The 110,139-nt window shown below is 64.2% G+C and carries 108 protein-coding genes, 4 tRNA genes and 2 pseudogenes (1 of these 114 cut by a window edge); 52 read left to right on the top strand and 62 right to left on the bottom strand.

Annotated elements, in window-relative coordinates; genetic code table 11:
* The 4 genes from ACFR99_RS02665 to ACFR99_RS02650 form a co-directional block, all read left to right on the top strand.
* Positions 1–932 (top strand): amidase (locus ACFR99_RS02665; protein WP_390284104.1); only part of this gene is annotated, 932 nt, incomplete at its 5' end.
* Between the two features lie 141 nt (positions 933–1,073).
* Positions 1,074–1,916 (top strand): aldo/keto reductase, encoded by an 843-nt coding sequence (locus tag ACFR99_RS02660; protein ID WP_390284102.1) that lies wholly within the window; start codon positions 1,074–1,076, stop codon positions 1,914–1,916.
* A gap of 126 nt (positions 1,917–2,042) precedes the next feature.
* Positions 2,043–2,795, top strand: coding sequence for a hypothetical protein (locus tag ACFR99_RS02655; protein ID WP_390284100.1), 753 nt, complete (start codon positions 2,043–2,045; stop codon positions 2,793–2,795).
* Between the two features lie 119 nt (positions 2,796–2,914).
* Positions 2,915–3,106 (top strand): DUF7333 family protein, encoded by a 192-nt coding sequence (locus ACFR99_RS02650; protein ID WP_390284098.1) that lies wholly within the window; start codon positions 2,915–2,917, stop codon positions 3,104–3,106.
* 145 nt (positions 3,107–3,251) lie between these two features.
* On the opposite strand, the gene ACFR99_RS02645 is transcribed toward ACFR99_RS02650, so the two are convergent.
* Positions 3,252–4,223: a phosphoadenosine phosphosulfate reductase family protein gene (locus ACFR99_RS02645; protein ID WP_390284096.1), complete on the bottom strand. Its 972-nt coding sequence runs from the start codon at positions 4,221–4,223 to the stop codon at positions 3,252–3,254.
* 368 nt (positions 4,224–4,591) lie between these two features.
* Between ACFR99_RS02645 and ACFR99_RS02640 the strand changes: the two genes are divergently transcribed.
* Positions 4,592–5,704 (top strand): glutamate-cysteine ligase family protein, encoded by a 1,113-nt coding sequence (locus ACFR99_RS02640; RefSeq protein ID WP_390284094.1) that lies wholly within the window; start codon positions 4,592–4,594, stop codon positions 5,702–5,704.
* A 96-nt stretch (positions 5,705–5,800) separates the two neighbouring features.
* Here the strand turns inward: ACFR99_RS02640 and ACFR99_RS02635 are convergent, their stop codons facing one another.
* From ACFR99_RS02635 to ACFR99_RS02605, 7 genes are all read right to left on the bottom strand, one after another.
* A complete protein-coding gene (locus tag ACFR99_RS02635) occupies positions 5,801–6,121 on the bottom strand; it encodes a zinc ribbon domain-containing protein (protein WP_390284092.1) in 321 nt (106 codons plus the stop codon).
* A gap of 97 nt (positions 6,122–6,218) precedes the next feature.
* Positions 6,219–7,496 (bottom strand): PQQ-dependent sugar dehydrogenase, encoded by a 1,278-nt coding sequence (locus ACFR99_RS02630; protein ID WP_390284090.1) that lies wholly within the window; start codon positions 7,494–7,496, stop codon positions 6,219–6,221.
* A gap of 170 nt (positions 7,497–7,666) precedes the next feature.
* Positions 7,667–8,653 carry a patatin-like phospholipase family protein gene (locus ACFR99_RS02625; RefSeq protein ID WP_390284088.1) on the bottom strand — a complete coding sequence of 329 codons (987 nt, stop codon included), beginning with the start codon at positions 8,651–8,653 and terminating at the stop codon, positions 7,667–7,669.
* A gap of 115 nt (positions 8,654–8,768) precedes the next feature.
* A complete protein-coding gene (locus tag ACFR99_RS02620; protein ID WP_390284086.1) occupies positions 8,769–9,353 on the bottom strand; it encodes a DUF7110 family protein in 585 nt (194 codons plus the stop codon).
* 120 nt (positions 9,354–9,473) lie between these two features.
* The gene (locus tag ACFR99_RS02615; RefSeq protein WP_390284084.1) at positions 9,474–9,818 is read right to left on the bottom strand and encodes a glutaredoxin family protein; all 345 of its coding nucleotides are present in this window, start codon (positions 9,816–9,818) and stop codon (positions 9,474–9,476) included.
* Between the two features lie 152 nt (positions 9,819–9,970).
* Entirely contained in the window at positions 9,971–10,768 is a 798-nt protein-coding gene (locus ACFR99_RS02610; protein WP_390284082.1) for a succinylglutamate desuccinylase/aspartoacylase domain-containing protein, read from the bottom strand.
* Between the two features lie 50 nt (positions 10,769–10,818).
* Positions 10,819–11,304, bottom strand: coding sequence for a DUF309 domain-containing protein (locus tag ACFR99_RS02605; protein WP_390284080.1), 486 nt, complete (start codon positions 11,302–11,304; stop codon positions 10,819–10,821).
* A 101-nt stretch (positions 11,305–11,405) separates the two neighbouring features.
* On the opposite strand from ACFR99_RS02605, the gene ACFR99_RS02600 reads away from it, so the two are divergent.
* Together ACFR99_RS02600 and ACFR99_RS02595 are read left to right on the top strand one after the other, a co-directional pair.
* The gene (locus ACFR99_RS02600; protein ID WP_390284078.1) at positions 11,406–11,534 is read left to right on the top strand and encodes a hypothetical protein; all 129 of its coding nucleotides are present in this window, start codon (positions 11,406–11,408) and stop codon (positions 11,532–11,534) included.
* A gap of 209 nt (positions 11,535–11,743) precedes the next feature.
* Positions 11,744–11,826, top strand: a tRNA-Leu gene (locus tag ACFR99_RS02595).
* Positions 11,827–11,996: 170 nt separating this feature from the next.
* On the opposite strand, the gene ACFR99_RS02590 is transcribed toward ACFR99_RS02595, so the two are convergent.
* A complete protein-coding gene (locus tag ACFR99_RS02590; RefSeq protein ID WP_390284076.1) occupies positions 11,997–14,876 on the bottom strand; it encodes an MEDS domain-containing protein in 2,880 nt (959 codons plus the stop codon).
* A gap of 383 nt (positions 14,877–15,259) precedes the next feature.
* Between ACFR99_RS02590 and ACFR99_RS02585 the strand changes: the two genes are divergently transcribed.
* The 8 genes from ACFR99_RS02585 (at position 15,260) to ACFR99_RS02550 (ending at position 23,136) form a co-directional block, all read left to right on the top strand.
* Positions 15,260–15,850: a protoglobin domain-containing protein gene (locus tag ACFR99_RS02585; RefSeq protein ID WP_390284074.1), complete on the top strand. Its 591-nt coding sequence runs from the start codon at positions 15,260–15,262 to the stop codon at positions 15,848–15,850.
* A gap of 64 nt (positions 15,851–15,914) precedes the next feature.
* Positions 15,915–16,715: an inositol monophosphatase family protein gene (locus ACFR99_RS02580; RefSeq protein ID WP_390284072.1), complete on the top strand. Its 801-nt coding sequence runs from the start codon at positions 15,915–15,917 to the stop codon at positions 16,713–16,715.
* 87 nt (positions 16,716–16,802) lie between these two features.
* The gene (locus ACFR99_RS02575) at positions 16,803–17,930 is read left to right on the top strand and encodes a DUF63 family protein (protein WP_390284070.1); all 1,128 of its coding nucleotides are present in this window, start codon (positions 16,803–16,805) and stop codon (positions 17,928–17,930) included.
* A gap of 115 nt (positions 17,931–18,045) precedes the next feature.
* Positions 18,046–18,915 (top strand): NOP5/NOP56 family protein, encoded by an 870-nt coding sequence (locus tag ACFR99_RS02570; protein ID WP_390284068.1) that lies wholly within the window; start codon positions 18,046–18,048, stop codon positions 18,913–18,915.
* A complete protein-coding gene (locus tag ACFR99_RS02565) occupies positions 18,908–19,540 on the top strand; it encodes a fibrillarin-like rRNA/tRNA 2'-O-methyltransferase (protein WP_390284066.1) in 633 nt (210 codons plus the stop codon). The genes ACFR99_RS02570 and ACFR99_RS02565 overlap by 8 nt, the downstream gene beginning before the upstream one ends.
* A 75-nt stretch (positions 19,541–19,615) precedes the next feature.
* Complete coding sequence (locus ACFR99_RS02560) at positions 19,616–21,211, top strand: fatty acid--CoA ligase (protein ID WP_390284064.1); 1,596 nt, start codon at positions 19,616–19,618, stop codon at positions 21,209–21,211.
* A gap of 73 nt (positions 21,212–21,284) precedes the next feature.
* Positions 21,285–22,367 (top strand): glutamate--cysteine ligase, encoded by a 1,083-nt coding sequence (locus ACFR99_RS02555; protein WP_390284062.1) that lies wholly within the window; start codon positions 21,285–21,287, stop codon positions 22,365–22,367.
* Between the two features lie 133 nt (positions 22,368–22,500).
* Complete coding sequence (locus ACFR99_RS02550) at positions 22,501–23,136, top strand: helix-turn-helix domain-containing protein (protein ID WP_390284060.1); 636 nt, start codon at positions 22,501–22,503, stop codon at positions 23,134–23,136.
* Positions 23,137–23,159: 23 nt separating this feature from the next.
* Here ACFR99_RS02550 and ACFR99_RS02545 read toward each other — a convergent pair whose 3' ends face one another.
* The 4 genes from ACFR99_RS02545 to ACFR99_RS02530 all read right to left on the bottom strand — a co-directional run bounded on the left by ACFR99_RS02545 (position 23,160) and on the right by ACFR99_RS02530 (position 28,750).
* Positions 23,160–24,263: a M24 family metallopeptidase gene (locus ACFR99_RS02545; RefSeq protein WP_390284058.1), complete on the bottom strand. Its 1,104-nt coding sequence runs from the start codon at positions 24,261–24,263 to the stop codon at positions 23,160–23,162.
* A 93-nt stretch (positions 24,264–24,356) separates the two neighbouring features.
* Entirely contained in the window at positions 24,357–27,371 is a 3,015-nt protein-coding gene (locus ACFR99_RS02540) for an FAD-binding and (Fe-S)-binding domain-containing protein (RefSeq protein WP_390284056.1), read from the bottom strand.
* A gap of 152 nt (positions 27,372–27,523) precedes the next feature.
* Positions 27,524–28,126, bottom strand: a complete 603-nt coding sequence (gene sod / locus ACFR99_RS02535; protein WP_390284054.1) for a superoxide dismutase — start codon at positions 28,124–28,126, stop codon at positions 27,524–27,526.
* A 201-nt stretch (positions 28,127–28,327) separates the two neighbouring features.
* Complete coding sequence (locus ACFR99_RS02530) at positions 28,328–28,750, bottom strand: DUF7344 domain-containing protein (protein WP_390284052.1); 423 nt, start codon at positions 28,748–28,750, stop codon at positions 28,328–28,330.
* A 159-nt stretch (positions 28,751–28,909) separates the two neighbouring features.
* On the opposite strand from ACFR99_RS02530, the gene ACFR99_RS02525 reads away from it, so the two are divergent.
* A complete protein-coding gene (locus ACFR99_RS02525; RefSeq protein ID WP_390284050.1) occupies positions 28,910–29,116 on the top strand; it encodes a hypothetical protein in 207 nt (68 codons plus the stop codon).
* Here the strand turns inward: ACFR99_RS02525 and ndk are convergent.
* Genes ndk through rpl7ae form a run of 4 tightly spaced genes read right to left on the bottom strand, consistent with a single transcriptional unit; the run spans position 29,107 to position 30,465 of the window.
* Positions 29,107–29,571, bottom strand: a complete 465-nt coding sequence (gene ndk, locus ACFR99_RS02520; protein ID WP_049989872.1) for a nucleoside-diphosphate kinase — start codon at positions 29,569–29,571, stop codon at positions 29,107–29,109. The genes ACFR99_RS02525 and ndk overlap by 10 nt on opposite strands.
* Positions 29,568–29,867 (bottom strand): 50S ribosomal protein L24e, encoded by a 300-nt coding sequence (locus ACFR99_RS02515; RefSeq protein ID WP_390284048.1) that lies wholly within the window; start codon positions 29,865–29,867, stop codon positions 29,568–29,570. The genes ndk and ACFR99_RS02515 overlap by 4 nt, the downstream gene beginning before the upstream one ends.
* Positions 29,867–30,091 (bottom strand): 30S ribosomal protein S28e, encoded by a 225-nt coding sequence (locus ACFR99_RS02510; RefSeq protein ID WP_049926927.1) that lies wholly within the window; start codon positions 30,089–30,091, stop codon positions 29,867–29,869. The genes ACFR99_RS02515 and ACFR99_RS02510 overlap by 1 nt, the downstream gene beginning before the upstream one ends.
* A gap of 11 nt (positions 30,092–30,102) precedes the next feature.
* On the bottom strand, positions 30,103–30,465 hold the full coding sequence (gene rpl7ae, locus ACFR99_RS02505; RefSeq protein ID WP_390284046.1) for a 50S ribosomal protein L7Ae: 363 nt from the start codon (positions 30,463–30,465) through the stop codon (positions 30,103–30,105).
* A gap of 325 nt (positions 30,466–30,790) precedes the next feature.
* On the opposite strand from rpl7ae, the gene tmcA reads away from it, so the two are divergent.
* The 5 genes from tmcA (at position 30,791) to ACFR99_RS02480 (ending at position 36,109) form a co-directional block, all read left to right on the top strand.
* Positions 30,791–33,043, top strand: a complete 2,253-nt coding sequence (tmcA, locus tag ACFR99_RS02500) for a tRNA(Met) cytidine acetyltransferase TmcA (protein ID WP_390284044.1) — start codon at positions 30,791–30,793, stop codon at positions 33,041–33,043.
* Positions 33,044–33,104: 61 nt separating this feature from the next.
* Positions 33,105–33,455, top strand: a complete 351-nt coding sequence (locus tag ACFR99_RS02495) for a hypothetical protein (protein ID WP_390284042.1) — start codon at positions 33,105–33,107, stop codon at positions 33,453–33,455.
* Positions 33,456–33,535: 80 nt separating this feature from the next.
* Entirely contained in the window at positions 33,536–35,335 is a 1,800-nt protein-coding gene (locus tag ACFR99_RS02490) for an SLC13 family permease (RefSeq protein WP_390284040.1), read from the top strand.
* Positions 35,336–35,408: 73 nt separating this feature from the next.
* Positions 35,409–35,894: a DUF456 domain-containing protein gene (locus ACFR99_RS02485; RefSeq protein ID WP_390284038.1), complete on the top strand. Its 486-nt coding sequence runs from the start codon at positions 35,409–35,411 to the stop codon at positions 35,892–35,894.
* A gap of 44 nt (positions 35,895–35,938) precedes the next feature.
* Positions 35,939–36,109 (top strand): hypothetical protein, encoded by a 171-nt coding sequence (locus ACFR99_RS02480; RefSeq protein WP_390284036.1) that lies wholly within the window; start codon positions 35,939–35,941, stop codon positions 36,107–36,109.
* Positions 36,110–36,113: 4 nt separating this feature from the next.
* Here the strand turns inward: ACFR99_RS02480 and ACFR99_RS02475 are convergent, their stop codons facing one another.
* From ACFR99_RS02475 to ACFR99_RS02460, 4 genes are all read right to left on the bottom strand, one after another.
* Positions 36,114–37,832 (bottom strand): glutamate--tRNA ligase, encoded by a 1,719-nt coding sequence (locus tag ACFR99_RS02475; protein WP_390284034.1) that lies wholly within the window; start codon positions 37,830–37,832, stop codon positions 36,114–36,116.
* Positions 37,833–37,936: 104 nt separating this feature from the next.
* Positions 37,937–39,199 (bottom strand): NRAMP family divalent metal transporter, encoded by a 1,263-nt coding sequence (locus tag ACFR99_RS02470; protein ID WP_390284032.1) that lies wholly within the window; start codon positions 39,197–39,199, stop codon positions 37,937–37,939.
* A 604-nt stretch (positions 39,200–39,803) separates the two neighbouring features.
* Entirely contained in the window at positions 39,804–40,856 is a 1,053-nt protein-coding gene (gene idsA3 / locus ACFR99_RS02465) for a geranylfarnesyl diphosphate synthase (RefSeq protein ID WP_390284030.1), read from the bottom strand.
* A 1-nt stretch (position 40,857) separates the two neighbouring features.
* Positions 40,858–42,210 carry an RNase J family beta-CASP ribonuclease gene (locus ACFR99_RS02460; protein WP_390284028.1) on the bottom strand — a complete coding sequence of 451 codons (1,353 nt, stop codon included), beginning with the start codon at positions 42,208–42,210 and terminating at the stop codon, positions 40,858–40,860.
* A 436-nt stretch (positions 42,211–42,646) separates the two neighbouring features.
* On the opposite strand from ACFR99_RS02460, the gene trkA reads away from it, so the two are divergent.
* Both trkA and ACFR99_RS02450 read left to right on the top strand, forming a co-directional pair.
* Complete coding sequence (gene trkA, locus ACFR99_RS02455; protein WP_390284026.1) at positions 42,647–43,978, top strand: Trk system potassium transporter TrkA; 1,332 nt, start codon at positions 42,647–42,649, stop codon at positions 43,976–43,978.
* Between the two features lie 125 nt (positions 43,979–44,103).
* A complete protein-coding gene (locus ACFR99_RS02450) occupies positions 44,104–45,642 on the top strand; it encodes a TrkH family potassium uptake protein (RefSeq protein WP_390284024.1) in 1,539 nt (512 codons plus the stop codon).
* Between the two features lie 34 nt (positions 45,643–45,676).
* Here ACFR99_RS02450 and ACFR99_RS02445 read toward each other — a convergent pair whose 3' ends face one another.
* Both ACFR99_RS02445 and mvk read right to left on the bottom strand, forming a co-directional pair.
* Complete coding sequence (locus tag ACFR99_RS02445; protein WP_390284022.1) at positions 45,677–46,417, bottom strand: isopentenyl phosphate kinase; 741 nt, start codon at positions 46,415–46,417, stop codon at positions 45,677–45,679.
* Positions 46,414–47,403, bottom strand: a pseudogene (mvk, locus tag ACFR99_RS02440) (mevalonate kinase); the annotation flags it as partial. The pseudogene mvk and the gene ACFR99_RS02445, both read right to left, overlap by 4 nt.
* A 139-nt stretch (positions 47,404–47,542) precedes the next feature.
* Here mvk and ACFR99_RS02435 point away from each other — a divergent pair.
* The 4 genes from ACFR99_RS02435 to ACFR99_RS02420 all read left to right on the top strand — a co-directional run bounded on the left by ACFR99_RS02435 (position 47,543) and on the right by ACFR99_RS02420 (position 51,199).
* Positions 47,543–48,472 (top strand): phosphate/phosphite/phosphonate ABC transporter substrate-binding protein, encoded by a 930-nt coding sequence (locus ACFR99_RS02435; protein WP_390284020.1) that lies wholly within the window; start codon positions 47,543–47,545, stop codon positions 48,470–48,472.
* Between the two features lie 11 nt (positions 48,473–48,483).
* A complete protein-coding gene (locus ACFR99_RS02430; protein ID WP_390284018.1) occupies positions 48,484–49,185 on the top strand; it encodes a phosphonate ABC transporter ATP-binding protein in 702 nt (233 codons plus the stop codon).
* Between the two features lie 103 nt (positions 49,186–49,288).
* A complete protein-coding gene (gene phnE / locus ACFR99_RS02425) occupies positions 49,289–50,137 on the top strand; it encodes a phosphonate ABC transporter, permease protein PhnE (protein WP_390284167.1) in 849 nt (282 codons plus the stop codon).
* A 138-nt stretch (positions 50,138–50,275) separates the two neighbouring features.
* Complete coding sequence (locus ACFR99_RS02420; protein WP_390284016.1) at positions 50,276–51,199, top strand: thiamine-phosphate synthase family protein; 924 nt, start codon at positions 50,276–50,278, stop codon at positions 51,197–51,199.
* Between the two features lie 117 nt (positions 51,200–51,316).
* Here ACFR99_RS02420 and ACFR99_RS02415 read toward each other — a convergent pair whose 3' ends face one another.
* The 15 genes from ACFR99_RS02415 to moaA form a co-directional block, all read right to left on the bottom strand.
* Positions 51,317–51,733: a DUF7344 domain-containing protein gene (locus tag ACFR99_RS02415; RefSeq protein ID WP_390284014.1), complete on the bottom strand. Its 417-nt coding sequence runs from the start codon at positions 51,731–51,733 to the stop codon at positions 51,317–51,319.
* Between the two features lie 172 nt (positions 51,734–51,905).
* Positions 51,906–52,715, bottom strand: coding sequence for a 30S ribosomal protein S2 (gene rpsB, locus ACFR99_RS02410; protein WP_373618920.1), 810 nt, complete (start codon positions 52,713–52,715; stop codon positions 51,906–51,908).
* Positions 52,712–53,917, bottom strand: a complete 1,206-nt coding sequence (gene eno, locus ACFR99_RS02405; protein WP_390284011.1) for a phosphopyruvate hydratase — start codon at positions 53,915–53,917, stop codon at positions 52,712–52,714. The genes rpsB and eno overlap by 4 nt, the downstream gene beginning before the upstream one ends.
* Positions 53,914–54,099 (bottom strand): DNA-directed RNA polymerase subunit K, encoded by a 186-nt coding sequence (locus ACFR99_RS02400; protein WP_008012923.1) that lies wholly within the window; start codon positions 54,097–54,099, stop codon positions 53,914–53,916. Before ACFR99_RS02400 ends, eno begins: the two co-directional genes overlap by 4 nt.
* 2 nt (positions 54,100–54,101) lie before the next feature.
* Entirely contained in the window at positions 54,102–54,296 is a 195-nt protein-coding gene (locus ACFR99_RS02395) for a DNA-directed RNA polymerase subunit N (RefSeq protein WP_008012920.1), read from the bottom strand.
* A gap of 12 nt (positions 54,297–54,308) precedes the next feature.
* Complete coding sequence (locus tag ACFR99_RS02390) at positions 54,309–54,707, bottom strand: 30S ribosomal protein S9 (protein ID WP_390284009.1); 399 nt, start codon at positions 54,705–54,707, stop codon at positions 54,309–54,311.
* Complete coding sequence (locus ACFR99_RS02385; RefSeq protein WP_390284007.1) at positions 54,701–55,150, bottom strand: 50S ribosomal protein L13; 450 nt, start codon at positions 55,148–55,150, stop codon at positions 54,701–54,703. Before ACFR99_RS02385 ends, ACFR99_RS02390 begins: the two co-directional genes overlap by 7 nt.
* Positions 55,147–55,500 (bottom strand): 50S ribosomal protein L18e, encoded by a 354-nt coding sequence (locus ACFR99_RS02380; RefSeq protein ID WP_130501348.1) that lies wholly within the window; start codon positions 55,498–55,500, stop codon positions 55,147–55,149. The genes ACFR99_RS02385 and ACFR99_RS02380 overlap by 4 nt, the downstream gene beginning before the upstream one ends.
* An 86-nt stretch (positions 55,501–55,586) precedes the next feature.
* Positions 55,587–55,671, bottom strand: a tRNA-Leu gene (locus ACFR99_RS02375).
* A 130-nt stretch (positions 55,672–55,801) separates the two neighbouring features.
* Positions 55,802–56,551 (bottom strand): DNA-directed RNA polymerase subunit D, encoded by a 750-nt coding sequence (locus ACFR99_RS02370; RefSeq protein WP_390284005.1) that lies wholly within the window; start codon positions 56,549–56,551, stop codon positions 55,802–55,804.
* A 3-nt stretch (positions 56,552–56,554) separates the two neighbouring features.
* Positions 56,555–56,944, bottom strand: coding sequence for a 30S ribosomal protein S11 (locus ACFR99_RS02365; RefSeq protein WP_008012909.1), 390 nt, complete (start codon positions 56,942–56,944; stop codon positions 56,555–56,557).
* 3 nt (positions 56,945–56,947) lie between these two features.
* Entirely contained in the window at positions 56,948–57,469 is a 522-nt protein-coding gene (locus ACFR99_RS02360; protein WP_390284003.1) for a 30S ribosomal protein S4, read from the bottom strand.
* A complete protein-coding gene (locus ACFR99_RS02355) occupies positions 57,469–57,990 on the bottom strand; it encodes a 30S ribosomal protein S13 (RefSeq protein ID WP_390284001.1) in 522 nt (173 codons plus the stop codon). The genes ACFR99_RS02360 and ACFR99_RS02355 overlap by 1 nt, the downstream gene beginning before the upstream one ends.
* A 73-nt stretch (positions 57,991–58,063) precedes the next feature.
* Positions 58,064–58,146: transfer RNA gene (locus ACFR99_RS02350), tRNA-Ser, on the bottom strand.
* Between the two features lie 190 nt (positions 58,147–58,336).
* Positions 58,337–59,344 (bottom strand): GTP 3',8-cyclase MoaA, encoded by a 1,008-nt coding sequence (gene moaA / locus ACFR99_RS02345; protein ID WP_390283999.1) that lies wholly within the window; start codon positions 59,342–59,344, stop codon positions 58,337–58,339.
* Between the two features lie 153 nt (positions 59,345–59,497).
* Between moaA and ACFR99_RS02340 the strand changes: the two genes are divergently transcribed.
* From ACFR99_RS02340 to ACFR99_RS02320, 5 genes are all read left to right on the top strand, one after another.
* Entirely contained in the window at positions 59,498–60,154 is a 657-nt protein-coding gene (locus ACFR99_RS02340) for a helix-turn-helix domain-containing protein (RefSeq protein ID WP_390283997.1), read from the top strand.
* Between the two features lie 133 nt (positions 60,155–60,287).
* Positions 60,288–60,503, top strand: coding sequence for a hypothetical protein (locus ACFR99_RS02335; protein WP_390283996.1), 216 nt, complete (start codon positions 60,288–60,290; stop codon positions 60,501–60,503).
* Positions 60,504–60,666: 163 nt separating this feature from the next.
* Positions 60,667–61,272: a flavin reductase gene (locus ACFR99_RS02330; RefSeq protein ID WP_390283994.1), complete on the top strand. Its 606-nt coding sequence runs from the start codon at positions 60,667–60,669 to the stop codon at positions 61,270–61,272.
* Positions 61,269–62,465 (top strand): M20 family metallopeptidase, encoded by a 1,197-nt coding sequence (locus ACFR99_RS02325; protein WP_390283992.1) that lies wholly within the window; start codon positions 61,269–61,271, stop codon positions 62,463–62,465. Before ACFR99_RS02330 ends, ACFR99_RS02325 begins: the two co-directional genes overlap by 4 nt.
* A gap of 9 nt (positions 62,466–62,474) precedes the next feature.
* The gene (locus ACFR99_RS02320; RefSeq protein WP_390283991.1) at positions 62,475–63,482 is read left to right on the top strand and encodes a hypothetical protein; all 1,008 of its coding nucleotides are present in this window, start codon (positions 62,475–62,477) and stop codon (positions 63,480–63,482) included.
* Here ACFR99_RS02320 and ACFR99_RS02315 read toward each other — a convergent pair.
* Both ACFR99_RS02315 and ACFR99_RS02310 read right to left on the bottom strand, forming a co-directional pair.
* Entirely contained in the window at positions 63,479–64,939 is a 1,461-nt protein-coding gene (locus ACFR99_RS02315) for an RtcB family protein (RefSeq protein WP_390283989.1), read from the bottom strand. The genes ACFR99_RS02320 and ACFR99_RS02315 overlap by 4 nt on opposite strands.
* A gap of 63 nt (positions 64,940–65,002) precedes the next feature.
* A complete protein-coding gene (locus ACFR99_RS02310; protein WP_390283987.1) occupies positions 65,003–65,437 on the bottom strand; it encodes an archease in 435 nt (144 codons plus the stop codon).
* Between the two features lie 187 nt (positions 65,438–65,624).
* Between ACFR99_RS02310 and ACFR99_RS02305 the strand changes: the two genes are divergently transcribed.
* The 8 genes from ACFR99_RS02305 (at position 65,625) to ACFR99_RS02270 (ending at position 75,376) form a co-directional block, all read left to right on the top strand.
* Positions 65,625–66,101, top strand: coding sequence for a GNAT family N-acetyltransferase (locus tag ACFR99_RS02305; protein ID WP_390283985.1), 477 nt, complete (start codon positions 65,625–65,627; stop codon positions 66,099–66,101).
* Positions 66,102–66,176: 75 nt separating this feature from the next.
* Complete coding sequence (priS, locus tag ACFR99_RS02300) at positions 66,177–67,352, top strand: DNA primase small subunit PriS (RefSeq protein WP_390283983.1); 1,176 nt, start codon at positions 66,177–66,179, stop codon at positions 67,350–67,352.
* Positions 67,349–68,326, top strand: coding sequence for a DNA replication complex subunit Gins51 (locus tag ACFR99_RS02295; RefSeq protein WP_390283981.1), 978 nt, complete (start codon positions 67,349–67,351; stop codon positions 68,324–68,326). Before priS ends, ACFR99_RS02295 begins: the two co-directional genes overlap by 4 nt.
* Before the next feature lie 182 nt (positions 68,327–68,508).
* Entirely contained in the window at positions 68,509–68,982 is a 474-nt protein-coding gene (gene bcp / locus ACFR99_RS02290; protein ID WP_390283979.1) for a thioredoxin-dependent thiol peroxidase, read from the top strand.
* Between the two features lie 389 nt (positions 68,983–69,371).
* On the top strand, positions 69,372–69,521 hold the full coding sequence (locus tag ACFR99_RS02285) for a rubrerythrin-like domain-containing protein (protein ID WP_390283977.1): 150 nt from the start codon (positions 69,372–69,374) through the stop codon (positions 69,519–69,521).
* 24 nt (positions 69,522–69,545) lie between these two features.
* A complete protein-coding gene (gene gdhB, locus ACFR99_RS02280; protein ID WP_390283975.1) occupies positions 69,546–70,850 on the top strand; it encodes a glutamate dehydrogenase GdhB in 1,305 nt (434 codons plus the stop codon).
* 276 nt (positions 70,851–71,126) lie between these two features.
* Positions 71,127–72,650 (top strand): ribonuclease H-like domain-containing protein, encoded by a 1,524-nt coding sequence (locus ACFR99_RS02275; protein WP_390283973.1) that lies wholly within the window; start codon positions 71,127–71,129, stop codon positions 72,648–72,650.
* A 2-nt stretch (positions 72,651–72,652) separates the two neighbouring features.
* Entirely contained in the window at positions 72,653–75,376 is a 2,724-nt protein-coding gene (locus ACFR99_RS02270; protein ID WP_390283971.1) for a DEAD/DEAH box helicase, read from the top strand.
* Positions 75,377–75,487: 111 nt separating this feature from the next.
* On the opposite strand, the gene ACFR99_RS02265 is transcribed toward ACFR99_RS02270, so the two are convergent.
* From ACFR99_RS02265 to ACFR99_RS02240, 6 genes are all read right to left on the bottom strand, one after another.
* Positions 75,488–77,005: a methyl-accepting chemotaxis protein gene (locus tag ACFR99_RS02265; protein WP_390283969.1), complete on the bottom strand. Its 1,518-nt coding sequence runs from the start codon at positions 77,003–77,005 to the stop codon at positions 75,488–75,490.
* Between the two features lie 393 nt (positions 77,006–77,398).
* Complete coding sequence (locus ACFR99_RS02260; RefSeq protein ID WP_390283967.1) at positions 77,399–77,644, bottom strand: DUF7861 family protein; 246 nt, start codon at positions 77,642–77,644, stop codon at positions 77,399–77,401.
* A gap of 173 nt (positions 77,645–77,817) precedes the next feature.
* Positions 77,818–78,765 carry an isocitrate lyase/PEP mutase family protein gene (locus ACFR99_RS02255; RefSeq protein WP_390283965.1) on the bottom strand — a complete coding sequence of 316 codons (948 nt, stop codon included), beginning with the start codon at positions 78,763–78,765 and terminating at the stop codon, positions 77,818–77,820.
* A 60-nt stretch (positions 78,766–78,825) separates the two neighbouring features.
* A complete protein-coding gene (locus ACFR99_RS02250) occupies positions 78,826–79,461 on the bottom strand; it encodes an isochorismatase family protein (protein WP_390283963.1) in 636 nt (211 codons plus the stop codon).
* Positions 79,462–79,491: 30 nt separating this feature from the next.
* Entirely contained in the window at positions 79,492–81,348 is a 1,857-nt protein-coding gene (locus tag ACFR99_RS02245; protein ID WP_390283961.1) for a hydantoinase B/oxoprolinase family protein, read from the bottom strand.
* Complete coding sequence (locus ACFR99_RS02240) at positions 81,345–83,405, bottom strand: hydantoinase/oxoprolinase family protein (protein ID WP_390283959.1); 2,061 nt, start codon at positions 83,403–83,405, stop codon at positions 81,345–81,347. Before ACFR99_RS02240 ends, ACFR99_RS02245 begins: the two co-directional genes overlap by 4 nt.
* Before the next feature lie 189 nt (positions 83,406–83,594).
* On the opposite strand from ACFR99_RS02240, the gene ACFR99_RS02235 reads away from it, so the two are divergent.
* On the top strand, positions 83,595–86,288 hold the full coding sequence (locus tag ACFR99_RS02235) for a PAS domain S-box protein (RefSeq protein ID WP_390283957.1): 2,694 nt from the start codon (positions 83,595–83,597) through the stop codon (positions 86,286–86,288).
* A 9-nt stretch (positions 86,289–86,297) separates the two neighbouring features.
* Here ACFR99_RS02235 and ACFR99_RS02230 read toward each other — a convergent pair whose 3' ends face one another.
* Positions 86,298–86,960 (bottom strand): helix-turn-helix domain-containing protein, encoded by a 663-nt coding sequence (locus ACFR99_RS02230; RefSeq protein ID WP_390283955.1) that lies wholly within the window; start codon positions 86,958–86,960, stop codon positions 86,298–86,300.
* 154 nt (positions 86,961–87,114) lie between these two features.
* Here ACFR99_RS02230 and ACFR99_RS02225 point away from each other — a divergent pair, with 154 nt between their 5' ends.
* Both ACFR99_RS02225 and ACFR99_RS02220 read left to right on the top strand, forming a co-directional pair.
* The gene (locus ACFR99_RS02225) at positions 87,115–87,291 is read left to right on the top strand and encodes a protein translocase SEC61 complex subunit gamma (protein WP_390283953.1); all 177 of its coding nucleotides are present in this window, start codon (positions 87,115–87,117) and stop codon (positions 87,289–87,291) included.
* Positions 87,291–87,728, top strand: coding sequence for a transcription elongation factor Spt5 (locus ACFR99_RS02220; RefSeq protein ID WP_008012489.1), 438 nt, complete (start codon positions 87,291–87,293; stop codon positions 87,726–87,728). Before ACFR99_RS02225 ends, ACFR99_RS02220 begins: the two co-directional genes overlap by 1 nt.
* Positions 87,729–87,972: 244 nt before the next feature.
* Here the strand turns inward: ACFR99_RS02220 and ACFR99_RS02215 are convergent, their stop codons facing one another.
* Positions 87,973–88,260: a DUF7565 family protein gene (locus tag ACFR99_RS02215; protein ID WP_390283950.1), complete on the bottom strand. Its 288-nt coding sequence runs from the start codon at positions 88,258–88,260 to the stop codon at positions 87,973–87,975.
* A gap of 203 nt (positions 88,261–88,463) precedes the next feature.
* On the opposite strand from ACFR99_RS02215, the gene ACFR99_RS02210 reads away from it, so the two are divergent.
* Positions 88,464–89,216 (top strand): PHP-associated domain-containing protein, encoded by a 753-nt coding sequence (locus ACFR99_RS02210; protein WP_390284165.1) that lies wholly within the window; start codon positions 88,464–88,466, stop codon positions 89,214–89,216.
* On the opposite strand, the gene ACFR99_RS02205 is transcribed toward ACFR99_RS02210, so the two are convergent.
* The 4 genes and pseudogenes from ACFR99_RS02205 to ACFR99_RS02190 form a co-directional block, all read right to left on the bottom strand.
* Positions 89,210–89,656: a Mut7-C RNAse domain-containing protein gene (locus ACFR99_RS02205; RefSeq protein ID WP_390283948.1), complete on the bottom strand. Its 447-nt coding sequence runs from the start codon at positions 89,654–89,656 to the stop codon at positions 89,210–89,212. The genes ACFR99_RS02210 and ACFR99_RS02205 overlap by 7 nt on opposite strands.
* Before the next feature lie 4 nt (positions 89,657–89,660).
* The gene (gene polX / locus ACFR99_RS02200; RefSeq protein ID WP_390283946.1) at positions 89,661–91,412 is read right to left on the bottom strand and encodes a DNA polymerase/3'-5' exonuclease PolX; all 1,752 of its coding nucleotides are present in this window, start codon (positions 91,410–91,412) and stop codon (positions 89,661–89,663) included.
* Positions 91,409–91,849 (bottom strand): DUF5788 family protein, encoded by a 441-nt coding sequence (locus ACFR99_RS02195; RefSeq protein WP_390283944.1) that lies wholly within the window; start codon positions 91,847–91,849, stop codon positions 91,409–91,411. Before ACFR99_RS02195 ends, polX begins: the two co-directional genes overlap by 4 nt.
* A gap of 56 nt (positions 91,850–91,905) precedes the next feature.
* A pseudogene (locus tag ACFR99_RS02190) lies at positions 91,906–92,048 on the bottom strand (IS6 family transposase); the annotation flags it as partial.
* A 228-nt stretch (positions 92,049–92,276) separates the two neighbouring features.
* On the opposite strand from ACFR99_RS02190, the gene ACFR99_RS02185 reads away from it, so the two are divergent.
* The 3 genes from ACFR99_RS02185 to ACFR99_RS02175 all read left to right on the top strand — a co-directional run bounded on the left by ACFR99_RS02185 (position 92,277) and on the right by ACFR99_RS02175 (position 95,229).
* Positions 92,277–93,197 (top strand): rhomboid family intramembrane serine protease, encoded by a 921-nt coding sequence (locus ACFR99_RS02185; RefSeq protein ID WP_390283942.1) that lies wholly within the window; start codon positions 92,277–92,279, stop codon positions 93,195–93,197.
* A 71-nt stretch (positions 93,198–93,268) separates the two neighbouring features.
* Positions 93,269–94,060, top strand: coding sequence for an endonuclease V (locus ACFR99_RS02180; RefSeq protein ID WP_390283940.1), 792 nt, complete (start codon positions 93,269–93,271; stop codon positions 94,058–94,060).
* A gap of 236 nt (positions 94,061–94,296) precedes the next feature.
* Positions 94,297–95,229: an SDR family oxidoreductase gene (locus tag ACFR99_RS02175; RefSeq protein ID WP_390283938.1), complete on the top strand. Its 933-nt coding sequence runs from the start codon at positions 94,297–94,299 to the stop codon at positions 95,227–95,229.
* A 47-nt stretch (positions 95,230–95,276) separates the two neighbouring features.
* On the opposite strand, the gene ACFR99_RS02170 is transcribed toward ACFR99_RS02175, so the two are convergent.
* A complete protein-coding gene (locus ACFR99_RS02170) occupies positions 95,277–95,804 on the bottom strand; it encodes a DUF7097 family protein (RefSeq protein ID WP_390283936.1) in 528 nt (175 codons plus the stop codon).
* 114 nt (positions 95,805–95,918) lie between these two features.
* On the opposite strand from ACFR99_RS02170, the gene ACFR99_RS02165 reads away from it, so the two are divergent.
* The 3 genes from ACFR99_RS02165 (at position 95,919) to ACFR99_RS02155 (ending at position 98,441) form a co-directional block, all read left to right on the top strand.
* Entirely contained in the window at positions 95,919–96,269 is a 351-nt protein-coding gene (locus tag ACFR99_RS02165) for an ArsR family transcriptional regulator (RefSeq protein WP_390283934.1), read from the top strand.
* A 66-nt stretch (positions 96,270–96,335) separates the two neighbouring features.
* On the top strand, positions 96,336–96,728 hold the full coding sequence (locus ACFR99_RS02160) for a DUF192 domain-containing protein (RefSeq protein ID WP_390283932.1): 393 nt from the start codon (positions 96,336–96,338) through the stop codon (positions 96,726–96,728).
* A gap of 180 nt (positions 96,729–96,908) precedes the next feature.
* Positions 96,909–98,441 (top strand): (R)-citramalate synthase, encoded by a 1,533-nt coding sequence (locus tag ACFR99_RS02155; protein WP_390283930.1) that lies wholly within the window; start codon positions 96,909–96,911, stop codon positions 98,439–98,441.
* 107 nt (positions 98,442–98,548) lie between these two features.
* Here the strand turns inward: ACFR99_RS02155 and ACFR99_RS02150 are convergent, their stop codons facing one another.
* A complete protein-coding gene (locus ACFR99_RS02150) occupies positions 98,549–98,749 on the bottom strand; it encodes a hypothetical protein (RefSeq protein WP_390283928.1) in 201 nt (66 codons plus the stop codon).
* A 283-nt stretch (positions 98,750–99,032) separates the two neighbouring features.
* Between ACFR99_RS02150 and ACFR99_RS02145 the strand changes: the two genes are divergently transcribed.
* A complete protein-coding gene (locus tag ACFR99_RS02145) occupies positions 99,033–100,697 on the top strand; it encodes a right-handed parallel beta-helix repeat-containing protein (protein ID WP_390283927.1) in 1,665 nt (554 codons plus the stop codon).
* Positions 100,698–100,730: 33 nt separating this feature from the next.
* Here the strand turns inward: ACFR99_RS02145 and ACFR99_RS02140 are convergent, their stop codons facing one another.
* From ACFR99_RS02140 to ACFR99_RS02125, 4 genes are all read right to left on the bottom strand, one after another.
* Complete coding sequence (locus ACFR99_RS02140; RefSeq protein ID WP_390284163.1) at positions 100,731–102,377, bottom strand: 4Fe-4S ferredoxin N-terminal domain-containing protein; 1,647 nt, start codon at positions 102,375–102,377, stop codon at positions 100,731–100,733.
* Positions 102,378–102,727: 350 nt separating this feature from the next.
* Positions 102,728–102,812: transfer RNA gene (locus ACFR99_RS02135), tRNA-Ser, on the bottom strand.
* 143 nt (positions 102,813–102,955) lie between these two features.
* Entirely contained in the window at positions 102,956–105,646 is a 2,691-nt protein-coding gene (gene ppc / locus ACFR99_RS02130) for a phosphoenolpyruvate carboxylase (protein WP_390283925.1), read from the bottom strand.
* A 311-nt stretch (positions 105,647–105,957) separates the two neighbouring features.
* Positions 105,958–106,887, bottom strand: coding sequence for an NAD-dependent epimerase/dehydratase family protein (locus tag ACFR99_RS02125; protein ID WP_390283923.1), 930 nt, complete (start codon positions 106,885–106,887; stop codon positions 105,958–105,960).
* Between the two features lie 104 nt (positions 106,888–106,991).
* Here ACFR99_RS02125 and ACFR99_RS02120 point away from each other — a divergent pair, with 104 nt between their 5' ends.
* Positions 106,992–107,456, top strand: coding sequence for a MaoC family dehydratase (locus ACFR99_RS02120; RefSeq protein WP_390283921.1), 465 nt, complete (start codon positions 106,992–106,994; stop codon positions 107,454–107,456).
* Positions 107,457–107,510: 54 nt separating this feature from the next.
* Here ACFR99_RS02120 and ACFR99_RS02115 read toward each other — a convergent pair whose 3' ends face one another.
* The 4 genes from ACFR99_RS02115 to ACFR99_RS02100 form a co-directional block, all read right to left on the bottom strand.
* Entirely contained in the window at positions 107,511–108,551 is a 1,041-nt protein-coding gene (locus tag ACFR99_RS02115) for an NAD(P)/FAD-dependent oxidoreductase (protein ID WP_390283919.1), read from the bottom strand.
* On the bottom strand, positions 108,548–108,904 hold the full coding sequence (gene trxA / locus ACFR99_RS02110; RefSeq protein ID WP_390283917.1) for a thioredoxin: 357 nt from the start codon (positions 108,902–108,904) through the stop codon (positions 108,548–108,550). The genes ACFR99_RS02115 and trxA overlap by 4 nt, the downstream gene beginning before the upstream one ends.
* Before the next feature lie 281 nt (positions 108,905–109,185).
* Positions 109,186–109,833, bottom strand: a complete 648-nt coding sequence (locus ACFR99_RS02105; protein ID WP_390283915.1) for a class I SAM-dependent methyltransferase — start codon at positions 109,831–109,833, stop codon at positions 109,186–109,188.
* 162 nt (positions 109,834–109,995) lie between these two features.
* Positions 109,996–110,139, bottom strand: partial view of a hypothetical protein gene (locus tag ACFR99_RS02100; protein WP_390283913.1) — the end only. 1,125 nt of this gene lie beyond the right edge of the window; only the last 144 of its 1,269 coding nucleotides appear in the window; its start codon lies beyond the right edge, outside the window; the stop codon is at positions 109,996–109,998.

Here is a 110,139-nt window from a genome sequence, read left to right as displayed (position 1 = left end):
CGGCGGTCGCCGCCGGGATGACGCCGATCGCGACGGGCAGCGACGCGGGCGGGTCGGTGCGTATCCCGGCCGCCGCCTGTGGCGTCTACGGGTTCAAGCCGACTTTCGGATTGGTGCCCGACGATGGCAGACCGAACGCCTTCGGTCGCGAGACTCAGCACACGACGAAGGGACCGATAACCCGCACCGTCGAAGACGCTGCAGTGCTCCTGTCGGTGCTGGCCGGGCCGCATTCGGCCGATCCGAACGCCGTTCCCGTCGACATCGACTATCGCAGCGCGCTCGAGTCACCCATCGACGACTATCGCATCGCGTACAGTCCAGATCTCGACGTCTTCCCGGTGACCGAGGCGGTCGAGACGGTCGTCGACGACGCGGTCGACGCACTCGCGGCCGCCGGCGCAACCGTGGAGACGGTCGACGTCGATCACGGCTACACCATGGCCGAACTCAGTGAGGCAGCGATGGCGCCGTACGCGACTGGCGTCATAGAGAGCGCGACGCTGCTCGAGGAAGCCCACGGCATCGACCTCCGGGACCACCCCGAGGAGGTCTCGGACAGCCTACTCGCGATGCTCGATGTCGGCGCGGAGTACGGGCCGGCCGACATCGCTCGATCGGGCATCGTCCGCACGGACATGTACGATGCCGTCCAGGATGTCCTCGCCGATTACGACCTGCTCGTGACACCGACGCTCTCGCGAGCGGACGTCGGCCTCTACGAGCCCCTCGAGACCGACGCCTGGGAGTGGCCGCTGACGTGGCCGTTCAACTGGACCGGCCATCCCGTCGCGTCCGCTCCGGCTGGACTGACCGACCGCGGCCATCCCGTCGGCCTCCAACTCGTCGGTCGGCGGTTCGCCGACGACGACGTCCTCGCGGCCAGTGCGGTCCTCGAGCGCGAGCGCTCCTGGGATCATCTTTACGAGTGACCGGCAGCGATCCAGCGGGCTCTCGCAGGCCCTGGCTGTGAGAATCGGTATCGAGGGTCAGGGCTGCCGATTTCGCTGTCGCAAGGCGAACCGCTGACCGGTACCAAAACCCCTTTTCACGCTCTGCCCCTTCACCCATACATGGTGACTTCCGACGCCGATACGATTCCGCCAGAGACGTGTCCGACCACTGATGGCATGCCGATGCTTGGTCTCGGAACCTGGCAAAACGAGGACCCCGAGCAGTGTGCCGAGAGCGTTCGGACAGCTCTCGAGGCGGGCTATCGACATATCGATACCGCCCAGGCCTACGGCAACGAGGATGCCGTCGGTGACGGAATCGCGGCTGCGGACGTCGATCGCGAGGAGATATTCCTCGCGACCAAGGTCTGGATCGACAACCTCGCGTACGACGACGTCCTCGAGACGACCCGCGAGAGTCTCGATCGACTGGGCGTCGACTACGTCGACCTGCTGTACGTCCACTGGCCGTCCCGGACGTACGACGCCGAGGAGACCCTCTCGGCTTTTTCAGAACTGTACGACGAGGGCCTGATCGAGCGCATCGGCGTCAGCAACTTCCAGCCCGAACAGCTCGAGGAAGCCGTCGAGATCTGTGATGCGCCGATCTTCGCGAACCAGGTCGAACTCCACCCGCTGCTCCCGCAGCCGGAGCTTCGAGAGGCCTGCGACGCTCACGACGTCGAGATCGTCGGCTACTCGCCGCTCGCCCGGGGACGGGTCTTCGACCAGCCCGAAATTCAAGAGATCGCCGACAAACACGACGCCAGCGAGGCACAGGTCAGCCTCGCCTGGGCGCGTGAAAAAGGTGTTACGGCGATCCCGAAGGCGACCAGCGAAGGTCATATCACTGATAACTGGGGATCGCTGGCGGTGGACCTCGACCAAGCGGACATCGATGCGATCGACGCCATCGACGAGACGAGCCGTGAAGTCGATCCCGGCTTCGCTCCCTGGAACTGATCGGCACGGAGCCAGTCCGCAGATCGATTCCGTCGCGCACCGTTCTGCAGACTGATAGCAAAGGGACATATCTGACACGGAGAAAAAGCAGGAAACTTTACGGTACGTCAGCTTTTTGGCTCGCGTATGTCTACCCGCTCACAACGCCGTGGCGGTGGTGGGCTTGTCGGTGCGATCAGGACCGACATTCGGCGGTTACACGGGGCCTGGATGGAACTCGTCTTCCGCAGGCAACGTGGCCGCGGCCACTCCGTCATGGGCAAGTGGAAGCCCGAAACCCTTCCACAGAAACTCGGCTATTACGGCTGGAGCGTCCTGGGAGTTATCGGCTTGCTCGTCCTCTATCCGTTGACTGTCCTTGGCTTTGCGACCCGCTTTTACGCGGCGAAACTCGACTCGACGCGAACGCGACTCGGCATCGCCGGCGTCACAGGAATCGCGCTGCTCATCTGGGGGACGCTGACAGCGATCGCATACATTCGGATCCCCTTCGATGCCTTCCTCGCGATCGCGGCTGCCAGTACCGTCGCGATCGTCTCGACGACGCTCGCGGCCGTCACCTCGAAGTTCGGCGGTCGGGCGCTCTCGGTCCTGCTCGCCTACCCGTTCGCGATGACGGCGCTGTTCCTGCCGCCGGTCGTCGCTGCGCTCGTGACGCCGTCACTGCATCCCTACGTTCTCGACCCCAGCTACGACTTCGCCGTCTGGGTACTCGACAACGTGTTGTTCGTCGGCGGCATCAACGACTACCTGCGCAGCAACTTCAGCCTCGAGGGGCCGGCCTACGCCGCGATGTGGCTTGGCATCTCGTTCCCACTTGGCTGGTTCCTCGGAAGTGCCGTGACGATGGCGAATCTGGTTCGTCCCTCGGAAGAGTAGCCGCGGTTCGTTCTCACCTGTTCCGATAGTGTTGGACAAAAACCATTGATTCTGTCCGACAACATGAACGGACTGCCGATTCCCGATACCATTAGGTGTCCGATTCCTAACCCCCGCATATGGAGTTCGACCTTCCAACGACGGGGGCCGCGTTTATTCTGGTGATCGCACTCGGCATCGGTGGCATGGCCGCCACACCGATGGGGATGAACACGATATTGATGATGGTCGCGCCGTCGATGATCGTCTTCGGCCTGATCATGCTCGCACTCGGCGTCAAACACGGCGAATACCGCGCAGTAAGCCGCTAACGACGGGGACGTCTCAGTTAGCGATTGTGTCGCTATCGGACCGTCCGACTCGTTCTGTCAAAGCCGGCACTCTTGGCACTCTCGAGCGGTTAAAACCACGAAAATCGGTGGTTGGCGAGTGACGCAACTGTCGACGGCGACCGGCCTACATGTAGCCCAGATCGCGCAGACGCTCCATCAGGTCCTCTTTGTCCTGGGCGCGGCCCGCGCGCTCGGTCGTGCCCTCGAGGTCCTGGAGCCAGGCGGGCTCCTGGTCGCTCTTCTCGGTGCTGACTTCGCTGCCCAGCGAGCGGAAGCCGGCGAAGTACTTCGGGGAGATCGGGATGTCGTCCTGTGCGACACCTTCAGGAAGATCGTCGTCGCTTTCGGGGACGTAGCCCTCCTCGGGGAAGTTCTCGACGGTGTCCGGCACCACGAAGTTCCAGAACGCGTCCCAGACGGCGGCCTCGTCGAACTGCAGGATGGGCTGGATGCGGTCGTGGGGCGGGTAGATGTCGGGGTCGTGACGCGGCGAGAAGAACGTCTCGTCAGCGCGGGCTTCCTGTTCGTCCCAGCGGACGCCGGAGATGACGCCGTCGATGTCGTACTCCTCTAAGGCGTCGTTGAGCGCGACCGTCTTCAGCAGGTGGTTGCCGACGTAGGTGTCCAGCAGGAACGGGAACGTGTCCTCCTCGTACTCGAGGATGTCGCGGACGTGGTGCTGGTTGTGTTCGGAGAGTTCCGAGATGTCGATGTCGTCGCCCGGTTCGAGGCCGTGCTCGTCGACGTACGCGCCGACATCCTCGTTGCGCGCGTAGATGACCTCGAGGTCCCACTCGTCTGCCCAGTGGTCGACGAAGTCGTGGATTTCGTCGAAGTGCTGGTAGTGGTCGATGAACACTGCGGGGGGTACCTCGAGGTCGAAGCGATCGGCGACCTCCTTGATGAAATAGAGGGTGAGCGTCGAGTCCTTGCCGCCGGTCCACATGACCGCGGGATTCTCGTAGGACTCGAGGCCCTCGCGGGTGACCTCGATCGCTTTCTCGATCTTGTCCTGAATGTGGGGGTAGTCCTCGGGTTCTTCGCCTTCACCGTCGGTATAGTCGACGTCGACGTAGTCGGGGAAGTTCTCGCTCATCTCGTAATTAGATATAATTAGGAGATGTAAATCCTTTGGGTCGGCGGAAAGCTCTGTCGGCATTCTGGATCCAGTCTCGATGCCGGGTACTGGCCGAACGGTGCGGGCAACGTCGCCGAGATCGGCGAATCGTCCGGTCTCGAGGGCCGAACCCCGGCCACAGACGATCGACACGAGACGAGATAGGCAGGACGGTCAGGCCGGTCCGTGCGCGAATGTTTCCACTCGCGAAAATTTCTTGTAGGGGCTTTCCCATATACCTGCGTGGTTAGTTAGCAAGCGGTAGACAGCGAGCAAGTGGTGAGTGGTCGATAGAGCCGGGCGGACCGCTGGTCCGCACGGGTCGACGCCGCAATCCGGAGGACACTGTGTCAACACCTGAATCTGAGCCGATACGACGGAGCATCGAAGTCGAGTACTGGGTCATCGACGACGAGGGGCGGCTGGTCGAACCGGCAGACCTCGTCGAGGCGTCGCCGGGAGTCGAGCGCGAGTTCGTCGAGCCACTGCTCGAGATCAAAACGACGCCGTGTGAGACGACAGCTGCGTTGCGCGACGAGCTGTTCGACCGGATCGAACGCGTGCTGGACCGAGCCGACGAACTCGACAGGGGGCTCGTCCCGCTCGCGACACCGATAAACCACGACGAGATTCGGGACCGCCCGAGCGATCGGACGCGGATTCAAGACCGAGTCATCGGTGACGAGTTCGAGTACGTCCGCCACTGTGCGGGTACTCACATCCACGTCGAGCAACAGCCGGGGCGCGAGATCGACCAGTTGAACGCGTTCATCGCACTCGATCCCGCGCTGGCGTTGGTCAACTCTTCGCCGTACTTCCGAGGCCGGTATCTGGCCAGCGGGGCGCGGTCGAAACTCTACCGCTGGATGGCATACGATGGTGTCCCACACCAGGGCCGGCTGTGGCCCTACGCCGACGACGCAGACGAGTGGACCCGGCGCCTCGAGCGGCGATACGAGGAGTTCGTGACAGCGGCCATCGAGGCGGGCGTCGATCGGGCGACGATCGAGTCGAATTTCGATCCCGAGAGCGCCGTCTGGACCCCCGTACAGCTCCGAAAAACGTTTTCCACCGTGGAGTGGCGCTCGCCCGACACCGCTCTCCCGAGTCAGGTCGTCCGGCTGGCCGACAGGCTCGCCGAAGTCGTCGCTCACCTCGAAGACGCAGAGATCCGTATCGAGGGGCAGTCCGGTGCCATCACGGCGGACGAAATCGTCCTGCCGGAGTTCGATGCAGTGATCGAGTACGTCAACGCCGCGATCCGAGAGGGGCTGGCGTCGGAGGCAGTTCGATCGTACCTCGAGCGGATGGGGTTCGACGTCGCGGCCTACGAGCCGATATCACACGAGATCGACGGCCGGGGACCGGTCGATCTCGAGGAGGCACGGCAGCTCCGGCTCGAATACGCCGACCGTCTTGAGCGGGACGTTCGACAGGCCCGTCCGCTCAGCGGTGACTGACGGTTTCGAACGGAACGACCGGCTCCCGATTCCGCGAAAGCGGATGTACTGCCGATCTCGAGGCCGTCGCCGCAGTCGCCGAATCGACGCTCCCGGTCAGGACGACTCGAGCCGGCACTGACAACCGTGACAGTACGTCATTCTCACCCGGTTCGTCGTTCCACACGCCGGACACCGAACGGTCGACGCACTCCCGGCGTTGGCGTTCAGTCCGTTCGCCAGCGCGGCGAGTACGTCGTCGTTGTCGGTCACGTCTCGTTCGTGGCCATGTGCCTGCGCCCACTCGTTGATCAGATCGTCGTCTCGCAGTCGCTCGAGTCCGCGAACCAGCCCCAGAAAACACAGCGTCGGGGCGACCATCACGGCGGCTGCCACGGCGAGGCGGCCGACGAGCGCATACTGTCCCGGATCGTCCATAGGCGTCGTTTGCAAGTAACGGGGAAACGTCTATCGTTGTCCGCGTGGTTCGCGGACGGCCCGCCACAAGCACACTGCGACACCCTCTCCCAACCGGCTACGTGGCGGGAACGATGCGAAAGAGCCCGCCGGTATCTGTGGCAGTGCCGAGTGCGTAGACGGCACCGTCGTCGTCGCGGCCAAACGAGAACAGTCGCTCGAGGGTCCCCTTGCTGTCGATCTCGATGGCAGTCGTCGGCCACAGTTCGTCATCGCCGTCGGGGCGGGTCGCGGCGAACAGCCGTCCATCCGCCACGAGATCGCCGAAGACGTACGCGCCCTCGAGCGCCGGGAGTTCGGAGTCGCGGGAGACGTAGCCGCCGATGACCGAGACGCCGCTGACGTCCGTCTCGGCCGGCGGGTGCGGGTACTCGATGATAGGGTCCCGGAACCGCTCGCCGCCGCGAACGTCCGTGGCCGTCTCGTCGGGACAGTCCTCCTCTCGGAAGCAGTGGCTCCCCTCTTTGACGTTCCAGCCGTAATTGCCCCCCTTCTCGAGGAGGTTGACTTCCTCGTAATCGCTCTCGCCGACGTCCGCGACGAAGCAGTCGCCGTCGTCGAACGACAGCCGCCAGGGGTTTCGAAACCCCCAGGCGTAGTACTCGTCGAGCCCGTCGCGACCGACCAGCGGGTTGTCGTCGGGCACGGCGTACTCCCCGGCGGCCGAGCGGCCGTCGACGTCGATGCGAATCACGCTTCCCAGCAGATCCGTCGTTACATCTTGTCCACCGCCGCCGCCCCCGCCGCCCGCACCGATCCCGGCGTAGAGGTAGTCATCCGGTCCGAACGCGAGATCGCCGCCGTTGTGGAAGTCCGCCGGCTGGGGAATCTCGAGGACGACGCGTTCGGAGTCCGATCGCACTCCCGTTCCATCGTCGGTCGCCTCGAACGTTGCGAGAATACCCGTGTGGTCGAACTCCCGTGGCGTGTCGGATCGACGCGGCGCGCTGTAGTGGACGAACAGTCGGCGGTTCTCGGCGAAATCGGGATGGATCGCCATGCCCAGTAACCCCCGTTCACCGCCGGTGATGACCGTTTCGCGCAGGTCGAGCAACGGCTCGTCACGGAGGCCGTCGGACTCGTGGACCCAGATCCGGCCGTCGCGTTCCGCGACGTACCGTCGGTCTGCATCCGGTGCGAATGCGACGGCCAACGGAAACGCCAGCCCATCGACCACCGTCTCGATACCGACTGCGTCGGGTAGTGCAGCGATCGCGTCCGACTCGTTCGTGTCGACGGCAGCGGCCACCGACCGCGAGGCGGTGCCGACGACCCCGGTCGCCGCGCCGACGGCTGCTCCCGCCAGAAAGCGGCGTCGACTGAATGGCAGGTTCATTTTGGGAGATTCCGTACCACACCGAGACGGAAATACACCGTTCTGCCGTCGGTGAACGGTATGGCGATCCGACGGATCGCCATCGGCTTCATCGATCCAGTCGCTGTCTCGAGTCCGAGACGGGCTGTGACTGGCATCGTGACCGACGGGTTCGGATACCGGAGACACCCTCACGACCGGCCCTCGAGGAACCGCTCGGCGCGCCGCTGGCCCCGCTGTATCAACCGATCGATGAATGCTGGATCCCGGTCGACTTTCGACGGCGACGACAGGTCGCTGCCAAGGTCAATGAACTCGATGTCGATGGGCTTGTACTCCTGCGGGAGGCTCCCGCTCTCGATCAAGTCGTTGATCGTCTCGATGAAATAGACCTCCTGATACAGCGAGAGGTTTCCCGCCAGTTCGTTACGCCGATCGGCGATGTCTTCCATCGATCGGGGGACATCTTCGCGGTGCTTGGGATTGATCTGGACGATCCAGATCTCGTCGGGTTTGTCGGCTGCGGTCTCTGGCACCGTCAGGAAGTCGCGAATCGGCGGGTTCTGCGAAAACAATCCGTCCCAGTACCAGTGGTTGTCGATCTCGACGGCTTCGAACAGCGTCGGAATCGCTGCCGACGCGAGCATCGTCTTCGCAGTGATTTCCTCGTTGCGAAAGGTTTCGAACTCGCCTTCGGTGACGTCCGCCGCGCCGAGGATCAGATCCGCCGACGTGTCGGCGGCGAGCGCAGGAATGCGGTCGAACTCGATGTGGGACTCGAGCGTGTCGAGAAACCGATCTCGTCCGAGTTCGGCATAAGGGAGTTCGTACGGACTGAACAGCGGCAACGGCCCCCCGCGTGCTGCGAACTCCGCCAGCCAGACGAACCAGTCGTTGGCGACCCTGTCCGGTGGCGAGCGCGCCGCGAAGTCCCGCCAGATCACATCAAGCGTTTCGACTGCGTACTCGGTCCCATTCGTGACGAGCCCATACCAGGCTGCGGTCGCGCAGATGGCTCCGCCGGACGTGCCGCTCACGCCGACGAGTTCGTATTGGCGCGTCTCACACTCGCGAAGGAGTCGTTTGAGCACACCTGCGGTAAACGCCGTGTGGCTCCCACCACCCTGACAGGCGATCGCGACTCGAGTCGTACTGCCAGTATCGACACCGTCGTCCATATATGACGGTGATCACGAGCCGCGAGTTAGGAATGTGGGTGCGGAGTCACGCACAGCGAGGCCACTCTTCGGTTCGGTCCCCGTGCAAGTCCGTCGGAGAACGCGCTGTGTCGGTTCAGTCCGTAATGAACTTGTTGTCCCGCCAGTTGACGCCGCCCTGCCCCGAGCCGTGGTCGCGGGGGCCTTCGACGACTTCGATGTCGGCGGGTCGCGGTTCGCCGTCGACGATTCGGGTTGCCTCGAGGTCGCCATCGCGCTCGGAGATCGCCGTCAGTGTCCCTTTCTCGGCAGCTTCGGCGATGCCACAGAGAACGAGGAACATCTGGTACTGCAGCAGCGAGTTCTGCAGGACGGTCTCGCGGTCGCCTTTGAACGCGGCGAACTCGACGAGTTCGGATTCGATCTCCTCTTCTTCGTCCTCGTCCCAGCTAAAGGATTTCTGCCGGCGCTCGTCCGGATCTTCTTCGTAGACCCGGTTTTCCGTGACGCTGGCTTTGAGCTGGGCCGTCGGAGTGTACTTGCTGACTGATTGATCCTCGGCGACGGCTTTGAGGATCAGCGTGTTGTTTCGCCGCGTGATCTCGACATCGTCGACCCCGTCGGGGAACGTTGCGTTGTCGATGTGGTCGTGGAGATCTTCGAGGGGCAGTTCGAGCGTTGAATGCAGCCGATATACGTGTCTGGATTCCTCTGTTGACATAGTCTGAAGGTGTCTACGGCGATAGTCGTGGTCCGTTACTACGAGACCGCGACTTATATGACCTGCTATTAAATCCGTGTGCTACCAGTCGTGACAAATCTGTGTTCACGGTCGGACGCGCTACGCCGCGTCGAGCGTCTCCGCGAGTTCGCCGCGTTCGTCGAGTTCTTCCAGGATGTCGGAGCCGCCGACGAACTCACCGTCGACGAACGTCTGGGGAATCGTCTCCCAGCCGCTTTGCTCGTTGAGCGCCACGCGATACTCGTCGAGCGACTCGAGGACGTCGACGGTCTCGAACTCGTCGCGGTGCTGGCTGATCAGCCCGAGTGCTTTGCGGGAGTAGCCACACTGAGGCATCAGTTCGGTCCCTTTCATGAAGAGGACGACGTCGTTTTCCTCGATCGCTTCGGCGACCTGCTCGTTGACCTCCTCCTGGTCGAGACCCTGGTTCGGTGGGAACTCCATACACACTCGTATGGTGGTGAGGGGGATATGCCTTGCGTCCTGGGCACTTGCGGGACTGGAAGCACGGGCTCATACGGTCTGCTGTCCCGCTGTCCCAGCGCACCCGCAGGACGGATCGCGGGTGCGCCGGCACCCACTGCGAGGAGTCCGTATCAGTCGGCCGCGGGCGGTGACTCGATGACGTCGACTTTCTCGGCGGTGTAGCCGAAGACGTTCCGGTAGCCGTTCGGCGACATGAGCACGGGATAGAACGGCTCGTCGGCGATCTGTTTTTGCCCGTCGGCCGCGGCGAACGGTGCGCCGGCTTCGACCTCCGTGAAGTTCTCGACGAACACCTCGTAGGTGTCGGCCTGTTCCTTGTCGATGACGTCGGTGAGTCGATAGACTGGCAGATCGCGGCGGACGGTATCGCCGGGCAACGCATCGACTGCGGTGAGGAACGCCCGCGTTAGCCGATCGGCGTTTTCGGCGGCCGTCTCCGAGCCCTGCAGGCCACACTCGACTTCGACGGTGTCGATCGTCGAGAAGAGCCGTCCCTCTGCGAAGTTGCTCGTCTCGACCATCGCCGTCACTGGCAGTTGCGGGACGATCGCTTTGGCCGTCTCGCTGACGCCGTTGACGATCGCGAAGGGCTCGGCGTGGCTCTGCGTGGAGTGCATCGAGAAGGTCAGACAGCCCTCGAGTTCGCTGACGAGGTCGGCTGCGAGCTGGCCTTCGTGTGTCTTTGCGTTCGGATCACCGGGGAACGTCCGGTTTAAGTCTTCGTCAATAAAGCGGACTCGTCGTTCGAGCGCTTTCTCGTTTACGACGATGAGTTTGACGGGCCGTTCGACGCTCGGGCGTTCGTCAAGCAACCGTTCGACGGCCCGGACGCCACAGGGTTCGTCCCCGTGGATGCCCGCGACGACTGCGATCTCCGGCGTACCCGACCCGAGCTGTGCGACTCTCATTACCTATTAATTCGGCTGAAAGGGCAAAGGCGATTCGGTCTCTCACAGGATCACTCGTCGAGTGTCTCGACGTAGTCGTAGTCGACGGCGTCCGCGACCGGCTGGTTGCCATCGATCGGAATCCGCCAGCCCTCGATCCGCGTCGGCTCCTCGAGAGCGTTGGTCAGCGTAGTCCGAACCGTGAGCACGTCGACGCCGTAGTAGTCGTGGGGGACGTCCTGGAGGTACCCCAGCGCCGTCTCGAAGAGGCTCCGCATGCCGCGGTCGTTTTCGAAGTCGACGTGTTTGTACGCGCCTGCGGCGACCTGCACCATTCCGTGGAGGAATTTGCTCTCTGGAGTGCCGTTGCCGTAGTTGTACCACTCGTCTTCGAAGCAGTCGTGAGACTCGTGGTACGCGCCGTCGTTGAACAATCGCACGCCGTGGACGGTCGCCCGGCGCAACGTCGCATGTTCCCAGCGACCCGCGGACGCGTTCCAGCCCGTTGGGTTCCCGGCTGGTGGATCGACGGTCGGATCGCGGGTGTGGTCGTCCATGGTTGACTCGAGGGGTGACGGCCGGGTAATTCCGTCGGTTAGGCAGTCCGTAGCGAGTGTAAGCACGGTATTTATCCCGTTACGAGATCCATATTGGCCTAATGGCTCAGCCATACGGCCGCTGCCAGCACTGCGGGGAGCGCCTCTACGCGCACATCGAGGGAGGCTACCAGTGTCTGAACTGCGATCGGCGGTACACGGAGCCGGACATCGAGAGCCGAGCGACCTAATACTGCCGGACAGAACGACGTGAAGATCGGTCGCGAATCCGCGACCGACTTCGTATTGACTTCTGTTTGACAGTATAAGCGGGGCCTGTTGCGTTCGACCCGGCGCGGGGCTCTTCGGTCCGCGAGCGATGCGTTCGGGCATCGTCCGGCGACGCTCGAGCGGCAATCGGACGATTTAACCCCTGCGAGCGTCTCAGGACGAGATGCGTGCGAGGGTAGCCAAGCGGTCAACGGCGGCGGACTCAAGATCCGCTCCCGTAGGGGTTCGTGGGTTCGATTCCCTCCCCTCGCACTCACCACAGTGCGGCAAGACGGAGCGTCTTGCCCTCGCAAACTTCTGGGCGTCGATGGTTACTGTCCGAGAGACATCGATTCGATGCCGACGTCCGAATCGGGTTGTTGTACGTCGAGATTTCCCACCGTGACTTCGCGGAACGGTCGGCCGGCCGCGGACAAAACCGATTACAACGCCGGCAGCGCGAGCGAGAACGTCGATCCCTCGCCGGGTTCGGATTCGACCCAGATCTCGCCGCCGTGGCGTTCGACGATTCGTTGGCAGAGGGCCAACCCGATACCAGTCCCATCGTACTCCTCGCGACTGTGAAGCCGATCGAAGACGGTGAAGATGCGGTCTTGATCCGCCGGATCGATTCCGATCCCGTCGTCGTGAACCGAAATCACCCACTCCTGGCCCCGTCGTTCGGCATCGATGTCGATCCGCGGTGACTCGTCGCCGCTATAGGTGATCGCGTTCGAGAGGAGGTTTTGGAGCACCTGTCGTAACTGATCGGCGTCACCTTCTATCCGAGGGAGCTGGTGAGACGTGATCTCGGCGTTCGTTTCCTCGATCTGAATCTGCAGGTCCTCGAGCACGTCGTCGAGGACCGTGTCCAATTCGACCGGTTCGAACGGATCGCCACGTGTCTCGACCCGCGAGTACTCGAGCAGGGCGTCGATCATCGTCCGCATCCGTTCGGCACCATCGACGGCGAACGCGAGGAACTCCTCGCCGTCCTCGTCGAAGGTGTCCCCGTATCGGGTCTCGAGCAACTGGAGATAGCTCGTGACCATCCGCAGCGGTTCCTGCAAGTCGTGAGAGGCGGCGTACGCGAACTGCTCGAGCCGTTCGTTCGATTCTTCGAGCGCACGTTCCCGTCGCTGCTGTCCGAGTTCGTAGCTGACACACTGTCCCATCAGATCGAGGAACGCGTGTTCGGCCTCGGTAAACTCCGTCCGTCGCGGCGACGTATCCCCGAAGCAGAGCGTTCCACAGGACTGGCCGCCGACGACCACTGGCACTCCGACGCAGGTCTCGAGGCCCACGTCGTCTGCATCGGTGATCCATTCGACCGCTCCGGCATCGGTGACGCTGGCAGGCTCACTCGTCTCGATGACCCGGCGGCAGTACTGCGCCGTCGCTGTCGGCGGCGTCGTTCCCGTAGCCAAATCGGGGTGCGTTCCGTGCAGCTGCTGGATTTCGAGTGCGTTCCCGCGCTCGGAAACGAGCAGGCCGATAGGGAGATCGAGGTGGTCACAGCCTAACTCGAGCAACCGATCGAGTTTCGCCGCGGTCTCGAGGTCCGGATCAGACGTGATGTCGTACAAGACTCGCTGTGACTCGTTGTGTTCGCGGCGTTCGAGTTCGTAGCTGACCCACTGGCCGATCAACTCGAGGAACGTGCGTTCGGTTTCCGAGAACTCGCGATCGCGCGGGTCCGTGCTTCCGACCCAGAGCGTTCCGTACGGCGTCGATCCGCTCGTCACCTTCGTCCCGAGGTAGCTCGTCAGACCGTGCTCCTGGTGGACTGGATCGTCCTCCCAGTCGGTGCCGCGCACGTCTGCCATCCCGACCGGTTCGTCCTCGGCTATCGCCCGTCGACAGAAACACCCCTCACTCGGGTTGGTCCACGTTTCGCCCGACTCGTCGCCGTACCCGACGGCGTATTCCGTCAGGAACTCCCCGTCCCACGACGGCAAGTAGGTCAGCCCGGCCGCGTCGAGTCCCAGCCGGTCCCGTCCGATGGTGAGCAATTGCTCGAGCTTCGTCTCGAATCCGAGGTTGGGGTCGGACGTGAGTTCGTAACACTCGCGGAGGAACTGTTCGCGCTGGTGACGGTTCAGTTCGTAGCCGAGCCACCGTCCCATCAACTCGAGGTACATCCGGTCTTCCTCCGTGACCGAGACCGAGCGCGATTTGTCGGGGATGAAGCTGAGCGTTCGGTCCGTGCCGCCGTCGATCGGGATGTACGTCCCCATGTACCCGTGGATTCCGAAGTCCTCGAAAACGGGGAGATCGTCGAGTTCTTCCTCGGCCGGGTTCGATACGCTCGTGGCTGCCTTCATCTCGACGGCCGCCCGTGAATACATCTGTGACAGGGAGAATTCGGTACCGGGTTCGAATTCGTCGTGGTCACCGCTTACGTACTCGATCTCGAGCCAGTCGGAAGCGGGCTCGACACGGTTCACGGACGCAAAATCGAAGTCGAACCACTCACACCCGAGGGTGAGCAGTTGCTCGAGTTTCGTTTCGAAGGACCAATCCGTACTAGCCGTGATGTCGTAGAGGTCTTGGAGGAACTGCTCGCGGTGTTGGAGTGTAGTCTTTGCCTCCGTCCGTTCACGGAGCGTCTCGAGCATCCGGTCGACCTCGCGGGCGGGCTGGTCTGCCCCCAGAAGCTCCTCGGGCGGCGTGTAGTAGAAATTGTGACACGCCGCGCCGTCGTAGATGAGGTGGGGATGGGTTCGAACGATATCGCGGATGACCTGCGGTGCGAACAACTCCCGGTCGTATTGGCAAATCGCGAGCACGTTCTCGTTGTCGAAGAGGTCGTTGATCTTCGACTCGTACTCTATCACCTGCTCGTAGGGCGTCTCGTCCGCTTCGATCCACGACATCTCGGCGACGAGTCGGAGTGCCTCGTATTCTTCGTTTGCCTCCGCGGTCGCGTCGGCATAGAACTGGATCATCTCGTCGGGAACGAACGTCCTGTTTCGGAGGTAAGTGTCCTGTACGGTGTAGAATACCAGCGCTCCGGACGCGATCGCGGCGTCGACGTCGATCCCGCTATCGCGCATCGTCGCCTTCACGTCGGCTTCGGTGCTCTGATCGACGACGTACGCGATACGCTCGCCTCGATCGAGTCCATGACGAACGAACGGAATCGCCGCCGAGAACTTCTCCTCGCGTGTCTCGTAAATCTGCGCGAAGTGGTCGTTGCACTCGTGGCCGTCGAGCGACTCGACGGGACCGCCGAACTCCGGACTCGACTGCAACGCATCGAGTCCGCTCTCGAGCGTTAACGGTTCGCCCAGAACCGCGTTCGGGGACGCGTGCTTACTCATAGTCCCCCCGAGTACTCCTGCTCGAGTGACGCCGGTCCTCGACCGAACCGGGCGACGCCGAGAAGTCGCCGTCACACGGAGCAGAACCGATCACTTGCGTAGTCTGATCCGCAGACCCGCTTATCGCTATTGGAGGACCGTTCATTGAGAGATGGAGGTGCGTGAGAGAGAAAAAAGCGTCGTGGGCCACTCTCGCACGATTCTGGATCGCGCCCGAAATCCGAGACGACGGTACCGACGGATCTGCGATCGCTCCGGGTATCGCTGTGTCACGGAGCTGATCGTGATCCGCAGCGGTACGTCGCTCGCGAAGAGTGATCAGCGGTCGTTGGTCTCCCGTCTGGGTTTATAATCTCTACCGTGGGAGAGCGGCACGGAGACCCATGAGCAGCGACCAGATTCCAGGCTACACCTACGGTTCGGACGAGGTTCCCGACGCGCCGATCAGCATGGACGAGTTCGAGCGGCTGCAACAAACCGTGCTGTTCGACGAAGACGACGAGGAGTACCTGCAGCTGGCCGGCGACGTTCTCAAGGACCAGATTGACGACGTCCTCGACGTGTGGTACGGCTTCGTCGCCGACCACGACTTCCTGGTGTACTACTTCACGGACGGCGAGGGCAACCCTGACGAGGAGTACCTAGACCGAGTGCGCGAGCGATTCGGCCAGTGGATCCGCGATACCTGCGATACGCCGTACGACGAAGACTGGCTGAACTACCAGTTCGAGATCGGGCGACGACACACCCGGGAGAAGAAAAACGAGGTCGACGACGCCGAGGCGGTCGAGCACATCGACATGCGCTATCTCGTGGCCTTCATCTATCCGATCACGGCCACGATCCGGGAGTTTCTCGCCGACAGCGACCACTCCGAGGCGGAGGTCGACGCGATGTACCACGCGTGGTTCAAATCGATCGTGCTGCAGGTGACCCTCTGGACTTATCCGTACGTCCCCGAGGAGAACTGGTGAGCACTGCCCAACCCCGTGGCACCGGTATACGATCACTTTTGGGGGCGGACTCCAGAGAGAGGGCATGAGCGACGCCGATGATGCGACTCGTGCAGCCATCGCCGGCCGTGCGGCACGCGAGGGAGCCGCTGTCGCGGCCGACTCGTTCCGAACGGATCTCACCGTCGAGCACAAAGGCGAGAAGACTGACGTCGTCACGCAGGTCGACCGCGACGCCCAGGAGGCCGTCATCGAAACGATCCGGAAGACGTTTCCGGACGATCCGATCGTCGGGGAGGAAGCCGACGCGCTCAAGGACGTCCCCGAAGCGGGACCTGCCTGGATCGTCGATCCTATCGACGGAACCAACAACTACGTCGGCGGTATCCGCGCGTTCGGGACCGCCGTCGCGGCCGTCGTCGACGGCGAACCGGTCGGTGCTGCGTTCGACTGCCCCGCCCTCTCCGATCGCTACCGCGTCGGCCCCGACGGGCCGTTCCGCAACGACGAACCGCTGTCTGTCAGCGACTGTGCCGATCCCGAGGCGGCCACCGTCTGCCCGACCTTCTGGTGGGATTTCGACCAGCGCGACCAGTACGCCGCGGCGAACCGTGTCCTCGTCGAACGGTTCGGCGACATGCGCCGCTTTGGCTGTGCCCAACTCGAGCTGGCGATGGTCGCCTCGGGCGCACTCGAGGGGACGATGACCAACCTGCGGGCGAACTCGTGGGACACCGTCGCCGGGGTCAAGCTCATTCGGGAGGCCGGCGGCGTCGTCACGGATCTCGAGGGCGAGCGCTGGCGACACGACAGTGACGGGCTGGTCGCGTCGAACGGTGCGATCCACGACGAGTTGCTCGCGGCCGCCCGCGACATCGAGGCGTGACGCGGGCCAGTACGTGGACGCCTCACACGACAGTCTCGCTCGTTGAAAACCGGAAACGGTAAGCGGCCCCCACTACCGGATTCGGGTATGGACGACTTCATCGACCGGTTCGGGGCCGAGCGCGTCTGGGCCGCGACCGTCGCAAGTCTCGCCGCCGTCGTGGTCCTTGGCGCGGTCCTGTTCCCCCAGCGAGTGTACGTCGAGTTTATCTGGCAATACTTCTGGGGGCCGGTCGTCGCCGACGCCCACAGCTGGTCCTGTGTTGCGTGGGCCGACGGCCAACAAGTAGCCTGCGAACAGGCCGGCGCGAACGCCGGCCCGACCGCCGCGCCCGGCTACACGTTCGTCTCGTATGCCGGCTATATCCCGACCCTCGTCCTCCTGCTTGTCGGGGTTATCTTCATCCTTCGCCGCCTCGAGATCGAACGCTTCCGCACGGGCTTTTTCGCGCTGTTCCCGTTCATGCTCTTCGGCGGTGCCCTCCGTGTCGTCGAGGACGCTAACGCTGCGGCCTACGAGGCGACCGGCGAAATGGCCATTCAGCTGCCCTGGTCCGGATTCATCATCAGCCCGCTGATCTACTTCACTGTCTTCTTCATCGCCCTCGGGGCGGTCGTGAGCTCCATCTGGCTCGATCGCAACGACTACGTCTCGGGCTATGAGTACCCGCTGGCCGGAATCGGGACGACGCTGCTGACGGTGACGGTCGCCTATCTCGGGTACACGGCGGCGACGGAGCCGTACTCGGAGTTCTACCCGCTGATCCCGCTCGTCACCCTCGTCGGGGCGACGCTTGCTACTGCGATCACGTGGTTCGCAATCGTGCGATTCGCGCCGGAATTGAACCGCGGCACCCGATATATGGGGATCGTCGTCATCTGGGCGCACGCAGTCGATGGCGTCGCGAACGTCGTCGGCCTCGACTGGGCGACCACGCTGGGGCTGCCGGCGAATCTCGTCCCCAAACACCCGATCAACGCGGCGATCGCCAGCACGACGGCCGAGGTGCTTCCCGAAAGCGTCGTCTCGGCGACCGGCTCGGCCTGGCCGTTCCTGTTCGTCAAGCTCGCTGCCGCCGTCTTCGTCATCTGGATCTTCGACGAGACCGTCTTCGAGGATAACCCTCGCTACGCAATCTTGCTCATGATCACCGTCGTCGCCGTCGGGCTAGGGCCCGGCACCCGCGACATGCTGCGGGCGACGTTCGGGGTCTGATCGGCTCTTTCCGTTCCGGCTGTACTCGAGTCCCCTCGAGACCGCAGTCTATCCCGACCGCGCTCCGAACGCCACGAACGGGGCCTTTAATCGCCCGCGGCGGGAACGGGCGTCCATGAGTGATACGGACGGGTGGTTCGCGGATGTCGACCGCGCCGATCCCGACGCGATGGCGACTGCGGTCCGTGAGGGACGTGCCGACGAGCCCCGCGACTGGCCGAGCCTCGCGCTCGAGGCCGGGTTCGCTGATGACGAGGACGACTATTACGACGCCGTCCGCGAGGCGACGACGGCAGCAACGCGGGCCGCGGTGACCGAACGCGAACGCGCCGACGACCGCCAGCTCGTCCATGCGGTACGCGCGATGGACGACTGCAACCGGACGGCAAACGAACTCGCGGAACGGCTGGCCGAGTGGGCCGGCACCGTCGACCCGGATGCGGGAACCGGCGTCGCGTACGCCCGCGAACTGGCACGCGGTGAACCCGACGACGCACTCGAGGAGCCCGCAGTCCGCTCGCTCGCCGAACGCGTCGCCGACCTCGCCGACGAGGCGGACGATCTCCGGGAGTTCGTCCAGCGCCGGACGCCGGCCGTCGCGCCGAACCTTGCGGCGCTGGCCGATCCCGTGCTGGCGGCACGGCTGATTTCGCTGGCTGGCGGCCTCGAGGAACTCGCGAAGAAACCCAGCGGCACGATCCAGGTGCTGGGTGCGGAAGACGCCCTGTTCGCCCACCTGCGGGGCCACGCCCCCTCGCCCAAACACGGGATCATCTACACCCACGATGCGGTCCGTGGCACCCATCCCGACGACCGGGGCTCTGCAGCGCGTGCGGTCGCCGGCAAACTCGCCATCGCCGCCCGCGTCGATCACTACTCGGGCGAGTTGAAGCCCGAACTCGAGGCCGAACTCGCCGAGCGGATCGAGACGATTCAGGCGCGGACCGCGGACGAGGACCCTGACGGGGGTGCCGACGATGAGTGAGCTTCCGGCTGGCGTCACACGCCACACGTTCGACGGCACCGACCGACTCGCGACCCGCGGCGAACCGGTCTACGGCGAGGCGACCGATGGTGAGTGGCGCGCCTGGAACCCGAACCGGTCGAAACTCGGCGCGATGCTCGAACTCGAGATGGACACCGGCCTCGCGGGCGGTGAAAGCGTTCTCTATCTGGGTGCGGCAAGCGGGACGACGGTGAGCCACGTCGCCGACTTCGCCGGTCCGACCTACGCCGTCGAGTTCGCGGCGCGGCCGGCGCGGGACCTGCTCGAGGCCGCGGAGAGCCGTCCACGACTGTTTCCGCTGCTGAAAGACGCCCGAAAACCCGAGACCTACGCTCACGTCGTCGAGTCGAACGTCGACGTCATCGTGCAGGACGTGGCCACGCGCGGGCAGGCTCGCGTGGCGCTCGAGAACCGGCACTTCCTGGCCGACGATGGTCGACTGCTGTTGGCGGTCAAGGCGCGCAGTGAAGACGTGACCCGGGAGCCGGCGGCTGTCTTCGCAGACGTTCGCGAGGAGTTGTCGGAGGGATACGAGATCTTGGAGACCGAACGACTCGAGAAGTATCACGCTGACCACCTCGGGATCGTCGCGCGGCCCCGATAATTCGGCCGGGCGCGACCGCGTTCCGCTTCGTGCTCAACAACTGATATAAGCCCGTCCGTCGTGTGTCTCTATGGTATGTCTGAACACCCCACAATCGGTGATACCCTCGAGGGAGCGGTCGAGCGCTATCCCGACCGCGACGCGATCGTCTACCCGCGCAAGGACCAGCGGTGGACCTACACGGAGTTCGACGAGCGGGTCAACCGACTTGCGAACGCACTGCTCGAAGCCGGCATCGAGAAAGGCGACAGGGTCGCGACAGTACTGTACAACGGGTCTGAGATGGCACTGACTGTCTACGCGTGTTCGAAGATCGGCGCTGTCTTCACGCCACTGAACTTCCGGCTGCCGGCGGGCGAGATCGAATACATCGTCACCGACGCCGAAGCCGAGCTGGTGCTCTTCGAATCCGCGACGCGGGAGGCGGTCGAAGGAGCGCGGCCTGACTTGGAGACTGTCGAGGAGTACGTGTTCATCGATGACGACCACGCGGCGGTCCCCGACTACGCAAGCGGGTTCTACGAGTTGCTCGAGTCGGGTTCGGCCGAGCGGCCCGAGGTCTCCGTCACGGAAGACGACGTGTACGCCTTCATTTATACGTCGGGAACGACGGGCCGGCCGAAAGGCGTCGTCCACGAGCACCGGGACATGGTCGAACATAACCTCCTCAACATCGTCGAGTTGAACCTCACCCGTGACGACGTCGGCCTATCGGTGATGCCGCTGTATCACTGCGCCGAACTCCACTGTAGCCTGTTCTCGCGGATCCATCGCGGCGCGGCGAACGTTATCCACCACGAGTTCGACCCGGACGCCGCGCTCGAGGCGATCGACGCCCACGGCGTAACGACCCTCTTTGCAGCACCGACGGCCTGGAACGCCCTGTCGCGTTCCGCCGCCGAGTTGGACGTCGACGTCTCGTCGCTCCGGATCGGGCTCTACGGTGCGGCCCCGATGCCCGAACAGGTCCTCGAGAACTGCATGGAACACCTCTGTGAGGACTACGTCCAGGCATACGGTATGACCGAGATCGGTCCCGCCGGCGTCTTCCAGTCACCGGACGACCAGATCCCGAAACAGGGCGCTGCCGGTCTCCCTGCGCTCAATCACCGCCTGCGGATCGTCGACCCCGATGCGGACCCGGACCAGACCGTCGACGGAGGAGAGATCGGGGAGATCCTGATCGCCGGACCGTGTACGATGCGCGAGTACTGGAACCGTCCCGAGGAAACGGCGCGATCGCTGCGCGAAGCCGACGGGACGACCTGGTACTACACCGGCGATCTGGGCTACCGCGACGACGACGGTTACCTCTTCGTCGTTGATCGGAAAGACGACATGATCGTCTCCGGCGGCGAGAACATCTACCCGGCCGAAGTCGAGGACGTGCTGTTCGCACACGACGGCGTCGCGGAGGCGGCCGTCGTCGGCGAGCCCGACGAGGAGTGGGGCGAACTGGTCGCCGCGTACGTCGTCGCCGACGACGGGACTACTGCGGCCGATTTCGATTCGTTCGTCCGCGAGAGCGACCGGCTCGCCGATTTCAAGCGGCCGCGGAAATACTACTTCGTCGACGACCTTCCGAAGAACCCGAGCGGCAAGATCCAGAAGTTCAAGCTCCGCGACGGCGAGGCGGACATCGAGCCCGAGGCCGAAACCGTCCCGTCCTGATCGGCTGAACGAGTACGGATCGATCGTTCCGACTCCAAATCGTATTTACTATCGGCGACGAAAGCAGGATACGATGGAACGCGGGTCGCGAGACGCGTTTACGCGCATGGGAACGCTGGGGATCGAAGAGGAGTGTTTCGTCGTCGACGAGGACGGCCGGCCCACCAGCGGGACCGACGACCTCGTCTACGAGCACGACCCGCCCGAGATCCTCGAGGGACGGCTCGATCACGAGCTCTTTAAATTCGTCATCGAAACCCAAACACCGCTGATCGAGGACCCCGACGACGCTCGTGACTCGCTGCTCGCGATCCGCCAGGCGTTGGTCGACCACGCCGAGGCCCACGGCTATCGGATCGCTGCCGCGGGCCTCCATCCGCTCGCGAAGTGGCAGGAACTCGAGCACGCCGAGAAACCCCGCTATCAGGCACAGCTCGACCGGATTCAGTACCCACAGCATCGAAATACGACCGCGGGCGTCCACGTCCACGTCGGCGTCGACGACGCCGACAAGGCGGTCTGGATCGCCAACGAACTGCGGTGGTACGTCCCGATCATGCTCGCGCTCTCTGCAAATTCGCCCTACTGGAACGGGTTCGACACCGGACTTCAGTCGGCCCGTGCGAAGATCTTCGAGGCACTGCCGAACACGGGGATGCCGACTCACTTCGAGGATTTCGAGGCGTTCGACCGGTTCGAACGGCTGATGCTCGAGACCGACTCGATCAACGATCGGGGCGAACTCTGGTACGACGTGCGGCCACACACGGCCCACGGCACCGTCGAACTACGCACGCCAGACGGACAGGCCGATCCAGACGTCGTCATGGCGTTCGTCGAGTACGCCCACGCGCTCGTCTGCGCGCTGGCCGAGGAGTACGAGGACGGGGCCAGCGGCCACGAGCACCGCCGGGAACTGCTCGACGAGAACAAGTGGCGGGCCATCCGCTACGGTCACGGCGCGTCGTTTATCGACCGCGACCTCGATGGCACGGTCGATCTGGGTGAACTCGTCGACCGCGAGTGCGAGCGCCTCGGTATCGACGGGATCAAACGGGTCTACGAGCGCGAAAGCGGTGCGCAACGACAGCGGCGGCTGTTCGAAGAGGAGGGACCGGACGCGCTGTGTGAGTCGCTGTTCTTGCAAACCGAGTGAGACGGTCCCCTGTCACTAGTTCCCGTGCGACCACAGGTGGATCGGTGGTCGCACCGGAACTGACTGACAGCAGTCCGTCTGCCCCCACAAAGGTTTAACTCCGCGCGAAGCCTCGTCCTGTACGAGACGCCACATGAGTTCCGACGACGCAGACGAGCATCCGGTCGACGACGCAAACGAGAGAGAGGAATCGCTCGAGGGACCGGACGACGTCGTCGAGACCGAGACCGGCCGCAACCCGGCCGTCGAGGAACTCGACCAGCGGATCGTCGATCTGCTCTCGTGGATTCTGGACACGGAAACCCGGGCGAAGATCTACGTGTATCTGCTGGCGAATCCGGGCAGTACCTCCGAGGAGGTCGCGAAGGGGACCGGGCTCTACCCGAGTACGGTCCGCGAGGCGCTCGCGGAACTCCACGAGGAAGCCCACGTCACGCGCGAAAAGCGTGCCAGCGAGGGGGCCGGAAACAACCCCTACGAGTACACCGCGATCCAGCCCAGCGAGCTCGTCGGTGAGGTCGTCGATCAGGTTCAACAGGAGCTAAACACGATCTTCAGGCTCGACCGCGTCCTCGACCGGGAGCACACACACGAGCCGGAGACCCTCGAGGAGACCGAGCCAGTGACGATCACCGTCGACGACAGCACACCGACGCTCGGCGAGGACCCGAGCGCTGCGATCGATAGTCCCGAATCCGACGACGAGGTCGCGGTCGAATCCGTCGACACGGACCTCGATGAGGACGACACCAACGAAGACGACGTCTAGTCGTTCGAATCGCCGTCCGAACGCTACGCCTCGGGTTCGAGAATCGCGGGTCGCTCGAGCTCGAGGTCTCGGTCGATCGCAGAGATGGTCGTCGTCGGCCATCGTCCGGTCGCCGTTAGCACCTCGATATCGTCGTCGGTAACGAGTGCAGTACCCTCGCTTTTTGCGCCCTGTACTGTCGGGTTCCACGCGTACGCCATCGGCGCTTCGACCGACGCTTCGTGGTCCGGCGTCGCGATCCACTCGCGGCCCGCGAAGCCGGCGGCCCCGCCCTGATGGTGATGCTCCCACTCGCCGTCGTAGCCCACCGCGTCGTAGGCCTCCTGGATGGCAGCGAAGACGTCGCTAGCCGTGCCACTATTATTTGCAGCATCCTGTGTCGCTGCAAGCGCCGTCGCCTCTACGCGGGCCGCGGCCTCGTGGCGTTCCTCGAGCCACGCGGGCGGGTCGAACGCGACGGTACGGGTACAGCTCGCGTGGAGGCCGGCCCGTTCGGCGGTGACGGAGACGAGCGCGTACTCGCCCAGTTCGGCCTCGGTCGGCGTGTAGTGGCGATACTGCTGGGCCCGGGTTGCGCCGCCGACGAGGACGACCGGGGCCTCGATGTCGCGGGCCGACAGCGCGACTCGCAGGGCCGAGGCTACCTCGTGTTCCGTGTCACCGGGCTGGAGTTCGCGACAGACGGCTTCGACGGCCGCGGCCGTCTGCCTGCCAAGCTCGCGGTATCGTTCGCAATCGCGGTCGGTCAGCGGCTGTCGCAGCGGTGTCGGATCGACCCGCTCGAATCCAGGGTGGTTGATGTCGATCGCGGCCCGCTCGTCGTCCCCGACGTGTTCGTCGACGGCTGCGCCCAGCGACGACGCGTGCCAGGGGAAGTCTTCGACCACGAGTTCGTCGACGTCTAGATCAGGAACTTCCTCACTCACGATGCGATCGGCTTCGATGTTGTTCGCCACGATGGTCACGTCAGCCCCATCGTAGCCGACCGCAGCGACGCCGATATCGCCCTCGCGGTCGACGACGTTGTTCCCGCCGGTCAGCCATGCAAACGAGTTCGGCCGGGCGAACCAGACCGAATCGAGGTCGTGAGACTCGAGGTGTGCCTCGAGGCGCTCGCGTTTGTCCATGTCGGGTGCTGGCGAGGGTGATCCTTCATACTGTCGGACGGCACGGCCAGGTACTCGAACGCGAATCAGCAGCTGCTCGGGATCGCTGGATCGCTACGTCTCGAGGGCGCTGGCGAGCACCTCGACGGGGTGGGTGGGCCGATCATAGCCCTCGAAGTCCCCGATTTGTGTCTGACAGGAGGTGCCGGGGGCGACGACCGTCGTTTCGGTACGATCAGCGTGCCGATGTTCCTCCAGCTGGTCTCGTAGTATCGAGCCGATCGCCCGCGAGAGCTCGTAGTGGTCGGCTTCGTAGCCGAAACTGCCGGCCATGCCACAGCAGCCCGAATCGACGGGTTCGACGGCGTAGCCCGCTCGTCGGAGCACGCCGACTGCGTGGTGGTCGGCCCCGCGGGCCTTCTGGTGGCAGTGGCCGTGAAACGTGAGCGCGGTGTCCGCTGTTGCGGCGTCGTCGAACGACAGCTCCTCGTCCAGTCGGCGGTCGTCGATATACTCACAGACGTCGAACGCGTTCGCGGCGAGCGGTTCGACGCGCTCGTCGTCGAGCAGCGAGCGGTACTCGTCGACGACCATCGCCGCGTCCGATGGCTCGACGAACAGGACCGACCAGCCGCGCTCGAGATACGGCTCGAGGTCGTCGAGTAGCGCTCGACCCTGGTCGGCAGCGACCTCGAGCAGTCCCTGAGAGTAGGCCGCGCGACCGGTCGGACCGAGATCGGGAATCGCGACGCGGATCCCCGCAGTCTCGAGGACCTCGACGGCTGCCTTCCCGACTGCCGGATTCGAATAGTTGGTGTCCGTGTCGGGGTAGAGGACGACCCCCGCGGTTGCCGTTTCCGCATCGATCTGGGGTCCACGTTCCCCGTACCACTCGACCAGCGTCTCCCGCTGGAACGTCGGCAGCGTCCGCTCGGCCGCGATTCCAACTGTTTTCTCGAGGGCGGTCCGCGCCCCCGGCAGGTCAGTTGCATGGTTTGCAAGCGGCGCGACCGTACTGCCCAGTGCCGCCAGCCGATCGACGTTCGCGAACAGCCGCTCCCGGAGACTCGTCCCCTCGCGGTCGTGGTACTGGTGTTTGACTTCGGCCTTGAGCTTCGCGAGGTCGACCCCGGTGGGACAGTCGCTCTGACAGCCCTTGCAGCCGATACAGAGGTCGAGCACCTCAGACTGGAACCGCTCGCCGTAGAGTTCGTCGGGGTCGATCTCGCCGCTGATCGCCGCCCGCAGCAGGTTCGCACGGCCCCGCGTGGTCGCGATCTCCTCTTCGGTCGCTCGATACGTGGGACACATCACGTCGCTGCCGGTCTGCCGGCAGGTCCCACAGCCGTTACAGAGTTCGACGAGCTGTGAGAAGCTGCCTTCGTCGTCGAAGTCGAGCGTCGTTCGTGGCTCGAGGGTGGCGTAGTCCGGGCCGTATCGGAGGTGGTCGCGGATGTCGGTCGGCTCGTCGTCGCGGTAGACAACCTTCCCCGGATTCAGCCGCCAGTCCGGATCGAACGCCGATTTGAGGTCTTTGAACGCACTCCAGAGCTGGGGACCGTACAGCTTTGGATTGAACTCCGTCCGCGCGAGGCCGTCGCCGTGCTCGCCCGAAAACGAGCCGTTGTGTTCGGCGACGAGATCGGTGACGTCGTCGGCGATGGCACGCATTTTCTCGACGTCGTCGCCGTCTTTCAAATTGAGGACCGGCCGAATGTGCAGCGTGCCGACGCCCGCGTGGGCGAAGTAGGCCGCCGTCGTGTCGTGGCGCTCGAGGATTTCCTGGAAGCCCGCGACGTACTCCGCGAGCTCTTCGGGTGGGACGGAGGCATCCTCGACGAAGGGGTACGGTTTCGGATCACCCTCCATGCTCATCAACAGCGGGATGGCGGCTTTTCGAAGTTTCCAGAGCCGGTCCTGTTTCGCCGGCGAAAACGCCTCGAGCGATCCGAACGCCGCGCCCTCGTCGACGAGGTAGGTCGTCGCCGCGTCGACCGCCGCCGACAGGTCGTCGACGACTTCCGAATCGAACTCGAGCATCAACGCCGCCTCGGTCCCCTCGGGGATCGGCTCCGCGTACTCGGCGTACTCCGCCGAGTCGGCGGCCAGCCGGAACACCTCATCGTCCATGAGTTCGACCGCGCTGGCCTCGCGTGCGAGTGCCTCGGGGACGGCGGCAAGCGCCTCGAGCAGGTCGTCGTAACAACAGACCGCGAGCGCGGTCTCGTCGGGCCGGGTCACGAGCGAGAGGGTGGCCTCGACGACGATGCCGAGCGTGCCTTCGGCACCGACGAGCAGTTTCGAGAGATTGATGATTCGCTCCCCCTCCTCATCTTCCCGAATTACCTTTTGCAGGTTATAGCCGCTAACGCTCCGTTTGAGTTCGGGATAGCGTGACTCGATTTCGTCGGCATTGTTCTCGACGAGCGCCCGAACCGTCCGGTATAGTTCGGCTTCGCGGTCGTCTTTCGAAACGATGCGATCCCACTCCGGACTGTCGAGGACGATGTCCCGCGTGTGGATCAGTGAGCCGTCGGCGAGAACGACCTCGCACTCCTCGACGTAGGCGTCCGTGATGCCGTATCGCACCGAGTGTGCGCCCGTCGAGTTGTTTCCGATCCCGCCGCCGATCGTCGCACGATTCGACGAGGCTGGATCCGGCGCAAAGCGGAGGCCGTACGGCTCGAGCGCGTCGTCCAGATCGTCCTGCACGACGCCCGGCTGGACCACGGCGGTCCGTTCGTCTGGATCGACGGCTTTGATCCCGTCCATGTGCCGCGAGAGGTCGAGGACGACACAGCCCGGGCCGACGGTCTGCCCGGCGAGCGAGGTGCCGGCACCCCGCGGGAGCACCGGCGCGTCGTGGTCGGCCGCGACGCGGACCGCCGTGCGGACGTCGTCGACGTCCCGCGGGAAGACGACGCCGGCGGGCTGTGCGCTGTAGATGCTGCCGTCGGTCGCGTAGAGCACACGCGTGTACTCGTCGAAGCGCACGTCACCGTTACAGGCGGCCCGAAGGGCGGCCGCGAGCGTCCCGCTCGTCTCGTTCCGATCCGTCTCGAGCCGTGGCTGGTGTCGCTGCCGGTCCCGCTTCTCGACCCTCGTCTCGACGCTGTCCTCGGCGGCCATATGCGGTAAGACATCGTCCCGCATGACGTTAAACTATGGGCGTCACTCACAAGACGCATGGTATTGGGGATCGGTTAGCCACAACGGCAGCGATGGCCGTCGCTGTCGGTTGCTTCCTACCAAAAAACAGGGGATCGTGACGGGCTCGTCGCTTACTCGAAGTGGTCGAGGCACTTCTGGTACTCTTCTTCGGCCTTCTCCCAGTTGACGACGTCGAAGAAGGCGTCGATGAAGCTCCCACGGTCCGGACCGTAGTCGTAGTAGTAGGAGTGTTCCCAGACGTCCAGCGCGAGCACGGGATGGGAGCCCCAGAGCGCGCCCTGGTCGTGCTTGTCGACTGCGACGTTGCGCAGTTGCTTCGCGACCGGGTCGTATACCAGCAGTGCCCAGCCACCGGCGGCACCGGCAGCGGCCTCGAACTCGCCTTTCCAGCCCTCGTAGGAGCCGAAGTCCTCCTCGATGCGGTCGGCGAGGTCGCCCTCGGGTTCGCCGCCGCCGTCGGGGGACATGTTCTCCCAGAACAGCGTGTGGAGATAGTGTCCACAGCCGTTGTGGGTGACGTTGCTGAGGGCACCGGGCGTCGAACTGAAGTCACCCTCCTCGCGATTTTCTGCGAGGGTTTCTTCGGCGGCGTTGAGGCCATTGACGTAGCCCTGATGGTGCGTGTCGTGATGCCAGGTCAGGACCTGTTCGGACAGTGCCGGTTCGAGCGCGTCGTAATCGTACGGAAGCGGTGGAAGTTCGTGATCAGTCATAGTATTCGTCTCATGTTCTGTATCGGTTCCTCGCCTGTTAAGTTTTGAGGAGTGGGACGTTATCACCCCGAATAAACTCACGGCCGTCCCGTCGTGCGGTTTTCCGATACCTCACGGAGTTCCACCACAGGCTGGCTATTAAAGGTTTCAGCGGTTGCTGATATCCTACTCGTCGCTGCCGATCGCCGTAACTCGCCGGTGTTACGTGATCTCCTTGTGTCGGGCGTGTTCGAGCCACTCCTCGATCGACGGCTGGCCCCAGTAACGTACCATCTCGCTTCGCTGGTCGTATTCGAGAACTCCCGCGTCCTCGAGTTTTGGGAGGTGGGTGTGTGTCAGTTCGAGCCGAATGCGTGGGTGCTGGGCTGTCGTGTCTCCCCCATAGTCGCAATCGGTCTGCACTCGTGCGTTCGCGTCTGTGTCTCCGTCAGCCGCGCCCGTCAGTTGCTCGAGGCTGACGACGTTCTCGGTGAGCGTCTCGAGCGTTGCGACGCCGTCGGGTTGCTCGTTCAGATAGTAGAGTGCGTACCGTCGTCGGCTGTTCGAGAGCAAGTCGAAAACGAGGTCCAACGACGGCGTCGTATCCGCCATCAACGTACTCACTTGTCCCTCTCGTTCACGCATTCACGGCCCACCTCCTGTGTGTTACCATTCGAAACCACCAAGCGCCTGTTCTCGAGCCGAGACATTAGATGTTACGTCTCCCTAGATGAATACGTGTATTTTACTCTAGAATATTTTCGGGTTGTATAATCCGGTGTAGGTCCGATCGGTGTTGCATTCGTGACGGGACACTCATACGGACTCCTGTCAGTGGGTGCCGGCGCACCCGCGACCGTCCTGCGGGCCCACCGGTCACTCGTGACAGCAGACCGTATCAGCCAGTCAGGTACTGCTGTGTGCCAACTGGAAGGCGTCGTAGAGCTGCAACTGATCGTCGACCACCAGAAAATCGAAAACAGCTGTCGACTCGAGATCGACTACTCGTAGAGCCACTCGGCGTCGTGCTGATCGTAGTCGATCAGCTCGTCCTCGTCGAAGTGGATCGCGATCTCGCGTTCGTTTGCGCCCTCGTCCTCGTGGTCGGCGGCGTGGACGACGTTCCGACCGAGGTCGAGCGCGTAGTCGCCCCGGATCGTGCCGGGTTCGGCCTCGAGCGGATCGGTCTCGCCGATCATCTGGCGGACCTGCCGGGTCGCGTCCTGGCCCTCCCAGACCATCGGCACGACCGGCCCCGAGGTGATGAAGTCCACGAGGTCGTCGTAGAACGGCTTGTCCTCGTGTTCGCTGTAGTGTTCTTCTGCCCGTTCGCGGGGCATGTTCTCGACTTTGATGCCGACGAGCTTGAGCCCGCGGTCCTCGAGTCGGGAGACGACCTCGCCCACGAGACCGCGCGCGAAGGCGTCGGGCTTGACCATCACGAAAGTGCGCTCGTGATCGCTCATGCTTCTTCCGCCTCGACGTCGTCGCTCTCGTCCTCGGTGGACACGTCAGCTTCGTCTTCGGTCTCAGCTTCGTCTTCGTCGACCTCTGGGGCGGGCGTCTGCTCCTGAGCGGGCCCCTTGGCGCGACGACCCTCTTCGGTCCACTCCAGATCTCGGGGTTCGCGTCCGAGCTTGTAGTTTTTCTCCGCTTTGGAGTCGACGAAGTGGAGCACGGTGCCGTCGTTTTTGACGTACATGATGCCCGTGCCGGGTTCGATCTCTTCGCCCGTGTAGTCGCAGGTGCGTTTCTCGACCATTATTGTCCTCCGATGGAGTCGGCCTCGCGGGCGGTCTCGCGAAGCTGGAGTACGTCCCCTTCGCGGACCGGCCCGAGGCAGTTACGGGTGATGATGCGTCCCTGGTTCTCGCCCTCCTTGATCCGGCATTTGACCTGCATGGCTTCACCGTGCATGCCGGTCTTGCCGACGATCTCGATGACCTCGGCGGGCGTAGATCCGGTTTCTTCCTCTTCAGCACTCATCTCTGATCACCTCAGTCGAGGTCCTCGACCTTGCCGGCGATGTCCTCGACGTCGCCGTCGGCCTCGCCAGCGTCGACGATCGCCGCCGCGGCCGAGCCGACCTCGAGGCCGGCGGCGTGGCCGACGTCGTCCTGCGTCTCGATGAAGACGACCGGGATGCCCTTCTCGTCGGCGAGCTCCGGCAGGTGCATGACGATCTCTTCAGGGGAGACGTCTTCGGCGACGTAGACGAGCTCGGCGTTGCCGCGCTCGATGGCCTTCGTCGTTTCGTTGGTTCCTTTCTTTACTCGTCCGGTGTCTCGTGCGACCTCGAGCGCCTCGAGGGCGTCGTCTGCGAGGTCGGCTGGGATGTCGGTGGTTACGTAGACTGACATTGGTTGTTCACCTCTCCTACACGTGGGCTCGCGCTCCCCTGCCGTCCGGGCGCTGGGCACCCGTGCCGGAACGACTCCGGCGGAAGTCCTGTAGGGCTAGGAGCATCATCAACCCCGCGTAGGGTGTACACCTGAGTAGCGTTGCCCTCCTTAAAAGCGTGTTCAAACGAGCGAGTGCGTGAGACCCCTCCGCACGGACCGTTCGATCTCGGTGACGGGTCACGATTTCCCGCCGACCCATGTCCGACGATTGGCTGGTCGTGTGCGTTCGCGCCACCCGTCGCGGTCCGGTGGCTATTACTCTCGAGCCTTCCACACCTGGCACATGGACGTCGACGCCGTCGGTCTCGCCGAATCGCTTCGCGAGGAAGCCGAGTACGCGAACGAACGCCGGCTGCTGGTACTCGCAGGCGACCGTAAACGGGGGTACGATACCCTCGAGTCGATCCTCGATACGCTCCCCGTGCCGATCACCGAGACGACCCTCGTCGGCCCTGACGACCGGCTCCGCTGTGAACAGCTCCCGCAGGCCAACGCGAGCGAACTGCTGGGAACGACCAGGGACGTGATCGCCGTCGACGCCCACGACGAACTCCGGCCTAACGCGCTCGGCAAAGTCGTCGGAGCAGTCGACGGCGGCGGTCTCCTCGTCCTGTTGACCCCGCCGCTCGAGTCCTGGCCGGACCGCCACGACGGGTTCGACGCCTCGCTGGCTGTCCCACCGTTCTCCGTAGACGACGTTACCGGCCGGTTCAAACGCCGGCTCGTCGAGACGCTGCGAGCCCACCGCGGGATCACGATCGTCGACCTCGAGAGCGGCCGACTCGACGCCGACGGGCTGACCCACCCGGCCCCGCGGATGCCGTCGGAGCCGCCGACGCCACCCGCGGATCACCGGTTTCCGACCGCGACCTACGAGGCCTGCCTGACGGCCGACCAGGTCGACGCTGTCGCCGCCCTCGAGTCACTTGCCGAGCGCGAGCAGGCTGTCGTCCTCGAGGCCGACCGTGGCCGGGGCAAATCGAGCGCCGCGGGGCTGGCCGCGGGCGCGTACGTCGCCGCCGGCGAGGACGTGCTCGTGACCGCACCCGCTGCCCGGAACGCGGCGGAACTGTTCGAGCGCGCCAGTGAACTCGTCGAGGCACTCGGCACCGACGCCGTCGTCGAACCTCGCCGGATCGAGACGGCTGCCGGCGGCTCGATCCGCTTTCGCGAACCAGCCACGGCCGTCGACGACCTCGAGTCGGCCGATATCGTCGTCGTCGACGAGGCCGCTGCACTGCCGGTCGCCACGCTCGAGTCGCTGCTGGCGGCCGATCGCGTCGCCTTCGCGACGACGATCCACGGCTACGAAGGTGCAGGGCGGGGCTTCTCGGTTCGATTCCGCGACCGACTCGCCGAGAGCGACCACGAGGTACTCGACTGCCAGCTCGTCGAGCCCATCCGATACGCGGCGGGGGATCCCGTCGAAGTGTGGGCCTTCCGCGCCCTGCTGCTCGACGCCCGCCCGCCGGTCGACTCGCTCGTGGCCGACGCCACACCCCAGACGGTCGACTACCGGCGACTCGAGCCCGACGACCTGCTGGCCGACGAGCGTCTGCTCCGGGAAGCATTCGGCCTGCTCGTGCTCGCCCACTACCGAACCGAGCCCGCCGATCTCGCGCGATTGCTCGACGCGCCCAATCTCGAGGCTCGCGCGCTCGTCCACGACGGCCACGTCGTCAGCGTGGCGCTGCTCGCTCGTGAAGGAAACCTCTCGCCGGAAACCCGCTCTATGATGTACGAGGGCGGCCGCGTCCGCGGCAACATGCTCCCGGACGTGCTGACCAGCCAGTTGCGAGACGAAGCGGCAGCCGAGACGGCCGGGCTGCGCGTCGTCCGCATCGCGACCCACCACGCCGCCCGCTCGCGGGGACTGGGGTCACGTCTGCTCGAGTGCATCCGCGAGGAGTTCGAATCCGCCGTCGACTGGCTTGGCACCGGCTTCGGCGCGACGCCCGGCCTGCTGGCGTTCTGGCGCGAGAACGACTACCGGGCAGTCCACATCTCGACGACGCGCAACGACGCCAGCGGCGAGTACTCGGCGCTCATGCTCGCGCCGACGAGCGACGCGGGTCGGGCGCTCCACGATCGTCACGCAGACTGGTTCGTCCGCCGGTTCGCCGCCCTCTGTTCCGATGCGCTTGACGACCTCGAGCCCGATGTCGCCCGCGCGGTGCTCCGCAGCGTCGTCGATAGGGCGGGACCGCCACTCGCGTTGACTGACCACGAGTGGCGGGTCGTCGCGGGAGCAGCCTACGGGCCGGGCCTGTTCGACGTCGATCCGGGGCCGTTCCGGGAGCTCGTCGTCCGGTACTTTGCCGACGACCCCGACGCCGTCGACTTGAGCGACCGCGAGGAACGACTGTTCGTCCTGCGCGTCCTCCAGAGCCGCGACTGGGAGTCCGTCGCCGATCGGCTCGGGTATCACTCGACAGGACAGTGTATGCGAGCACTCGGCGACGCCGTCTGTCCGCTGGTCGATCACTACGGGGATGCCCCTGCGCTCGAGGTGCGCGAGCGATTCGCCGAGCGCTGAGTTCGATGAGTCGCACCGCGAAAACCGGGCATTATTTCAATATGCTGAATACTTCGTGTACGTGCTCGCGACCCCACTGGTGTTGCTCTCCGTGTTCGGGGTCGATCCCGACGGTACGGGAGTGATCGTCGTCGCGTTGTTGCTGGTCTGTCTGGTTTTCGCTGCACTCGCCACGGTCGTGTCGCTCGTCAAGGATGCTGGCTCGATCGCGGATGCGAGGGTGGCCTGGCAGCAGCTCTCAGTGATATACGTCGCCGTTCCGATCGGCGCATACGCGCTTGTCTATCTGGTCGCAACACTCCGACAGTCAATACACCCGCCCGGGGATGCCATGTACGGGTTTGTCGTCGCGCTTTGGGGTTCGTCACTCGTGTATCTCGTCAATAGACACCGGTACGTCGGCACGCCGTAGCTCGAACCTGGCCCGGTCTTCAGCCTGCGGTGATTCAGCCGCTGTTATTTACTGTTCGCGCTGGAAGACTTCAAAACTGGATGGCTCAGTTGACGACTGGTGCGTTGCTGGTCTTTCTGATCATCGCCGTCGCGCTCGTGTTGTTCGTCACCGAGCCGGTGCCGATCGACGTGACGGCACTCGGGATCATGGTGAGTCTGATGATGCTCGGTCCGTGGACGGGTGTCTCACCGCGTGATGGCGTCGCCGGCTTCTCGAACCCAGCGACGATCACGATCCTCGCGATGATGATCCTGAGCGAGGGGGTGCGTCGAACCGGGCTCATTCAGCGTCTCCAGGAGAACGTCGCCTCGTACACAGGTGAGAGCGAACACAAGCAACTCGGTGCGACGATCGGCATCGTCGGGCCGCTGTCGGGACTGATCAACAACACTGCAGCCGTCGCCGTGCTGGTCCCGATGGTCAACGACCTCGCTCACGAGAACGGGACATCCCCATCGAAGCTCCTCTTGCCGCTGTCGTACGCGTCGATGTTCGGTGGCATGCTCACACTCATCGGGACCTCCACCAATCTCGTCGCGAGCAGTCTCTCCGCGCGGTACCTCGATCGCCCCTTCTCGATGTTCGAGTTTACGCACCTCGGCGTCATCGTGTTCGTCGTCGGCTCGGCGTACCTGCTGACGGTCGGCTACTGGCTCACCCCGTCGCACGTGACGCCACGAAGCATCCGTGAGACGACCGCGAAAGAGGAGTACCTCACGGAACTCGTCGTCCACGAACACTCGCCAGTGGTCGGCTTGACGCTCCAGGACGCCCTCGAGGAGGTCGGTTTCGAGGCTGAGGTCACCCAGCTCATCCGGGACGATCGGTACGTCGCTAATCCCCCGCTGTCGACGACCGTCGAGAGCGACGACGTCTATACGGTTCGGCTCACCGACGACGCGCTCCAGTCGCTCCTCGAGGTCGACGGCGTCGATCTCGTTCCCGGCGCAACGACCGAAGCCGATCTCGAGACGCTTGCCCCAGAACAGACGCTCGTCGAAATCGTCCTCACGGCGGGCTCGGATCTGATCGGCGAGACGATCGACTCGGCCAATTTTTCCGACACCTACCAGGCGCGCGTGCTCGCGGTTCGACGAGGCGGCCAGATCTCCCACGAACGCCTCTCCGAGTTTACGTTCCGGCCGGGCGACGCGCTGCTTATCGAGTCCGAAGCGGAGACGGTCGACCGGCTTGCCGACAACCCGAACGTCATCGTCGCCGGTGACCTCGCGCTCCAGCAGTTTCGGCGGTCAAAACTGCCGATCGCGGTCGCCGTCATTCTCGTCGTCGTCGTCGTGGCCGCGCTCGATCTGCTTCCGATCATGGTCTCGGCGCTTGGTGGCGTCGTCGTGATGCTCGCTGCCGGCATCGTCAAGCCAGCCGAGGCCTACGATGCCGTTCAGTGGGACGTCATCTTCCTGCTCGCGGGCGTCATCCCGCTAGGGAGTGCGATGGCCGAAACCGGCGGCGCGGACATCCTCGGCGCGCTCGTCGTCTCGAGTGCGGATTTCCTGCCGGCAGTTGCTGTCCTCGGCCTGTTCTACCTGTTGACGGCGCTGATGACCAACGTCGTCAGCAACCAGGCGAGCGTCGTCTTGCTCGTTCCGGTGGCCGTCGACGTGGCCGCACGGCTGAACGCGAACGCCTTCGCGTTCGTCCTCGCCGTGACCTTCGCCGCCAGTACGGCGTTTATGACGCCCGTCGGCTACCAGACCAATCTCTTCGTCTACGGCCCGGGGAAGTACCAGTTCTCGGATTTCATCCGTGTTGGCGGCCCGCTCCAGTTGCTCCTCGCGATCGTCACGACCGTCGGCATCGTGGCCTTCTGGGGGCTGTAGCGCGCGACCTCTGAACGGAGCGCCTCGAGACAGCCGGCAGTACGGCTTTGACGATCGGGCCCTTCCAGCCGGTATGGTCGATGCGGTGACGCTCGTCGCGATCGTGTTGCTCGTCGGTGCCATCGTCGGCGCAGCCGTGCCGATGGTTCCCAGCGGGCTCCTCTCGCTTGCCGGCCTCGGCGTCTACTGGTGGGGGGCCGGAACCGCCGAGCTGAGCGTCCTCACGTTCGTCGTGCTCGCTTTCCTTGCCCTCGTCACGGCACTTATCGAGTTCTTCGGCGGCTCGATCGCCGCGCGAGCAGGCGGCGCGTCGTGGATCACGACCGCGGCCGCCGCCGTCGTGGGTATCGTCCTCATGGTCGTCACCGGTCCGATTGGGCTACTCGTCGGCCTCTTCGGGACCGTCTTCGTCCTCGAGTTCGTCCGCGACGGCGAACTCGAGGGCAGTACGCGCTCGGCGGTCTACACGACGATCGGCGTGCTCGCCTCGACGGCGGTGCAGGTCCTGCTGACGGCGGCGATCCTCTTTGGGTTCGTCGTCGTCGTGTTCGTGCTGTGATCGCGGGCAAACACTGAAGCTGTGGCTATCGTTCACACTGACGAATGGAGACAGAGTGTTCCGAGGCCGACTGCGAGCGCCCCGCCGCGGTCGAGTTGCATATCCCCTGGGACGAGAACCGGCTCGTCTGTGCCGCTCACGCCCGCGTGCTGGGTCGCCAGGACGGCGTCGTCGCCGACCCCGACCCGGATCGAGCCGGCGACTTACTCGAGTAGCGTGTCAGGGATGGGTGTAGTAGACGACCGTCTCGTCCGCGTCGTGGCGGTCGATTCGCGCGAAGCCGACGCGCTCGAACTGGACGACGTCGTCGGGCTCGAGTCCACCGACGCCCGGTTCCGCGTGGCCAGAGACGTCGCCCTCCATCGTTCGCATGCGGACCGGCACGCCCTCGTCGGCCGGGACCCAGTGGACGACATCCACGTCCCCCTCGCGGACGACGTCGATGTCGTCGCCGGTGTACTGGAGTGTGTCACGCGTATACTGGAAACAGCCAAGTCCCTTGAGCCAGATCCGTTCTTCGCGATCGGGGAGGTCTCCCTCCTCGAGTAAGACGGCATCACTGACCGGAATCTCTCGAACGCCGCGGTCCTCGTGGTTGGGATGCAGCGGCGGATTCGCTTCGTCTGGTGGGCTGCCGCCGAGGGGGAGCTGGATGCCGTCACGGACGAGGAATCGGCGATCGCTCTCCTCGTCGATCAGGTCGCGGTTGTTCGCGTAGATCGAACTCATCGCGAGGTCGACGTCGGTGGTCGAGGTGCCCAACTTGGTCATCGCGTCGACGATGGCCTCGCCACGGATGCCGCGTCGGCGCAGGCTCTTGAGCGTCGGCGCACGCGGGTCGTCCCAGCCGTCGAGTTCGCCCTGCTCGATCAGTTCCGAAATGGTCGACGTACTCATCTTGACGTCGTAGTCGTCGAGTTGGACGTGGCCCCAGTGGATGACTTCGGGATATTCCCAGTCGAAGTAGTCGTAGACGAACTGCTGGCGTTTCGCGGAGTCCTGCAGGTCGATCCCGCGGATGATGTGCGTGATCCCGATGAGGTGATCGTCGACGCCCGACTGGAAGTCCAACATTGGCCAGCACCGGTACTCGCTGGCCTCCTCGCGTGGGTGTGGCGTATCGATCATTCGGAAGGCCACCCAGTCGCGTAGCGCGGGGTTCTTGTGTTCGATGTCGGTCTTGACCCGCAGGACCATCTCGCCGCTGTCGTACTCGCCGTCGATCATGGCCTCGAACTCCTCGAGGACTGTGTCGACGTCCTTGTCGCGGTGGGGACACGGCTCGCCCGAGTTCTTCAGCTCGGAGAAGTCCTCGCCCGAACACGAGCAGGTGTAGGCGCCGCCCAGTTCGATCAGCTCGCGGGCGTGGTCGTAGTAGGTCTCGAGGCGACCGCTCGCCTTGTACGTCGCGTCGGGCTCGAAGCCGAGATAGTCGAGATCCTCGAGGATATCGTCGTAGGCGTCGAGATCGGGCCGCTTGGTCTCGGGATCGGTGTCGTCGAAGCGCACGCAGAACCAGCCGTCGTATCGGTCGCGGTAGGTGCCGATGACGGCGGGCATCCGGGCGTGGCCGACGTGCCACGGACCGTTGGGGTTTGGCGCACACCGCATCCGGATCTCGTCGTACTCCTCGGCGTTCGGAAGCGCTGGAAGGTCGTGTTCGTCTTCCTCCTCCTCGGCTTCGATCTCTGCGAGTTCCTCGGGTGCGAGTTCCTCGAGGCGGGCACGTTTGGCCTCGTAATCGAGGTCGTTGACCCGTCCGACGACGCCGCCGGCGATTCCTGGAATCTCGTCGCCGTGCTCGCGGAAGTCGGGGTTGTCGCCCATCAGCGGCCCCATGATCGCACCGACGTCGGCGTCGCTCTCGTGTTTGACGGCGTTCAACAGCGCGTGCTTTTCGACCTCGCGTTCGACGCGCTCGCGTAACTCGTCGTTCATTATCGAGCGGTATTCGTGCCCGGACCAAAACCCCCGCGGTGTCGGCTCGGCGAGCGCCGGTCACGCGGCCCGCCACAAACTGGCGACGACGGGTTCAGGCGCGGTCAGAACCCGCCCCCGGTGAGCAGGTCCAGGAAGTCCTGCATCGACAGTGCGGCCAACACGATGGCCAGCAGCACCAGCAACGCGTTGACGACGTTCAGTTTCCGAGAGTTGCAGTACTCGCCCATCGTTTCGCGGTCGTTGACCGCCCAGAACAACAGGACGGCCGCGACCGGCAGCCCGAAGATGCCGTTGTACATCGGGAACAGGATTACCATGTCGACGACCGAGAGGTCCATGACCCGGCTGATCACCGGCGAGAGAACGCCGACGCCGGTCAGTCCCGCGAAGACGATTGTGAACAGCCGATCGCCCTTCTGGACGTCCACTCCGGCCGCCTGCGGGATCATGTACGCGGGCGCCCACATGATCGGGATGATGCTGTTGAACGCGGCCGCGATCACGCCGCCGACGAACAGTACCATCGCCCATACGCCCAGCACCTCGACCAGCGCTTCGCCGGGCGTGATGAACGTCTCGAGTTGCGTAAAGCCCATTGGGCGCAGCAGCGCCGCGGCGGCGATCAGGATCGCGATCGTCGTCACGCCGCCGACCGCGTAGCCGATCGCCAGGTCCTCCCGTGCGTCGGGCAGGTCGCTCTGGTCCGTCCAGCCCTTCTGGTGGACGAGGATCGACTCGAGGAAGAAGTTCGGCCACAACGCGGTCGTCCCGAGCAGCGCGGCGGCCATCGCCAGCGCGCCGAACGTGTCCGTCGTCGGGACGAACCCGAGCGCGACGTCACCCAGGTTCGCGCCGCTCGGGAGCGCGACGATCACGTAGATGACCATCAGTGACAGCATCATCCCGATCATCACGTTCTCGACGGTGTCGTAGTTCAGGACGCCGACGCCGATCGCCGCGAACGTCGTCACGACGGCGATCGGTTGCCAGCCGATCGCGCCGCCGAGCAGGAACGAGATACCTGCGCCGACGGCGGCGACGAGGCCGAGGGTCCACGCGACGCAGCCGATCGACAGGAATATCGCGATCGCCGTCGCCCCCGGCCGGCCGAGCTTCTTCCGAACGAACATCATCAAGGGCTCTCCGTGGATCCCTAATCGGGCGCTCATGTCCTGGGCCATGAACCCGAGCAAGGCGGCGCCGACGACGGCCCACAACAGCGTGTAGCCGTGCATCACGCCGGCCTGGCTGGCGATGAACACCGATCCGGAGCCGAAGTAGCTGGCGACCATCACGAACGCCAGTCCGTACTGTTGTACCTGTCCGGCCACGTAGTCGACTGAAGAAAAGTTGCGGATGCTCATTCGTTGGTGCTTTGCGTTCGACGGTCGATTCGCCGTAGGTGCCGGACGCTGACGAACTGCTCCTGTGGGGATTCGATACGCTGTGGCTCGTCGGACTGTGGGTGTGTTCGCATCATGGTTGTGTCGTAACGCCCGACCTCGAAAAGCGAACGAGTGCGGGTGTCGCTGAGTGTAGTACACTTGCAGTAAACAGTCGCAGAGGGGAGTGTTCACGCCCGGAATGTTCAACCGGTCAGTTCCGAACCGCCGTACAGCGCCGGGGTCACGTGGATGGTCGGTTCACCTCCGACGATCCACGGTCGATCCGGGCGTAATTTCGCCGTTCGAGAGCACGGAACTGGCCGTAGAACCGAGCTGGAGGAACGGAACGAACCCGCCCACAGCAGCAAGGAAAGCCGTTAACCGACCGAGCCAGCTACCCGGCCTCGAGACTCGTGGTCGTTACCCTCGAGAGACGGGTCGCCCTGCTCGCGCGCTCCTTTCTCGGCGGCGTGATCGTCGCCACGATCGGCCCCGGCGGGATCCTGATCGTCACCGGACTGATAGCAGTCGGGTGCAACCGCTCGAGAGTCACTCCGTCCGAAAAACGACCGGCGCGGAAGCGTCAGTAGCCGCGTTCGATCAGGTAATCCGCGAGTTCACAGAGGAGGTCACGCGCCTCGTTGTCCGGCAAGACTTCGAGTCGGCCCTTGCCACGCTCGACTAAGTCGCGGGCGGTCTGGTTCGCATACGAGATCGAGCCGGCCGCCTCGAGTTCGGCGACTGCGTCGTCGATCTCGGCTTCGGTGACCGCGTCGACATCGTCGGTGTCGACCAGATTGTCGACGTCGACGCCCTGCTCGCGGGCGTGGACGGTGATCAACGTCTGTTTGTTCTCGACGAGGTCGCTGCCCCGCTGTTTGCCGAGTTGTTCGCTGGGGACCGTCAGGTCGAGGACGTCGTCCTGGATCTGGAACGCGCGGCCGACGTCGAGGCCGTAGCCGTAGAGTTCGTCGACCGTCTCGTCGTCAGCGCCGAGCAAGATTGCCGGCAGACACGCCGACGCTGCGTAGAGGACGGCCGTTTTCTGTTCGACCATCTCCAGATACTCGTCGGGCGAGACGTCGGTGCGCTCCTCGAAGGTGACGTCGAGTGACTGCCCCTCGCAGATGTCCGTACAGGTGGTCGCGAGGACGTCGAGCGCGTCGACGATGCGACCGGACTCTGCGCCCGTTTCGAGCATGATCTCGAACGCCTTCGAATAGAGCGTGTCGCCGGCCAGAATGGCCGTCTCGAGGTCGTACTCTTTGTGGACGGCGGGGACGCCACGCCGGAGGTCGTCGTCGTCCATGATATCGTCGTGGATCAGGGTAAACGACTGGATGACCTCGACGCTGACGGCGCCAGCCATCACGTCGACCGGGCCGCTGTCGTCGAGTGGGGGAAACGACCGGTACTCCGTGGAGAGCGAGTCGACGTCGGCCAGTGCCTCTGCCGCTGTCAGGAAGACAGTCGGCCGGAGCCGCTTGCCGCCCGCGTCCAGCAGGTACCGAGCGGCTTCGTAGAGCCGCTCGGGTCGCTGGATCGGCAGCTCCTCGGGAATCGCGTCGTTGACGAGCTCACGACGCTTCCGCACCGCTTCGAGCACCGCCTCTTCGCGTGCCTCGGGACTCGTCATATCAGTCGACAAGCTGGATGAGGTTCCCGTTGCGCGTGACGTGGAGATCCCGTCCGAGCGTGTATCCCTCGTTCGAGGCGAGGTCGACGTAGCCCGAGAACCCTTTCATGTCTTGGTGGGCAGGGATGACGTGCTGGGGCTGGAGCGCGTCTAACATCTCGTAGTGGCCCTCCTGATTGAGGTGGCCCGAAACGTGAATGTCGTCGTAGATGCGCGCGCCCTGCATGCCGAGCAGTTTCTCGGCCTGATAGCGCTGGCCCTCGTTGGTCGGCTCCGGAATCACGCGGGCGGAGAAAACGACCTTGTCGCCGTCGTCGAGCTCGTAGGGAGTTTCGCCGCGGGCCATCCGGGTGAGCATCGCGCGGGGCTCGCCCTGGTGGCCAGTGACGACGGGCAGATAGTCCTCTTTCCCCTCGTTCATGATCCGCTTGAACGTCCGGTCGACGGACTTGCGGTGGCCGAACATTCCCAGATCGGACGGGAAGTCGACGAAGTCGAGTCGTTCGGCGGTGCCCGAATACTTCTCCATCGACCGGCCCAGCAAGACGGGCTGACGACCGATGTCGTCGGCGAACTCGACGAGCGATTTCACGCGAGCGATGTGACTCGAGAACGTCGTCGCGACGATCCCGCCGTCGTAGTCCTCCATGCTGTAGAGGACGTCCCGGAGGTGTTCGCGTGCGACGTTTTCGGAGGGCGTTCGGCCTTTTTTGTTTGCGTTGGTACAGTCCTCGATGTAACAGAGGACGCCGTTGCCCTCGCGGCCGATCTCACGGAACCGCTCCATGTCGATCGGGTCGCCGATGACCGGCGTGTGGTCCATCCGTTTGTCCAGTCCGTAGACGATCGCGCCCTCGGGCGTGTGGAGGACTGGGTTGATGGCGTCGATGATCGAGTGGGTGACGTTGACGAACTCGAGGTCGACCTTTCCGCTGTCGCCGATCGACATCGTCTCGCCGGCCTCCATCTTGATCAGGTCGTTCTCGACGCCGAACTTCTGTTCGCCCTCGATCTGCTGTTTGACCAGTTCGATCGTAAACGGCGTGGCGACGACCGGTGCGTTGTACCGGTGGGCCAGCTTCGAGATGGCACCGATGTGGTCCAGGTGGCCGTGGGTGGGGACGATCGCCTGAACGTCGCCCTCCAAGTCGCTCATGACCCGGTCGTCAGGGATCGCACCCATGTCGATCAGGTCGAGACTGTGCATCCGTTCGGTTTCGACGTTATCGTGGATCAGTACCTTCGAGAGGTTCAGACCCATGTCGAAGATGACGACGTCGTCGCCGGCGCGGACGGCAGTCATCTGCCGCCCAACCGCTTCGTAGCCGCCAATCGTTGCAATTTCGATTTCCATGGTTCGTAGCACTGAAAGCCGCGTGGTGGACTCTCATCGAAACGGTCCGCGGACTCCCGGTTGTTCGGCCCCGGCGTCTTGCAGCGCGTCGGCCATCCCGCTATGCGTCCGCGGAGACAACCAGTCTCCAGCCGGCTCACGACATCGTGAGCCCCGAACGCACTTGCCCGCGGGTTTCGCTATGTGCTCGTACACGCCCAGGTGTTAAAAACACAGTGGGTTAGCCTATCGGTCCGTGTCCGGCTCGTTGATCGGGTACCGGGGAAGTAACCGGCCCGGCTTCATACGGACTCCTGTCAGTCATGTCCGGTGTACCCGCGACCCGTCCTGTGGGTGCACCGGGACATCGTGACAGCAGACCGTATCACGCATCGTAATCCATTTCCCGGTTGCCCCGAAACACGGTTTCAGTACGCATGCTTTCGGAGGGATCGTCGTGTACGTGATTATCGTCGGTGCCGGTGAAGTCGGCCGCTCGATCGCCGCGAACCTCGAGGACACCCACGATGTCGTCGTCGTCGACCGCGACGGTGACGTGACCGAGCAACTCACCTACGAGCTCGACGTCCTCACGATCCGTGGCGACGGGACCGACCTCGAGGTACTGCGCGAGGCCGGTCTCGAGCAAGCCGGGCTCGTCATCGCCTGTACCGACAACGACGAGACCAACGCGGTCGTCTGTGGCGCGGCGAAAGCCACGTCCGAGGTCTTCACGATCGCCCGTGTCCGCCGGCGGACGCTCCTCGAGACCTGGCAGGGCTCGCAGGGAGCCTTCGGCGTCGATTTCATGGTCTGTACCGACCTGCTGACTGCACAGACGATCTTCCGGATCTCGGGGCTTCCCAGCGCCCACGACGTCGATACGTTCGCCGGCGGGCTCGTCCGCATGGCCGAGTTCGACATCCCGGAAGGCAGCCCGATCGTCGACCGGACGGTCAGCGAGGCTGACTGTTACGATTCGCTGACGTTCGCCGCGATCTTCCGGGACGACGAGATGATCGTCACGCGCGGCGATACCGTCATCCGGGCGGGCGATCGGGTCGTCGTCATCGGAAGTCCGGACTCGATGCGTGATTTCGCCGACGAAGTCGCGACGACGCCGGACGACACCGAGGAGGTCGTCATCGTCGGCGCGAGCGAGATCGGGTTTCAGGCCGCCCGCGAGTTCGAGGACCACGGCTTCCGGCCGCGATTGATCGAACAGGACCACGAGCGGGCCCGCGAGGTTGCCGAGGCGCTGCCGAACACCATGGTCATGGAAAGCGACGCGACCAATTCCGAGTTCCTCGCCCGCGAACACGTCGGCGAGGCCGACGTCGTGGTCGCAGCCTTAGATAGCGACGAGAAGAACCTGCTCGTCTCACTGCTAGCCGACAGACTCGGCGTCGACCGCACCGTCGCCATCATCGAAACACCCGAGTACGCCGACCTCTTCGAGACCGTCGGCGTCGACGTCGCGGTCAACCCCCGCGAGGAGACTGCCGAGGAGATCATTCGCTTTACCCGGACCGACCACACCGAGAAAATAGCGATGCTCGAGCACGACCGCGCGGAGGTCATCGAGATCGAGGTCGGGCCCGACAGCGTTCTCGTCGGACAGGACATCGCGACAGCGACCAACGACCTCCCGGACGGCGTCGTCATCGGTGCGATCTCTCGGGGCGGCGAGCACATCACGCCACGAGGTTCGACTGCCGTCGAGCCCGGCGATCACGTCATCGTCTTCGTCGACGCGGCTGTGCTCGACGAGGTCGTCGACCTGATCTAGCGTCCCGTCCCGACTCCGGTATCCGCCACGAGCGTCCGCTGTACCCGTTACGATGGATTAATATATGCTAGCTGAAATGCCGTTAGATATCGTGTACAGGCGTGATTGCGCGAGTGAGGTGTGTTATGCGACTTCGCACTGAGTGGCGCGACAGCGTCGCACTCGTCGGGACTGTTCTCACCTACCTCTCCGTTCCGCTCGTGGTTCCCCTCGCCGTGGCGCTCGTCTACGGCGAGTCCACGTTCCCGTGGCTGGCGACGATCGCGCTGACGATCGCCGTCGGCTACGGCCTCGAGCAACTCAGCCCCGAGCCGGACCTGCAGATTCGAGAAGCGATGCTGTTCGTCGCGATCTCGTGGCTTGCCGTCGCCGTCGTGGGCGCGGTCCCGTACGTGCTCGCGGGCTGGGGGACCGAGTCGACACTCGCCGATCCCGTCAACGCCGTCTTCGAGTCGATGTCCGGCTTTACGACGACTGGGGCGACCGTCCTCGGGGAGATCTCGGTCGAGCGCCACTCCCACGCCGTGATGATGTGGCGACAGCTCACCCAGTGGCTCGGCGGGATGGGGATCATCGTGTTGATGGTCGCGATCCTGCCGGAGGTCGCCGTCAGCGGTGCCCAGCTCATCGAGTCGGAAGCGCCGGGCCCGGAGCTACAGAAACTGACGCCGCGGATCGCCGAGACGGCACGGATCCTCTGGCTCGTCTACTTCGCCTTTACTGCCGTCTACATCGCGTTGCTCTACGGCTTTCATCTCGCGGGGATGGCACCCAACATGGGACTGTACAACGCGATCGCACACGGGTTCACGACGCTCCCGACCGGCGGGTTCTCGCCCGAAGCCGACAGCGTCGCGGCGTTTTCCGCTATCGTCCAGTGGACGGCGATCCCCTTCATGATCATCGCCGGGACGAACTTCGCCCTGTTCTGGCACGTCTTCAGCGGTGACGGCCATCGCTTCGTTCGAAACACCGAGTTTCGCGCCTATATCGCCGCGATCGCCGGGCTGACCGTCCTCCTCGCTGGAATGCTCTATTCCGGTGCCGCGCCGGCGCTTTCGGGTCTCGGCGGCGTGACCGAGGGCGTCCTCGGGAACTCGCTGCGACAGAGCGCCTTCCAGATCGCATCGCTGTTGACCTCGACTGGCTACGCGACCAGCGACTTCGTCGAGTGGACCTCGACGGGGAAGATCGTCCTTCTGTTTGCCATGCTCGTCGGTGGCTCCGCCGGCTCGACCGGCGGTGGCGTCAAGGTAGTTCGCTGGGTGATCATCTTCAAAGTCCTCCGGCGGGAACTGTTTACAGCCTCTCACCCCGAAGTCGTTCGGCCGGTCCGGCTCGGCGGTAACGTCGTCGACGAGGACGCGATCCGCGGCGTCCTCGGCTTCACCTTCATGTATCTCCTCATCTTCGCCGTCGCGACGCTGTTCATCGCGCTCGATGCCAGCCGCATCGGCTACACGTTGACGCCGCTCGAGGCGTTCAGCGCCAGCCTCGCGACGATCGGCAACATCGGCCCCGGATTCGGCTCGGTTGGCCCCTTCGGAAGCTATCTGGCGTTCCCGGACAGCTCGAAGCTCCTGATGGTCTTTCTCATGTGGATCGGCCGCCTCGAGATCATCCCCGTCCTCGTGCTGTTCACCGGTGGGTTCTGGACCCGCTGAAAACAGTCGTCTCTATTCCGGTTCGTCGTCCCAGTCAGTCGATCGTCGTCCCTGGGTTGTCGCCCGCGAGGAACGCATCCAGCGTCTCGAGTCCGAAGATCGACGCCTCCGCCTCGAGCGCCAGTAATGTCCGCACTTTGCCGGCCATCCCGCCGGTCACGTCGGTGGCCTCGCTGGCCCCGAGGACGTCGGCGACGGCGTCGAAGTCGTCGATCCGGTCGACGACCGTGTCCGAGTCGTCTAACACGCCGGGCACCGTCGAGCAGAGTCCGATCCGATCGGCGTCGAGAGCTGCAGCGAGTTCGGCCACGAGTTCGTCGCCACTGATGACGGTCGCACCCGCGCCCCCGTGGGCGATCACGTCGCCGTGGAGAACGGGGACGAACCCTTCGCCGAGCATTGTCTCGACCTGTCCTGTCGGGAACTCGAGCGCCCCATCGCGATCGCGGTGGCCCGCCGAGAACGGATGGACCGGCACCGCTTGCACGTCGCGCTCGAGCAGCCAACGCAGGACGAACTGATTCAAGGTCTTCATCGCACCGTGGATGTCGAGGGCTGCGTTCGCGTCGTGGGTTCCCTCGGTGGTACTGACACCGTGCTCGCTGGCGTTGTGGTGTCCGAAGCTCCCGCCGCCGTGGACGACGACGAGATCCTCGAGTCCGCCTTCGAGTGCCGCAGCGATCGCGTCGGCAGCCCGCTCGAGTGCGTCGCCGTCGAGCGTCTCCGGGCGGTCCTTCTCGGTAATGACGCTGCCGCCGAGTTTCAGGACGATCATTCGAGCCGTTTCACCCCTTCTTCGGCGAGTTCGGCACGGAACGCGTCCTCACAGCCCGGGGTAAAGGACAGCGCCGTCTCGGTCTCCGGTGTTGGGTCCAGTGCGACGATACAGCCACCACCGCCAGCACCGGTAAGCTTCGCACCGTAGGCACCCGCGTCGCGGGCCGCCCAGACCATCGTATCGAGCGAGCGCGATGAAACACCCAGCGCAGAGAGGAGGCCGTGATTGAAGTCCATCAGCCGGCCAAGCTCTTCGAGATCGCCGTCGGCGAGCGCCTGTTCGCCGTTGCGGACGATGTCACCGATCGCCGCGACAGTGTCGGCCGCGAAGTCGTACTCCTCGCGCAGGTCGCGCACGCCCGCGACCAGCTGACCGGTATCACCCGCGCCGCCGTCGAATCCGATCACGATCGGCAGGTCAGGCGCCGCGAGCGATCGACAGTCGTCGCCTTCGACGCGGACCGCGCCGCCCGTCGCCGAACAGAACGTGTCCGCCCGCGAGGCCTGCCCGTCCTGGACCTGGTGTTCGGTTCGGTAGGCCCGCTCAGCGAGTTCGTCGGACGATAAGGTGACGCCGAGTTCGCGTGCCGCGGCGTCGATGGCTGCGACGACGACCGCTGCGGAGGAACCAAGCCCCGCTCCCAGCGGGATGTCGCTCTCGATCGTCACGTCGAAGCCGACGTCGTCCTCGCCGGTCACGTCGCGAACCTGTTCGATCGCCTCGTCGACGTAGCCCATCGCGGCGCTGATCAGCGATTCGGAGACGTCGACGTCCGGCCCGTTCCCCGGCGTGCCGTCGTATTCGACGGTAAAGCCGTTTAGACTGAGGTCTTCGGCGTGGACGCGGAGTTTGCCGTCGTCGCGACGCTGTACCTCGACCCGCGCTCGCCGCTCGATCGCACACGGGACGGCGGGCTCGCCGTAGACGACCGCGTGCTCCCCGAACAAATACACCTTGCCGGGAGCGCTCGAGAGTGTCATGCCCGGCCGTTCGTACGTCGATGGTTAATAGCTATCTGTACTCCGCGAACGAAGGGATCGACGCCGGGCTCGAACGGGACGCGATCGAGTGAGATGCGACGGTATTCGTGAGTGTTATCAGTCAGTGGTGGCGACTGGAGCTATGAACCGACGAACGTATCTCGGACTCATTGCAGGTAGCGCTACCATCGGCGCTGCGGGGTGTCTCGGCGACACGGAGATCGACAGCGACGAACACCCGGTCGGCGCATGGGCGAACGGGACGATCGAGTTCGCCCTCCCACCGTTTCAGGACGCAGAGGAACTCGAGCAACAGTACGCGGGGACGTTCGAGTGGCTCGCCGACGGGTTCGAGGAAGTCGACTCGGTCGAGGGAACGCCGACGACCAGTTACAGCGCGGTCGTCGAGAGCGTCGTCCAGGGCCATACGGAGCTGGCGAACCTCTCGCCGATCATCTACGTCCTCGCACGGGACGAGGGGATCCACCCGCTGGCGATCAACTGGTCCCACGGCAGCGACGCGTACCACTCGTATATCGCTACGCGGGCCGAGACGGATGTCGAGACGCTCGCCGACTTGGAGGGGGCGACGATCGCGATGGTCGACCCCCTGAGCTCGAGCGGCGGGATGTTCCCGCGGTACATGCTCGCCGAAGCCGGTCTCGACGCAGGCGACATCGACACCGAGCCGGCTGACTTCGACATCGAGTGGTCGTTCGGCCACGACGCCGCGCTCCAGGCGCTCGAGAACGGCCACGTCGACGCGGCAGCCTACGGCGACTTCCAGCATCCGGACGACGACGCGATCGTCAAACTCGCCGAGAGCGATCCCATCCCGTTCGATCCGATCGTTGCCAAACCGGAGACCCCCGAGTCTGTCCGCGAGCAGTTGAGTGATCGGCTGCTCGAGACGCCCGACGACGCGCTCGAAGACCATCGTGTCGATCGGTACGGTCCCGTCGAGGCCGGGACGTACGACCCGGTTCGGAACGTCGCCGAAGAGATGGGCATCGAGATCGCGGACCTCGAGGAGGACTCGGACGGAGAAGACGACGACAACGAATCCGCATAAGCCACGCGCCGATGCTCAGCGTTACCGCCCTCGAGAAACGCTACGGGGACGAGGTCGCGGTGAGCGGTGTCGATTTCGATCTCGAGCCCGGCGAACTGACCGTCCTGATCGGACGCTCGGGTGCCGGCAAAACGACGCTGTTGCGCTGTCTGGACGGGCTCGCGGAGCCCGAGTCGGGGACGATCCGACTCGACGGTGACCGGATCGATCCGACGGACGTTGCGCTCGTCTTTCAGGCGGGAGCGTTGATCGACGGCAAGTCTGCACTCGAGAACGTCCTCGATGGCGCACTCGGCCGCGAGCCGGTCTGGCGGGAAGTGCTCGGCTGGCACGCGGCCGGCGAAAAGCGGGCGGCGATCGAGCGACTGCACGCCGTTGGACTGGCCGGCGACGCGGATCGGCGCGTCGGCGACCTCTCCGGTGGGGAGCGCCAGCGCGTCGGCATCGCTCGCGCGCTTCAGCAGGAGCCTCGCGTGTTGCTCGCGGACGAGCCGGTCGCGTCTCTCGATCCCGCAACGGCCCGGTCAGTCCTCAAGCGGCTCGCCACCGTCGTTCGTGACCGTCACCTCGTCGGATTCGTCAGTCTCCACCAGCCTCGGCTCGCCGATGACGTCGCCGACCGGTATCTGGGCCTATCCGACGGCCGCGTAGTGCTAGACGCTCCCAGTAGCGACGTCGACGACGCGCGCATCGCGGAGGTATACGATGGCTGATCACGACGCTGGCGATCCCACGGAATCGGCAGACGGCACCGCAAACGTGGGCCGAAGGGAGACAGTGGGGGACCCGAACGCCGGCCGAGCGACCGGAACCGGGATGACAGCCGAGATCGACGCCGAATTCGATCGGATCCAGGAGCAGTGGCGGCGTCGAATGGGGGTTCGCCTCCTCCTCGTCGCTGGACTGCTCCTCGGTGTCGTCGTAACTGCCCGTTGGCTCGGCTTCGATCTCACCTACCTCTATGCACACCGACACAACTTCGCATCGGTCCTCCTCGAGGAGATGCTGGCCCCGACCCAGCTCTGGGAGCAGTTACGTGGTGATGCGCCGACGTTGGTTCCGGCAGCGATCGAGACGCTCGCGATCGCCGCCGTCGGGACCGCGATCGGCTTGCCGCTGGCGCTGTGTTTCGGCGTGCTCGCGGCGAGCAACGTCACGCCGCGGCTCGTCTACGGCCCGACGCGGCTCTTCCTCGGCGGAATCCGCGCGGTCCCGAGCATGGTGTATGCACTGTTGTTCGTGATCCTCGCAGGGCTAGGCCCCGTCGCCGGGACCCTTGCGATCGCGATGGGGACGATCGGTGATCTCGGCCGGCTGTTCGCCGACGAGATGGAAGAGATCGACCGCGATCCCGTCGACGCCGTCGTCTCGAGCGGGGCGGGCATCGTTGCTACGACGTCCGCCGCGCGGCTGCCCCAGGTGATGACGGCGTACGTGGCCTGGACGCTGTTCTACCTCGAACTCAACGCGCGGAAGAGTTCGGTGCTCGGTATCGTCGGCGCAGGCGGAATCGGCTATCCGTTGATCATGGCGTTTCGTGCCCGCAACTACACTCGGGTGATGGCGGCCATCGTCGCGATCCTGGTCCTCATCGTGGGTGTGGAGACGGTAGCAAATGCCCTTCGAGACTATCTCGATGCGGACCGCCGGACGTCTCGGACGTGACCGCACGTCTTGTCTGAGACACCTGGCGACACACGCCCTCCGCATCATCGATGCATCTGCCGTCTGAAACCGGTGGTGGACCAACTGTGAGGACGTGCGGTAGTCGGACTTATGTCGTTGCGCTCGAACGTCGGTCGTATGTCGCTCGTCTTACCGAGTGAGCTCGTCGTCGATCGGTTCCTGCCGACCGTACGGGCGATGCTGGCCACCCGACTCGCCGACCGCGGGCTCACCCAGCGGGAGATCGCCACCGAACTCGGCGTGACCCAGGCCGCCGTCAGCAAGTACGTCGGCGGCGAGAGCGGCGGCGACGATCGGTTTCGCGACGATCCCGAAACCGTCGCGACCGTCGATCGGATCGCCGATGGCCTGGCAAGCGGCGAGATGGATGGCTACGACGCGCTCGCCGAACTCCTCGCGTTGGTTCGCAGCCTCGAGGATCGCGGCCCCATCTGCGAACTCCACGAAGAAGCGATGCCCGAGCTACAGGGACTGGGCTGTGATCTCTGCGTTCGTGGGCTCGATCCCGACGTGCGTGCCGAGCGGGACGTGCTCGCGAACGTCCGCACCGCCGCGCGGACGCTCGCCTCGATTCCCGGCATGGCCGACTCGATCCCGAACGTCGGAACGAACGTCGGCATGAGTCTCCCCGATCCCGGCGATGAAACCGACGTCGCCGCGATTCCGGGCCGGATCTACGCCATGGGCGGCCGGATCGAGATTCCGGCCAACCCCGAGTTCGGTGCCTCGAAACACGTTGCAACGGCGATTCTGGCCGCCAACGCGGTCGAACCGAGTATCCGCGGCGCGACCAACGTCGCCACCGACGACGACCTGCTCGCGGCTGCCAGGGAACTGGGCATCGACCCGCTCGAGTTCGACGCGGACTACGAGGATCGCGGCGAACATCTCAGACAGCGATTCGAGGACCGCGGGACGGTCCCTCGCGTCGCCTACCACCGCGGCGCGTTCGGGATCGAACCCGCGACCTACGTCTTCGGCGCGACGGCCGTCGACGCCGCCGAACTGGTCGCGCGGCTGCTCGAGGACAACTCGTCGTGAGAAACCGCTCTAGAAACAACTGAAACGATTCACACACTGATCGCACAGCTGTCGTGCGATCAGGTGTGTAGTGACTGCCAGTGACTACTATCGTTCACCGTCGATTTCGGGTCTGGCTCACTCGTTGCCGCCGGGTTCTGAATGATCGCCCGCTCGCTCCTGCTCGAGCGAGTCACAGCCGATGACCAGTCGGTCCGGAATCTCCGTGGCGTTTGCATGGAGGCTTTCGAGCACGACACTCACCTGCTCGAAATCGGGGCCACGATACGCTCGTAGCGGATCGGATTCCCAGTGGACGACACCCTCCGCTTCCAGCAGTGGGAGATGGTGGTGGCACAATTGGACCCGCACTCGGTCGGCCGCACTCGAAGCGCTCCTGTCCGCCACCGCTTCCGGGAGTGGGATCGATTCGCCTGCAGGAACGTCGATGAGTTCGTCGACGATCCGCCGCCGCGGTTCAGCGGAAAGGACGGCGAACACTCGATCCCATCGGCGGGTCGCGTCCGCTTGCGTTCGCGACGGTGAACTGACCATACTGCCGTTGATTTGCCTACGCTATAGTAAACCTTGTGGGCGTGTAGCAGTTGACGGCACATGTGTCAGCAAAACAGATCGATTTATCGGTGTCCGTTGTCCGATCCGAGCCCGATCGCTGTCAGGGGACTGCACAGCGGCGAGAAAACGAACAGCGCCGATATCGAACGCCTTAGACCGTGCTCTCGAAGTCCTCGAGCGAGTAGGACGGCTCTGCGCCGCGGCGGTCGAGGACCTCGTTTGCGAGCAGCCAGTAGACGACCGAGAGGGCCTTGCGACCCTTGTTGTTCGTCGGAACGACGAGATCGACGTTACTGACCTGGTTGTTCGAGTCACACATCGCGATGACCGGGATGCCCACTGTGATGGCCTCCTTGACGGCCTGGGCGTCGCCGATCGGGTCCGTGACGACGAGCACGTCCGGCTCGATGTAGCCGTCGTACTTCGGGTTCGTCAGCGTGCCCGGGATGAAGCGGCCGGTGCGGGCGCGTGCGCCCACGGCCTCGGCGAACTTCTCCGCGGGGAAGCGACCGTACTGGCGCGAGGATGTGACCAGGATCTGTTCGGGGTCGTAGTTGGCGAGGAAGTCCGCGGCCGTGCGGATACGGCCGTCGGTCTTCGAGACGTCCAGCACGTAGAGACCGTCGGTCCGGACGCGGTGGATGAACCGCTCCATGTCGTCGGTCTTCTGCTGGGTCCCGATGTGAACACCGGCGCCGAGGTAGTCCTCGACGGGGATCAGCAGGTCCGCTTCCTCGTCGGACATGACGTCGTCGTCGAGGGTCGGACCGGCGTCTTCTTCCTCGGCGGCGTCGTCGGCTTCTTCGGCGTCGGCCGCGGGTGCTCCCTCGGCGTCGGCGGGCTGTTCGTCTACTGGCTCGACGTCCTCCTCGGCGGCGGGGCCAGCCCCTTCGGCTGGCTCCTCGTCGATGTCCTCCTCGGCGGCGTCGAGCCCTTCCTGAGTTGCGTCGTTTTCTGTCATGTCGCGTCGTCTGCGATTCGAATGAGCTCGTTGAGCTTTGCGGTTCGCTCGCCGCCGACGGCACCCGTCTTGATGTAGGGGGCGTCGGTCGCGACGGCGAGGTGTGCGATCGTCGCGTCTTCGGTCTCGCCCGACCGGTGGGAGACGACCGAGTCGTAGCCGCTCTCGGTCGCGAGTTCGATCGCGTCGAAGGCGTCCGTCAGCGTCCCGATCTGGTTTGGCTTGATCAGGATGCTGTTGGCCGCGTCGCGATCGATTCCCTCGACGAGACGGTCGGTGTTCGTGACGAACAGGTCGTCACCGCAGATCAACGTCCGATCGCCGACTTTGTCGGTGAGGTCGGCGAAGGCGTCGTAGTCGTCCTCGTCGAGCGGGTCCTCGACGTAGACGAGGTCGTACTCTTCGACGAGGTCGGCGATGTATTCGATCTGCTCGTCGGTGTCGCGGCTCCCGTCGCTGTACTCGTAGGTACCCGAGTCGGCGTCGTACAGCTCCGCGCCGGCGACGTCGAGGCCGAACTTGATCTCGAAGCCGACCTCGTCTTCGACCAGCGAAACCGCCTCGTCGACGATCTCGAACGCCTCGCCGTCGTCGATCGACGGTGCCCACGCGCCCTCGTCGCCCTTGCCACAGGGGACGCCGCGTTCGGACAGCAGGTCCGAGACGGCGGCGTGGACGGCGGCGTTGGCGAAGACGGCGTCTTCGACGCTCGGTGCACCGACGGGTGCTGCCAGGAACTCCTGGATATCGGTCGCGTCGGCGGCGTGTTCGCCACCGCCAACGACGTTGCCGAGCGGAATCGGGAAGTTCGCGCCACGGAACGTGCCACCGAGGTGCTGGAACAGTGGGGCACCGAGCACGTCGGCACCGGCCTTCGCGCCGGCCATCGAGATGGCGACCGCGCTGTTGGCACCGATCTCCGAGAAGTCGTCGGTGCCGTCTGCGGCGTGCAGTGCGGCGTCGACGTCACGCTGGTTGCCCGCGTAGACCTCGCCGACGAGTCGGGGGACGGCGTGTTCTCGAGCCGCGGCGATCGCCTCGCTCGGCGGTCGCTCGACGGCTTCGTACTCGCCGGTACTGGCCCCGCTAGGTGCTGCAGCACGGCCGAACCCGCCGCTTTCGGTCACGACGTCGGCTTCGACCGTCGGGTTGCCTCGCGAGTCGAGGATGCGTCGCAGTCGGATGTCCGTGATGAGCGTCATTTTCGATCGTACCCCCGCTTGACGGTAAACGGTAGCACGCCAGCGTCGTACTCCTCGGCGGCGATGAGGATCGGTTCCGTCTGCTCGGTCTCGATCAACACCGGTGCGCCGTAGGAGACCTGCAGCGCTCGCGCGCCGAGGATGCGTGCTTTCTCGTAGCGGTTGTGCTGTTGTTGTTGCATTGTTACTGGTACGGGGAGACGATGTCGACCAGGTCTTTGTGACTGACGAGCATCCGCCGACAGCAGTAGCGGTCGACGCCGAGTTCGTCGAGGACCTTTTCGGGGTCCTCGTCGCCCTCGTTGGCTCGTTCGTCGAACTCCTCCCAGTGTTCGCCGACGACGTTACCACAGGTGAAACACCGGACCGGTACCATCATGCCTGAATCACCTTAGCGGTAGGACTTCTGGTAGCGCGCCCGAGCGCCCGGGCCGCCCCATTTCTTGGGTTCGGACTGGCGAACGTCGTTGACCAGCAACGACCGGTCGAACTCCATGAACGCGTCACGGAGTTCGGCGTCGTTCGTGTGCTGGACGATGCCGCGTGCGATGGCGGTGCGGACGGCGTCTGCCTGCCCGCTGATGCCGCCACCCTCGACGCGAACGTCGATGTCCATCTCACTACGCAGGTCCTCGCCGACGATGCGGAACGGCTCGAGCATCTTGAGCCGGGACATCTCGGGTTCGACCAGTTCGACGGGCTGGGAGTTGATTCGAACGCGACCCTCGCCCTCGTGGACCGTCGCTCGCGCGACGTCCGTCTTTTTCTTGCCACTCGTGTTGGTTACCATGTGACGTTAGCACCTAACTGTTCGGACACTTCGTGTAGGTGGACGAAGCGGATGTTCGACAGGCGATCCAGCGACGTTCCCTCGAGCACTTCCGAGTCGCGGTCGTCGTCGTTCTCGTAGGGGTTGCCGACGTAGACGCGGACGCTGTCGAGCGCTTCGCGGCCGCGCGGTTTCTTGTACGGCAGCATGCCGCGGACGGACCGCTTGAAGATCGTGTCCGGTCGTCGCGGGTAGTACGGCCCGCTGTCCGAGCCGAGCTGCAGTCGCGTACGGTACGTCTCGAAGATGTCTTCTTTGTCGCCGGTGATAACCGCGTCCTCGGCGTTGACGATCGCGACGCGTTCGCCGTCCAGCGCGCGCTGGGCGACTTCGCTGGCGACGCGACCGAGGATGCAGTCACTGGCGTCGACGACGGTATCGGCGTCGAACTCTGCGAGACTCATCGAATCACCCGGACGTCGGAGCCTTCTGGGTTCTCTTCGAGCGCTTGCTCGAGCGGTACTGGCTCGCCGACCTGTTCGATCTTCGTCTCTGCGGACGAAGAGAAGTTGACGGCGGCGACGGTGACGTTTTTCTGTAGTGCGCCGGATCCCAGCACTTTGCCGGGAACGACGACAGTCTCTTCTTCGCGTGCGTACCGCTCGATGCGGCCCAGGTTCACCTCAGCGTGGGTGCGCCGGGGCTTCTCGAGTCGATCCGCAACGTCTCGCCAGACGTCGGCGTCCTCTTCGCGGGACGTCGACTTCAGCTCGGCGATGAGATCGGTGAGCCTCGGATTAGTCTTGCTACTCATTGGTTTCCTCCAAATCTGCAACTGCTGGTGCGTCGACGACACGGGAGACTGCGTCGTCGACGGTGGAATCGATTCGTGAGAAGTGATGCAGGGAGCAGGATTTGAACCTGCGGACTCCTACGAGACAGCGCCCTGAACGCTGCGCCGTTGGCCTGACTTGGCTATCCCTGCTCGCACTTCCACGTACCCGTCGCCCCTTCAAACCCCTTTCGATTCCAGTGGACGAGCGATCGCCGATCTCGTCGCTCACGGCGTCGGCGAACGGCGCGTCCTGATCGGGTCGGGGGCGTCGGTTCATGTTCTATAGCTGTACTGCGTCTTCGAGTTCGGTCGCGCGTGCCTCGAGCGTCTCCGCGGCTCGCGTGACCAGTTCGTCGACGGTAAAGGAGCCGTCCGTTTCCACGTGGAAGACGAAGGCGTTGGGGACGTCCTCGACCCGGACCTGCTTGCCAGGGTATCGGTTCGAGAGGTCGTGATCGAACTCGCTTGTCGACACGAGTTCGCCGTCGTCTTCGATCACACCGCGGATGATCCGGCTCTCTTGCTCTTCGAACTCGGGGAGATCACCGTCGACCTCCACGCGCTGGAGGTGTCGGTAGCCGACCGCGACCCCGCCCTGATGTTTGGCGTGGTCTTTCCCGCGGTCGATGACGGCGTCGGCCTCGGCCTCGAGGCGCTGGCCGTCTTTGAGTTCGATGATCGGAACGTTTTCGTCGGCTGGCTGGACGAGCTCGTCGCTCGAGACGAGGTCGCCGGAGTAGGCGGTGGCCGGCCCTTCGACGTCGATCGAGAGCGTGACGGTGTCGTCCTCGGCGAACTCGCCGACCGGCGGCGTCGTCAGTGGGACGAGCCCGAGTCGGAGCGCGAGTTGCTCGTCGAACATGACCGACGAGTTCTCGACGAACCGGACGGTGTCGATCGCCATCGTCGGCACGTCGGCGATCATCGCGCGACGGATGCCGTTGGCGAACGCGGGCGTCACGCCGCGAACGAGGAACCGTGCCTCACGATCCTCGCGTTCGACGAACTCGACGTCGTACTCCTCTGTCATGATCTAGTAGCCGCCCTTGCCTTTGGGTGCGCGCGATCCGTCGTGGGGGATCGGCGTGACGTCCTCGATGCGCCCGATTTCGATGCCCGAGCGAGCGAGCGCGCGGATCGTCGCCTGCGCGCCGGGACCGGGGGACTTCTGGAGGTTGCCGCCGGGGCCACGCACGCGAACGTGCAGACCCGTGATGCCGGCCGCTTTGACCTCTTCGGCGATGGACTCGGCCATCTGCATGGCCGCGTACGGCGACGCCTCGTCGCGGTTCTGTTTGACCGCCGTCCCACCGGAGGACTTGGCGATCGTTTCCGCGCCCGTGAGGTCGGTCACGGTCATGACGGTGTTGTTAAACGATGCGTGCACGTGGGCGATGCCCCACTTGTCGTCGTCCTGGCTCATGGTTTACTGACCCTCCGCGCGTTCGGGGTGAAGTTCGTCCGCGAGCGGACTGTTCTCGTCGAAGGCCACGAGGTCCTCCTCGTCGATGTCGACGACGTAAGAGGGTACGCTGTGGCGCTGACCGTCGACCACGATGTGGCCGTGAGTGATGAACTGACGGGCCTGCTGGGTCGTGTTCGCCAGTCCGGATCGGTAGACGACCGTCTGCAGTCGGCGCTCTAAGACGTCCTCGATCTCGAGCGACAGGACGTCGCCGAGTTCGTCGGTTTCGTTGAGGATGCCGACGCGCTTGAGCCGGCCGAGGAACTCCTCGGAGCGGCGGATGACGGTTTCGTCGTCCTGAGCCTGGCCGAGCAGGTCACGAGCCTCGCGCCGGTAGGAGCGAAGCTCGGACTGGGCACGCCAGAGTTCTTCCTTGTTCTTGAGGCCGTAGCGGTCGACGAGAGAGTGTTCGGAGGCGATGCGTTCACCCTGGTAGGGGTGATTCGGCGTCTCGTACTGCTTGGTATCGGTGCCGAGTGGCATTATTCGCCCTCACCCTCTTCGCCGCCTTCTTCGGCCTGTTCTTCGCGGATCTCTTCGACGTTGACTCCGATGGTGCCCTCCGTACGACCGGTGGACTTGGTGCGCTGCCCACGGACCTTTTGGCCGCGCTTGTGGCGAACGCCCTTGTAGGAGTCGATCATCTTCATCCGGTTGATGTCGTGCTGTCGAGTCAGCTGGAGATCGTTGCCGATCTCGTGAGTCGTCTCGCCGGTGTAGAAGTCCGCCTGGCGGTTGTTGAGCCAGTCGGGGACTTCGTTGGCGTAGTTCTCGACGACCTCGACGACCTCGTCGATGACGTCGTCGTCGAGTCGGCCGAACGTTGCCGTTCGGTCGACGCCCGCTTCCTCGGCGATGAGTCGGGCGGTCCGGCGACCGATCCCGTTCATCTCCGTGAGCGAGCGCTCGACGGACTTCGTCCCATCGAGGTCGGTTTGCCCGATGCGGACGAAGTAGCGGAGATCTTCGTCGTCTTCTTGTTCTTGAGGTTCTTCCGCGCTCATGATGTCGTGTATCTGTCTCTAGTCTGCGTGCGGTGCAAATCGACTGGCGGGAAAACGCCAGCGAAGGTTCCGACGTTGTGGCGGGGATTCGAACCCCGGAGGCTTGACGCCACATGGTTAGCAACCATGCGCCTTGGGCCGCTTGGCTACCACAACACTGTCGGTCTATCATCGCCCTCTCGGACTCGGGGATCGCTCCCCTACACGTAACGCACTCGGTCCTACCCCCGTCGACTACTTAAGCGCAACGAAAGACGGCGGCGGGTTATGTGAGTCCCTCACAGAACCCCTCACGCTCGAGTCGACACTCTACTGGCTCCGATTTCGACAACTGTCGTGAGAGAAATCAGGCTCCAGCGTACTCCTCGATGTACTTCTCGTTTAGCTCCCACTCCCCCTCGTCGTTTCGAACCATGTACTCGCCGTAGTAGGGGACCCGGTTGGCGACGACCTCGCGGAACGCTGCTCGTATTTCGGGTTTGGTCAGCTCGCCCATCGATCTGAGGTCGTCGTTGCGGTTGAGACAGCCCTTGAGATAGCCCTCGTGGGTGACCCGAACCCGATGGCAGTTCGCACAGAACGTCGGGTTCTCGACGGGGTCGACGATCTCGACCATCCCACCGCCGGACCATGAACCGTCATCGGTTCGTTCACCGCCGCCGACCCAGTAGCGCTTGCGATTGTGCATCTCTCGGTGTTCGATCTCGTCGGCCCGCTCGGCCAGCCAGTCGTGGACCCGCTCGATGTCGATGTTCCACTCCGGCTTGCCAGTCAACTCGGGCATGTACTCGATCAACTGCAACTGGAGCCCGTCGTTTTCGGCGACGTGGTCGACCATCTCCGGCACGTAGCCTGCGGTGTGTTCGAAGACGACCATGTTGAGTTTGACCGGGTCCAGTCCCGCCTCGAGCGCCGCCTCGACACCCTCGATGACCTTCTCGTAAGCCCCGCTTTTCGTGATCTCGGCGAAGTCCGCCGGATCGAGCGCGTCCTGGGAGACGTTGACCCGTTCTAAGCCGGCGTCGACGAGGCCCTCGGCACGATCAGGGAGAAAGGAGCCGTTCGTGGTCAGCGAGACCTCCATCTGATCCGGTGTGCGTGCGATGATCTCCTCGAGGTCCTGTCGGAGCAGCGGCTCGCCGCCGGTGAACTTGACCGCGTCGACGTCGAACTCGGCGGCGACCTCGAGAAAGCGGACGACGTCGTCGGTATCCATCTCGTTGTCCGCTGGCTCCATCGGCCCGCGAGTGTCGCCCAATCCTTCGTTGTGACAGTAGACACAGTCGAAATTACACCGGTCGGTGAGAGAGACGCGAACGCCGGTAACCTCCCGCCCGAACTCGTCGGTGAGCATGCTACTCGGTTACATTCGAATCCGCTTAAGTGCGCCGGGCATTTCGCAGTCCCGTAACCGATTTCAGTTTCGTCACTTGCACACGCCAGTCTCTACAGGTCGCGGTGCAGTCACGTCCTCAGTATCATGTCGCTCCGTGTCGTGTCCACCCACATGAGTACCATCGCGGAACTCGCCGTCCCCACCGCCGAGTTCGCACTCCGGGGGACGCTCGAGGCGGTGCCCGACCTCGACGTCGAGGTCGAACGCGTCGTCGCCGCTGATCCGGGCTGCGTCATGCCGTACGTCTGGTTTTCCGGCACTTCATCGGCGCTGGCAGCCGTCGACGACGCACTGGCAGCTGATTCGACCGTCGAAGACGCCACCCGACTCGTCGCTCGTGACGGCGACGTCCTGTACCAGGTCGACTGGGTCGACGACGTCGCTGTCACGGTTCACGTGCTGACCGACGCGCACGCGACCGTTCTCGATGCGGCTGTCGAGAACACGCAGTGGCAGTTCCGGGTGCTCTTCCCGGACCGCGAGGCGCTCTCGCGCACCTACGAGTTCGCGACCGAGCAGGGACTCCCGGTCAAGATCCTGCGCATCCACCGGCTCGAGGAGCGTCGCCACGGCCGGTACGGGCTCACCGACGCCCAGTACGAATCGCTGGTCGCGGCCCTCGAGGCCGGCTACTACGAGATTCCCCGCGAGCGGGACATGGACGAACTCTCGGACGAACTCGACATCTCCCATCAGGCGCTCTCCGAACGGCTTCGTCGCGCCCATCGGACGCTCGTCGAGGAACTCGTCGATATCGGTGAGCTCTAGAATAGTGTCGGACATGTGTCTGTTCGGAACCGTTCCCCTCACTCGGTGCGTCGTCATCGGCACCCTCGAGTCACGTGTGGTGGGTTAACTCGGTTCAAGTGTTACTATATGTCCGCACGTTCCAGGCCGACGTATGGACGACGACATGCTCACAGACCAGCGTCGCCTCGTCGAGCTCATCGAGGCCGAGGGCTGGGAGGTCACCGATCTCGAGCTCTCGGCATATGACAGCCCGTGGGCCGACGAAGACGACCCCGAGGCGACGGTGACGGTCACGGCGCGAAAACCCTACGAGAGCGAGTCGGCTGAAGACGACGGCGACGACGAGAACCCGTTTCGGTTGAAATAGCTGCGCGGGATCGGTGTCATTGGGCCTCGCTCGATCGAATCCGTGGCCGCCGACGGCGATCGGCGGACCGACCGGACTTCAAACGGCTGCGTTATTCCAGGTTTTGGATAACTAACACAACCAGTATGGTCCGTGGGAGTCTATGTGAGCCACGGACAACTGAATGACTCTTTCGAACGATCCCGACCTCATCACGCTGCAGCCGGATCAATCGTTCTTCGAGACGCTGTATACGGCGGCGCCGCTGGTGATCGTCGGGACGCGTGACGAAGACGGGTCGGAAAACCTGGCGCCGAAACACATGGCGATCCCGCTGGGCTGGTCGGACCAGTTCGGGTTCATCTGTACGCCCGAACACGGGACCTACGGGAACGTCGAGCGCACGGGCGCGTTTACCGTCAGCTATCCCCGGCCCGACGACATCCTCGACGCCAGCCTCGCCGCAGCACCCCGGAACGCCGAGGGCGACAAGCCCTCGTTGACGGAAATCGACACGGTCGACGCCGACGCCGTCGACGCGCCCGCCGTGGCCGGCGCCTACGGCGTCCTCGAGTGCGAACTCGACCGGATCGTCGATTTCGCCGATGGCGAACTCATCGCGGGGACCGTCGTCGGCAAACACGTCCATACCGACGCTTACCACAGCGACGACATCGAGCCCGAGACACTGCTCGAGCAGGCCCCGGTGTTGGCACACCTCTATCCCGACCGCTTTGCCGCGATCAGCGAGAGCCAGGCGTTCCCGTTTCCGGAGGGCTTCGAGCGATGACTGCCTCGGAATCGGAACCAGAATCCGCCGCCGAACAGCGGATTCGGGAGTGGGCACACGCGCATCGTGAACCCCTCGCGCAGTACCTCCTCGAGCTGGTCGAGCTGGAGACGCCTACGGAGAACCCCGAGACGTTCGACGACTTCTTCGAGCGGCTGGCGAGTGACCTCCGCGACAGCGGGCTGGAGACCGAGCGCGTTCCGGGCGAGGAGACCGGCGGCCGGCTCGAGGCGTGGACACCGGGTCGGGACGACGCCGACGAAATCCAGCTCGTGATCGGCCACGCGGACACCGTCTGGCCGCTCGGCACCGTCGACGAGAACCCGCCCGAAATTCGAGACGGCGTCCTCGAGGGGCCGGGTGCGCTCGACATGAAAGGCGGCCTGACCCAGGCCGCCTTCGCGCTCCGTGCCCTCGACGAGCTCTCGCTCGAGCCGTCGCTGCCGGTTCACGTCCTCATCTCGAGCGACGAAGAGATCGGCAGTCCCGAATCCAAACCGCGGATCATCGAGCTCGCCAAGCAGGCGAACCGGGTATTCGTGCTCGAGCCCGCCAGCGGTCCCGAGGGCAAGATCAAGACCGCACGGAAAGCGGTCGGCCACTTCACAGTCACGATCGAGGGGAAGGCCGCCCACGCCGGGCTCGAGCCCGAAGAGGGAGCCAGCGCGACGGAGGAACTGGGCACTGTCATTCACCGACTCCACGAACTCACCGACATCGACTCGGGTATCACCGTCAACGTCGGCCAGGTGGAAGCGGGGCTTCGGTCGAACGTCGTCGCACCGGATGCGCGAGCCGAGGTCGACGTCCGCGCACCCACCGACGACGCAGCCGAGGCCGTCGCAGAAGAGATCCGCTCGCTCGAGGCGACGACGCCGGGCACCGAACTGACGATCGACGGCGGGTTCGGACGGCCACCGATGGAGCCGACGGCGGGCAATCGCCTGCTCTGGGAGCGTGTCCAGACACTCGGAGACCGCCTCGGACTCACGCTCGAGGGCACGCGCTCGGGTGGCGCAAGCGACGGGAACGACGCCAGCCGGCACGCCCCCACGATCGACGGGTTCGGCGCGGTCGGCGACGGAGCCCACCAGACCTACGAGTACGTCCAACTCGATGCACTCGTCGACCGGGTCGCACTGCTCGCCGCCTGTTTGCACGACGAACCGTTGTCGACTGACTCACAACCCTGAATTTCAGACATGCACGCAGACGTTCATACCTCAGTTACGCGAATCGCCGATCTCGAGCAGCGCTCGTACGACGTCGAATCTCGGCCCAAGACGGAGTGGGAGACGGGAGATTACGTGTTCGCACGCGTTACCCAACGACCGGCTCCCGGTGTCAGGGTCGAGAACCCGCAGGGGAGACGCGTCGAATTGATGGAAGGTGAGACGATCGTCGGCGCGCTGGGCACCCGTCGCGCGACCCGTGAACTGGTCGGCAGTTGGCGGGACGTCGACGACGACGGACTGCTGAACATTATGACCGGCGGCGGCGTTCTCGGCCGGGTTACCTCGGCCTCGCCGTTCAGCCAGACGCCGGTCGAGGTTGAATACGAGGGTCACGTCGTCGTTGACGGCGATGTCGCCCGAATGTCAGAGTACGGCTTGACGGATGCACCTGCCACGCCCGAGCCCCCGGTCGTCCTCGTCCTCGGCACGAGCATGTCGGCCGGCAAGACGATGACTGGCCGGGTAATCACCCGCGTCCTGGTCGAAAACGAGTACGACGTCGCCGCCTGCAAATTGACGGGCGCGGGCACCTACGGCGACGTGCTATCGATGGAGGTGGCAGGCGCAGACCCCATCTACGACTTCGTCGACGCAGGGTTGCCGACGACGATCGTCCCCGAAGACACCTTCCGGGAGGCCGTCCGGCCGGTCTTCGCCCGACTGCAGGAGGCGGACGTCATCGTCGCCGAGGTCGGTGCCAGCCCACTCGAGCCGTACAATGGGGAAGCCGTGGTCGACATGCTCGAGGAGCACGTCGCGTTTACCGTCCTCTGTGCGTCCGACCCCTACGCAGTCGTCGGGATCGAGGAGGCGTTCGGACATTCACCCGACCTGGTCGCGGGGATCACGACGAACACGACCGCGGGCGTCGACCTCGTCGAGGAACTCGTCGACTGTTCGGCGCTCAACGTCCAGAACGAGGCGGCCAAGGAGCCGCTCGCTGACATGCTGCTCGAGGCGCTCGCCGACGCTTAGCCCTTGATGTTACAGACGGGGAACGTCCGTGCGACCTTGTCGCCGATGCCCAGTTCGTCGGAGACGCGGACGACCTCGTCGACGTCCTTGTAGACGCCCGGTGCTTCCTCGGCGACCGTCGCGCCTGATTGAGCCTTGACGTAGATCTGATCCTGTTCCTCGAGTTCCTGCTGGACGTCGCCGCCCCAGTACTCGTTTTTGGCCTGCGTGCGGCTCATCAGCCGGCCCGCGCCGTGGGCGGTCGACCCGAACGTGAGGTCCAGCGAGTTCTCGCCACCGCGGAGGACGTAGCTACCCGCGCCCATGCTTCCGGGGATGATGATGGGCTGGCCCACGTCCCGGTAGGCTTTCGGGACGTCCGGATGGCCGGCGGGGAACGCCCGCGTCGCGCCCTTCCGGTGGACATAGAGCTCGCGCTCCTCACCGTCGACCGTATGTGTCTCCTTTTTGGCGATGTTGTGGGCCACGTCGTACAACAGGTCCATCTCCATGTCCTCCCACGAGCGGTCGAAGACACCCTCGAAGACCTCGCGCGTGCGGTGCATGATCAACTGACGGTTGACCCACGCGAAGTTGATCGCCGCGTTCATCGCGCCGTAGTAGTCCTCGGCCAGCTGTGAGCCCGCGGGCGCGGCCGCGAGTTCCTTGTCCGGCAGCTGGTTCAACAGCCCCTGGTGTTGCTGCTCGATCTTCCGCAGGTAGTCGTTGCAGGTCTGATGGCCCAGGCCACGCGAGCCACAGTGGATGAGGACGACGATCTGGTCTTCCTCGAGTCCGAACGCCTCGCCGACCGCGTCGTCGAAGACGTCGGTCACGCGCTGGACCTCGAGGAAGTGATTCCCCGATCCGAGCGAGCCGATCTGGTTTTTCCCGCGGTCTTTGGCCTTCTGGCTGATCTTCTCGGGGGCTGCGCCCTCGCGCATCCCTTCGTCTTCACAGTGAAGCAGGTCGTCCTCGACGGCGTAGCCGTTCTCGAGGGCCCAGTCGACGCCGCGGGCGAGGATCTCGTCGACGGTGTCGACGCCGGCTTCGACGACTCCGCCGCCGCCGAGTCCCGACGGGATGTTGGCAAAGAGGGAGTCGACGAGTTCCTCCTCGTGGCCTTTGAGGTCGTCGTAAGTCAGGTTCGTCCGCATCATGCGGACGCCGCAGTTGATGTCGTAGCCGACTGCACCCGGCGAAATACAACCGTTTTCGGCGTCGAGCGCACCGACCCCACCGACCGGGAAGCCATAGCCCTGGTGCCCGTCGGGCATACAGATCGCGTGGTTGGTGATGCCGGGCAGGTGAGTCGTGTTTTTGATCTGCTCTAAGGTCTTGTCCTCCTTGATTTCCTCGAGCAGCGCTTCGCTTGCGAGCACCCGCGCGGGGACACGCATATCGCCCTCCCGTGGGATCTCCCAGACGTACTCGCGCACCCGCTCGAGCGTGATGCCGTTTGCGTCGAAGGTGGTCATACGTGACCGTCCGACCGCCGCGAAGAAAGATGTTCGTCTCTCGTGTCGCCGATAGGCTGTCGCTTAGACGTCGAAAACGACGTACGCTTCCCACCCGCCGTCGGGAGTCTGCTCGAGGGACATTTCGGAGTAAGTCACGGCCTTCACCTCGCGGGCGTCGATTGCGGAAAGCGGGACGCCGCGGGCGCTGGCCTCGAGGGACCACTCCTCGGTGCCGTCGGCCGATTCGACGACGTCGATCGAGTCGACGCGGTGGTCGACGGGGAGTGCCGCCCGGACGTCGCGCAGGTAGATCAGTTCGTCGAGATAGTCGAACAGCAGCGCCTCGCGACCTTCGGCCGTCACGGATAGCGAAAACCGCTCGCCGCCGTCGGATGGAATCTCGTCACAGGAGGCGGCCGCGAGGCCGTCTGCCACCGCCGCGAAGGTCGCCTCGAGCGAGTCGCCGGTCGCCGAGACGGCGACGTCGGCCGTGTGGTCGCGCAGTTCGAATCCCATGGCCTCGTTTCGGCGGCCGACCTTCTATGCCCGTCGTTTCGACGCGTCGCCAGCGGTGAGTGTTCGTCGATGGTGAATGTGAACGCTGAACGCTGGCTGAACGTCACCGTGCGTGATGGCTCCGTGTAGCGGTCTCCAGCATCGACTGCCGGTGGAATTATATTGATTACAGTGGTAGAGTAGGATAGTGAGCGTCAACATCGACAGTCGGGTCGTCGCCCCGGGGAGCGACGAATTCGTCGACGAAGCCTGGCAGCTAAAGGAGGAGATCAACCGTCAGGAAGACGTGCTCAAGCAGCGATATGACTTCTTTACCGACGCGTATCGCCGGTCGACAGTCCACTGTTACGTACAGGACGAGGAACTCATCGGGTTCGCCGCCGTTCGACGCGACGGCTATATTCTCTTTCTGGCAGTGTCTCCGGACCATCGCGGTGAAGGCATCGGGAAACGACTCATCGCCCACGTCGCGGAGGACCACGACACGATCACGTGTCACGCCCGAACGAGCAACGAGAACGCGTTGCAGTTCTACGAACACCTCGGCTTCGAGATCAAACGACGGATCGACAACTACTACGAGGACGGCGGCGACGCCTACTACCTGAAACTCGGCTCGGACGCCGGACTCGCCGATCGCATCTCCGATCTCATTCGGCGCTGATACGTCCCCTGTGCGACGGCTCGCAGGAACAGTCCAATACAGTTATACCCGACCCACGATGAGTAGGCGAAGCGTATGGAAGAGCGAACGAGGGCCTATCTTCGCGGGCGATTTCGCGATCACTACCGACGAACTGAGATCACGCCGCCGCCCGCGGCCAACGAACGCGAGTGGGGCTACATCCCCTGGACAGACGGCCCGGATACGACGATGGTCCGCCACCGTTCGCTGCTCGAGTTAGGCGAACTCTCGGAGTTTCTCGTCCGCAAGCGCCCGCGCCACGTCTACTTCTCGGCGGGGCGCTTTCGCGACCCCGGCGCGAGTTCGATGCACGACAAGGACTGGCAGGCCGCGGATCTCGTCTTCGATTTGGACGCCGACCACCTGCCGTCGGTCACGCTCGGCGAGGACAGCTACGCCGAGATGCTCGCCAAGTGTAAGGACGCCCTCATTCGCCTGCTCGAGTTCCTCGAGGACGACTTCGCCTTCGAGGATCTCGAGATCGTCTTCTCTGGCGGGCGTGGCTATCACGTCCACGTTCGCGACGAGAACGTCTTGCACCTAGAGCGGGAACACCGCCGCGAGATCGTCGACTACGTTCGGGGCATCGGCCTCGAGTACGACGAACTGATCGAGACCGAGACCGTCGCCGGCCTGGGGCGAAAGACCCCGACCGAACGACGCACACTCCGGATCGAGGGCGGCTGGGGGGCCCGCATCCACGACCACTTCATGGCCTTCGTGGACGAGCTGCTCGAGATGGAAGAGGACGCGGCCCTCGAGCGCCTCCAGTCGTTCGACGGGATCGGCGAGGGGAAAGCGAAAGCCACGCTGAACGCCGCCCGAAACAACCGCGAGGGACTCGAGGCAGGCAACGTGACCGTCCACACCGCAGTCGCTCAACTGGCTGAGCGGTTCGCGAGCAAAGCTGTCGAACGAGACAACGCGCCCATCGACGAGCCGGTCACGACCGACACGAACCGGCTCATCCGGCTGCCTGGGAGCCTCCACGGCGGTAGCGGGCTGAAAACGGTACGCCTCGCACGCGACGAGATCGCCGACTTCGAGCCGCTCGTCGATGCCGTCCCCGAGACGTTCCGCGGCCACGAGATCACCGTCGACGTTACCGAGGGCGGCGAGGTAGAACTCGGTGGAGATAGCTTTACGGTCCAGGAGGGAGACCAGTCACTACCCGAGTACGTCGCCGTGTTCCTGATGGCACGCGGCCGCGCAGAGAAGGAGAAAGAATGAATTTAGACGAGTTGCGTTCGGTCCAGAGCAAGGAGCGAAAGAAGGACAGCCTCCAGAATCTCCGCCCCTCGTTCTACCAGGAGGTCGGCGAGTACATCGCCGACCTGGAGGACGAACGCGACCGCGTCGCCGAGCAGGCCGACGACCCCTTTTCATCGCCCGAGGTCGGCCGACTGACCGACGAAATCGAGACTGCCAAAGACGTCGTCGAGGCCATCTACGAGCGCCGGATGGGCAAACTCGTCAAACAGGCCAGCCTCGCTGCGGCCGGGATGGCGGCCGACGACGAGGGCTTGACCGCCGAGGAGGTGGACCTCTTCGACGACCTCGTCGACCGCATCAGCGCGAACAAGAGCCGGGTGCTGGACGTTCTCGAGGGCGTCGAGCAGCCCACCTCCGATACCGGACCCGACGCGACTGCGACGGCCGACACGCCCCAGTTGGGCGACGAGTCCGGCAGTTCCAGTTCCGACGCGCATCCGGACGCGCCCGCATCCGATCGAGCACCTGCGGCCGACACCCCTCCGGCACCACCGGACGAACCCCCGGTACCGCCGGAAGAGCCGCCAACTGACACCAGCGTCGCCGCCGATGAGGGGGCGGTCACGGACGCCTCGAGCGGTGTCTCGCCCGCGGACGTCATGGGCGACGGTCCGCCGATCGGTGACACGGATGAGGCCGGTGAGGAGGCCAGGATCGATTCGCCGGCGGGTCCAGCGTCAGGAGACCGACGTGAGGGGACTCGCGATGGCGCGGACGCGAGCACTGATACGGACTCGGACTCTGGCGACGTGACGGCTGCAGAGGCAGTTGCCGACGTCGATCGCACGACTGTCAGGATCACCCGCGACATCGGCGAGATCCTCGGCGTCGACGACCGCGAGTACACGCTGACCAGCGACGATGTCGTCACGCTACCGGAGCAAAACGCCGCGCCGCTCGTCGAACGGGAGGCGGCCGAACGCCTCGAGTGACGGCCGCCGAACGCCACCGAGAGTGTAGAATACCTGATAGTGACGACGCGGACGCGTGTCGGCGACGGGCCGCCACCGCGATCGCGTGTACTGGGCGTATGACTCCGGTTGTCCCCCTGTCTGCGACATATTTTCCGGTAGTGAACCATAACGCATACAATCGCAGTCGCTAACTCGGATGCATGCTTGATGTCGGCGACGACGCACCGGTGTTTGAACTGCCAAACCAGCACGGCGAGCAGGTCAGCCGCTCGGATTTCGAGGGGCAACGGCTCATCATCTACTTCTATCCCCGCGCCAACACGGACGGGTGTACCACCGAAGCCTGTGAGTTCAACGACGCTCGCTCGCAGTTTGCGGCCCGCGACGCTGCCGTCATCGGTATCAGCGACGATTCCGTCGCCGATCTCGCCGACTTCGCGGCCGATTACGACCTCGAGTTCGATCTCCTCGCGGACGAACTCGGCGAGGTCGCGACGCTGTACGATTCCTACGGTGAGAAACAGCTGTTCGGCAAGACGTTCGATGGTGTCTTCCGCAACACCTACGTCGTCGGTCCCGACGGCACCATCGAAGCGGTCTACGAGGACGTCTCGCCCGAGGGTCACGCTGACGAGGTGCTGGCGGACCTTGAGCAGGTCGACGCCGTCCACTGAGCGACCGCGGCCAATTCGCCGGTCCCGTACGCGCCGCCGTTGGACCACTCATACGGTCTGCTGTACCGAGTTACCGGCGTATCCGCAGGGCGGTCCGTTGATACGCCGGAACTGACTGATCGGAGCCCGTATCAATGAATAACTCGTTCTTCTCCGACGCCGTGAGAATTCACGACCCTGGAGCGCCGATACTATCCTGTCGGCGGCGATGTCTCGGCTAGCGCTCCAGCGTGTGTCCTGTCAGCAGCATGGAGGCGGACCTACTGGAACTGAGAGAGGCGCGATCACCACACCGACATTTGCCTTAATGGCCCTATATTGCGATTATACGTGTTTATATTACATTAATTCCTAATATTTATGCGTCTCTCGAACGACCAGTAGTATGCATGTACGATCTTACGGGCAGCCCCGATGCTACATCGACATACGAGTGCCTGGTTTGTGGTGAGATTATCACTGCCGACACCCGGGCCGAGAAATGCACCCGCTGTGGGCGTGCGAACACCCTCCAAAATCGGGCGCTGTCGCTCGAATAACCGGATTTTCCTCCACTACAAGCGATGTCATCCAATACCTCACCAACGACAGTCGAAAGTGCAGTTTCTCAGCCAGACGACGATGCGGAAGCCACGTCGGCAGTTGCAACGGCTCGACGACAACTCGAGCACGCTGCAACGCACCTCGATATCGATCCGAACATCGTCGAACGCCTCAAACACCCGGCAGCCGTCCACGAGGTAACAGTACCAGTCGAACGCGATGACGGCTCCATCGATGTGTTCACTGGCTATCGGGCACACCACGACAGCGTTCGCGGTCCGTTCAAGGGCGGCTTGCGATATCATCCGGGCGTCACTCGCGAGGAGTGTATCGGCCTCTCGATGTGGATGACCTGGAAGTGTGCCGTGATGGACCTGCCCTTTGGCGGCGCGAAAGGCGGGATCGTCGTCGACCCGAAGGAACTGAGCCAGGCGGAAAAGGAGCGCCTGACTCGGCGATTCACGGACGAAATCCGGGACATAATCGGGCCGAACAAGGACATTCCTGCGCCCGACATGGGGACCGATCCACAGACGATGTCGTGGATTATGGACGCCTACAGCATGCAGGAGGCGGAGACGCTCCCCGGCGTCGTCACTGGCAAGCCGCCCGTCATCGGCGGCAGTTACGGCCGCGAGGAGGCTCCGGGACGGAGCGTCGCACTCATCGCTCGCGAGGCCTGCAACTACTACGACTATCCGCTCGAGGAGACGACCGTCGCCGTCCAGGGGTTCGGCAGCGTCGGTGCGAACGCGGCCCGCCTGCTCGATGAGTGGGGCGCAACTGTCGTTGCAGTCAGCGACGTCAACGGCGCGGCCTACGATCCGACGGGGCTCGATCCGCATGCGATCCCGTCACACGATGAAGAACCCGAGGCCGTCACCGACTACGCCGACGAGACGATCGGAAACGACGAACTGCTCACGTTGGACGTCGATCTCCTCATTCCCGCAGCCATCGGCGACGTGATCACGGAAGCCAACGCTGACAGTATTCGTGCCGACCTCATCGTCGAAGGTGCGAACGGCCCGACGACGTTCGCGGCGGATACGATCCTGGCCGAACGCGACATTCCGGTCGTACCGGACATTCTCGCCAACGCTGGCGGGGTCACCGTCTCCTACTTCGAGTGGCTCCAGGATATCAACCGCCGGTCGTGGTCGCTCGAGGAAGTCCAGGACGAACTCGACAAGGAAATGCTCTCCGCATGGGACGACGTCCGAGCCGAGGTCGAAACGCGAGGGGTGACGTGGCGAGATGCGGCATACATCGTCGCACTTTCGCGGTTGGTCGACGCCCACGCTAATCGCGGTCTCTGGCCCTGATACAGACCGATAGCGCATACCCCGTCTTCAGGCGGAGGGCAAGCGGTTGCAGCTGTTAGCCCTGCCGTGCGTTCCGTTCTGTTCACGTCTGGTGAGTCCCGGGAGCCGTCAAACCCACACCGGAGAGCGATCTGGACCCACTGTACCGTCTCGAACCGGACTCGTCCGCGGTGAAATCACGGCATCTGCTCTCTCCTCCGGGGCTTCTCCGGTCGACTTCACTTTCACCCCGCTCGAGTCACACTTATAGAACGCGGGTTCGAACTGCGTTGTCGTATGGCGGCCGACGAGTCCGTGGTAGTGCTTGCGCTTCCGGCGTCGACGCTCGACCATGTGTCACGAGCCACGGTTCGGGATGCCGTTCAGTACTTTACTCCAGAGTGTATCACAATCCCCGGATCCCGGGCCGCCAAAGCGTACGCAATGGTTCGCGATACCGATCCAACGCTCCCCGTCGTTCATCCACAACTCGGCCACGGTGGTGAACACATCGATCACTATCGATACACTCCCGAAGCGGGTGTCCACGACGCATCCGACTCGGCCCCGCCAGCCGAGACGATAGACATTATCGCCGTTCAGAGCCGTGACGTGCTCCCCGACCTCCACTCCCAACTCGCCACAGGCGAGCGACGGACGGGCACCGACGCCGCGACGTTCCTGTTCGTCCCGCAACTCACCGTCGACTGGGAGACGACTACGCTCTCGACGACCCTTCCGAACGCCGAACAGTTTGCGGCGATTAGCGCCACGCTTCCCGAGCCAGTCACCGTCCTCGCGGGTGGGCAACCAGCTGAGTACTCCCACGAGTGGACACTGCTACACGACCGCTCGTCCGTGCGGGTGCCGATTGCGGGACTCGGCGCAACGACTCGAGACGGATCGAAGATCGCGCAGTACACCTGCACGCCACACGGGACCGTCGCGGCAGAAGCTGTCGATATCGATCAGTTCGGACTCACAGCGTTGAACGGTGTCGGTCACGCGACCGCTGATCGGTTACAGCAACGCGGATGTCAAACGACACGTGACGTCCGCGACCTCGCACTCGACGATCTCACCGACCTCCCGGGGATCGGGCGGACGACCGCCGAGACGATACACGCTCACGCCGACGTCATCGACTCGGGCGAGCCACTCCTCCTGACGAACAAAACGCCGGTCAAGACGCGTGACGATCGTCCACCCGTCTGCCTCGACATCGAAACCGACGGGCTCTCCCCGACCATTATCTGGCAATTCGGGGTGTACGACCCGGCGACCGACAGTTATCAGGCGTTCACCGAGAAGCAACACCCGACGAACCCGAAGCCGGTGCTCGAAGCGTTCATCACCTGGTTCCTCGCGACTCACGGTGACCGAACCGTGTTGACCTGGAACGGACACGGGTTCGATTATCGACACATCACGCAATTCCTTCACCAGTACCTCCCCGAATACGTCGACGCGTGGGACGACGTCTGGACGTACGACCTGTACAAATGGGCGGTCCGTGACGGGAACGCGCTGCTTCCCGGCCGAACGAACAAGCTCGCTCACGTCGCTCGTGCTCTGGGCTACGACTCCGCAGGAACCGGGCTGACCGGTGCACAGACTGCAGCCGCATATCAGGAGTTCATGCGGGATCCCGACTCCCCGGAGCGAGAACCCGACTGGGACCGACACGAGGCGTACTGTGAAGACGATTGCCGAGCGCTCTGGCACGTCTACCAGGCCATTACTGACGCGACACGGCGCGAGACGACTGACAGCGGTACTGGTGGTGCTGATGGACACCAGGCAGGCCTTACCGACTTCTAACGATGTGTGCACACGATTCCTCGAGCGATACGACCTCTCGAATCGACGTCTCGGGACGAGACCTCGTCGAAACGTTTCCCCGGCCGGGTCTCTCCCCCGAGTCAGAGTACATCGACATCATCGAACTTCCCGCGAAACCAGCCGACACCGTCTCGGCAGGCGACGTGCTGCGACCCGCGCTCAGTGACCCGTATCCGTACGACCTGTTCAGTCATCAGGCCGACGCACTCGACGCGCTCGGCGACGGTGAGAACGTTGCGGTGACGACGTCCACGTCCAGCGGCAAAACCCACATCTACGGCCTGCAAATCGCGCGTAACCTCCTCGAGGCGGGCGTTCTCAACGCGGATGGGACCAGGCCGTCCGACCGGAACAGCGCCTCGACCGCGCTGTGTGTGTACCCGATGAAGGCACTGACGAAAGATCAAAAAGAGGCGCTCGAGGACCTGTACGAGCAGCTCGGACTCGACGTTCGAGTTCGAATCTACGACGGTGACACGACGGGTGATCGACGTGCGATCCGTGAACAGGCAGACGTCATCCTGACGAACTTCGCCGGTCTCAACGTCTACCTCGAGCACCACGACAAGTGGAGTCGGTTCTACAGCGCGCTCGACCTCGTCGCAGTCGACGAGTCACACACGTACACCGGCATCGAAGGGATGCACGTCGCGTGGATCATTCGCCGGATGCAACGCGTCGCTGACTACTGGGGCGGCGACCCACAGTACGTCCTCACGTCGGCCACGATCGGCAATCCACACGACCACTCTACGGAACTGATCAACGCTCCCGTGACCGTCGTCGACGACGATGGCTCACCACATGGGCCACGTGACATCGTCCTGTGGAACCCACCACCGCGAGACAAAACTCGCGAGACGACCCCTGGCGACTCGTTCTCCCTCGAATCCGAGGACGATACCGAGGAGGCGTTCGACGACGAGTTCGTCGCGCAACGAGTCCCGGCGAGCGTCGAAGCGCCGAAAGTGTTCAACCACCTCACCTCGCACGATGTCCGAACGCTGCTGTTCTGCCCGAGTCGCAAACTCACTGAGCTCGGCATTCAACGTGCGGACGACCACCGGCGAGCCAACCCTCGAGCGTACGATCGGTCGACGACCGTCGACCGAGATGCGTACAACGCCGGGCTCGGCCGCCGCACACGCCATTCCCGCGAACACCAGTTCAAAACCGGCGCCCTCACCGGTCTCGCAACGACCTCCGCACTGGAACTGGGCATCGACATCGGGAGCCTCGACGCGACAGTCCTGATGGGATATCCCGGCCAACGCCAGGCGTTCTGGCAGCGGATCGGCCGTGCCGGTCGTGAAGCGAGCCGAAGCCTCGCAGTGCTGGTCGGAGATCACCGAACCCTCGACCAGTACGTCCTCAACAACCCCAACTACGTACTCGAGACCGACGTCGAAGACGCCGTCGTCGACACCTCGAACAACTCCGTCTTCGCGACCCACGTCCGCTGTGCCTGTGACGAAATCGCACTCGACGAGGCCGATATCGGTACGTTCGCTGACGAAGACCGCTTGCGTGCGGCCGTTAAAATGTGGCGCGAAGCCGGTTTCGTCGACGGCTATCTCGATGCCGCCGTCCACTACAGTGGCCCTGGTCGCCCACAGACGCGCGTCAACCTCTACGGGACCGACGACACTGATTATCACCTGCGCCTCGCAGACGGTGTCGATCGCGAGCGATGGGGGCTCTCCGACGGCCTCGATCTCGAGCCGATCGACCGAAACCGCGCGTACAGGGACTACCACGAAGGCGCTGTCAGGCTCCAGAACGGCCAGCAGTTCGAAGTCGTCTCCGTCGACGAAGACCGACCCCAACCGGTCATCGAACTCGAGCCAGTCGATCGCGAGTACTATACGCGATCACGCAACAAGGTCACCGTCCTCGATGCCGACTCCGAACAGTCCCGTGATATCAACGGGTTCACGCTCCATTTCGGGCGCGGAACGGTGGTCGTCCATCACCACGCCTACGACCAGATGTACATCGGCAACAGCGAGCCGAAGCAACAGCTGATCCCGACCGAAACCCCGCCGATCCTCATGGACACGCACCTCTGCTGGGTGGAAGTCCCCGAAGACGTCGAACTGCCGCTCGTGCGGAAATACCAGGAGTACGGCGTCGAAACCGGCGTCGATCCGGATCAGACCGGCCTCGCCCATCTCGGGTACATCGCCGGGTTGCACGCTGCAGAACACGCCACCATTCAGACCGCGCCGCTCGAGCTCCGTGTCGACAAGAACGACCTCGGCGGCCTCGCCACGCTCGTGATGGATACTCATTACACGCATCCCGAGTACGACGACATCGCCGATTCCATCAGGGGCTCGTTCGAAGCCGCAACCCACGCCCTTGAACGACGAACGAGCGACTTGTCCGGTCACACCGCCTCGGGCTGGTTCATCTACGACGGCGTCGATGGCGGCCTCGGCTTCGCACGCGCTATCTACGACGATTTCGAAGCGCTCGCGGAACGCGCACGTGATCAACTCCGCGACTGTAACTGCGGGCAGCCCAATGGGTGCCCCGCCTGTACGTTCGACGAAAATTGCGGGAACGACAACAAACCGCTCCTGAGAGCCTCGGCTATCGACGTTCTCAATCAACTCCTCGGCGACGACGACCGGGACGACCTGTCAGAATACCGCCCAGAAGACCACGGCGGTGACCGCCAGCCAGTCGTCTTCTACTCGTGAACGGCCCCTGCCTCCTCGCCGTCAGGCCCATCGAGCAGGGGCTTCTCGCTTCACCGAAGCTGTCAAACTACGTCAGATCTCGTTTCTCCGAGAGACCGTGAGCAGACAGTATCAGTCGTCGGTCGGCGAAGCGCTGACGGCGGCTGCGTCCGTTTCGAAATAGCGGAGTGCCTGCGAGAGCCGTGCAGCCTGATTGCTGAGCCGTTCGGCACTCGTCGAGACCTCGGTCAGCGCTGTCGTCTGTTCTTCGGCCGCGGCGGCGACGCTCTCGGCCCCTGTGCTCGTCGATTCGGAGATCGCCGCGATGTCGTCGACCATCGCGACGACCTCCTGGGTCGAGGCCGCCTGCGCTTCGCTGGCCGCCGAGATCTCCTGCACCCCGACGTTGGTCTCCTGTGCGAGCGTGGTAATCTCTGCGAGCGCGTCGACGGCCTCCTGGACCTGCTCGTTGGCGTCCTGGATACCGTCGTTCGTGCGCTCGACCTCGGCGGCGGATTCCTCGGTCCGGTCGCGGATCGCCTCGAGGCGTGCTTCGGCCTCCTCAGCCGCCTCTGCGACGTCTTCGGAGAGCGCTTTGACCTCCGTCGCGACGGCGGAGAACCCGTCGTCGCCGCTTGCACCCGCGGAACGGGACACCTCGATGTTCGCATTCAGTGCCAGCATGTTGGTCTGGCGTGCGATCTCGGAGATCGTATTGATCAACTCGTCGATCTGCTGGACCTCTTCCTCGAGGCGGTGTATCTCGGCGACGGCGTCGGCGGCCTCGGCTTCGATCTCGGTCATCGCAGTGATCGCGGTCTCTGCGGCTGCTTGGCCGTCCTGGCCGGTTTCGACGGTTCGTTCGGCGATCTCGGCGACCTCGTTCGAGGAGACGGCGATCTCTTCGGTCGTCGTCGACAGCGAGTCGAGTTCCCCGGTGACCGAACGGAGGTACTCGTGTTGTCGGTCGGCACCGTCGGCGATTTCCTGAATCGACTCGGAGACCTGTTCGGAGGCCGCATGGACTTCCTCGGAACCGGACGTGACCGATTCGGACGCGGCAGCCACGTTCTGTGCGAACGCCGTGAGATCCTCGGTGGTCGACTCGAGTGTGGCGACCATGTCGTTGAACTCGCGTGCGATCTCGGCCATCGCCTCGTTCTCGCCGTCGGGGTCCATCCGCTGTGTCAGATCGCCGGCCGCACACGCCTGCATGACGGCCGCGTACTCGTCGGCTTTCCGCTCCAAGTGCTGGTTGAGCTGGTCGGTTTCTTCGCGGAGCGTGACCGCCTCTTGACGCGCTTGCTCGACTTCCTCCATTTTCGTCTGGAGGGAGTCGTTTTTGTCCTGGAGGTCGTTGACCGTCACCAGCCCCACGTTGACCACGAGCAAGACGAATACGGCACCGAACAGGAAGACGAACCCCGCCAGCACCTGAAAGAGGAGCTCCTGACCGTCGAAGACGACCCAGAGGGCGGCGACGTAGCCCAGCAGGAAGAACACCATCAGCGCGAGGAGCCCTCGCCATCGTCGCCGGTAGCTCTCCTCGTTGAGTCGCAGGAACAGCCGCCGAGTATACAGAATCGAGCCGAACATCACGACGGCTCCGGCGGCGATCAGCCCGAGTACGATCGTCGATACTGCGACCATCAGTATCCACCCGTGACTGTGCTGTTCGTGCGGCTGAACTCCCGATTCCAATTCGCCGAATCCGACGTTCTGCGTGATTTCTGCGTCATCGGTCTCTAAGCTGGTCCCCTTCGAAAGAACGAACGCTTCGATCCTTGCCCGCCGGCTTCGACGTGGCTATCGGCTCACCACTGGCTCGAGACCGTCGCAGCTATCATCGATACGATAGCTGGCCGATCAAAGCCGGCTGCTTTCCGTCCTGCGTGTCTCGCAGGCCGTCCGTTTCGAAGCCAACACTTTCTTTCGAATACAGTGAAAGTCAATCGATACGATTATTTAGTCTTAACGCCGCCATTTCCGCGTTTCCAGTGATACGGTCTGCTGTACCGATGTCCCGGTACACCCGTAGGACGGCTACCCGCCGTGTTTCCGATACCAGACTCGAGCCCCGATCGGCGACTCTCCGTCGTCGAGATCCAGCCGGCGCAGGACCAACTCACGAATAGCGGTCGTGACGACGAGTTCGATCGTGTCGCACCCGTCGGTTCGGACCTCGAAGACGCAGTGTCCGTCCCGCTCGCTGATGCGTTCGATCGTTCCGACGGACCACCGCTCGATGTCGTGGGTCGGTTTCCGGGCGTGAATTCGGTCGTGCGTCACGTGTAAACAGATGCCAATCGGGTAGTTGAAGGTCGCGGCTCGCAGGTGCCGGTCGCCGATCCGGATTCTTCTATAGTAACAACTGAAACTGTTTACACACTGATCGCATAGCCTTCGTGCGATCAGGTGTGCACTGACTTTCAGTGGCTACTATATCCCCCTCGAGAACGCGGCTATTCGGACTCGAGGTCGTCCCCAAGCGAGTCCTCGTATTTGTCCTGTTCCTGGTCGGGGAGGTACTGTCGTTCCCACTCGACGACCTCGGGGAAGCCCGAAAACTCGTGGAGGCTTCCGACTGGCTGGGAATTGAACGCGTCGTCGATATCTCGCATCGCCGCCACGGGGTCGTCCGCGAAGGTGCTGAGGTCCGCGTAGACGTTCGCGATCGTCGACAGCGTCGACGTGATGGGGAACAACACGACGTCGAAGCCCCACTCCTCGAGCGACGCGAGGTCGACGTACGGCGAGGAGCCGAGATCGCCGACGAAATTGTAGACGAGCGGTCCGTCGACCTCCCGGCCGATGCGCTCGAGTTCCGTGTCGTCGGTCGGGCCCTCGACGAACGCGACGTCAGCGCCGGCCGCGAGGAAGTCGTTGGCGCGGCCGATCGCCTCGTCGAGCGAGCCGTCACCCGTACCGCGGGCGTCGGTGCGGGCGATGAGGACGAAGTCTTCGGCGCGGTCGTCCCGAACGTCGGCTGCGGCTTCGATCTTGCCGACCGCTTCCTCGCGCGGGATGACCTGTCGGCCCTTCGTATGGCCACAGCGTTTCGGGAACGTCTGGTCTTCGATGTGGATTGCACCCACGCCGGCTTTGATGTACTCTCGAACGGTTCGGATGACGTTCGTCGCGTTCCCGTAGCCGTTGTCGGCGTCGGCGATCAGCGGCACGTCGATCCGCTCCTGGATGTTGCCGGCGTTTTCGATCATCTCGGGCATCGTGATGAAGCCGGCGTCGGGATAGCCGGTCTTCGACAGCGACGTCCCGTAGCCCGTCATGTAGATCGCGTCGAAGCCGACGGCGTCGGCAACTCTGGCAGTAAGCGGATCGTGGACGCCGGGACAGACCAGGAGTTCGTCGCGCTCGAGGTACGTTCGGAGCGTGGCACCGGAGTCGGTCATGGCCGATCACACGATTGTCGTGGCGAAGTCGGTGTCGATGCGGGTCGTTCGATGGGGTCGTTAGTCATTGGCAGAGAGGTGATCGAGGACGCTGTCGGTCGTGACGACATCGCCGTACTTCGCGTCGATGTCGAAGAGGTTCGCTCGGTGTGGTCCCTCGGCGCGGTCACCGACCGCGTCGGCCGGGACGATCGTTCGATAGCCGTGCTGGAGGCTATCGACGGCCGTCGCACGGATACAACCGCTCGTCGTGACGCCGGCGAGGACGAGCATATCGACGCGGTGTGTCGTCAGCTCCGTCTGCAGGTCGGTCCCGAAGAAGGCGCTCGCGTACTTTTTCAGGATGACGCGCTCGTCGTCGATAGGCGCGACCCGGTCGTCGACCTCGACCGCGTCGGTTCCGAGCCGAAGTTCGCGTAACGCGGGCACTTTCTCGACGAACCGACCGGCGTCGCCGTACGATTCCTCGTAGGCGACGGTCGTGAAGTATCGCGGTAGATCGTGTTCGCGAAAGGCCGCGAGCAGTCGCTCGGTCTGCTCGAGCACGCCAGTCACGTCCGAGCCGAGACTTGTCTCGGGATCGGTGAAGGCGTTTATCAGATCGACGACCAGCAACGCGGGCCGGTCGCCGAGGCCAACGCTCGTCCCGAAGTCGTCCGCGTCGTAGTGGGCGTCGATGTCGTGTGGCCAGTCCATGGTGTGCTATGGATGAGAGTCGGGTGTGGGTCAGTCGTGTCGCTCGGCGAACTCCCGGCGCTCGGCGGCGATGCGTTCTTCGAGCGTCTCGTCGTCCGGCAGCGGCCCGTAGTCGAACGGCTCGAGGTTGTCACGCGTCTCCCGAACTTCCTCGCGTCGCTCGGCGGTGGCTGACTCGTCGACAGTGCCGTCGTCGGCGAGGACGATACCGTACTCCGTGCGCGCGGCCGACTCGGAGACGAGTCCGCGCTCGACTTCCGCGGCGACGACGTCGGGGTCGCGCTCGAGCGGATCGCCCAGCCCGCCGCCGCCGGCAGTGCTGAAGACGAGTTTGTCGCCCGCCTCCACGGCGACGTTTTCGACCTTCGAGGGGAGTTCCTCCTCGGTGCCGTCGGTGCGGATCAGTTTCTTCTCGCTCGTCTGGGCGTGGGAGCCACCGTCGACACCCCACGGGTACGTGTGCGCGCGGTCGTCCTGGAACGTGATCGCGCCCGGTTCCTCGAAGGTGTATACCTTGGTGATGCCGTGGCCGCCGCGGAACTCGCCGGCACCGCCGGTGTCGGCGCGGGTGCTGTACTCGTCGATGGTCAATGGGTAGTAGGCCTCCTGGTACTCCGCGGGCACAGTTCGAAACAGCGGCCACCACGAGTGGCCGTCGAGCCCGTCGCCGCCCGGCCGTGCCGGGATGCCGCCGTAGAGGATCTCGAGCATCTGGAAGTCGTTGCCTTCCGAGTCCGTGCCGGCGTAGACGAGGTTCGGGGACGTGCCGTAGCTGCCCGCCACCGAGAAGCCGTCGATGAGCTTCGAGAACGTCGCCTGCAGCACGTCGAACTGGCGGGCCATCATCGGCAGGCGGTTGCCGAGCGCCGCCGGGAACTCCGGCTGGACCACGGTGCCTTCGGGCAGCGTCACCTCGAAGAGGTCGTAGTAGCCGTCGTTGAACGTCAGCAGTGGGTCGAAGGCCATGATGAGGAAGACCCCGGTGAACATCTTGAACATCTGTTCGTTCAACAGGAAGTTCACCGTCCCCGGCACCTGCTCGTCCGTGCCAGTCCAGTCGAGGTAGACCGTCTCTCCCTCCCGGTAGATCTCGAGGTGGAGTTTGATCGGGCCGTTGCCCATGCCGTCGTCGTCGACGTAGTCCTCGAACGTGTAGCGTTCACCCTCCGGGATGAACTCGTGGATCAGATCGATCATCCCGTCGCGGGTACGGTCGAGGATGGCGTCGCAGGCCTCGACGTACGTCTCCTTGCCGAAGCGGTCACAGAGTTCGTGAACGCGTGTTTCGGCGGCTTTCGTCCCCGCCGCCAGTGCCTTGATGTCGGCCTCGGCGTGTTCTGGCAGGCGCGTGTTGTGGGCGAACGTCTCGAGTAGCTCGCTGTCGAACTCGCCTTCCTTGTAGAGTTTGACCGGCGGTAGCCGCATTCCCTCTTCGAAGATCGTACTGGCCTGGACGGGCATACTGCCGGGCGTCTTCCCGCCGACGTCCATCAGGTTGCCCCACTGGCTCGAAAAGCCCACGAGGTCGTCCTCGTAGAAGATGGGACGCAACAGGAGCATGTCGGGGGTGTGCGAGACAGCCCCGGCGCACATGTAGGGGTCGTTGGTCGCGATCACGTCGCCGTCCGCCAAGTCCGCGCGGTCGAACGGCGAGTTCTCGAGGATAGTGTCGATCGCAGAGCCGAACTGGCCCATGACCATTCGTCCTTCGGCGTCGGCGATGAGCGGGAACTGGTCGGACTGTTCGCGGATGACGGGGCTGATCGCCGTCGTTTCGACGACCCGGTCCATCTCGTGGCGGGTGTTCGAGAGCGTGCTCTCGATGATGTCCAGGGTGGTCTGGTCGATGTCGTGCTCGCCGACGAACTCAGGCGTCGTGTCGCTCATTGGCTCTCACCTCTGTTGATTTCGATGTTGGCATAGCGGTCGATGGTCGCGGTGTGATCCGGCTGGACGACGACCGTCGAGTCGTCGTCGGTGACGATGGCTGGCCCGTCGAGTTCGTTACCCGACTGCAACTCGGCCCTGTCGTAGATCGGCGTCTCGTGGTAGTCGCCGTCGAAGTACACGTCGCTGACGTCGATTTCGGCGTCGCTCGGGTCCGAACCGGCTAGCGCTCGTTCTTCGATGGTAACGCCCTGCAGCGTCCCGTTCCCGATGACACGGAGGTTCGCGATCTCGAGTGGCGCATCGAGCGAGAAGCCGAACTGGCGGTCGTGGCGCGCCTCGAAGTCGTTTTTGATCTCCGCGAGTCCGGTTTCGTGGAGGTTCTCGATGTCGACCGGGATCGACATCTGGATGTCCTGGCGGAAGTAGCGACACTCGGCGAAGTACTCGAATTCGTGATCGGCCTCGTCGACGCCTTCGGAGACGAGCCACTCGCTCGCTTCGTCCTCGAGCGCGCGCAGTTCCTCGTAGACGTCCTCGCCGTCGACGTCGGTCTCGGTCTCTAAGTAAGTCTCCGAGAATTCGTTTTGGATATCCGAGGTGAGGAAGCCGAAGGCCGACATCACGCCCGGTCCCGGGGGAATGAGTAGCGGATAGGCGTCCATCACGTCCGCGAGCGCGTTCGCGTGCATCGGGCCGGCCCCGCCGAAGGCGACGAGCCCGAACTCCCGCGGGTCGTAGCCACGCTCGACGGAGACGACGCGCAGCGCGCCGTGCATGTTCTCGTTGACGATGTCGAGAACCGCCTGTGCGGCCTCTTCGACCGTGCTGTCACGCTCGTCGGCGATCGTCGCCACGGCGTCGCGGGCTGCCTCCCGGTCGAGGTCCATTCGGCCGCCGAGTTGGACCGTCTCCGGGATGCGACCGAGCACGACGTTGGCGTCCGTGACGGTCGGCGCGTCGCCGCCCTGCCCGTAACACGCAGGCCCTGGGTCTGCGCCGGCGCTCTCCGGACCGACCTGCAGCGAGCCGTTCAACTGCACGCGAGCGATCGAGCCGCCGCCGGCCCCGACCGTGTTCACGTCGACCGAGCGGGATTTGAACTCCCGATAGCCGACCTTCGTCTGCCGGGTCGTCTCGGGCGTCCCACCCTCGACGAGCGAGACGTCGGTCGAGGTGCCACCCATATCGAGCGTCAACACGTCCGGGACGCCCTTCTTCGACGCGATCGTCGCCGCACCGACGACGCCACCGCTCGGTCCCGAGAGGGCGAGTTCGACCGGCCGCTCCTTTGCGGCCGCCGAACTCATCAGGCCGCCGTCGGACCGAACGACGTTCATCGTGGCCGACGAGCCAGCGTCCGTCAGCGACTCGTCTAAGTCCTCGAGATAGTCGATCACCGTCGGCCGCGCGTAGTCGTTGATGACGGTCGTCAGCGTCCGTTCGTACTCGCCGTACTCCGGGACGATGTCGGCGGAGATCGACACCGGCAGCTCTGGGGCCTCCTCGGCGACGATCTCGCGGACGCGCTCTTCGTGGGCGGGGTTGAGATACGAATTCAGTAACGCGACGGTCAGCGACTCGACGCCGGCAGCCTCGAGATCGCGGACGGCGTCTCTGACCGCTGCCTCGTCGAGCGGTTCGGTCTCCTCACCCGTCGGCGAACTGATCGTCCCGGCGACGCCGCGCGTGTCGACCAGATCGGCAAGCGGCTCCGGTTTCTCCATGTCCATCCATCCATAAAGTGGGCCGGGCGTCCACGCCCGTGCCAGATGGAGGATGTCCTCGTGGCCGGCAGTCGTGATGAGTCCGACGCGAGCCCCCGTCTCCTCCAAGAGCATGTTCGTCACGACCGTCGTGCCGTGGAACAGCAGGTCGAGTTCGGAGACGTCGGTCCCCGCCTTCGCCGTTGCCTCTTCGACGCCGCGGAGAACGCCTTCCGATGGATTCCCGGGCGTGGAGAGCACCTTGTCTATCGTGAGTTCGTGCGTCGATTCGTCGAAGACGATGACGTCCGTGAACGTCCCACCGACGTCGACGCCGAGATTATGTGTCATGTGGTATCGTGTCGTATGGCACATTCCACGTTGGGAGAGTAAGGGTTCCCCCAACAGCTGTTGGTGGTTTATACCGTGGCCACACGAACGATCGTCGCCGTCGCTCGAGCCGTCCCGTATCGGCAATTCGACTGCCACTCGAGTGTGGGCCACCACACCATGTAAATCGGTTCGGGTTTAATTACCTCTATGAGCGACGTGGCCGGCATCTCGAACGACCTCTTTCGAAGCGAGGAGAGCGTTTCCGACTCGCTTCGACGCTGTCGCACGCTCGTCAACGCCATCGACGACGGGATTTTCCAGCTGAACGCCGAGGGCCGGTTCGTCGCCATCAACGACGCTATCGTGTCGATGACGGGGTATCCGCGAGCGGACCTCCTCGGCGAGCACGTCTCGACCGTCATTTCGGCGCTAGACGCAAAGCGGCTGGAGAACGCGATCCAGACGCACCTCGAGCAGGGCGTCGATCCCGACACGACGTTCAATCTCGCTGTCGAGACCGCTGCTGGCGAGCGGGTTTCCTGTGAACTCCGGGTGAGCCTGCTCGTGGCCGACGGGGAACTCGAGGGGACTGTCGGCGTCGTTCGGGCAGTCGACGACCGCGACCCGACGAACGTGCAACTGCCGTCGACCTGGATGGCGTCCGACTCGATCGCGTCCGTCATCGACGAGGCCGACGTCGGCGTGTTCGTCCTCGATGACGCGTTCGACGTCGTGTGGGCCGACGAAACGATCGAGGAGTACTTCGGCCTCGTACGGGACGAGATCATCGGCCGGGACAAGCCGACGCTGATTCAGGAGACGATCCGTGATCGTCTCGCCGACTCCGAGACGTTCGCGGAGACGGTACTGGCTACCTACGAGAGCAACACCTCCGTCGAGCAGTTCGAGTGTCGGGTGACGGCCGGCACGGATCGCGAGGAGCGCTGGCTCGAACACCGCAGCAGACCGATCGAGTCAGGGCCGTACGCCGGTGGACGCATCGAACTGTACTACGACATCACCGACCGGAAAGAAGCGCAACGAGCCAGAGAGGAGAGCGAACAGCGGTTTCAGTCGCTCGTCGACGCCGTCGACGAGTACGCGATCTTCATGCTCGACCCCGACGGATACGTCCGGAGCTGGAACGAAGGGGCCGAACGGATCAAAGGCTACGGGGCGGCGGAGATCATCGGCGAGCACTTTTCGACGTTCTACACTGACGAGGATCGGGCCGCCAGCGTGCCGGAAGCTAATCTAGCGTACGCACGAGAGGCGGGGTCGACCGAGGACGAAGGCTGGCGCGTTCGGTCGGACGGGTCGCGATTCTGGGCGAACGTGACGATAACGGCCATCTACGACGAGGGCGAGTTGCAAGGCTATGCGAAGGTAACCCGTGATATGACCGACCGCCGTGAACGGGAGCAGCGACTGCGCCGCGAGCACGAACTCAGCGAGCAGATTCTGGAAACGAGCCCCGTTGGCATCGCGGTCGTGAATCGAGACGGATCGACGCCCCGGGCCAACGAACGGATGGCAGAACTGCTCGACCTCCCGAGCGACGACGAGTCGACCTATACCACCGCCCAACGAGACATGTACGACACGAACGGCGAGTTCATCCCGATCGAGGAACGACCCGTCCCCCACGTCTTCGAAACGGGAGACCCCGTGACCGACCGAGAGATCCGTCTGGATCGACCGGAGGGACAGCAGTGGCTCTCGATAAACGCCAGACCGATCACCGACGAGCAGGGTGAACCCGAGCAAGTCGTCGAGACGGCGACCGACATCACCGATCTCAAAGAGCTAGCACAGCGGCGCAAACGGGAACTCGAGGAACGCGAGGAGGAACTGGCCGCCGTCCAGCTCGCGACGAATCTCCTCGAGACCGGCGAGCAGTCGTCCGAAGAGTTGTTAGCGGAGTTCGTAACACACCTCCCACAGTTTTTCCACTATCCGGAGCGAGCCGCTGCGCGCGTCTCGGTCGGCGACACCGAAGCGACCACGAAGGCTACCGACTCGCTCGATCGCCGGATCACCGCGTCCACCAGTACGGTCACCGGCACACCGATTACGATCGAGATCGCCCTTCCCGAAAGCCACGCGTCTCCGGATGCCGACACGGCCAACTTTTCCGACGAGGAAGCGGAACTGCTCGAGACACTCGCGACGCTGCTGAAGCTCCACTTCGACCGCCGCGAGTACATCGAGGAGTTACAGGCCTCGAACGAGCGCTTAGAGCAGTTTGCGTACGCTGTCTCACATGACCTGCAGGAACCACTCCGGATGATCACCAGCTACTTACAGCTGATCGAAGGCCGCTACGGCGACGCTCTCGACGAGGACGGCGAGGAGTTTCTCGCCTACGCCATCGACGGCGCCGAGCGCATGCGCGAGATGATCGATGGCCTGCTCGAGTACTCTCGCGTCGAAACCCGCGGTGATCCCTTCGAACAGATCGAGCTCGACGCAGTGCTGTCGGACGTCCTCGAAGATCTGCAGCTCTCGATCGAGGAACACGACGCCGAGATCACGGCCGAGTCGCTGCCGACCGTCGTGGGTGATGCTAGCCAGCTCCGGCAGGTGTTTCAGAACCTGCTCGACAACGCCATCGAGTACAGCGGCGACGAGCCACCACGAGTCCATATTAGCGCCGAGCGGACGGGAGACGAGTGGACGATCTCGGTCCACGATGAAGGGATCGGGCTCGATCCCGACGACAGCGAACGCGTCTTCGACGTGTTCCAGCGACTGCACACGCGTGAGGAACACGCCGGCACCGGGATCGGGCTCGCGCTCTGTCGGCGGATCGTCGAGCGCCACGACGGCGAGATCTGGATCGATTCCGAGCCCGGCGAGGGGACGACGGTTTCATTTACGCTGCCGGCTACGGATTCGTGACCTCGCGCTTCACTCGTCTCCCATCCCGATCCGTTCGAACTGCCGCCGGCCGGTCCGTTTGTGGCCGTCTGCCATCGCCGACGACAACACCGCGCGTTCGGCTTTTCGAAGGTGCTCGTGGAGCGTCGCGCGACTGATCTCGAGTTCCGCCGCCAGCTCCTCGTTCGTGATCCCCCTTGGCCAGTCGTAGTACCCACGTGACAGTGCCTCGGCGACCACTTCGCGCTGGCGCTCGGTCAGCGTCGAGTCCGTGCTCACGCGAAACTCCTCGAGCTTGCCGAGCGTGACCGTTCCAAAGCCTTCCAGATCGTCGATAATGTGTTTGAGGTCCTCGCGCTGAAACACGAGGATGTTGTACTCTCGCTGGCGACCTGAGACCGTATTCGACCGGCGGAGCGTGCCGTGATTCTGGTAGATCGCCGAATACGCGCCACACGAGGGTTTGGTGACGAGCAGATTGCCATCGTCGAGGCGCTTGACGTGTTCGACGTGATCGGCGGCCTCGAGTTCGGCCTGAAAGGGATCCGTATGGGGACCAGCTCGGAGAACGAAGGTCACGAACCCGTTTTGGATCTCCTCGATCTCGATTGGGATCGGTTCGGCGACATCCGCTGTGAGCCGCCGGAGGATACATTCCCGGTGTTGGGTGAAGTGAACCGTCGCCGTAAACATCGCTGTCTGCCGTGGAAAAGACACCCATACGCAAAAAGCTACGTGCGGTGGCGACTGCTGGACACGAGTCTCGCCAGCGCGACCAGAACGACGTCGCCCATAGTCAGTAGACACGAAAGACAGATAAAAGACCCCACGCTGTGAATAGACAAATATGGACGTTCCGTACGACCTCACCTCGTACGTTCGGGTGTTGAAAATGGCGACGACACCCACTACCGAGGAGTTCCTTCAGGTATCGAAAATCGCCGGTGCAGGGATCTTGCTGGTCGGTCTCGTCGGGTTCCTCATCGGCACGATCATGGTGCTTCTGACCGGTGGTGGCATCTAATGGGGATCTTCGCTGTCAAAACGACGGCGAGCCAGGAGCGCACCGTCGCGGACATGATCATCAACCGCGAGGAGCCCGAGATCCACGCCGCGCTCGCGCCCGACTCGCTGACCTCCTACGTGATGGTCGAAGCCGACGGCGACGCCGTCCTCAATCGCGTTCTCGAGGACATCCCCCACGCCCGGAGCATCGTCCCCGGCGAATCGGATATCTCGGAGGTCGAACACTTCCTCTCGCCCAAACCGGACGTCGAGGGCATCGCCGAGGGCGACATCGTCGAACTCATCGCCGGCCCGTTCAAAGGCGAGAAGGCGCAAGTCCAGCGCATCGACGAAGGCAAAGATCAGGTGACGGTCGAACTGTACGAGGCGACGGTTCCGATTCCGGTGACGGTACGTGGCGACCAGATTCGCGTACTGGATTCCGACGAGCGATAGCGAGTCGGGACGTTTTATACTAAATTTTGCGAGGAGCGGTGACCGACGCGGAGCGAGGTCACCCGACGACGTAAAATTTAGGAGCGCGACGGTTCCGATTCCGGTGACGGTGCGTGGCGACCTGATTCGCGTACTCGACAGCGACGAGCGCTAAACGCCGGAACTGATTCTGTTTCGTCGAGCCGACACTGCTCGGTATCGGGTTCTATGCAGCCACCACAAGCGTGGAGTATCCCCTCGAGGACTATCGTTTCAGTTCCGTCGCGATCGCTTGCATATCCGCGACGGATTCGACCTCCTCGAGCAACTCCTCCCGTTCCCGGACTGCTTCGGAACTGGCGCCGTAGGCGCGGACGTATTCGGCGCGGCTGTGTTCGGTAAACGTGTGGCGGATCGCGAGGTAGCCGTCCGGCACGATGGTGCCACAGACCTGACACTCGCGGCGCTCGTGCTCTGTTGCCTGATGGACGACGGCAGACTCGACGTCCTCGAACCCTGCACCGCAGTCATCGATTCCGCATTCCCAGGCCATTCGATACGCCCACTCGAACGGCCGTCCTAATGATCTTTTCGCAGCGAAACGCATTGGCCAGAAGGAGCGTGTCCCAGACGATTCCAACCGTCGATGTTGACGCTGACCGATGACTGAGGGGTGATGCTCGTCATCGCTCGCGCCACCACAAAATCAGAATTCATAACTCAATTGTGCCAGAAGTGACCGTCGTGACCGACGGAGTGACGTTCCGAGTAGACTGTCACGTGAAGGTGCTTGACGACCGCGTGGTCGAGCGGGCCAAACAGGCCGGCCTCGACGCACTCGTCTACGCACCCCACTTCACCCGCCTCCCGGAGATCCGCGAGCGCACCGCGGCCTACTCCGACGACGAGCTGCTGGTGATCCCCGCCCGCGAGGTGTTTACCGGCACCTGGCGCAATCGCAAGCACGTCCTCGCACTCGGTCTCGAGGAACCGGTCCCGGATTTCATCCCACTCGAGACGGCGATGGCCGAATTCGAACGCCAGGACGCGACGGTGCTCGTTCCGCATCCGACGTTCGCGAACGTCAGTCTCGAGCGGTCCGATCTCGAAGCGTACGCGAAGACGATCGACGCCCTCGAGATTTTCAACCCGAAACATTTCCCGATGCACAATCGCCGCGCACGGACTCTCGGGGAGGCGTTTTCGCTCCCGCCGATTACCTCCTCGTATGCACACCTCCCGCGAACGGTTGGGGTCGCCCACACCGCCTTCGAGACGCCAATCGAAAGCGAAGCCGACCTCGTGACAGCGCTGCGCGATGGGGTCGCTCGCCGCGTCGTTTATAAAAGCGGACTCAATCGATGGGCGACGACGGCAACGGAACTCGGCCACCTCGTCTACGAGAACACGTGGGAGAAGGTCGATCGGCTGTTTCTGTCGGGTACCGAACCGACCCATCCCGAGCACATCGCCTACGACGGGCGGTTCGACGACGAGGCCGTCTACTGAATTTTCGCGAGCGTCTCCGCGACGCGGTCCCAGTGACTGCCGCGCCAGAAATACTGCCCACAGTCGCGACAGCGCCAGACCGCGACGTCGGCTGGATCGGGCGCGTACTCGGGTGTCGACGCCGTCGATTCGACGCGCCCGAGCGGGCCGTTACACCGGCCACAGAACGCGGGCTCGTCGGCCAGCGAGAGGTCGACACCCGCGGCGGCGAGTTCTCCGAGTTGTTCTTCGACGCCGCGAGACTCGAGAAGGATCGAGTCGTCGGCCCGGTTCGCGAGGGCGACGTCTCGCGTGATGAGCGTCCGCGCTTCGTCTCGAGCGACCGCGAGGAGGTCGTCGTCGGCCTCGAGGCCCCGATCACCGGCGTAGACGGTGTCGTGGTTGCACATCCGCAGATAGGTAACGATCCCACCGCACATGACGTCGACGAGCGAGCGCATGGTGTCAGTGGAGGAACTCGCGGACGGCCGCGAGGTCCCAGGTGTTGACCACGTCGGCCGGCTCGGCCCACCCGCGGCGCGCGGTGTGGACGCCCCAGCGCATGTACTCGAGCGTCGCGGGCTGGTGGGAATCGGTGTCGATCGCGATCGGCGCGCCCTCCTCGAGAACCGCCTGGACGGCGCTCCCCCAGAGGTCGAGTCGACGGGGATCGCTGTTGACCTCGAGGGCGGTGTCGTGCTCGGCGGCGGCCCGGCCGACTGCCGTCACGTCGTAGTCGAGTCCCGACCGCTGGTTGAGCAGGCGGCCACTGGGATGTCCCAGCACGTCGATCGCGGGGTTCTCGGCCGCGCGGACGAGTCGGTCTGTCGCCGTCTCGGCGTCCTGGTCGAGCGCGCTGTGTGTCGAGGCGACGATCACGTCCAGTTCGTCGATCACTTCGTCGGAGAGGTCGATCTCGCCGTCGGCATCGACGTTGGCCTCGATTCCTGCCAAGACTTCGAGCTCGGCGTCGTCACCGACCGCGCGGATTTCCTCGACCTGCTCTAAGATCTCGGTATCTGAGAGGCCCATCTCGCCGACGATCCCGGGGCCCTCGGCGTGGTCGGCGATCCCGAAGTAGTCGTAGCCCCGCTCGGCGGCGGCCTCGACCATCGTTTCGATGGTGGTGTTGCCGTCGGACCACTCGGTGTGGGTGTGAAAGTCGCCGCGGATATCGTCACGGGTGACGAGGGCCGGGAGCTCGCCGTTCTCGGCAGCCTCGATCTCGCCACGGTCTTCCCGCAGTTCCGGTGGGATCGACGGGAGCCCGAGTGCATCGTACATTCCCGCTTCGGTCTCGCCGGCGACACGCTCGCCGACACGCTGTCCCGCATCCGGATCGTCGATCTCGCTTACGTCGAACGCGCCGTACTCGTTCAACTTCATTCCGCGCTCGATCGCGTAGTTGCGCAGGCTGACGTTGTGGTCCTTGCTGCCCGTGAAGTACTGCAATGCGGAGCCGAACTCCTCGGGGACGACGACACGAAGATCCACCCGAATCTCACCGACGCGGACGCTTGCCTTCTCCGGACCTGACTCGATCTCGTCGTCGACCGAGTCCCACGCGACGAACTGGTCGATTACGTCCTCGCGTGCGTCAGTCGCCACGAGCGCGTCGACGTCGCCGATCGTCGCACGCCACCGGCGAATCGACCCCGCCACCTCACACCGCTCGACAGCCTCGAGCGACTCGAGGAAGGCGAGGACATCGTCGGCCAGCGGCCGCGCCTCGCCGAGCAACTGGCGCTGGCCGACGGTGCGGGCGAACTCGAGGTTGTCGAGGATGTTCTGCTCGGTTTTCGGGCCGAAGCCTTTGACTTCCTGGATCTCACCGGCCTCGGCGGCCGCCTCGAGGTCGTCTAACGTCTCGACCCCGAGTTCGCGATAGAGTTTGCCGGCCGTTTTGGGGCCGACGCCCTCGATTCGGGTGATGTCGGCCATGTCGATCGGCAACTCGGCGCGGAGTTCCTCGAGTTCCTCGATCGAGCCGGTCTCGACGTACTCGACGATCTTCGAGGCGATCGCGTCGCCGACGCCGTCGATGTTCTCGATGGCCGCGCGGTCGCCGGTGTCCACGCGGTCGGCGATCGGCGACGGGTGGGCGCGGACGTTCTCGGCCGCCCGGCGGTACGCCCGGGGTTTGTACTCGACGCCGTCGGCCTCGAGCAAGTCGGCGAACTCCTCGAAGCGGGCGGCAAGTTCGGCGTTGGTCGTCATCGGCCCCTCCGCACGCTGGCGTCGTCGTCCTGGCCAAGTGCCTTCTTCAGGAACGACATCCAGCGCTTGCGGTCCTGTGCTTGCTGGACTTTCTGCTCGCGCTCGAGATCCGTCGGCCCGAGACTCTCGAGGGCGTTGAGTGCCCGATCGATGCCGATGATGCTCTGGGCGAGTTCCTCGCCCTCCTCGCGGGTGATGTCGCCTTCCTCGATCTGCTCGAGGCGCTCGAGGCGCTCGCGGCGCAGGTTCTTCTTCGCCTGCTCGACGCGTTCGCGCTCACCCGAGGGAATCGTTTCACGGCGCTTGATCTCGAAGACGAACGTCCGGAGGTCGATCTCCTCCCCCTGGACCGTGATCGTCTCGGGGATGTCCGCGCCGACGGTCGCACCCTCGCGCTCGACACGCTCGAGCAGTTGCTTGCGCTCGTACTCTTGCACGACCGAATATGGGCGGCGGGGAGGCAAAAATGTACAGTCCGCGGCGCATATGGTGTTCAGATACGCTGATCCTGTGGGAAGCTGAACGATTTGAGCCAATCGTCAGCTGTTCCGGCTTTAGTGTTGCTGAAACGGGTTGAGAAGGCAATAGTTCGGCGGAAATACGTTCGACAGCGCTCCGATGTCCGTGCCGACCGTCTTTGAAATAGCAGCCGTATCGATTCTAGGTATCTTGGAACTGATCTCTCAAAAAGATCAGAGAATGCACGCGGGGTGACACAGCAATCCTGTCGGGTAGGCACCCCGTACGGACAGTGACAAAAACGAGGGGGGTCCGTTCGCCACACCTACTGATCGCGTCGGTCACTGTGAAATAATCCGGGCAAAACCCCAAATCCCTTAGCGACGCCGCACATACCTCTGGTCAATGGCCAAGTGCGACGTGTGTGGGAAAGACGAAAACATGCCGTACAACTGTCGGCACTGTGGTGGCACGTACTGTGCCGACCATCGGCTCCCGGAGAATCACAATTGTACGGGGCTCGAAAACTGGAACGATCCGCAGGGTGTCTTCGACAGCGGCTTCGACGAGAGCGTCAGCTCAGGTGGGGACACGTCACGGGCCTCGCGTCTCACAGACAAACTCCCGATCGATACCGGCCCGGGCGGGCCGCTGGCGTACTTCCGCGGGAACGCGACCTACACGTTCCTCGCGTTGATGTGGCTGACGTTTCTCGCACAGTGGCTCGTGCTGTTGGTCGCCGGCTCGGCGCTCCACCAGTCGCTGTTCATGCTGACGTCGTGGAACGTCGCGTACGTCTGGACGTGGGTTACGTCGGTCTTCGCTCATAGTCCGGGGAACTTCATGCACATCGTCGGGAACAGCATCGTGCTGTTCTTCTTCGGGCCGCTCGTCGAGCGCTACATCGGCTCGCGTGACTTCGCGATCCTGTTTCTCGTCAGCGGTGCGATCGCCGGCCTCGGACAGGTCGCGATTTCGGCCGCACAGGGCGCGCCGACCGCCGTCCTCGGGGCCAGCGGCGCGGCGCTCGCGATCATGGGCGTCTTGACGGTTCTGAACCCCGACCTCAAGGTGTACCTCTACTTCATCCTCCCGGTGCCGATCTGGCTGCTGACTGCCGGTTACGCCCTCTTCAGCGTGTTCTTCCTTTCGGTCGGTGGCGGCGGCCCGATCGCTCACGGGGCCCACCTCATCGGCCTCGTGATCGGCCTCGCCTACGGACAGTACGTCAAGCGAAACCGGAACCTCAGCGCGCCGAGTCGCCTCGAGTTCGGCGGTGGCGGCCCCGGCGGCCCGGGTGGTCCCGGCGGTCGCCGCCGGTTCTGACCGCTCCACGTTTCGCGTTCGCACTGCCACACCCACGCAACTGATTTTCGTCCGGCCGCTATCGCAACCCGATGAGTCAGCCCCGGCCAGACCTCGCGCCCGATCCCGGCCTCTCGCGTGCGGAGATGGAAGCCCTCCAGCGCGAGGTCGCCGACGTCGCGGTCTTCGAGGACGACTTCGCGTTCGATCCCGCCACACTCTCGAATCCACTCGCTACGACCGCCAGCGGCGGCGAGCCACCGGTCGTCGTCGGCGTCGACCAGTCGTTTCTCACGAACGCGGCCGGCGAGCAGGATCGCGGCTTAAGCGCCGTCGTCGCCACCCGCGGCGGCGAGGTAATCGAGCGGGTCCACGCCGTCACCGGCCTCGAGATTCCCTACATTCCCGGCCTCCTGTCCTTTCGCGAAGGCGGACCGATCCTCGCTGCCCTCGAGGAACTGTCCGTCGATCCCGACCTCCTCTTGTTCGACGGCAGCGGCCGCATCCACTTCCGGCAGGCCGGCATCGCGACACACATGGGCGTGGTCCGTGACGTGCCCAGTATCGGCGTCGCGAAGAGCCTGCTCTGTGGCCGCCCGCGTGAGGACACTGACGGCCTCCCGGTGGGCTCGAGAGTTGCCATCGAGGCGAACGCACGAGTTGACGCCCCCGACGGCACCCTGCTCGGCTACGCCGTCCAGACCCGCCAGTACGACTCGCCGAATCGCCACATCAATCCGCTGTACGTCAGCTCTGGCCATCGTGTCGGCCCCGAGACGGCGGCCGATATCGTCCTCGAGTTAGCCACGTCGTACAAACTCCCCGAACCAGTGCGACTCGCCGACAAGTACGCCGACGAAGCCAAGCAGGAATTCGGAGAGTAGGCTTGCGGACCAGTCACTGGCGACCGCTACCCGATCAACCGCTGCGGCGGATGGGACTGAAAGGGGACGGATCGCTGAGCGCGAACATAGTGAGCGCTCAGCGATCCGGGGGCTTTCGGGGGCGTTGCTGTCGCCGAACAGGCAGCTACCCCATCTCGACCTGATTCTCATCCGGAACTAACGACTAGCGCGACAAACCGTCGATACTTAGGTATCGTCTCCCGAACCGGTCACGTATGGCTACCGCTGAGGACGTCGAGGGGACAGCCGACGACGGACCGGACGGCACCGTCGTCGAGGACGACCGCGAGACCGCCACGGCCGAGACAGACCGCTACACGCGCAAGAAATCAGTGCTGATCACCGGCTGCTCGTCCGGTATCGGCCGCGCGACCGCTCGAGCCTTCCTCGCTGCGGACTGGCAGGTCTTCGCGACGGCGCGGAACGTCGACGACCTTGCCGACCTCGAGGAGGCGGGCTGTGAGACGCGTGCCCTCGACGTCACCGATCCCGAGGCAGTCGCGACGGCTGTCGAGGAAACCGTCGACGTCGCCGGCTCGATCGACTGTGTCGTCAACAACGCTGGCTACGCCCAGATGGGTCCGCTCGAGGACGTCGCCACGGTCGATCTCCACCGGCAGTTCGACGTCAACGTCTACGGCCCCCACCGGCTCACGCGGGCCGCCTTGCCACACATGCGCGCCCAGGGCGAGGGACGGATCATCAACGTCTCGAGTATCATCGGCCGGATCTCGCTGCCCGGCGCGGGTGCCTACGCCGGCTCGAAACACGCCCTCGAGGCGATGAGCGACGCCTTACGCGGTGAAGCCGAGGAGTTCGGGATCGACGTCGTCGTGGTCGAACCCGGGCCGGTCGAGACGAACTTCAGTGATCGCGTCGACGAGGAACTCCCCGAAGACGAGCGGACGCCGGCCTACGAGGGGCTGTACGACCTGTACGACGAGGCGCAACTGATCGGTGGCGGCAGCGGCGGTCCCTTCGCCTCCGATCCCGACGACGTGGCCGAGGCGATTCTCGAGGCTGCGACCAGCCCCGATCCGCCGGCCCGGTATCCGGTCGGTCCGCTCGCCCAGTACGGTAGCTACGCGCGCTATCTCCCGGACCGACTGCGTGATGCAGTCTACGGCCTCCTCAGAAAACTCGCGTAGGCTCCGTTCTCTCTTGGGATTCTGTTTTCTCTCGAGACAGCGACACGCTACTCGTCTCGATCGTATCGCTCCGCCGCCGACTCGAAGCCCAGTTCCGACTGCTCGCGGCTGCGCCGCTCCTCGAGGGCTGCGATCGCCTCGGGATCCACTGCAGCGTCGTCGGTGATCCGTGCCCACGAATCGTGAACTTTCGAGTGGCACCATCGGCAGAGATAGACCGTGATCTCGTGGGAGAGGGTGTCGCCGTCGCGCGAATAGGAGAGGTGGTGTTCCTCGAGCAGCGGACGCTCGTCGTCGTGGGCCAGCCGCTTTTCCTCGAGGCCACAGCGGACGCACTCGCGGTCGCGGTTCCGCGAACGGAAGTGCGGACAGTCGGCCCACGACCAGCCGGACTCGGGATCGACGACGGGACACGCGTACTCCTCGTTCGCACGCTCGCGGGCAAACGCGGGGTCGTGCTCGTAGTGATCGAAGGCGTACCGGCAGTTCCCGTCGCCGGTAAGGTAGTCGCAGACGCCCGCGAACTCGTAGGGATCGTCGACGCCGACGGAGGTACCCTGCGGCGTTTTTTCCATCGTCGGCGTGGGTAGGGCTCGAGGGATGTTGAATCGCCCGGCCCGATCGGCGTGTCGTCCCGGAGGGTCGGGATTGCCGATGGGATTTTGCCGCCGGCCTGCATCGTATCGAATATGCTACCGATCGACGACACCGAGACGCTCCTCTCGGCCGAGGACGTGGTCGACGCCATCGACGCGATCGGGGATCGCGACCGACTCGAGGTCGCGTATACGGTGTACGACCATCCGGACGAGGGCGTCACTGCCCCGGAGATCGCAGCCGAGCTGGAGGTGCCGGAAGACGAAATCGATGCCCGGATCGACGCGCTGGTCGATGGCGGCGTCGTCACCGAACGGATGGCCTGTCTGGTCGACTGTTCGATCGACGGCCCGCAGTACGAACTCACCGAGTTCGGCCGCCTGCTCTTCGAGGAGGGCGTTCTGTCGCTGTTCGATGCCGCGTCGGCGGTCAGCGAGCTGTAGGCACGGCACTGCTGGTCCCACGGCGCTGTCGGGACCTTTTTCTCGTCGCCACGCAGACTCGAGGGCGTGCGCCTCGTCCACGAATCGACTGCCGACGGGCCGACCGTCGGCGATCCATCCGCCGACGGCACCGACCGCGCCGTGCTGGCGACGACGGTCGACCTCGCGGACTCACTCGTCAGCCAGACCCGCGGGCTGATGTTTCGCCGCTCCTTGCCCGACGACTACGCGCTCGTCTTTCGGTTCGACTCGACCAGGACCCGCGACCTCCACATGCTGTTCGTCTTCGTCCCCCTCGACGCCGTCTGGGTCGTCGACGGCGTCGTCCAGCGCGTCGAACGGCTGCGGCCGTGGCGTAGCTTCGCTCGCGACCGAGCCGATCTGATCGTCGAACTGCCGGCCGGTAGCGCTGCCGACGTCGAACCCGGCGATCGGCTGGTCCTCGAGGACGAGCGGTAACCCCTCGATGCCGTGGCAACGCCAGCCGATGACCGGCGGATTTAAGTCAGCATGATCCGTTAGCCTGCAGTACAATGGCACGCCATACGCCATCTGACGAGGATAGAGGAAGTCGGGGCAACCCGGCTGGGCGTGAAATTCTCCGACGAACGTAACCGCAGTACTTCCAACTCACCACTCTTGCCTGTAAGTCACTCACCCGAAGAGACGATCGCATCGGACCGTACAGTGCGCCTTCTCGACACGACGCTTCGCGACGGCGAGCAAGCCCCTGGCGTCTCGCTGTCGCCGGACGAAAAAGTCGAAATCGCTCGAGCCCTTGAGCGGGCCGGCGTCTCGACCATCGAAGCCGGCAGCGCCTGTACCGGCGCGGGTGAGCGACAGGCCATCTCGCGGGTCACTGACCTCGATCTCGACGCCCGTATCACGAGCTTCTGTCGCGGCATCAAAGGCGACATCGACCTCGCGCTGGAGTGTGACGTCGACGGCGTCCACATCGTCGTTCCCGCAAGCGACCGCCACGTCGAGGGCAAGGTCGGTACCTCCCACGAGGACAACCTCGAGAAAACAGCCGAACTCGTCGCCTACGCGAAAGACCACGACCTCTGGGTCGAGGTCATCGGCGAGGACGGCTCGCGGGCCGACCTCGACTACCTCGAGGAGCTCGCCGAGGCGTCGCTCGATGCGGGCGCTGATCGCTTCTGTTTCGCCGACACCGTCGGCCACACGGGACCGGAACACACCTACGAGGCCGTCGCCCGGCTCGCCGAGCTGGGGCCGGTCAGTGCCCACACCCACGACGACCTCGGACTGGGCGTGGCCAACGCGCTCGCGGCCATCTCGGCGGGTGCGGATCTCGTCCACTGTACGGTCAACGGCCTCGGCGAACGCGCCGGCAACGTCGCTTTAGAAGAGGTCGCGATCGCGCTCGACCACGTCTACGACGTCGAAACGCTCGATCTCGAGGAACTGTACGACCTCGCACAGATCGTCTCGCGGGCGACCGGCGTCCAGCTCCCGCCGAACAAGGCCGTCATCGGCGAGAACGCCTTCACCCACGAGAGCGGCATCCACACCGACGGCACGCTCAAAGACGACAAGATGTACGAGCCCTATCCGCCCGAGACTGTCGGGCGCGAACGCCGGCTCGCACTCGGGAAACACACTGGCCGCGCGGGCGTCAAGGCCACGCTCGAGGAACACGACGTCGAGGCCGACGACGACGAGATCGCCGAGATCGCCACGCGCGTCACCGAACTCGGCGACCGCGGCCGCCGCGTGACCGACGCCGATCTGCTGGCGATCGCCGAGGACGTCACCGGCGAGGACCGCGATCGGGTCGTCGACCTGCTCGATCTCACCGCCACCAGCGGCGGGGCCGTCCCGACGGCCAGCATCCGACTCGACGTCGACGGTGAGGAACGCGTCGCCAGCGGGACCGGCTCCGGCCCCGTCGACGCCGCCGTCTCGGCCGTCCGCGAGGCGCTTGGCTCGATGGCCGACGCCGAACTCGAGTCCTATCACGTCGACGCAGTGACGGGGGGCACCGACGCCGTCGTCACCGTCGAGGTGACGATGGCCCGCAACGACCGCTCGGTGACGGTCGCCCGCAGCGAGGCCGATATTACCCGCGCCAGCGTCACGGCGATGGTCGACGCGCTCGATCGTCTGCTGGCAGCCGATCAGCAACCGCTCGCGCCGGCTGACGACTGACGATAGTCGTTACTGGCAATCGGCTTCGGTCGCTGACCGGGACAGGTCGCTTTCTGCGATTCGATCCGACAGCGTTGGCAGTGTCGACTCTCCGACCCTGTGTCTTCCTACTCCTGTCGGAACGGGTCACTGACGACGTTCCACGGATCGAGCAGGTACACGCTCGCGAGAAACAGCGCGAGTACGACGACGAACAGGCGAGCCGCTCCGCTCACCGACGACGGAACTCCGAGGTCGAGGGTCGTGGCCATCACGAGCGCGACCGCGATCCAGAGGCCCCCGACGACCAGTCGCTTTCGACGGTCCATAGTCGTTCGTTCGACTCGAGTCGCTTGAATACGTGTGGTTTCGGACAGATCGGATCCGGTATGTCGTCTCGAGGAGGTGGGAGGAATGGGTCACGATTCGAGACGGATCTAGTCGGCGGTTTCTCCGCGAGGGGACGGGATTGCACCCTCGAGAGATATCAGTTCCTACTAACCGTCTCCGCGACAGTTGCAGGCAGACAACGGCCCGTCGACCGTTTGCAACACTGAAATTGTCAGTAGATCACCGATAACAAATCATCGAATTCATGACTGTCCGCTCGAGATGGAAGACAACCATCAGCAAGAACCATCGGCAAGGGAAACAGGAAAGACGACGCGTCGTTCGTACATCAAACGACTCGGTGCGCTGGGTCTCGGTGGCGCACTCGCCAGTGCCGCCGCGTCGAGTTCGCAGGGCGTCGGCGTCGCTGCGGCGCAATCCCGAGGTGCAGCAGGTGGGATAGCTGTCAGCAACTCGGGAACGACGATCGACGACGACGTGTCACATCTCGATTTCGGGACGTCGCTTTCCGCGACACAATCCGATGCGGACACCGTTCGCGTTCAGGGCGATACGAACCCGAACGTCGTCGACGTGCGCGACGACCTCGGCGTCGAACCCGGGGACGACGACCTGTGGGCCGCGATCGAGGCCCACTACGACTCCTTCGAACCGACGGACCGGAATCACTGCTACAGGATCCCCGCCGGAACGTGGTCCGTCGCGACCGACAACGTCCACTTCGACGCCCACGAGTACCTCGGCATCGTCGGTGACCCGTTCGCCGTTCTCGAGGTCACTGATCAGAACGTCGATCGCCTGATGACCGTCGGTTCGTTGGATGCGTCGCTTCCACACGCCCAGCGGACCGTCATGCGAAACCTGCAGATCGATATCCGCGGCGACTACGACACCGGTATCGGCCGCTGGTACACCTACCGGTACGGACACATGGAGAACGTCTCGATGCGCGGGAGACGGAATAAGCTCAACGACCGATACGGCGGGGATCGGCATACGATCCTCGTCGATGGGGTTCGGTCCTCGACGACGAACGTCATCAGTTGCTGTCATCTGAACAACGGCGATACGAAGTACGACCGATCGACCCACGTCGGCCACGCGATCCCGTTCAGTTCGGACGTCTACAACCACGGGACGAACTACTGGGAGGGGTGTCAGGTGTCCGACTACATCGATAACGGGATCTACGTCTCGGGAGACGACGGCCGAAACATCGTCACCGGCTGTCACGTCCGCAACTGCGCCGGAGCGGGCATCCGAATCGGCCCCAACGACTACGTGCAGGACTGTCAGATAACGATGACCGAACGGCCCGGCTATCCGTGGTCCGGACTCTGGCTCGAGAACGGCGGCGGGCAGCTGGTTTCCCAGCTACTGGTGAACAACCAAGTCGAGAAAAATACCGAAATCGTCCGCCTGACTCAGGACGGGCCGGCCCGGCTGACCGACGTCCACATCGCTGACGAGGGAACCGATGGCCGGGCGATCCGGGTCGACGACAACGACGACGCGCCAACCGTATTCGACGGGTGTACGATCACCGATCGCTCGAGTCCGTCGACGTCCGATTACGCCGTCTACGTCAGGTCGTCGAACGTCACGTTCAACGACTGCGAATTCGACATCGCTCCGCAGTCCGCGACGGATCGACACGGCGTCTTCGTCACGAACGGTGGCGACGAGATCGACCGGCTCACGCTCGATGCGTGCGCGATCGATTCCGACGGTGCAAGCCTCCGCTTCGCCGAGAGCGGGGTAGACCACACCGTCGAGCGCTCGTTCTTCGAGGGGCTCGTCATGAGCGACCCCGAGACGACACTCTCGACGGTCCTCTGGGTCGGTAATCGTCACCGCAGCGAGACGGTTTTCCGCGGCGAACGGTCACAGTGGCAGGGCGACTTCAACTTCGGATTCGAGGTCTGAACCGGGCCTGGCGGTGACGAGTCGCAGATGCAGTTACGACGAGTCGATCGGGCCCAGACCGACGGTTTCCTCTTCGAGGGCGTCCTGGCGTCTATTGAGCATGCCGACATCTTCGTAGGAGGTCGGCCCGGGGACCTGATGAGCGTTCGGGCCCGGTTCCTGGCCGAGATAGGTGACGTTCGGGTTCGTTCCGATATCTTCGAGGAGTTCGAACTCGTTCTCAGAGGGCGGGATGAACTCTTCGAGTCGTTGCTGGGCGACGCCTTCCCGATCGTTCACCGCGATGTCCTCGCTCGGTCCCTGGAACTGGTCGACCGTGAGGCCGAGTTCACTGAGCACCTCCTCGCTCTCGAGGTCGAGCCCGTGCTCCTGAAGGGCCGACACGACCCCGAGAACCGTCTCTTCCTGGCTCGGGAGGGTATCGCCCGGCGGTGCCTCCTGATCGTACTCGACGTTCGTGAGCCGGACCGCCGTCGCGAGCATGATTGACTGCTCGTCGAGGCCGTCGACGGCCTCGGTGATCGACGCCAGATCGGTACCGACGCCCTCGAGCATCGACGGGAGTTCGTCGGGCGAGGGCAAACTCGTACTCAGTCGGATGAGGGCTCGCGCTCTGGCCGGATTCTCCTGATATCGCGACGGGTCGCTGTTCGGGTTGTTCTTGTCGCCGAACTGGATGACACTCGGCGGACAGGCCACTTCGCAGGCCACGGTGCCGACGTTGCTTTCGCCGAAGTTGCCGTCCTGGCGCGCTGGATCGAAGATGCACTTCGACATGACACCGCGGGGAGCCCGACTGCTGACGCGCCGATCGCGATAGTCGTAGACCATGTCCGGACTGAGTTCCTCTTCGTCGACGTTCGGCTCTTCCCACTGGAAGTAGTTGACGCCGTACGGACAGGCGACCTGACAGTAGCGACACCCGATACAGACGTCGTAGTCGGTCAGTACCATCCCACCCTCCTCGCGAGTGTGGCGGGCCGTCGTCGGACACACTTTCTCGCACGGTGCGTCAGTACAGTGCTGACACGGCCGGACGAGGTAGTTGAAGTCGTGTTCGCTCTCGAAGTTGTCGGGTTCGGGCGACTCGACATCGCCGTCCTCGAACGCGAGGACGTACATCCAGTTGGCCCCCAGATCCCAGTTGTGCTCCGCGTTGCAGGCAGTCACACAGGAGAGACAACCGTCGCAGTACTCGAGGTCGATCGTCATCCCCCACTGCGTCGCGTCCTCGTCGGGCTGGACCTCACCCGGCTCTTCGACGGCTTCCTCCTCCTCGGGCTCTTGCTGGTCGACCGCCCCCCAACCGAGGCTAGCGAATCCGACGCCGGCACCGGCCTTCTTGAGCATCTCCCGGCGGGACTCCTCGCCGGCGACGACCTTCGAGAGCATCGCACCGACCCCTCCCTCGCCGTCCCCGTCGTCCGGGCTGGCGATCGGCCGCTCGTCCTCGCCGAACTCCTCCATCACGTCGTCGTGATACCGCTCGTGGAACTCCTCTTCCGAGAGTTCTCCCTTCGTGACCCGCATCGCGTCTTTCCCCATCTCCATCCCGAGTTCGGTGTCGTACTCGGTGTCGTCGAGCAGGTCCTCGAGTTCGTCCTGCCAGGATTCACCGAGCGGATGAAACGTCTCGTCGGTCGCGTCGGATCCTTCCTCCGCCGGGTCGTCGGAACTCATCGTTCCCTCCCTGTCGAAGTCGCCGGCTCGAGTGGCGTCCCAGCCGGTCGCCGTCGATTCCACCCTCCAGTCACTAATCGGGAAGATACTAACGTCGGATACATTGGTTCCTCGTGACAGCGAATCTACGTCAAGAGTTAGCATAGTGGTCGGCCTTGCATACGACGGGACAGTACCGGACTCCTGCGGTTGGCACCGGTCACGTCCCACTACAGTACCAACTGAACCGAATGACTTCCAGTAGGCCGTATGAAAGACTCGCGCCGCTACGCGTCGCTCACGGTGTCACCGTTCGCTTTTCGTGGTGCGTCGCACAACGGCACCGCTCGTCGTCTTGTGTCGCTGAGAAGCGCCGAGAGGGAGATTTGAACTCCCGAGTCCGTGAGGACAGCAGATTTCGAATCTGCCGCCTTGGCCGGGCTAGGCTATCTCGGCTCACTCACTTCTACTCGAGAGACGTTTTTACCCGTTTCGATTTTCTCGCTCTCTGTGACTGCGTGCCGTCCACTGGCCAACGCCGATTCCGACGAGCAACTATCCAGCGACGCAGATCGTGTCTAGACCGGCATATGATCCGATTACCCCGTGTTCTTCATGCCGGCCGCGATCCCTTTGACCGTCAGCCGAAGCGTCCGCTCCTCGATGTCGGTCCGATCAGTTCGACCGAGCAAGTAGACCTGCAACATGTTCAGGGGATCGACGTACGGGTTCCGCCGCTCTAAGTTCTCGCCGAGCCAGTCACGGGTATGCAGGCGCTCGCGCTGGCCGATCTCGGTGATCAGGTCCGTCGCTCGCTCGTACTCGTCGGTCACGCGCGGGAAGAACCGTTCGCGCAGATCCGGCTCCGCGAGGTCGGCGTAGCGCTCGGCGATCTCGAGTTCGGTCCGCGACAGCGAGAGCGCGGCGTTGTCGAGCGTCGTCCGGAAGAACGGCCACTCCTCGTACATCGTCTGGAGGGTCTCTATCGACCCGCCGTCCTCGAGGTAGGCTTCGATGCCGGTCGCGAGGGCGTACCAGCCCGGGAGGATACACCGCGACTGGGTCCAGGAGAACACCCACGGGATCGCCCGGAGGTCCTCGACGGTGCGCTCGCCCGACCGGGAGGCCGGTCGCGATCCCAGATCGAGGTTCTCGATGACGGGGATCGGCGTCGCCTGCTCGAAGTACTGGACGAACCCGTCGCTCTCGAGGAGGTCGCGGTACTCCTTGCGGGCGGCGTCGGCCATCGTCTCCATGGCCGCGAGCCACTCCTCGCGGACCTCCTCTTCGGGCTGGTCGAGTGCTTGCTTGCGCGCCCGGAGCTGGGCGTTGAGCATCTGTTCGATGTTGCGCTCGGCGATGCGCGGGTTAGCGTACTTCTCGGCGATGGCTTCACCCTGTTCGGTGAACTTGACCTGGCCCGTGACCGTCGAGTTCGGCAGCGCGAGCAGCGCCTCGTTCATCGGCCCACCACCCCGCGAGATCGAGCCGCCGCGGCCGTGGAACAGCCGCATCGTCACGTCGTGGTCGTCACAGATCTCCCCCAGCCGGCGCTGGTTTTTGTACAGCGACCAGTTCGCCGCCAGAAACCCGTTCTCCTTGTTCGAGTCCGAGTACCCCAGCATGATCTCCTGGGTCCGCCCACGAGCCTCGAGCGCCTGGGCGTAGGCCTCGTTTTCGAACAGCGTGCCCATGATCCGCCGGGCTCCCGAGAGGGCGTACTCGGTCTCGAGTAGCGGAACGATGTCGATTCCCGAATGTTCGGGCAGGGAAATAACGCCGGCCTGGTCGGCCAAAAAGAGCACCTCGAGGACGTGGCTGGGTTCCTCGGTCATCGAGATGCAGTAGGTGTCGATGGCGTTGACCCCGTACTCGGTCTGCCAGTCGGCGAGACTGTCGAACAGCTCGAGGACGCGCGCCGAGTCGTCCGAGAGGTCGGCGGTCTCACTCAGATCGATCACTGGTTCGTCCTGTAAGACGGCGTCGGTCAGGAACTCGACGCGCTCGTCCTCCGAGAGGGCGCGGTAGTCGATCCCCTCGCGCTCGAGGGTCTCGGCGATGGCGTCGGTGTGTTTCTGCTGGTGGTCGCGCAGGTCGAGACTCGCCAGTGAGAAGCCGAACGTGGCGACCTGCCGGCGGATCGGATCGACGTGAGCGTCGGCGACGCTGTCGGCGTCGTTGGTCCGCAGGCTTTCGGCGATGACTCTGAGATCGTCGCGGAGGTCGGCGGCGTTCTCGTAGCCGCCCGGCCGAACGTCGCCGACGCGGCGGAGCCGCTCGCGCATGAGTTTGAGTTTCTGCCGGTAGGGTTCGTCGGGGTAGCGTTCCTCGGCCGTGCGTGCGCTGCCGGGCAGGCGCTCACGGTCACGCTCGAGGGAGGCCTGAAATTCGGAGCCGGCGTCGATCCGGCTCCCGTCCTGACTCAAGACACCGGAGAGGCGCTTGAGCTCCTCCTGATAGCGATCGAGGATCACCGAGCGCTGGCGCTCGAGGGTGTTCGCGGTGACCTCGGGGGTGACGTATGGGTTGCCGTCGCGGTCGCTGCCCGCCCACGAGCGGAACTCGAAGAGTTTCGGAATCTCGAGGTCGCCAGGGACTTCCGCGTCGATCGCCTCGTCGAGTTCGTCGTAGATCTCGCCGACGACGTCGAACAGCGTGTTCTCGAGGTACCACTGGACGTTGCGGGCCTCGTCTTCGGGCTCGGGCTGGCGGTTGCGCACCTGAGGCGTCTGCCAGAGACTCGTCACCTCGGCGTCGACGTCCTGCCAGAGCTGGCGCTCCTCCTTGTCGGTCAGGAGTCGCTCGTCCAGGGTCTCGAGCGACGTCGAGATCTCGCGGAGTTTGGACTTGACGGTCTTGCGCCGAGCCTCGGTCGGATGGGCGGTGAAGGTCGGCTCGATCAAGACGTCGTCGAGGATCTGTCGGACGGTCTCGACGTCGGCCTCGCCGAGTTCTTCGGCCGCGGTCTCGAGGCTGTCCTCGAGCGTGCCCTCCTGGGATTCCGTTCGGATGGTTCGGACCCGCTCGCGCTCTTCGGCGAGGTTGATCAACTCGAAGTAGGTCGCGAACGCACGCGCGACGGTTCGCTGTCGGTGTGACGAGAGCCCCTCGAGTTCCGTGACGAGCGGCTCGCGTGACTCGAGTTCGCCGGAACGGTAGTCGATCGCGGCCCGTCGACACGATTCGACCGTCTCGAACGCCCCGCGGGAGGTCTGGCCCTCGAGGACGTCGCCGAGCAACGCACCGAGTTCGCGGACGTCCTGCCGGACGCCCCTGTTATGGAGTCGCATATCATGTGGATGTGCGTGCCGTGTTAAAAACCCCTCGCAGGGATATCGCCCTCACGTCCATCGTTTTTCCTGATAGTTACTGGTGGTGAAACGCATCGATCGGACGCGGTGACGACGTGTCCGGACAGCGACCCGTTCGGTATCGGAACGACAACCAATCCAGGATTATTTACTACACACGTCAATAGTATACTGAGGTGTGTGATGTACACACGCCTGCGGCATTCACTTTCGATCGGGAGCCGTCCGACGAGTTCGATTATCTCACCCGTCGTTCCTTCGCACGGAAGTCGGCGGTGCGGAACGAACCGCTACCCGTCCGTGTACTGCGCACAGACCCGTCGAATCCCCTCCTCGAAGTCGATCTGGGGTTCCCAGTTCGTCTCGTCGCGGATCTTCGAGGCGTCGGCACAGGTATCGTGGACGTACACCGACTCGGGAATCGGGTTCTCGACGTACTCTGGCTCGACGTCGGTCCCGAGTTCGTCGTTTATCATCTCGACGACGGTGTTGAAATCGTATGCCTCGCCGGTTCCCAGGTTGTAGATACCGTCGAGGTCGTGGACGGCAGCCAGCTCGAGGCCGCGGACGATGTCGGAAACGTGCGTGAAGTCCCGCGTCTGGGTGCCGTCGCCGTACAGCACCGGCGACTCCCCGTTGGCGATGTCGTCGGCGAACTGTGCGATCACGTTGGCGTACTCGCCTTTGTGTTCCTCGGCACCGCCGTAGCCCTGATACACCGAGAAAAAGCGCATGCCGGCCATCGACATCTCGTAGTGGTTCGAGAAGTACTCGCCGTAGCGCTCCCGGGCGAGCTTCGACGCCTCGTAGCCGGTGTTGACGCTGACGGCCATGTCCTCTGGCGACGGCTCCGTTCGACTGCCGTAGATCGACGACGTCGAGGCGTAGACGACCGTCTCGCAGCCGTCCTGTCGGGCCTGTTCGACCACGTTGACGAAGCCTTCGACGTTGACTCTGGCACCCGTCGTCGGATCGTCCTCGTGCATCGCGTACGACGACAGCGCCGCGAGGTGGAAGACGACGTCGACGTCCGTCGGCAGCTCGTCCTCGAGAACGCTTGCCTCGACGAATTCGACGTCGTCCGCGAGGTTCGCCGGCGTGCCGAGATAGCAGTCGTCGACGACGGTGACGTCGTTCGACTCCGACAGGTGGTTCGCGAGATTCGATCCGATAAAGCCCGCCCCGCCGGTCACGAGAACGGCGTGTCCCTCGAGTGTCATACTGAAATCGCCACGGCGGCAGCGCATAGATGTTTGGAAGTTCAACTGGCACGATACTGCCTCGGCCCACAGGTTCTTGGCGACACATCTCCGATGCCACCCTAATGCGATACTACGAGGACATCGAGATCGGCGACACCGAGGAATTCGGCGAGTATCACGTGACGAAAGCGGAACTCCTCGAGTTCGCCGAACAGTACGACCCCCAGCCGTTCCATACCGACGAGGCGGCCGCAGAGGACTCGGCGTTCGGCCAGCTGGTCGCATCGGGCTGGCATACCGCGTCGATCTGCATGCGGCTGCTCGTCGATGGCCCGATCCAGGACCGGGCTGCCATGGGGGCTCGCGGGGTCGACGAACTCCGGTGGCACCAGCCCGTAACACCGGGAGATACGCTCTCGATTCGGACCGAAGTACTCGACAAGCGCGTCTCCGAGAGCGACCCCACGCGCGGCTACGTGAATACAAAACTCGAGGGAATCAATCAAAACGACGAGGTCGTCATCTCTTGGATCGGTCTGGAGATGGTCGCGCGTAAGGATTCAGGAGTCAACGAACGCAGTCAGTGAATAGTGAAGTGGGTGAACGCTGCGTGCCTCTGATCGCGAGCGCTATTGTCGCGCCTACTGTTCCGGTGCCATCGCCGGTGCGCGCTGTTCGTGCTCGAGCGTCTCGAGGTAGTCCTCTGCGTCAAGGGCCGCCATGCTGCCGGTGCCGGCGGCGGTGATCGCCTGGCGGTAGCGCGAGTCGGCCACGTCGCCGGCGGCGAAGACGCCGTCGACAGCCGTGTGGGTCGTCGCTCGACCTTCGTCGTCCGATTCGGTCTGGAGGTAGCCGTCCGCGTCGCGTTCGACGCCGGTACCCTCGAGGAACTCGGTGTTCGGCGTGTGGCCGATCCCGTAGAAGACGCCACCGACGTCGACGGTCTCCCGGTCGACGTCGATCCCATCGTCGGCCTTTTCCTTGGGGTGACCGTCGGGATGGGAGATCAGCGTCGCGCCGGTGACGCCCTCCTCTTGCGAGCCGTGGAGGGCCTCGAGTTCCGTGTTCCAGCGGAACTCGATGTCCTCGTGCTCGCGGGCACGGTCGGCCATGATCTCGGAGGCGCGCAGTTCGTCGCGGCGGTGGACGATCGTCACACTCTCGGCGAACTTTGCGAGGAAGAGCGCCTCTTCCATCGCGCTGTCGCCGCCGCCGATCACGAGGACGTCGTCGCCGCGGTGGAACGCGCCGTCACAGGTGGCACACGTCGAGAGGCCGTAGCCCATGAGTTCGTCCTCGTTTTCCGCGCCGACCCAGCGGGCGCTCGCACCACTGGCGACGATCAGCGCGCGTGTGCGGAGGACGTCACCGTTCGAGAGTTCGAGTTCGAACGGGCGCTCCTCGAGCGTCGCGCGCTCGACCGTGCCGTGGGCGAACTCGGCGCCGAAGCGTTTGGCCTGTTCCTTGCCGTTCTGGATCAGCTCCATGCCGCCGACACCCTCGGGGAAGCCCAGGTAGTTCTCGACGTCGGTCGTCAGGGTGAGCTGGCCACCCGGTTCTGGCCCCTCGAGAACCAGCGGCTCGAGGTCGGCTCGCGCAGCGTAGACAGCCGCCGAGAGTCCGGAAACGCCGGAGCCGACGACGATCACGTCGTGGACGGTCTCAGTCATGTCCTCGCTCATTCGGTATAGCCTTCGATCAGGTTGCGGAGTCGGTCAGCCGGCAAGACGCCGGTGTGCTGTTCGACCTGCTCGCCGTCCGCGAAGAGCACGAGCGTCGGGACGCCGCGGACGCCGAACGAGCCAGCGAGTTGTTGGTGCTGATCGACGTCGACCTTCGCGATTACGGCGTCGGTCTCGCCAGCCAGTCCTTCGAGGACGGGCTCGAGCATCTTACAAGGCCCACACCAGTCGGCGTAGAAGTCGACGAGCACGACGTCGTAGTCGCTGGTGACCGCTTCGAAGTGATCAGCGCTTTCGACGTGGAGTGGTTCGTCGAGTGACTGTCCGGAGCCGCTAGGTGCATCAGTTGCCATCACGACTCCCTACACACCGGCCACGTTTAAAGGTTTTGTATGTATTGCACAATACCGTCATACGTCGGTGTCGGGTGACGGAAACTATCGTGGCATGACGTCGAAAACGGACTTTACGGCAGCTACTGGTCTGCTTCGGATGTCGATCTCCCTGAGCAATCGTGTAAGGACCATCAACGATCGAGTGAGGCGATCGCCGGCTCGAAGCGCAGTCACACGATCTGCCGGTGGGACCGCGACCGTCCTGTGGATGCACTGCAACTGACTGACGGGAGTCCGTATCAGTCACCGTTCGACGGCGGAACGGTCATCCGTGCGAAGTAGCTGCCCCGCGTGCCGACGTCGTTTTCGAACTGGAACCCCTGTTCCTCGGCGCGTTCCCGAAGCGTCTCGCGCGTGACGAAGTGGGGATCGGGAAGCGACTCCCCGACGACGAGCCGGCCACCGGGTTTTAGCACCCGCTCGAGTTCGGCGAGCGCCCGCTCCGGGTCGGGGATCTCGCCGAGGACGAGGACCAGATAGGCGGCGTCGAAGCTATCGTCCGGGTACGGAAGTGCCCGGCCGTCACCGTGGATCGGCACGACGTTGTCGTCGCCGCGCTCGCGCAGCCGCGTCCGGAGGTCCGCGACCATTGGCCGCTGGACGTCGACGGCGTGAACCTCTCCGGTCGGTTCGACCGCCTCCGCGACCGTGCCCGTGTAGTAACCGGTTCCTGGCCCGAGCTCGAGGAGTCGCTCGCCGGGCTGTGGCTCGAGGAGTTCGCACAATCCGGACCGGGAGATGACCGGCCGGGGGAGATCGATCCAGACGCGCTGGGAGTACGGACACGGCGACGGGTTTCGCCGCCAGCGGAGCGCGTACGCGACGCCAGCGACGGCGGTGAGGGCGCCCGCGAGGGCGAGCGATCGGATCGTTCGACGCGTGACCATCGCGCGGCCGTTTGTCACGCCCGGACAAAGGCTTGGTGTCCGGCCGGTTGTCCCTCGCAGGGATAGTATTGAACAAAGCCCGAAATACAGCGGGTGTACTGACGCGGCATCATGCATGCGCCGCGCGTGAGGGCGTGCGTGTCAGTATCCCGGCATGATGGCTTATGCCGCATCGCGTGTTGCGCCACGCCGGCCCGCACCCTCGCTCGTCGGTGACGCGATCGACCGCCAGAGCGAGACCACGAACAGCGCCCAGGCGACGGCGATCAGCGCGAACCCTGCGAGCGTCGCGCTTGCTGCGAGCTC

It is taken from the genome of Haloarchaeobius amylolyticus, from assembly GCF_042678045.1.
In the GTDB taxonomy this organism is placed as follows: Archaea; Halobacteriota; Halobacteria; order Halobacteriales; family Natrialbaceae; genus Natrinema; species Natrinema amylolyticus_A.
The sequence above is the reverse complement of the archived record's forward strand: the minus strand, read 5'-3'. Positions and strand labels throughout refer to the sequence as shown.

Excerpts from the sequence above, each read along its gene's own strand:
- ndk (WP_049989872.1), bottom strand. The coding sequence starts at position 29,571 with ATGAGCGATCACGAGCGCACTTTCGTGATGGTCAAGCCCGACGCCTTC.
- idsA3 (WP_390284030.1), bottom strand. The coding sequence starts at position 40,856 with ATGACGAGTCCCGAGGCACGCGAAGAGGCGGTGCTCGAAGCGGTGCGG.
- ACFR99_RS02125 (WP_390283923.1), bottom strand. The coding sequence starts at position 106,887 with ATGACACTCGAGGGACACGCCGTTCTCGTGACCGGCGGGGCGGGCTTT.
- ACFR99_RS02245 (WP_390283961.1), bottom strand. The coding sequence starts at position 81,348 with ATGAGCGACACGACGCCTGAGTTCGTCGGCGAGCACGACATCGACCAG.
- ACFR99_RS02255 (WP_390283965.1), bottom strand. The coding sequence starts at position 78,765 with ATGACCGACTCCGGTGCCACGCTCCGAACGTACCTCGAGCGCGACGAA.
- ACFR99_RS02285 (WP_390283977.1), top strand. The coding sequence starts at position 69,372 with ATGTACGATCTTACGGGCAGCCCCGATGCTACATCGACATACGAGTGC.
- ACFR99_RS02265 (WP_390283969.1), bottom strand. The coding sequence starts at position 77,005 with ATGGTCGCAGTATCGACGATCGTACTCGGGCTGATCGCCGCCGGAGCC.
- ACFR99_RS02225 (WP_390283953.1), top strand. The coding sequence starts at position 87,115 with ATGGACGTTCCGTACGACCTCACCTCGTACGTTCGGGTGTTGAAAATG.
- ACFR99_RS02625 (WP_390284088.1), bottom strand. The coding sequence starts at position 8,653 with ATGGACGACGGTGTCGATACTGGCAGTACGACTCGAGTCGCGATCGCC.
- bcp (WP_390283979.1), top strand. The coding sequence starts at position 68,509 with ATGCTTGATGTCGGCGACGACGCACCGGTGTTTGAACTGCCAAACCAG.
- ACFR99_RS02550 (WP_390284060.1), top strand. The coding sequence starts at position 22,501 with ATGAGTTCCGACGACGCAGACGAGCATCCGGTCGACGACGCAAACGAG.
- ACFR99_RS02360 (WP_390284003.1), bottom strand. The coding sequence starts at position 57,469 with ATGCCACTCGGCACCGATACCAAGCAGTACGAGACGCCGAATCACCCC.
- priS (WP_390283983.1), top strand. The coding sequence starts at position 66,177 with ATGGAAGAGCGAACGAGGGCCTATCTTCGCGGGCGATTTCGCGATCAC.
- ACFR99_RS02275 (WP_390283973.1), top strand. The coding sequence starts at position 71,127 with ATGGCGGCCGACGAGTCCGTGGTAGTGCTTGCGCTTCCGGCGTCGACG.
- ACFR99_RS02470 (WP_390284032.1), bottom strand. The coding sequence starts at position 39,199 with ATGAGCATCCGCAACTTTTCTTCAGTCGACTACGTGGCCGGACAGGTA.
- ACFR99_RS02450 (WP_390284024.1), top strand. The coding sequence starts at position 44,104 with ATGCGACTTCGCACTGAGTGGCGCGACAGCGTCGCACTCGTCGGGACT.
- ACFR99_RS02270 (WP_390283971.1), top strand. The coding sequence starts at position 72,653 with ATGTGTGCACACGATTCCTCGAGCGATACGACCTCTCGAATCGACGTC.
- ACFR99_RS02185 (WP_390283942.1), top strand. The coding sequence starts at position 92,277 with ATGGCCAAGTGCGACGTGTGTGGGAAAGACGAAAACATGCCGTACAAC.
- ACFR99_RS02655 (WP_390284100.1), top strand. The coding sequence starts at position 2,043 with ATGTCTACCCGCTCACAACGCCGTGGCGGTGGTGGGCTTGTCGGTGCG.
- ACFR99_RS02340 (WP_390283997.1), top strand. The coding sequence starts at position 59,498 with ATGAGTACCATCGCGGAACTCGCCGTCCCCACCGCCGAGTTCGCACTC.
- ACFR99_RS02330 (WP_390283994.1), top strand. The coding sequence starts at position 60,667 with ATGACTCTTTCGAACGATCCCGACCTCATCACGCTGCAGCCGGATCAA.
- ACFR99_RS02310 (WP_390283987.1), bottom strand. The coding sequence starts at position 65,437 with ATGGGATTCGAACTGCGCGACCACACGGCCGACGTCGCCGTCTCGGCG.
- ACFR99_RS02205 (WP_390283948.1), bottom strand. The coding sequence starts at position 89,656 with ATGCGCTCGCTCGTCGACGTCATGTGCGGTGGGATCGTTACCTATCTG.
- ACFR99_RS02215 (WP_390283950.1), bottom strand. The coding sequence starts at position 88,260 with ATGGCCTGGGAATGCGGAATCGATGACTGCGGTGCAGGGTTCGAGGAC.
- ACFR99_RS02475 (WP_390284034.1), bottom strand. The coding sequence starts at position 37,832 with ATGAACGACGAGTTACGCGAGCGCGTCGAACGCGAGGTCGAAAAGCAC.
- ACFR99_RS02615 (WP_390284084.1), bottom strand. The coding sequence starts at position 9,818 with ATGGAGTTCCCACCGAACCAGGGTCTCGACCAGGAGGAGGTCAACGAG.
- ACFR99_RS02325 (WP_390283992.1), top strand. The coding sequence starts at position 61,269 with ATGACTGCCTCGGAATCGGAACCAGAATCCGCCGCCGAACAGCGGATT.
- polX (WP_390283946.1), bottom strand. The coding sequence starts at position 91,412 with ATGACGACCAACGCCGAACTTGCCGCCCGCTTCGAGGAGTTCGCCGAC.
- ACFR99_RS02220 (WP_008012489.1), top strand. The coding sequence starts at position 87,291 with ATGGGGATCTTCGCTGTCAAAACGACGGCGAGCCAGGAGCGCACCGTC.
- ACFR99_RS02370 (WP_390284005.1), bottom strand. The coding sequence starts at position 56,551 with ATGACAGAGGAGTACGACGTCGAGTTCGTCGAACGCGAGGATCGTGAG.
- ACFR99_RS02540 (WP_390284056.1), bottom strand. The coding sequence starts at position 27,371 with ATGGCCGCCGAGGACAGCGTCGAGACGAGGGTCGAGAAGCGGGACCGG.
- rpl7ae (WP_390284046.1), bottom strand. The coding sequence starts at position 30,465 with ATGTCAGTCTACGTAACCACCGACATCCCAGCCGACCTCGCAGACGAC.
- ACFR99_RS02575 (WP_390284070.1), top strand. The coding sequence starts at position 16,803 with ATGGACGACTTCATCGACCGGTTCGGGGCCGAGCGCGTCTGGGCCGCG.
- ACFR99_RS02295 (WP_390283981.1), top strand. The coding sequence starts at position 67,349 with ATGAATTTAGACGAGTTGCGTTCGGTCCAGAGCAAGGAGCGAAAGAAG.
- phnE (WP_390284167.1), top strand. The coding sequence starts at position 49,289 with ATGACAGCCGAGATCGACGCCGAATTCGATCGGATCCAGGAGCAGTGG.
- ACFR99_RS02435 (WP_390284020.1), top strand. The coding sequence starts at position 47,543 with ATGAACCGACGAACGTATCTCGGACTCATTGCAGGTAGCGCTACCATC.
- ACFR99_RS02400 (WP_008012923.1), bottom strand. The coding sequence starts at position 54,099 with ATGCAACAACAACAGCACAACCGCTACGAGAAAGCACGCATCCTCGGC.
- ACFR99_RS02415 (WP_390284014.1), bottom strand. The coding sequence starts at position 51,733 with ATGGTCAGTTCACCGTCGCGAACGCAAGCGGACGCGACCCGCCGATGG.
- ACFR99_RS02235 (WP_390283957.1), top strand. The coding sequence starts at position 83,595 with ATGAGCGACGTGGCCGGCATCTCGAACGACCTCTTTCGAAGCGAGGAG.
- ACFR99_RS02145 (WP_390283927.1), top strand. The coding sequence starts at position 99,033 with ATGGAAGACAACCATCAGCAAGAACCATCGGCAAGGGAAACAGGAAAG.
- ppc (WP_390283925.1), bottom strand. The coding sequence starts at position 105,646 with ATGCGACTCCATAACAGGGGCGTCCGGCAGGACGTCCGCGAACTCGGT.
- ACFR99_RS02335 (WP_390283996.1), top strand. The coding sequence starts at position 60,288 with ATGGACGACGACATGCTCACAGACCAGCGTCGCCTCGTCGAGCTCATC.
- ACFR99_RS02480 (WP_390284036.1), top strand. The coding sequence starts at position 35,939 with ATGGAGACAGAGTGTTCCGAGGCCGACTGCGAGCGCCCCGCCGCGGTC.
- ACFR99_RS02175 (WP_390283938.1), top strand. The coding sequence starts at position 94,297 with ATGGCTACCGCTGAGGACGTCGAGGGGACAGCCGACGACGGACCGGAC.
- ACFR99_RS02430 (WP_390284018.1), top strand. The coding sequence starts at position 48,484 with ATGCTCAGCGTTACCGCCCTCGAGAAACGCTACGGGGACGAGGTCGCG.
- ACFR99_RS02385 (WP_390284007.1), bottom strand. The coding sequence starts at position 55,150 with ATGAGTCTCGCAGAGTTCGACGCCGATACCGTCGTCGACGCCAGTGAC.
- ACFR99_RS02545 (WP_390284058.1), bottom strand. The coding sequence starts at position 24,263 with ATGGACAAACGCGAGCGCCTCGAGGCACACCTCGAGTCTCACGACCTC.
- ACFR99_RS02320 (WP_390283991.1), top strand. The coding sequence starts at position 62,475 with ATGCACGCAGACGTTCATACCTCAGTTACGCGAATCGCCGATCTCGAG.
- ACFR99_RS02250 (WP_390283963.1), bottom strand. The coding sequence starts at position 79,461 with ATGGACTGGCCACACGACATCGACGCCCACTACGACGCGGACGACTTC.
- ACFR99_RS02530 (WP_390284052.1), bottom strand. The coding sequence starts at position 28,750 with ATGCGTGAACGAGAGGGACAAGTGAGTACGTTGATGGCGGATACGACG.
- ACFR99_RS02315 (WP_390283989.1), bottom strand. The coding sequence starts at position 64,939 with ATGACCACCTTCGACGCAAACGGCATCACGCTCGAGCGGGTGCGCGAG.
- ACFR99_RS02165 (WP_390283934.1), top strand. The coding sequence starts at position 95,919 with ATGCTACCGATCGACGACACCGAGACGCTCCTCTCGGCCGAGGACGTG.
- ACFR99_RS02565 (WP_390284066.1), top strand. The coding sequence starts at position 18,908 with ATGAGTGAGCTTCCGGCTGGCGTCACACGCCACACGTTCGACGGCACC.
- trxA (WP_390283917.1), bottom strand. The coding sequence starts at position 108,904 with ATGGCAACTGATGCACCTAGCGGCTCCGGACAGTCACTCGACGAACCA.
- rpsB (WP_373618920.1), bottom strand. The coding sequence starts at position 52,715 with ATGACAGAAAACGACGCAACTCAGGAAGGGCTCGACGCCGCCGAGGAG.
- ACFR99_RS02445 (WP_390284022.1), bottom strand. The coding sequence starts at position 46,417 with ATGATCGTCCTGAAACTCGGCGGCAGCGTCATTACCGAGAAGGACCGC.
- ACFR99_RS02115 (WP_390283919.1), bottom strand. The coding sequence starts at position 108,551 with ATGAGCGAGGACATGACTGAGACCGTCCACGACGTGATCGTCGTCGGC.
- ACFR99_RS02380 (WP_130501348.1), bottom strand. The coding sequence starts at position 55,500 with ATGAGTAGCAAGACTAATCCGAGGCTCACCGATCTCATCGCCGAGCTG.
- ACFR99_RS02365 (WP_008012909.1), bottom strand. The coding sequence starts at position 56,944 with ATGAGCCAGGACGACGACAAGTGGGGCATCGCCCACGTGCACGCATCG.
- ACFR99_RS02395 (WP_008012920.1), bottom strand. The coding sequence starts at position 54,296 with ATGATGGTACCGGTCCGGTGTTTCACCTGTGGTAACGTCGTCGGCGAA.
- ACFR99_RS02600 (WP_390284078.1), top strand. The coding sequence starts at position 11,406 with ATGGCTCAGCCATACGGCCGCTGCCAGCACTGCGGGGAGCGCCTCTAC.
- ACFR99_RS02355 (WP_390284001.1), bottom strand. The coding sequence starts at position 57,990 with ATGAGCGCGGAAGAACCTCAAGAACAAGAAGACGACGAAGATCTCCGC.
- ACFR99_RS02105 (WP_390283915.1), bottom strand. The coding sequence starts at position 109,833 with ATGGTCACGCGTCGAACGATCCGATCGCTCGCCCTCGCGGGCGCCCTC.
- ACFR99_RS02230 (WP_390283955.1), bottom strand. The coding sequence starts at position 86,960 with ATGTTTACGGCGACGGTTCACTTCACCCAACACCGGGAATGTATCCTC.
- ACFR99_RS02240 (WP_390283959.1), bottom strand. The coding sequence starts at position 83,405 with ATGACACATAATCTCGGCGTCGACGTCGGTGGGACGTTCACGGACGTC.
- moaA (WP_390283999.1), bottom strand. The coding sequence starts at position 59,344 with ATGCTCACCGACGAGTTCGGGCGGGAGGTTACCGGCGTTCGCGTCTCT.
- ACFR99_RS02605 (WP_390284080.1), bottom strand. The coding sequence starts at position 11,304 with ATGGACGACCACACCCGCGATCCGACCGTCGATCCACCAGCCGGGAAC.
- ACFR99_RS02180 (WP_390283940.1), top strand. The coding sequence starts at position 93,269 with ATGAGTCAGCCCCGGCCAGACCTCGCGCCCGATCCCGGCCTCTCGCGT.
- ACFR99_RS02660 (WP_390284102.1), top strand. The coding sequence starts at position 1,074 with ATGGTGACTTCCGACGCCGATACGATTCCGCCAGAGACGTGTCCGACC.
- ACFR99_RS02490 (WP_390284040.1), top strand. The coding sequence starts at position 33,536 with ATGGCTCAGTTGACGACTGGTGCGTTGCTGGTCTTTCTGATCATCGCC.
- ACFR99_RS02390 (WP_390284009.1), bottom strand. The coding sequence starts at position 54,707 with ATGGTAACCAACACGAGTGGCAAGAAAAAGACGGACGTCGCGCGAGCG.
- ACFR99_RS02150 (WP_390283928.1), bottom strand. The coding sequence starts at position 98,749 with ATGGACCGTCGAAAGCGACTGGTCGTCGGGGGCCTCTGGATCGCGGTC.
- ACFR99_RS02620 (WP_390284086.1), bottom strand. The coding sequence starts at position 9,353 with ATGTCAACAGAGGAATCCAGACACGTATATCGGCTGCATTCAACGCTC.
- ACFR99_RS02590 (WP_390284076.1), bottom strand. The coding sequence starts at position 14,876 with ATGAGTAAGCACGCGTCCCCGAACGCGGTTCTGGGCGAACCGTTAACG.
- ACFR99_RS02170 (WP_390283936.1), bottom strand. The coding sequence starts at position 95,804 with ATGGAAAAAACGCCGCAGGGTACCTCCGTCGGCGTCGACGATCCCTAC.
- ACFR99_RS02635 (WP_390284092.1), bottom strand. The coding sequence starts at position 6,121 with ATGGACGATCCGGGACAGTATGCGCTCGTCGGCCGCCTCGCCGTGGCA.
- gdhB (WP_390283975.1), top strand. The coding sequence starts at position 69,546 with ATGTCATCCAATACCTCACCAACGACAGTCGAAAGTGCAGTTTCTCAG.
- ACFR99_RS02570 (WP_390284068.1), top strand. The coding sequence starts at position 18,046 with ATGAGTGATACGGACGGGTGGTTCGCGGATGTCGACCGCGCCGATCCC.
- ACFR99_RS02460 (WP_390284028.1), bottom strand. The coding sequence starts at position 42,210 with ATGGAAATCGAAATTGCAACGATTGGCGGCTACGAAGCGGTTGGGCGG.
- tmcA (WP_390284044.1), top strand. The coding sequence starts at position 30,791 with ATGGACGTCGACGCCGTCGGTCTCGCCGAATCGCTTCGCGAGGAAGCC.
- ACFR99_RS02610 (WP_390284082.1), bottom strand. The coding sequence starts at position 10,768 with ATGAGAGTCGCACAGCTCGGGTCGGGTACGCCGGAGATCGCAGTCGTC.
- ACFR99_RS02120 (WP_390283921.1), top strand. The coding sequence starts at position 106,992 with ATGCGATACTACGAGGACATCGAGATCGGCGACACCGAGGAATTCGGC.
- ACFR99_RS02555 (WP_390284062.1), top strand. The coding sequence starts at position 21,285 with ATGGAACGCGGGTCGCGAGACGCGTTTACGCGCATGGGAACGCTGGGG.
- eno (WP_390284011.1), bottom strand. The coding sequence starts at position 53,917 with ATGACGCTCATCACGGACATCCGACTGCGACGCATCCTCGACTCGCGA.
- ACFR99_RS02420 (WP_390284016.1), top strand. The coding sequence starts at position 50,276 with ATGTCGCTCGTCTTACCGAGTGAGCTCGTCGTCGATCGGTTCCTGCCG.
- ACFR99_RS02515 (WP_390284048.1), bottom strand. The coding sequence starts at position 29,867 with ATGGTCGAGAAACGCACCTGCGACTACACGGGCGAAGAGATCGAACCC.
- ACFR99_RS02560 (WP_390284064.1), top strand. The coding sequence starts at position 19,616 with ATGTCTGAACACCCCACAATCGGTGATACCCTCGAGGGAGCGGTCGAG.
- ACFR99_RS02630 (WP_390284090.1), bottom strand. The coding sequence starts at position 7,496 with ATGAACCTGCCATTCAGTCGACGCCGCTTTCTGGCGGGAGCAGCCGTC.
- ACFR99_RS02585 (WP_390284074.1), top strand. The coding sequence starts at position 15,260 with ATGAGCAGCGACCAGATTCCAGGCTACACCTACGGTTCGGACGAGGTT.
- ACFR99_RS02645 (WP_390284096.1), bottom strand. The coding sequence starts at position 4,223 with ATGAGCGAGAACTTCCCCGACTACGTCGACGTCGACTATACCGACGGT.
- ACFR99_RS02580 (WP_390284072.1), top strand. The coding sequence starts at position 15,915 with ATGAGCGACGCCGATGATGCGACTCGTGCAGCCATCGCCGGCCGTGCG.
- ACFR99_RS02485 (WP_390284038.1), top strand. The coding sequence starts at position 35,409 with ATGGTCGATGCGGTGACGCTCGTCGCGATCGTGTTGCTCGTCGGTGCC.
- ACFR99_RS02510 (WP_049926927.1), bottom strand. The coding sequence starts at position 30,091 with ATGAGTGCTGAAGAGGAAGAAACCGGATCTACGCCCGCCGAGGTCATC.
- ACFR99_RS02650 (WP_390284098.1), top strand. The coding sequence starts at position 2,915 with ATGGAGTTCGACCTTCCAACGACGGGGGCCGCGTTTATTCTGGTGATC.
- ACFR99_RS02140 (WP_390284163.1), bottom strand. The coding sequence starts at position 102,377 with ATGAGTTCCGACGACCCGGCGGAGGAAGGATCCGACGCGACCGACGAG.
- sod (WP_390284054.1), bottom strand. The coding sequence starts at position 28,126 with ATGACTGATCACGAACTTCCACCGCTTCCGTACGATTACGACGCGCTC.